Consider the following 114737-nt stretch of genomic DNA (forward strand, 5'->3'; position numbering starts at 1 on the left):
CATCATCGCCCTGGCCAGCTCAGCGCCGCCGGGCCGACTGGAAGTACAGCCGGACGGTGAGCTTGAGGCCGCCGATGAGTCAGGGCCGCCGCTGTGGACACTGGACACACTCGCCCAGGTGGCCCGACAAGACGGGATCGAGATCGGCCGTTCCCAGGTCAGGCGCATCCTCCTTGATGAAGGTGTGCGCTGGCGACACACCCGGTCCTGGACCCGCTCGCAGGATCCGGACTCGAGGGACGTGGCCTTCCTCGACCGGTGGCCGCCCCTTCCCGGTAAGGTCCTCGTCGCTCCGAAGCAGCACGTCGAGCATGTGGTCCGGGACCTGGACGAGCCCGCGTACGTGCGGCTGATGCTGTTCGTCCGCCGCGTGGCCCTCACCATGGAACAGGCCTGCGGACCGGAGCGGACTTACATCTACTCGCTCGGCAGTCAGCAGGGCAACGCCCATCTCAACTGGCGATTGCAGGGCTCCCGCCGGACGTCCCGTACGAGAAGCAGCAGTTCCATGCCCTCATGACCGAACACAACGTGGTCAACACGCCGCCGGAGGAAACAGCAGCCCTCACTGTACGGCTGCGCCAGGATTTGGCCCTCAAGCCGTGACACCCACGAAGGAGACCACGTTGACCACAGCGGAGACCACCGGCTGGCGCAGCGACCGGATCGGCAGTGCGCTGCGCGGTGAAAACCCCACGGTGCTACGGCGCCTGGAGGCCGGCTTCGCAGTGATCGGGGACACGCAGTTCCTCCCCGGCTACTCCATCCTCCTCGTCGACGACCCTGGTGTGCAGCGCCTCACCGACCTTCCGAGGGCGCGCCGACGGGCATTCTTGGAGAGTATGGACTGCCTCGGAGAAGCCGTGGAACTTGCCTGCCGCAGCGCCGATGCGGCCTTCCGCCGGGTGAACCTGGAAATTCTCGGCAACGCAGACCCTTACCTGCACGCCCACATCTGGCCGCGGTACGACTGGGAGCCCGCCGACCTCATCCACCGACCCGTGTGGCTACACCCGCACGAGCGCTGGACGGGCCGGCAGCATGCCCTGGGCCCGCAGCACCAGGCCCTGCGGTGCGCCATCGGGACGGAACTCGACCGCCTGGCGGGTACGAGGAGCGAAGGGCGCCAGTGACCGACATGACGCAGGTGGGCCTGTTCGACCTTGACGACAGCCTCGTGGACCGTGCCGGCACGTACAGGAGGTGGGCGGCGGAGTTCTCCAGGAAACACGGGGTGCCGCTCGGCTGGCTGCTGGAGACAGACCCCGCGTACTCCTCCCGCAGGGTCGCCTTCTTCGAACTGGTGAAGGGCACCTTTGACGTGCCCGGGACTGTCGACGAGCTGCATGCCCAGTACCGGCGCCGCATGCCGGAGCTCGTTCAGCCCGACTTCGAAGTGCGTACGGCGCTCGAAACGCTGCGCGTGGCCGGGTGGCGGCTCGCTGTCGTCACCAACGGGATGGCCGACAACCAGACGGCCAAGCTCCGCCGGGCAGGCCTGTACGACCTGGTGGACACCGTCGTGATCTCCGAGAGCATCGGCGTACGCAAGCCGGACCCGCGGATCTTCCACCATGCCCTCGCAGCGCTCGGCGCCGAGCCGAGCCCGCGCGCCGTCATGGTCGGCGATTCCCTCACAGCGGACGTGGGAGGGGCGCAGGCGGCCGGGCTGTCGGCCGTGTGGATCTCCAAGGGCCGCCCCCTGCCGGGGGACGGGCCGCAGCCGCACCGGACGGTCGTCAGCATCCGCGACGCCATCGAACTGCTGTTGAAGGAGAGCTGACCATGGGGCTCATGAGGACAGCGAACACCCGGCTGATGGTGCTGCGCGGCAACTCCGGCTCGGGCAAAACCACCACTGCCCGTGCGGTCCGCGAGCGCTACGGCAACGGTCTGGCGATCGTGAGCCAGGACACGGTCCGCAGGAAGATCCTGTGCGAGGCACACGGCCCGGTTCGGGCAACGCCCGGACTGATCGGCGTCATCACCCGCCAGTGCCTGGACGAGGGGTTCCATGTGTTCCTCGAAGGAATCTTCTCGGCCGCCCGGTGGGGCGAACTCCTCCACCGGCTGGCCGCCGACCACCGCGGGAAGAGCCGGTTCTTCTGCTTCGACCTGACTTTCGCCGAGACCCTGCGCCGACACGCCACGCGGCCGGAAGCCTCAGAGTTCAGCGAGAGCACGATGCAGGACTGGTACCAGCCGGCTGATCTGCTCGACGGCGTGGCCGAGACGCTGATCAAACAGGGCAGCACATTGGAGGAGACCGTTCGCACCGTCATGACCGAGGCCTGGCCGGATCCGCAACCTGCCCAGTGAACCGCAGACAGGCCGAGCTATAGAGAGGCTCCCCCGCCGGACAAACTCCCCATGCCGGCGAAACTCGTCGGCTGGTCCCTGGATGCCGTCTTTCCTCGCCCAGGGCTGCCCCGCGTCGCCGATCTCCGAGCCGACACAGGCATCTCCCAGAAGGACACCAAGCACATCACCAAGGCCGCCAGCGCCAGCCCCGTCCGTAAGACCGAGAAGGGCATCGCGCCGCCGGCCGAGGCATACCTCGAGCCTCTGGCGAAGGCCTACGGGGTGACAGTGGAGCAGTTGAGAGCGGCGCAGGAGAGGTCCCCTGGCAGACCCATGCCGGATCCGGGAAGGGCTGGCCGCACTACTGGCAACCGAGGGCTGCGACATCGCGGCGGCGGTGGCCGCCCACCGGTATGACGCCGCCGTCGTGGACATCCGCATGCCGCCCACCCACACCGACGAGGGCATCCGGGCCGCCATCCGCCTCCGGCGGATCACGCACCCGCCCGCGGTACTCATCCTGTCCGCCCACACCGAGCAGTCGTTCGCCATCGACGTACTGGCGGCCGGCGCGACCGGGGTCGGAGACCTGCTGAAGAAACAGGTAGGCCGCGTCCAGCAGTTCCTCGACGTGCTGCACCGCCTGGCCGCCAGCGGCACCGCCATCGACCCCGAGGTGTCTACCGGCTGCTCACACGCCGACGGGCCGTGGAAGCCGTGGCCCCCTGACCGTACGCGAACGCGAGATCCTGCCCTCATGGCGCAAGTTGTGGATCGACCTGCCGCAGGACCGGCCGACGCGCCTCCACGATGCCTACCCGGCCCTGACCAGCGCAGCGGACGAAATCGGGGCGACCACCAGTGCCTCGCCGCCGAGACCACGCCGCGAATGGAGGACGTATGCCGGGAAATGAGCAGAGCCGTGATGCTCCTGGTGCCTCCTCGGCCCGAAGACCACGGTCAGGTCCGATCCCCACGCACCGGTCCGGCTGGCCACCCACCTGCAGTTGTGCGCTGAGGCAGCCGCTGCTGAGCATGCGTCGCTGACCTGGAGCTCACTGCCTGGTCACTGACCAGCTCCGGTTTGCCCGGCTGTCCGCGGGGCGACCCAGCTCAGGGGCACAAGCGCGAGAGCCAGCAGCCGGCCCTCTACTCGAGCAGGGCCGGGCCCCGTCCCCGACGGCCGGCTACCGGATCCGCTCCCGCGCCATACCGGTGCTTCGTACCCTTGCGCGCGGCCGCCGACTCCAGGATACGGAGCGAACTCTTCAGACCGTCCGCCGTCAGGCGGGCGCGGTGAGGCGGGCCTGTTCGATGAGCCGGTCCAGCAGTGAGAGCAAGCAGCTGCGGACGTCCTCCCGGGAGCGGGCGTCGAGCAGGAGGACGGGGGTGTCCGGGTCCCTCAGGTGCAGGGCTGCCTTGATCTCCTCGGGGGTGTACGGCTGCTCGCCGTTGAAGCAGTTCGCGCCGACGATGAACGGCAGTCCGCGGTTCTCGAAGAAGTCGATGGCGGGGAAGCTGCGGTCCAGCCTCCGGGTGTCGACCAGGACGACGGCCCCGAGCGCTCCGTACAGCAGGTCGTCCCACATGAACCAGAAGCGTTCCTGGCCTGGTGTGCCGAAGAGGTACAGGGCCACTCCGGCGTCGCTGAGGGTGATGCGGCCGAAGTCCATCGCAACCGTGGTCGCCGTCTTGCTCTCGATGCCGTCGAGGTCGTCGACGCCGACGCCGGCGGACGTCAGCCGCTCCTCGGTCCGCAGCGGATCGATCTCGGAGACGGCCTCGACCAGAGTCGTCTTGCCGACTCCGAAGCCCCCGGCGACGAGGATCTTGACGGGGGACGCTTCCGGCGCGGCGGCGCTGTCATAGTCGGGCAAGGTTGTCCCTGATTTTCATGAGCAGGTGGACATTGGAGGTCTCGGAGGCGTCCAGCGGCGGCCGGTGACGGATCAGGCCGCGTTCCAGCAGCTCGCCGAGCAGGACCACCATGGGAGTCAGGCGCATCCGCATCCGGGCGGCGATCTCGGCGACCGCCCGTCCGTTCGGCGACGGGCACATGGCGAGGATCTCCTGCCATTCCGTGGGCAGACTGCCGTGACCGTGGCCGGCACCGGGGACCGCTGTGATCATGGTGTCCATCGTCAGGCCGTGGCGGGACGCGGCTGTACGCCCGTCGGTGAGGGCGTACAGCCGCGTCCGGCGGCGCCGTCCGGGCTGGGGGTCGGCCGCCATTACGAGGTGGGCGCCTGTGAACGCTCCGGGGTGTCCAGCCACTCGCCGAGCGCCTGCGCGGCGCGGACCGTCTCGCCGCCCAGTTCCCCGAGCCGTGCCTTGCGGGAGGCCACCACGATCAGGGTGCTGCCCGATCCGCACCCCACGATGCACAGGTACCGGTCGTCCATCTCGACGAGTTGGCGGATCACTCCGCCGCCGTCGATCTCCCGCGAGATGGCCTTCATGGTGGACGCGATACCGGAGGATGCGGCGGCGACCCGTTCGGCTTGGTCCCGCTCCAGCATGTAGGCGCTGAGCTTGATCCCGTCGTTGGAGAGGAGTACGGCTCCCTGGATGCCCGCGATCCTGCTCAGGTTGTTGTCCAGGATGCTGTAGATCGCATCGTTCTGTGTCGTCGTCATGGCTGATCCTGTCGGAGCTCGAGTTCCACTTGCCTGGTGCTGTCTTCGTAGTCGGCCCAGGCGTCGGCCACCTCTTCGGGGGTGGCGGCGTCCTGGCCCACGCCCACCGGCCCGGCCGCGCGCGGCTCGCGGAGCTGCTGGGCCAAGTGGGCCTGCGGGATGCGCTCGGGGAGGGCCGGCCGGCCGGAGGTGTCCCCGGAACCGGGCCGTGGCGGTACCTCCGGCGCCGTGCTCCCGGCCTCCCGTGCCTGCTCCTTCCGCAGGCGGCGGGGCAGGCCCGGCGCGCCGGGGGCGGGCTCGCCGACCGGGTCGCCGGACGGCCGCTGCGGGACGAGCTTCGGGCGCCGCTCCTCGGCGGCCTGCGGTTCGGACCGGGGTTCCTCCACCGGTACGGTCACCGCATGGCGCTCCGGGGTCGTCACGAGGTGCTCACCCGGGACGATCACTATGGCGGAGGTTCCGCCGAACGCCGACCGGCGCAGCGTGACCGTCGCCCCGAGCTGGTCGGCGAGGTGACCGACCACGAAGAGGCCGAGCCGGTGGGCGTTCCGGGCGAGCACGGAGTACGGCGGGGCCGAGTGCAGTCGGGCGTTCATCTCCTCGTACCTCTCCGCGGTGACCCGCGGGCCGCGGTCCTCGACCTCGATGCAGAGACCGTCGCCGACCAGTTCGGACCGGATGGCGACCCTCGTCGTCGGCGGGGAGAAGCGGGTGGCGTTGTCCAGCAGCTCCGCCAGGAGGTGGCTGAGCTGGCTGATCACGCCGGCCTCCAGGCTGGTCTCGTCCATGGCGTGCCGGTCGATGCGCCGGAAGTCCTCGACTTCGGCGGCCGCCTCGCGCAGCAGATCGGCGATGCGCATGGGCTCCATGTGCGGGTCGGGGACCTCGCCATCCGCCAGGATGAGGAGGTTCTCGATCTGCCTGCGCATGCCGACCGTGAGCTGATCGGAGCTCATGAGGTCGGCGAGGAGCGCCTCGTCCTGGCCGAAGGTGTCCTGGATGTGCTCGGTGAGGGCGAGCTGCCGGCTGACCAGGTTCCCGGTCCGTGCGGCGATGCCGGAGGCGAACACGCTGAAGCCCTGCCGCTCGTCGGCGAGCTCCCGGTGCCCCTCCACGGACACGGCGACGACGCGGGCGAAAGCATCGCTGATCCGTCCGACCTCGTCCTGTTCGCCCCCCGGCTGCGGCAGCGCGTCTGCGCCGACGGCCTCTCCGCGCCGGAGACGGGCCACGACCTCCGGCAGCGTCTCCTCGGCGACCGTCACCGTGCGGTCGTGGAGGTCCCGCAAACGGCGCAGGACCGAACGCGTCGTGAAGACCACGACGGAGACGACCAGCAGGAGGGCGGCACTGCTCGCCGCCACCAGGACGACGACCTGGTGCTCCAGCTCGGCCGCCCGGTCGTCGGCGTGGGCGAGCAGTTCCTGCAGCTCGCTCTCGCCCAAGGCGTTCAAATGGGCGGAGAAGGTGTCGTAGGCTGCCCGCCAGTCGCCGATGGCCGGCGGCAGCACGACGCCGGAAGAGACGTCCCGGTGTTCGTCGACGACGGCCTTCTCGATGCGGGATTTGGTCTGCCAGGCGGAGGAGGTGAGGATCCGCTGGAGAGCGTCCTGGTCATCGAGGGGCAGGTCACGGGCGACCGAGTCGTACAAATAGTCGGCCGCTCCGGCGGTTTGGATGAATTCGCCGAACCTGGCGGACGTCAGCTTCCCGGAGGGGCCCGACAGCGCGAGGATGGAATCCTCGCGAGCCACTGCCTCCGCCGCCGAGAGCAGGGCCACGAGCGACGCCGTCTCCTGCGGGAGCCCGCCGCCGTCGACGTGGCTGAAGTCTCCGTAGCAACGGACCGTCCCGCCGATCAGCTCGGTGTAGTAGTCGACGGTGTCGTCCGGGCTCCCGTGGCGTGCGTCGGCCCGTTCGCGCTGGGCGCCCAGGTCGGCCAACCCCCGCGCGACTTCACGGAGGCGGTCCTTCGCCCGGTCGGAATGGACCTGATCGGGGTCCGACGACTTCAGGAACGCGGTCACGGCCCGGTCGGTATCGGCCCGGCGGTTACGCAGGTCGGCCCCGGGTACGGGCATGCCCGACCACCAAGCGGCGGTGACCGCACGCTCCGACTGCAGTTTGGTCATGAGCTGGTACAGCGGTACGACGGACTGCCGCCCGGCCGCCACGTCCTCACGCAGGTGCCGGGCCTCCCGCACCGACCGCTCGGAGCTGATGATGACCTGGACGCCCATCGCCAGGGTGGGCACCACTGCGAGCCAGATGAGCAGGGTACGCAGGCGCACGGCTCGTCGTCGGCTTCTTCGTACCGGCTCGCCCGGGCCTTCGGATCCTGTGGGAGTCATCAGTCCTCGTCAAACACAGCCGACCATTTCGGAGTGGATGCCGATCATAACCAGCCAATCACAAAAGCAGCAGTTGAGGTTGACGTGCAGGAATGGTAAAGGCGCTCAAGGGCAGTTCATCGCCGGCTGCGGTGATTGTCGGCTGTGCCCGGAGAAGTCGGGACAGGCGGGCGGCGGCCGGCCGTTGCCCGTCCCGTCCCCGCAGCCGCTCGTGCCGCGCGGTGCCGCGCCGCGCCTTCGCTGCCGTTGTGCATCTTCACACGCCGGGGCGTCGATTCAGGCAACCGCTCGGCCGGCCGTGCCGCATCCCGACACGGCCACGGAGGCCGACGCGCGGCCGACTCCGTGTCGAGGGCCTGGTCGGACGCCGCGACCGGCAGCCTGCCGGTTTGCTCCACCTGGGATCAGCAGCACATCAGCGCCGAAGCCGGCGATGGAGGAAGCCCTTGCCCTTGCTGACTTTCGGTGGTTGGTGCTGCTGAAGGCTTCCCTGGAACAGCCTTGGGCAGCAGACCGATGCTCACGACCTTCCTCTTGATCAGTGCGCATTGTCGGAGCACATGTCAGGCGGGGGCTGGCAATCATCCGGCAAAACCCCACCTGAGAATCAAGTTCGGCGCCTGGTTCGAGGCTGGTGTCCGAGGGCGAGTTAGGGTGACCGCCATGCGATGGGGAGATCGTCCGGTTTGGGTCCGGTGCACGGCGGCGGTGTACGTGGTCGGGTTCCTGGAAGGGACGGGAGCGCACGGGTATTTTCTGGTGACGGGCGGGCTTGACGCCTACGGCTACGCGCCGTTGCCCGTGCAACTGCTCTTCCACGGGCTGTTGCTGCTGGACCCGCTGGCCGCACTAATGATCATTCGTGCCCGCCCTGGTGGGCCGTTGCTTGCTGCCGTGGTCATGTTCGCGGACGTGGTGGGCAACTGCCACGTCGCATGGAGCACGGTCATGACGCATCCCACCGCATTTCTCCGGCCGATAGGGCTGTTGCCGATCACGCTCTTCGCCGTCTTCGTCCTGCCGACAGCATTCCCGCTTCGCCGAGCACTGGCGTCCGGTGGTGACATCGAAGCCTGCGTCCCGTCTCCGGCCGAAGCCAGATGATGCACCGTGTGTCGGCCCGGCCGGGCGTCCGCTGCCCCCCGGGACACGGTGTCGGCGCAGTCCTCGCGGCCTGCTGAAACCGAGGATCCGAAACACCTGCTCACCTTGTTCTTTATCTACATAGAACTCGCCCCGGAACGGCCTTCCTCTCGGTCACACGCATTCCTTGGCCGGAACACACGATCAGGCGAAGGCCGCCCCCACGTCCCGCGAACTCCCAGGTGGGCGACACAGTTCGGGACACTGTTCGAGGCCGGAAGAAAAAGAACAAGCTCAGGCGCGTCAGGGTAGCGACACGCGGTGAGTCGAAGAGGACCCGGGATCGTCTCCGCCAGCGCGTGCACCGCCCGGACAACACCATCCGCCGCCCGTACGCGTTCCTCACCCGTCTCGTCGCGTGCACCTGGTGTACGAGCATGTGGGTCGCGGCTGCCATCGTCGCGGCCTCCTACCTGCTCGGCGACACCCTCTGGTTCAAGATTCCCGCCGCCGTCCTCACCCTGTCCTGGCTCACCGGCGTCGTCTCGTCGTGGCTCGACTCACCGCCGCTTGCCGCTGCTCGTCGCCTGCCCGTGCAGGTTCCGCGATCTTGTGCGCACTGGTTCCTGCAGGAACATCGCACTCCGTGCTGCGCACGCACTTGTTGTGTGGGCTGAGGGTGAGCAATCCGGGTGGGCGAGGGCTCCTGGGCGGTGACGGCCGGTAGCGGCGGTCACGGCCGACGGCGTGGCCGGTCCGTCGGGGGTTCTCCGGGTACCCGGGCTCGAATGCGGAGCCCTGGGGCGGGGCGGAGGCGCCGGAACGGGACAGCCTTCCCCTACCGCCTCGGGGCTGATCCGTTCATCAGCCCCGCGCTGATACGATCTCGAATCGTGTTCGAGGACAAGCCCCAGGTGCCCGCTCGGCCGACCGGAGTGCAGCGCCGCGGGGTACAGCGCAGGGAGGCCATTCTCGACGCCGCCGAGGCGCTGCTCGCCGAGCACGGCTACCAAGCCGCCACCCTCAAGGCAGTGGGTCAGCGGGCGGGCATCCCGACCGCCTCCCTCTACCACTACTTCTCCGACCGGCATCAGGTCGAAGCCGAGCTGCTGCGACGCCAGGCGCGCGAGCTGGACGTGCTCATCGGCGCCGCCCTGGACAGCCTGGAGTTGCGTACACTGCGCGACGCCGTCGACGCCGTCATCGACCCCGTGCTCGACTACTTCCGCCGGCACCCGAGCTGCGCCGAACTGTGGTTCCCAGGACGCCAGGAGACGCTCGACGAACTGGTCCGCGCCTTCGACGAGGCGCAGACGGACAAGCTGTGGCACGCCTTGGTCGGGCGAGACCTCGTCCCCGCCGACACTCCCCGCCTCGTCGCGCAACTCGCCTTCGAGGTCGGCAACCGGCTCTTCGACATCGCGTTCCGGCGGACCCCGGGCGGCGACGACCTCGTGATCGCCGAGTCCAAACGCCTTGTCACCGCCTACCTTGAGACCTACGCCGCGCAGGGGCCGAAGCGGCGCGGCTGACGCAGGCGATCCGTCAAAGAGGCGGGGAGTCCCGGCGGGTATACGACTGGCCGCCGGGACTCGGGCGGAAGGGCCGCCGCGCGGCCGCCCGCCTGCTCGCGAGCCGCGACTTCGCGGGCTGGGCGCCGCATGCCCCGCAGCCGGATCCCGCGCATGCGCCCGCCGACGGCGTCCGCACGGTGAACCGGCCGTCTCGTTCCCTCATGCGACCGTGCGGTTGCCCGCGCCCTGCCTCACATGAGCGTCGCCGGCCTCCTCCGCTGCGCACGAAGGCGCCGATCCGTCCGTGCGGCCGTAGGCCCGCGCTCCTTGTGACTTCCGCAGGGCCCACGAAGTCGCAGAGAGTGACGACCGGTCGATGGTGAGACGTTGACAGTGGCTGACCGGAGGGCTAATTTCGAACTCGATTCGAGTTCGACTTTTCTGCTCTGGGCTGTCCCTCCGGCTGTGCCACCCGGTTCGCCGCGCGCGTGTTGCGGCGACGTCATCGGAACGGGCCCGGTGACAGCTGCCGCGCGATGTGAGGAGTCCGTATCCATGGGGAAGACCGCCGTCGGCGTGACGTACTCGGCATTCACCGGCTGGGTCGATCGGCCCACCGATTTCGCGCCGATGCTGGAGGGCGAGCTCACGTGCGATGTCGCCGTTGTCGGGGGCGGCTACGCAGGCATGGCGGCGGCGCTGCGATTGGCCGAGCGCGGCGCCGAGGTCGTCCTTCTGGAGTCCGGCTTCTGCGGATGGGGTGGCAGCTCACGCAACGCCGGTTACCTGTCGAACGCGCTGGCAGGCGACCCTCGGCTCCTGAACGCACTGTACGCACGCCGCCTGCCGGGTCTCATCCGTTATGCGGACAGAGCAGCCCACTTCACCGAGGGGCTGATCGAACGGCTCGATATCGGCTGCGAGTACGAGCCGACGGGCAACGTCATCGCCGCCGTCTCCCCGGGGCAGCTCCGGCGCGCCAAACGGAACGCCGAGATCCTCCAAGGTGCGGGGGCGGACGCCGAGTTCGTCGAGGGCCGCGATTTCGGCCTGCCGGCGACGTTCCTCGGCGGCGTCTTCGAGCGTGCCGGAGGGCTGCTGAACCCCGGGAAGTTCTCGCTCGGTCTGCGCGACGCGCTTCTTGGGTCAGACGTGAGGGTGTATGAGCGGACCGCCGTGCGCGCGGTCGAGCCCCAAGCCTCGGGAGCTGTCGTCCACGTGACCGGAGGTCGCGTCCGCGCCGAGCGTGTGGTTCTCGCCACCAACGCCTACTCCCGCGAACTCGCGATCGCCCCGAGGCGGATGGCCACACCGATCTGGACCAGCTTGGTCGAGACCGAACCGGTCGAGCCCGAACGCCTGGCGGCGACCGGCTGGACGAGGCGCATCGGCATTGTCACCCCACACACGATCCTGGAGAACTACCGGCCCACACCGCGCGGCACGATCATGTTCGGAACCCGCCGGCTGCGGACGGCGCGAGGCGCACTGGGCGCCCGCGAGCCGGATGACGCGGTCGTGGCGGACCTCGTCCAGGGCTTCCACGAGCGGTTCCCCTCACTCAGCGACGTAGCGCCGCAGCGGGCATGGGGCGGGTGGATCGCAATGACGCCGTCGTTGCTGCCGGTTGCCGGAGAAGCGACGAAGAACGTCTTCTACGCCATCGGCTGCAACGGCCACGGCCTCGCTCAGTCGCCCTATCTCGGGACACTGCTCGCCGACCGGCTCGCCGGCAGCCAGATGCACGAAGATCTCGCCACCGTATGGCGTCCACGGCCACGGTTCGCCATGTCCGTCCTCAGCGCGCCGACACTGCGGGCCGCTTGGGCGGTCGACCGGATCTCGGACCGCATTCACCGCCGCCGGACCTGAGCTTGTTCCTTTTCTTCCGACCTCGAACAGTGTCCCGAACTGTGTCGCCCACCTGGGAGTTCGCGGGACGTGAGGGCGGCCTTCGCCTGATCGTGTGTTCCGGCCAAGGAATGCACGTGACCGAGACGAAGGCCGTGATGGTGAGTGTGCTGGCTGAAGGGGTCCGACGGGAGGCGTTCGCGCAAGCGTCACGCTTCCGGGGCGAGTTCTATGAGTGTCTGACCGCCCGGCGGGATGAGTTTGTTCGAGCTGACCGACGCGGTGTTATGCGTCGACGGTCCGGTCACCTCGCCAGTGGAGTTGACGCTGGTACCCGAACACCGTCGTGGTCACGGCGCGTTGTACGGAGCCCTCAACCGCGGCCGGATCGACGCCGTCAGGTTGCGGGCCCTGCTGGCCGGCATGCCCCTGCCGCGCTTCGAGGGCGGGCGCCTGGTGCTCGCGGTCGACGTGTCACCGTGGCTGCGCTCGGACGCGCCGTGCTCGGACCAGCGGCTGTTCTGTCATGTCTACGGGCGGGCGAAGTCTGCGTCGCCGTTCATCCCGGGCTGGCCGTACTCCTTCGTCGCCGCCCTGGAGCCCGGGGCCACCTCGTGGACAGGGATCCTGGACGTGGTCCGGCTCGGACCCGAGGACGACGCGACCGCCATCACCGCCGCCCAGCTGAGGGCCGTGGTCGAGCGGCTCATCGCGGCCGGCCGGTGGACGCCCGGGGACCCGGACATCACCATCGTCATGGACGCCGGCTACGACGTCACCCGCCTGGCCTCGGCCCTACGGGATCTGCCCGTCGAGCTGGTCGGGCGGATCCGCGGCGACCGGGTGATGCGCTGTCCGGCGCCCTCGCGCGAGGAGTTCCATCGCGCCCATCCCCGCGGCGGCCACCCGCCCGAGCACGGGCCGGAGTTCCGCTCCAACAAGCCCGAGACCTGGCCCGAACCGGTGATCACCACGGCCACCGACACCACCAACTACGGCAAGGCCGAAGCCCAGGCGTGGGACCGGGTCCACCCGCGGCTGGCCCACCGCTCGGCCTGGCTGGAGCACGACGGCGAACTCCCCATCATCGAAGGCACCCTGGCCCGCCTCAAAGTCGAGCACCTCTCCAAGGACCGGGAGGCACCGCCGGTATGGCTGTGGTGCTCAAAGACCGGAGCCGCCCCGGCAGACGTGGACCGCTGCTGGCAGGTGTTCTTGCGCCGCTTCGATCTTGAACACACCTTCACGTTCGGAAAACAGACGCTCGGCTGGACCACCCCGAAGATCCGTACGCCCGAGGCGGCGGACCGATGGACCTGGCTCCTGGTCGTTGCCCACACCCAGCTCCGTTTCGCCCGCCCGCTCGCCGCCGACCTCCGCCGTCCCTGGGAGAAGCCGACCAAGCCCGAACGCCTCACCCCAGCCCGGGTCCGCCGGGGGTTCCGGAACATCCGGGCCCACCTCCTCTGCCCCGCCCGTGTTCCCCAACCTCGGGGCACCGGTCCCGGACGGCCACCCGGAAGCAAGAACCGCCGTCCCGCACCCCGCTACGACGTCGGCAAAACCGCCAAACGCCCCGAGACCCTCAAGGCCATCGGCAGACCCGGTAGATCCTGGTAGATAAAGAACAAGCTCACCGCATGTAGTGACGGTTGCCACGGTCACCGCGGCCACTTCCCCGTGCTGCTTCCAGCAGCAGGCCGTCGATGATCCGCCCGTACATCAAGCGTGCGGCTCTTCCTGCCACCCCGTCGAGGGATCGGGGCACTCCGCGCAAGCGCACTTCGGCGGACCACACTACGCGGCACCATCGTGCGTCCGCCTCGCCGGTCACAGGCCGCAGGGTGATCTCGGTCCAGCCCCGGACGACACGCCCTCGCTTCTCGAGCCGGCAGTGGCCGGGATCGGCGCGGGACGGGGGCGGCTCCCATCTCACGACCTCCATGGGGTCATCGAAGGCGACAGGGCCGAGACGGGTACGGGCGACGAACCGTGTTCCAGTACGAGTGGGTGGCGGAGTGATCACCTCGACGGTGGTGAACGGTACGTGGGCGGCATGCCCTTCCCAGTGCGTGAGCCGTTCCCAGACGGTTCCGGCCGGCAGCGGGACCTGTCGTACGACCCGGAAGGAGGCCATGCCCGTACGCAGCCGCTGGTCCTCAGCGGAGGCCGCGCGCGAGTGGGTGTCGCGGCTCGTACAGGCGCAGCTCGCCTCCGCCTGGCAGCCGGAGGGTAGTGAGCAGCCCCCACCCTTCGTCGCTGACCGGCTGGGTGAACTCCACGCCCTGCGCAGTCAGCTCCTCCACGGTCCGCCGGATGTCGTCACACATCAGGAACAGCTCGTGGCCGCCGGGTGTATCGGACGGGTGCACCGCGGCCTCGGCGGGCGGCAGCTCGAAGATCAGCCACCCGCCGCCGGCGTCGACGCACAGGAAGCCGAGCACGTCCCGGAGGAAGGCCCGGTCGGCCTCGGCATCCTGGCTGAACACGACGACGTGCGCGCCACTGATCATGTCTCGACCCTCCCTGCCCGTTTGAGAAGCCTTCTGCCCGCCTTCTGCCCTCACCGTAAGGAGCGGGACGGGACGGCGCCACCGGGCAGTGTTCCGGACGCAGCGGCTGTGTACGGTCCCGCCCGTCATCCCACATCACCGGACGCCGGACGCGTGTCGTGTGCCGGTTCACGTGCCGGTGTCGCCGTGTCGTTGGATCACCGCAACATGCGAGGCGCGCGCGTTGTCTCCGTGACCACGCATGTGATCGTGGCCCGGCCCTGCCATGGCCCGATCAGGCCGGCGGATTGATCAGACGGAAGTACAGGAACCGCGGTGTCGTGGACAGTCGTTTGAACCACTGCGGGTCCACGGTTTCACACTCCGGCAGCGGCATGGGCTCCACCAACTGATCGACCTCGAAGCCGGCCTCGCGCAGCGCGGCGAAGGTCCAGCTGAGTGGGCGCCGGTAGAAGCGCACCGTGCGCGGCCTGCCGCCGACCGTCCACTCGTCCGTGATCAGCTCGGTCCGGAAGTAGTCCGTGCGATCGAGCCAGTGCCAGTCCTCCCCCGGGTGGTGTACGGACAGCACCACTGCGCCTCCCGGCCGCAGGACCCGGCGCAGCTCCGCGAGTGCAAGGTCCCAGTCCTTCAGGTAGTGCAGCACCAGCGACGCCGTCACCAAGTCGAACGAGTCGTCGGGGAGGAAGTCGAGCGGTTCGGCCAGATCCGCTCGGCGGAAGGTCGCCCGGCCGTCGCGGTCATTGCAGAGCTCTTCGGCCATCCGCACCATGACACTGCTGCTGTCGATCCCGGTGACCGTAGCCCCGAGCCCGGCGAGCTGAGCCGCGAGGTGCCCGGCCGCGCACCCGACGTCCAGGACGCGCTTACCTGCCACGTCGCCTGCCAGCGCGAGGATCGCGGGCCGATCGTAGTAGGCGTTGATCACGCTCGATGCCGTGTGCTCCGCGTACTCCGCGCCGAGGTCGTCGTATTGCTCCGTCACCATTCTTTTGCTCCTTCCGTGGGCAGGAGGCCTCGCTGGGCCGGGCATTCGAAGCGGCTACGCCTCACCTGCCCAGCCGAATGTCTGTATGGCCGCGTGCCGATCATGATGCCCTCCGGGGCGAAGCCCTCGTGCACCACGGACAGGAGGCTCGCTCATCGGCCGACCGGTTCGATCTCGAAAGCCACCCGAGGCCGGGGGCCTGCGGTCAGTTCGCGCGCAGATCCTCGCCGACTCCGATGGCCTCGGCCCTGCCCACTGCGGGGTGAAGGTGTGCCAGGTGCAGGCGAGAGGCCGGTACGGCGCGCTCTCGAGGACGACCTGGGCCGGGGTCAGCGGTGCCCCCGGGACCGGCTCCCACGGCGCAGAGCCGTCGAGCACGGCGGGACTCTTCTGGCAGGCCTCGCGTGCGAGGGCGAGGGCGTCCGCGAAGCTGGGCTCTTCCGGGGTGCTGCTCACGCCACGGGGCGCAGTTACGCCGCCCGCCGGCGGAAGCGCGAGCCCCGATACGTGAAGTGGGAGAGTCCGTCTGGCACAGCACGCGCACCGACGACCTCATGAGGGAAGGGGCCTCGAGAAAGCGACAGGAGCCCGAGCACACAGCAGTGGAGTGAGAGGCGGGCCGTACGGGCCCGGGCGGGGCGGGTGGGGCGGGGCGTGGGTGAGTTATTGCGTTGCACGGACGCCGGAGGGGCCTTTACCCTGTTTGAGTTCCGCCTGTGCCCGTCCCGGGGCCCCGGCGCTGTGTTTCGAGGTGACGACTTATCTCCCAGGCCAAGTAGCCGTCCGCAGTTCCCCACGTTCTGAGGCTTCGAACGTGTCCGGGGGCGGACGTCGCGCTGGCCTGAGCCGTGTCACCCTCCCCCGTAGTTTCCTGTCTTTTCCCGGGTGCAGCTCTGCCGACTGCCCCGGGTTTGGTGTTTTCCGGCCCCGGCGCGGCTGACGGCAGGGCTCCCCGATTCCTTGAATCAGGAGTCCCACAGTGCCTTCCCCCGCGCTCGGCAACGAGCAGCAGCACACCGCCGAGCCCCCGGCTCACGACGTACCGGGCCGGTCGTCGAAGATGACCCGGGCCGCCCGGATCGCCCTCGTGGTGCTCCTGGTCGCCGAGCTCATGGACATCCTCGACCAGTCGGTCGTCCTCACCGCCCTGCCCGCCGTCCAGGAGTCGACCGGCGCCGGACCGGCCTCGGTGCAGTGGCTGACCGCCGGCTACTCGCTGACCGTCGCCGTCGGGCTGATCACCGGCGGACGCCTCGGCGACATCCACGGCCGACGCAAGGTCCTCCTCATCGGCACCGTCGTGTTCACCCTGGCCTCGCTGCTGTGCGGCATCGCCACCGGCCCCGGTGTGCTGATCGCCGCCCGCGTGCTCCAGGGCGCCGGCGTCGCCGTGATGATCCCCCAGGTCATGGCCACCCTCCACGTCACCTTCGACGGCGAGAACCGCAGCAGGGCCTTCGGCCTCTACGGGGCGGTCCTGTCGCTCGCCAACGTCCTGGGGCCGGTCCTGGGCGGCCTGCTCACCGAGGCCGACCTGTGCGGACTGGGCTGGCGGCCGATCTTCCTGATCAACGTGCCCGTCGGCCTCGCCGTGATCATCCTCGGACGCAAGTTCATCCCCGAGTCGATCGCGCAGAACGCCGACCGGCTCGACCTCACCGGCATGCTGCTGTCCGCACTGGCCGTGGTCCTGATCATTTTCCCGCTCACCGAGGGCCACACCCACCACTGGCCGCTGTGGTGCTTCGCCATGCTCGCCGCAGGACTCCTCGTGCTCGGCGTCTTCCTGGGCCACCAGCAGCGCAGGAAGGACAACGCCCCGCTCGTGGCGCTGTCCCTCTTCCGGGGCAAGCAGTTCTCCGGCGGCCTGTCGGCCCAGCTGATGCTCGGCCTGCTGTGCGGCCTGTTCTTCATGACCTGGACGCTGTACCTCCAGCGCGGCCTGGGAATGAGTCCGCTGATGGCGGCCGCGGCCTTCGTACTGCTCGCTCTCGGCGAGCTGGCCGGTGCGACGACCGCGATGAAGACCGCCGGGCGCTTCGGGCGCCGCCTGCCCCAGGCCGGAGCCCTGATCGCGCTCGCCTCGATGGCGGCCTACGGACTCCAGGCCGGCAGCCGACAGGCCGACCTGACCCTCCTCGCGATGACCGTCCCGGTCGTGCTGATCGGCTTCGGCCTCGGCATGGTCGGCGGCCCGCTCGCCGACATGTCGCTCGCCAGGGTCCCGCACGAGAACGCCGGTTCCGCCTCGGGCCTGTTCAACACCGCCATGCACCTGGGCATCGCCCTCGGCACCGCACTGACCGCCCTGGTGTTCTTCTCCACCACCGGCGGCTCACCCGACGGCGCGATCAACCGCGACGCGTTCACCGGCATCCTCTGGTGGGTCGGCGGCGCCCTCGCGTTGATGTGGGCCCTGATGTTCTGCCTGCCCGATCACGCGAAGCGCCAGGCCGGATAAGCCAGTTCCCCAAGGCGGCGGCACCCGCCCCACTGCCGCCGCCTCCCCCTCCCCGTACGAGTTCATCTCGTCCAGGGGCAGGCGAGCAACCTGGTCGTACGGGACGGAGCGTATACGGGGCGCGCAGCACGTCGTCTGGCGACGCATCGGCGGGCACGACTCCTCCACACCAGCCCGTGACGCACCCACGAACGGTGACGGCCAGACCCCCCGGGGTGGGGTCCGGTAGTCGCTCGTCGGCCTGGGAACGTCCGAGTCAATCCGCCTTCGGGAGGCTGATCCACCATGGCCCTGCGCCTGGAGGCCGTTCACCGACCAGCATCGCAAGCGCCTGGAGGAGCTGCTGCGCGCGTACGGGCCGAGCTGTGGGTCCGCCGCACACGGTCGCTACATGCTGGTCGGCCGGCCCGAGAGCCTGATCACCTGTCAGAGGTCGATCATCGACAGGCCGAACAGGTCTTTGTGGCCCAGGCCGAGGGACCCCGCGAGCTTGGTAAAAGTGCGACGTGACGGAATGGCGCCCGCGGGATCAAGCCCCCTGGTAGACGGTAGTCCTCCCCAAGCCGCTTTTCGTAGCAAGGACCTCCTCCTGCAAGGACGGTCCGGTGGCTGGCGTCAGAAGCGCAAGCGGCGCGCGGCGGGCCGGGAGCGACTCGGAGCTGCGTCGGGTCCGGCCGCCTCCTGCGCGTCCACCTGTCCGACGTGCCCTGACTCACCGTCGTATGTGATCTGAGCCATAAGGTGTCACAAATTCCCTCCGCCCGGCGCCTTGTGTGCGAAACCCCGAGCGAACGGAACAAGGACCATGACGAAGTACAACGGCAGCCGGACTGAAGTCATCGTGATCGGCGGCGGATACGCCGGAGTCCTCGCGGCCAACCGCCTGACCAGCTGCGATGACGTGGCCGTGACCCTCGTCAATCCGCGCTCGTCCTTCGTCGAGCGCCTGCGCCTGCACCAGCTGGTGGCGGGGTCCGACGACGCGGTTGTCGACTACAAGGACGTCCTGAGCGAGCGGGTCAAGCTCGTGGTCGACACCGCGACCGGGATCGACCGGCAGGCCCGCACCGTCTCGCTGGCAGACGGCGGCACCGTCAGGTACGACCATCTGATCTACGCGGTGGGCAGCCGCAGCGGCGCGCCGCAGGTGCCCGGCGCGGACCGGTTCGCCTTTCCGATCGCGACCCTGGAGGAGGCTGAGCGCCTGCGCGAGGCCGTGGCCGCCGCGCCCGCCACCGCGGTGCTGACGGTCGTCGGCGGCGGTGCCACCGGCATCGAGACCGCGGCCGAGCTCGCCGAGGCGGGCCGTACGGTCACCCTCGTCTGCGGAGGCCGGCTGGGCCCCTACCTCCACCCGAACGGCCGCCGCTTCGTCGCCAAGCGGCTGGCGGCCCTCGGCGTGACCGTCCTCGAAGGCCCCGGCACCAAGGCGGCGTCCGTGACGGCCGACGCCGTGCGCCTCGCCGACGGCCGCGAGGTGCGCGGCCACCTGACCGTCTGGGCCGCCGGCTTCGGCGTTCCCGACCTGGCCGCCCGCAGCGGCCTCAGCACCGACGAGACGGGCCGTCTCCTGACCGACGAGACCCTGACCAGCATCGACGACGACCGCATCGTCGCCGCCGGGGACGCGGCGGCGCCATCGGGCCTCGCTTACCGGATGGGATGCCAGTCCGCCGTCCAACTCGGCCCGCACGCCGCCGACGCCGTGCTCCGCCGGATCAAGGGCGGGCGGCCCGAGGCCATCAGCATCGCCTTCGCCGGGCTGTGCGTCAGCCTCGGCCGCGGCGCCGGCATCTTCCAGTTCGCGCGCAAGGACGACACCGCCATCCGGTTCTACGTCGGCGGCCGCCCGGGCGCGCGCCTGAAGGAGTTCGTCGTCTCCCACACCGTCAAGCAGCTCTCCGACGAGGCGCGCAAGCCCGGCGCACGCGTCCTGAAAGCCAAGGACGACTCCCGGCAGCAGCGCGTCCAGGCCACGCCCGCGCATGTGTCGTAGCCTCTGGAGAGGGCGGCCCAGGCGCTGCCCTCTCCCCGTAGCCGGGCCCCCTGGGGGGCCGCCATGAAAAGAATGGAAGGATTCGAGGATGCGAGACCACACCGCGGACCCGGCGACCGACGCCTTCGTCGCCCACCGCAACCTGCTCTTCACCGTGGCCTACGAGATCCTGGGTTCGGCGGCTGATGCCGAGGACGTCCTCCAGGAGACCTGGCTGCGCTGGGCCGAGGTCGATCTGGCACAGGTCAACGACCAGCGCGCGTACCTCGTCCGCGTCACGACCCGGCGGGCGCTCGACCGGCTGCGGGCCCTGCGGCGGCGCAAAGAAACCTACGTCGGCCCCTGGCTGCCCGAGCCGCTGCTCACCTCGCCGGACGTCGCCGAGAACGTCGAGCTCGCCGAGAGCCTGTCCATGGCCGTGATGCTCGTCATGGAGACCCTCTCGCCCACCGAGCGGGCGGTGTTCGTCCTGCGCGAGGTCTTCGACGTCGGATACGACGAGATCGCGGAGGCGGTCGGCAAGACCCCGGCCACAGTCCGCCAGATCGCCCATCGCTCCCGCAAGCACGTCGACGCCCGCCGCCCCCGCGAAGTGGTCTCCCCACGCCAGGCCCAGGCCGCGCTCGCGTCGTTCCAGCACGCCGTGGAGACCGGCGACCTGCAGGGCGTACTCGACGTACTCGCCCCCGACGTCGTCCTGATCAGCGACGGCGGCGGCGTCAGGAGTGCCGCGCTACGACCCGTCAAGGGCCTCACCAAGGTGTTCCGCCTCCTCCTCGCCAACCTCGGCGACAAGGAAGGCGCCCTCACCAGCGAGCCCACCACCGTCAACGGCGATCCGGCGCTCCTCCTGCGGGTCGGCGGCGAGATCGACAGCGTCATGGCGATCCGTCTCGAGGACAGCCTCGTCACCGGCATCTACTTCGTCCGCAACCCCGCCAAGTTCACCCACATCGCCGCCGCCACACCACTCACCCTGACCTGCCAGCCGATCAGCCGCTGATCAATGCCCGCGATCTCCATGACGGGCCGTCGGCCGGGCGTCACCTAGCGCGGCTCCCATGCCCACCCGAGCCCGTCCTTCACCGGGGCGCGATGCTTGCCGCCGCTCCCCCAGCGGATCTGTGCTGCCGACTTCTCCAGCCACGCCGGCGTCCTGTCCCGGGCGATGTTCTGGCTGGCACAGCTCCAGAACCAGGCGGTGCTCCTCACCGAGCAGCGCCCACGCAATCTGCGCGGTCGACGGCGCCCGGAACACCAGGTCCATGACCAGCCAGGGCGACCGCGGCCAAGCCCCGGTCAGTCCAGAACCCGGGCCGGACACCGGCCTCGTCCTGGCGGCGCGCAGCGGCCTGCCCCAGGGCGCTGCGCGCCGACCATGGGCTCTGGCCGTCGCCGACCATCACGCTGCGGAAGCAGTACAACCGACCCCTCGGGCCGACCTTCGCGGCGCTGAGCATCCCGCCATGGAAACCCGCCCGTGACCTGTACAAAAGCGTGTTCCGGGGTGCTTCCCGCCCAGCGGGAAGTCATCACCAGATCTCTACCGCGGCGCCCGCCGGGCGGGCCGCCACAACAGCCCGAGACGGTAAGCCGCCGCCCTGTTGTAGGGGTCGGTTTCGAATTCCCAATGGCGGCCAATTTGTTGGGGAGACAACTGGCCGCCGCCGTTGTCACCGTGTGTGACTGCTGTCAAACTGGTTGGCGTCAGTAGACGATTGACACGATTTGGCAGGTCGCTTCGGCCAGTTCACGGTCACCGTCGATGCGGGCGCGAGCCAGGGCGGTGTCCGGCTGAATGCCGCGGGTGCACAGGCGCCAGGCGGTCTCCGCATCCAGGCCGACGACCGCGGCAGGACGTTCGGCGTCCGGTTCGGCAAGCGACCAGTGATCCCCGATGGCCGTCACCGTCCAGCTGCCGCCGGCCGGGCCGCTGATCCGCACCCGGATCTGCGTGCCGACGGGCGCGGTGACCTCGCGCAGGGTGTGGGGCAGGGCCCGCATGAAGGTGTCCAGGACCACGGACAGGAAGCGTGGATCGGGATCGGTGTCCTGGCCGATGGCGTGGCGGATCTGCTGGCGGTGGGTCCAGAACTCGGTGAAGTCGCGGGCGCTGTCCAGCCACATCGGCGCCGGATCGACCCCGGCCCAGGACACCCCCAGCGAGGGGGAGCCGAGGTCGGCGGCCTCGAAGAACCGGGCGACCTGCCCGCCGATCAGGTCGAGGGTGTCGGTGAGCGCGGCCGGGCTCACCCGGCGGTGGGCATCGACCCATTCCTGGTTGATGCGGTGGATGAACGCCTCCAGCGTTTCACCTGGCGCGAAGCCGGGGCCGCCCTGGTGGCCGTCGCGGTCCCGGGCGAGGCGCCCGTAGAAGTCGCCCAGGACGTGCGCGGCAAGATCCCGGACGGTCCAGCCCGGCACTGCCTCCTTGTCCCAGTCGGCGGGCGCCAGGCTGCTCAGCGTGGCCATCAGCGCGGCCTGCTCCGCGGCGAACAGGGTACGGGCATCGATCGGGGTACCGAGCCAGGAAGGGTTCGGCACGTCATTGAGCTGGGCGTCCATGGCTCAAGCCTGCCAACCGGATGACCGTTCCGCTAGCGAATATCCCATTACGCGAATCCTTTCGGCTACCTTGCGTAACCGTGCCACCTGGCCGTAGGTCGGAAAAATCCGGCTGGCCGCCGGGCCCCGGTGGGCTCCGATCAGCATCTCGGGATCACCCAGCCCCTGCCGGGCAGCAGCCGTGTCGGCGTGGATTAATCCAGACAGTAGATGTCGAGTATCCGCGCTTTGATGGATGGCATGGAGATGCAGACATTCAGTTGGGCGGAGTTCGAGGCGGCCGAAGCGGAGTTCGCCGGCGCCGTGCGGAAGCGGTTCGCACAGTACAAGCACCACGTCCTCGCGACCCTGCGCGCGGACGGCAGCCCCCGGCTCACCGGCCTTGAGGTGGACATCCGCTCCGGCGAGCTCTGGCTTGGCATGATGCCGAACTCCCGCAAGGCCCTGGACCTGCGCCGCGACCCGCGCTTCGCCGTCCACGCGAACCCCGGCCCGGACGCCGGGATGACGGGCGGTGACGTACGGGTCAGCGGTCGGGCGGTCGAGGTCACCGACGCCGAGACGCTTTCGCGGTACGCGGACGACGTTCACCCGCCGCAGCCGTTCCACCTCTTCCGTACCGAGCTGACGGAGATCGTGCACACAGCAGTCGACAACGACGAGCTGGTCATGCGGGTGTGCCGGCCCGGCGCCGCCCTGCGTACCATCCGCCGAGGCAACGGCGCCGAGCCACCGCGCGAGGACACTCAACGGCCTGCATCGAATAGGTCGGTCACGGCCACTCGTTGATGGCCGCGACCAGAACAGTGGCCTCGTGGCGGAGCGCGAGCTTTTCGTACCCCGTGGCCACGGCCCGGTTCTCTTGAGGCGGTTGATGCCCGGCCGCCAAACACCACGTTCCCGGCCGCACCAGGCCGGAGGCAACCCGGACACCGACCGGAAAGGCCCAAGGCCGCAAGCGACGCCAGCACACGGGTCGCGAGATGGCCCGGTCAGACAAGCCTCGCCCAGGGGAAGTAGTCGACGACTCCGGCGGGCCGATCGGACAACTGTCACCGCTCAGCTTGTCGGACTCCCCTGCAGGCGAGGATTGCGCTGGCGTCGTCTGCGAGGAAGAGCATGAAGGCCCACGTCCGGTCCGATGAGAAGATGCAGCCGATCCTGACCTGAACGGCTTCGAGCCGGGTGAGGATGTCGACGGAGGATGGCAGGGCGAGAATCTCAGTACCTCGCCTCCTTGACCAGCGGAGGCGAGCCGCGTAGATGTCTGCCCGGTCCATCTGTCGCCCTTTCGCCTGCTGTCCCGCTGTCCCGCTGTCCCGCTGTCCGCTGTCCGCTCAGTCGTCAAAGTGGAGGTCAGGTCGGGTCCAGAGGGTGAGGTCGCTGCTGGTGGCGACCGCCAGGGTCAGGCCTGAGGGGGAGAACCCGGCTGCGCGGAGTTCTGAGTACTCGGAGTGGAAGATGTGCCACCACGTCCCTCCCGCCGGGCCTTTGTGGGACCCGCCGTCGGCGGAGAGGATGACGCGGTCGTGGGGCCACTCGGGGCTGACGACGTCCAGGGTCCAGCCGTCTGGTGTGGTGCTGTGCAGGCCGCCGCCGAAGAGCCCGGCGATACGCACCGGCGTGCCCTCGATCGGGCCGAGCCCGGGGCAGGTGAGCTCCGGCGACGCGTCCGGAGTGCTGGTGTCAGGGTCGGGGTTCCGGTCGCGGGCGACCTTCTCGCCGGTGACCGCGTCGAAGAGTCCATGGCCGTCGCTGGACACGACCATGACGAGGTCGTGCCCGCTGTCGGGATGGACGGCGAAGCCAATGCCGAGCAGACCCCCGATGGGGGTCCTGTGGTCCAGCACCGGCTGCCACGGCTCCGGGGCCGGCATGACGGGAGCGGCGATGTAGCGCTCGCGCAGCTTCTGCTGGTACTCCGTGATCAACTCGTCTCCTCTGGGCTGTCTGTGTCGAGAGTCAAGACCACAAACGATCTCAAGGTGAAAAGAACGATGCACCTTCGGTAACCGCAATCCTGCTCACGCCGCCTCGGAGGGCGAGGGGCGGTGGGCGTGGGCGGGGCAGCGGTCTGGTGACAAGGTCCGTGCTCAGGCCCACACCGATGAGGCCCTCCGGAAGCCGCCGTGTCGGGTGATGATCTCCTCGGCCGTTGCCGCACTGCTCTCGCCGCGTCGGTGGGCCAAGAGGGCGATACCGCGCACGACTCCCCCGATAACCCACCAATGCTGAGCGCACCGCGTCACCGACGCCCTTCGACACGAACAGCCACCCCCCGACCCCCGGGCGCCGGCCGGGGGCTTCGTGCTTCCTGGAGGAGTTCGTTGTGCCCACGTACGAGGCCCTGCCCCGCTTCGCCGCCGACCTCGACCGCCTCACCCCATAACAGCGCCGTACCTTCCGCCGCGTCGTCACCCGCGCCTTCGTCCCCGACCTCCGCGCGGGCTGCTTCCGCGCGGGCCTTCGCGCAAGCGCGTCCGGTGCGCGCCGGGCGTCTACCGCCGCCCACGACTGTGTCGCACGGACCCGGGCCCATGCGGCACAGCGGCTTCTTTTGCGGCTTCCTCAAAGCCTTGAGGAAGTCTCGAGAAAACCTCGAGAAGGCCCTTCGCAGCCTCCCATGGCCGAAAACACTCTCCACAAGCCCTTCACATAGGCCATTGAATGCCCGTTACCAACACTGATTCCTCATCAGCGCATCAGTGCACTCTTCACGTTTGGGAGACACCCCATGAGACGACTCCGCACCGCGGGTCTGGCACTTCTCGGCGCGACGCTCGTCGCCTCCGTCACGGCGAGCCCGGCTCAGGCGTCGCCGGGCGAGACCCGTACGGTGTGCGCCGACTCGATGACCCCGGACGGCTGGGTCGACGTGAACTGGGGCACCAGCGCCTCGTGCCGCGCGATGGGCGGCTCGAACGTCAAGATGATCAAGCAACTGGACGGCCTCCCCGTCGGCACCCAGGTCAACGCCTGCGCCTCCGCGCAACCGCCGAGTGGCTGGACCAAGGTCCAGACCTACTACAGCGGCGGCTGCGTGGTCTTCGTCAACTCCTCCTTCACGCCGAACGCTTGGCTGCTGCGGAAGACCTCCTGACCGGAGGGCGGCGAGGGTGTGGCACTCCGCCAAGCGGCCGTCACCGATAAGCTCACCCGGTCCGGGGGCGGGCGTGCAACCTGGTCCCACGTGACGGAGCGGATACGGGACGCGCAGCACATCGTCTGGCGGCGCATCGGCGGGCACGACTCCTTCACCAGCCCGTGACACACCCACGAACGGCGACGGCCGGACCCCCGGGGGCCGGCAGTCGCTCGTCAGCCTGGGACCGTCCGAGCCGCTCCGCCTTCGAGAGGCTGATCGCCACGGCCTTCTCGAGGCGAAGTACCCGCGCAGCGGACAGTTCCTGAGCGGCCCCGGCCGAGGTTATCCACAGGCTGGAACGTGATCGGCGGTTCTTTCGTCCTCTTGCTGCCCGAGTCGATCACATGGGGGTGTACGGGTGCGGTACGGCGTGGTGGAGGAGATCCGAGAGGCGTTCGGCCAGCGGTGCTGTATCCACTACATACCGCACGCCGGAGTGATCGAGGGTCCGAGCAATCGGATGAGCGGGCTGATGCCGACCAGCGGGCTGGACGGGCATCCCGATGGTCCTGGACGACGCGGACCGCATCGTCACCCCGGTCACCGCGCCGCCGGGCGCTGCCGACGAAGTCACGCCGTAATCATGCTCGTTGGCAGTGGAGGCCCTCGGGCCCGCCCCTGCCGGCCCGTACGGCAGACTCCTGCTGTGACCACAGCAGCGCAGCCGCGTCGTGCCCGCGGCCGAGGACTGCGTACGCTCATCACCCCCGCCCCCCGAACCGCACGTCGCGGAACAGGCAATGGATCTCTCCTCCCGGGGCACCGGGTGTCGAGGAACACGCCGATGCCACGGCGCAGACGGCCTGCTGTCTCACCGAAGCCGCGCATCCCGCGGGACACCTTCACCATCGAGGACGCCGTGGACGCGATCGACACCCTCGTAGAGGCGCTCTCCATCCCTGGACCCGCACTCCGCACGGCTCCTCACCTCCATCCCAGAAGCAACCACAGCACTGCTCAAGCACCTCGCGCACAGCCAGCACGGTGACCAGACAGCCGTGGCCGCTGATGCCCGCGCTGAACGACGGCGACGCCGGCTCAGACCCGGCCGACAACACGACGGCCAAAGGGGATAACCGCGTCCGCACGCCAGGTCTATGGGGTCCAGAGTCCCTTGGCTTCGCCGAGGGACTGGCGCGTGGCCAGGTCTCCGCTTCTCAGTTGCGGCCCGGTTTGCGTGGCGCCTCAAACAGACAGCGCCCACAGCATGACGAGTCTTCCGACCAGCAGCAGTCAGCGGCTCAGTGCGCTGCTGGCCGACTTCCCTGCCCGCATCTGGTACCAACACCCCTGACGAGCGCGCGTTCCCTGAAGAATCCGTGTGTTCAAGCCCTAGGCACTGTCCGATAGGTCGTGTGACCGGCTGGCGTTCACGTCGTTCCGCTCATCGTGGGGCGGGGCGATCTCTCGGATCAGGAGGGGGCTCGGCTGGAGCCGCACTTGCCGAAGAACATGGGACGAGGCGGTCGTTGGAAGAGTCATCGCAGGGTGATCAACGGCGTTCTCTTCCGGCAGCGGACCGGTGTGCCGTGGCGTGACCTGCCGGCACGGTTCGGGAAGTGGAAGACGGTGCACGACCGGCACCGCAGGTGGTCGGCGCACGGCACGTGGGAAAGGATCCGGCGAGCCGTCCAGGCCGATGCCGATGCCGAAGGCCGGATCGACTGGACCATGGTCAGCATGGACTCGACTTCCTGCCGCGTCCATCAGCACGCCGCGGGCGCCCGCACCGACGCGCCGCGTACCCCTGGACGACGCGGCCAGCCTGTCCAGCATCGTTCGGATGAGGCCCTGGGCCGCTCCCGTGGCGGGCTGACCTGCAAGATCCACCTGGCCGGCGAGGGCGGCCTACGTCCGCTCGCGTTCGTCATCACACCAGGCCAGTGGGGCGATGCCCCGCAACTGATCCCGGTCCTTGAACGCATCCGCGTCCCACGCCCCGACGGCGGTCATCCGCGCACGCGCCCTGATCGCCCAGGCGGCGACAATGCGTACTCGTCCCGCCGGAATCGCCGGTACCTGCGGCGTCGGCAGATCAAGCACACCATCCCCGAACGCAAGGACCAGCGGGCCCACCGCCGGCGCCGCGGCAGCGCGGGCGGCAGGCCCACCGGCTTCGACAAGACAATCTACAAGCGCCGCAACGAAGTCGAGCGAACGATCAACGCCCTCAAGGGCTTCCGCGCGGTCGCCACCCGATTCGACAAGAGGGCGTACATTTTCCACGGCACCGTGACCGTCGCTGCCCTGCGCCTCTGGCTCCGCTCATGACCTGCCGGACAGACCGTGGTCCCCTATACGAGGGAAGTCTGCGCCAGCCGCACGTAACCCGCCGACCGCTGGGGCAGTGGTGGGCTGATAGGCGACCGCCGGCGACGAGACGGAGCAGCGATTGCGCACGCGCGGCACGTACGAGGCAGCCCCTCCTCCGGCGAACGGCTCCGTACCGTCACTGGGCTACGCCCTGTTCGCCACCCGCTGGCTCCAGGCACCCTTGTACTTCGGGCTCGTGGCTGCCCAGGCCGTCTACGTGTGGGAATTCTTCGGCGAGCTCCGCACCCTCATCCGTGGTGTGGTCAGTGGAGCTTCGGACGAGAACATGGTGATGCTCGGCGTCCTGAAACTGGTCGATGTCGTCATGATCGCCAATCTGCTGATCATGGTGATCATCGGTGGTTATGAGACCTTCGTCTCCCGTATCGGGCTCCAGGGCCACAAGGACCAGCCGGAATGGCTCTCGCACGTCAACTCGAACGTGCTCAAGGTCAAGCTCGCCATGGCGATCGTGGGCATCTCGTCCATCCACCTGCTGCAGATGTTCGTCAACATCCACCACACCTTCCGCCAGGAACTGCTGTGGGGGACGATCATCCACATGGCTTTCATCGCCTCCGCCTGCCTCCTCGCTTACATGGCAGGCCCCATGGAAGCCAAGGCGACCCTGCTGGAACAGCAAAGTCACACCATCCCCCCGCAGGGCCCCCACAACCCCGCTGACAGCCCCGCACCCCCAGCTGCCAGCGAGCGCCCCGAATAGCACCAGCAACCGCATGCCGCACCGACCAGTCGGACACCCTCTAGGGGAGACAGTTGTCGAGCACCTGGTGTGTTGCGGTCCCAGGCCCGGAGGTGGGGGCCATTGCCTGCTGAGGGCGTCCTAGGGATGGGATCCGTGGCTCCGGTCAGGCCGGTTTCACGCTTGTGCAGTCCCGGCCCCACGGGAACGCTGTTGGCCCTCACCCCTGGCATATGCATGCCTTCAAGGAGGGAACAGCCATGCCCTTCAGACACGCCGTCGGCGCGCTTGTCGCAGGTCTCGTACTCGTAGCCGTGGCCACGCCTCCGTCCGCGACCGCCGCGGCTCTCCCGCCCGGCTGCACCAGCAGCGCCCTGCCGGCCGGCGGCGTCCACCTCGTGTGCACCCAGGGCATCCCCGTCGGCACGACACTCAGCGCCACCGACCAGGCGGACATCATCGAGGTCAGGGGCGGCGACGACGTCAGCGGCCACCTGGTCGGCGTGGTCAACGGCCTCGGCGGGGAAGACGTTGTCATCGTCGACAAAATCCTCTCCGGCGGCAGCGGAAGAAATATCCGCGGGTCCATCGACGGCGGTGACGGCGACGACAAGATCACCGTGACCGACATGGACAAGTTCAGCGTCCAGGGCACCATCCAGGGCGGTGCAGGCAACGACACCATCACCACCGGCGGCGTGTACAGCAGCACGATCGACGGCGGTGACGGCAACGACATCCTCCGCCTCGCCGCCTTCCGCGTACCCGGGTATGACAAGGCGAACCGTCTCGACGGCGGAGGTGGCAAAGACACCCTCACGGTCGGGAAGCTGGCCGGCCCCCTCCATGGCGGCCCCGGTGCGGACGAGATCACCGTAGACGGGACAACCCCCATAGAATCACGCCTTCCCAAGCCCGCCACCGTCGACGGCGACGAAGGCGACGATGTCATCCGCGTCGGGGCGATCGGCGCCGGCGACGGGGCGCGCGCCACCTACGTGAGCGGGGGTGCCGGAGCCGACCTCATCGAGGTGCCGTCCGCCGGGCAGGACGGATACACCACGGTCTCTGGGGACGACGACGATGACGTCATCCAGGGACCGGGGGCCACGCCGGTCGTCCTCGGCCCGTACGGAACCGTCGACGGCGGCGAGGGCGACAACACCTGCCGTACCGACAACAACGCGGGCGGCACGGTCACCAACTGCCAGAGCTGACGCCGCGGGCCCGAGCCCGTATCGGGCCGCCGATCCCAGCAGTTGCTCCTCAGGTTCGAGTGCGTCCCGTGTTGGGGCAGTCCAGATCGGCCGGCAGAAGCTGGACGGGCCGACCAGCTGAACTTGACAGGGAAGGCCACTTCGCCGAGAACTCGCATACTTATCGCCGTACGGACTTCACTCCCAGCTGCGGGTCCGTGGACGTCCCCAGCTGTTAGGCCACTTGGGTCTCGCGCCACCTGTGAAAGGACCACGCACGCCATGAACAACCCGACTCGCACCACCAGCGGCCCCGAGCGCCAGCTGCTCGAATACATGCTCGACTACACCCGCGCCGAGCTGATCGACACGGTGCGCGGCCTGTCCGAAACAGAGGCCCGCCGCCGTCTCGTCCCGTCCATGACGACGTCGATCGGGCTGGTCAAACATGCTGCGTTCGCAGAAAGGAAGTGGTTCCAGCACATCTTGGGAGGTTTGCCGGAATCCGAATGCGATGGTGCGATGGTGGGCGAGGCCAGTTTCGTGGTCAGTGACGACGAGACGGTGGCCGACGTGATCGCAGAATTCGAGCGCGCCAGCAACCGCGCACGAACCATCGCCGCGGACGTCGAACTCGACGCCACCCGACAGCACCCTGCCTGCGGCACCGTCAGCCTGCGATGGATCTACCTGCTCCTGATCCAGGAATTCGCCCGCCACGCCGGCCACAGCGACATCCTGCGTGAGCAGACCGAGGCCACCCGCCCGACTTGAGCCAACTACGCGCTGGAGTCCTCGCGCGGCCGGGGTGACGAGTGGGTCGCCCGGACGGCGTTCGAGGGGCGGTGGAACGCCCTGCACGGCGTGCGGAACCTGTTCGCCGTCGCCGCCTTCGTCCTCGTGGCCACGGCCACGGCCACGGGCCTTGGGGAACGTCGGGGCAGCCGATATCGGCTGCCCCGACGTTCCCCAAGGCCGGAGACGGCTCCCCACCTCGCAGCCCCGGAGGAGAATCAGGCGAGGCAGAACTCGTTGCCCTCGATGTCCTGCATCGTGATGCACGACTCGTTGACGCCATCGGCGCGCTGCGTCAGCACGTGTTTCGCGCCGAGCGCCATCAGCCGTGCGCATTCGGCCTCGAGTGTGGCCAGGCGCTCCTCACCCACGAGCCCGGCGCCGGCCCGCACATCGAGATGCACCCGGTTCTTGACGACCTTGCCTTCGGGAACTCGCTGGAAGAGCAAGCGCGGGCCCACACCCGAGGGATCAGTGCACGCGAAGTAGATCTCATCCTCGGGTGGCAGCGAGCGGTGGTACTCCTCCCACGTGGCAAAGCCCTCCGGGACCGTCGGTACGACGTACCCCAGCACCTCGCACCAGAAGGCGGCGAGGCGCGCAGGCTCCGCGCAGTCGAAGGTCACTTGGAACTGTTTGATCGTTGACATCGGCGCACGATAACAGGGGCCCTGCTCATCTCCCCAGGCCGGGAGGTCCGCACGTTGTCGGGAGGAGGCGCTGCTACCCGCTGCTGTGTCTGCGGTCGCAGGGGTGACCGAGGTCAGTGCCTCCCCAAAGGGAACCTGGGATGCGATCCCGGCCAGCCACTCTCCTGCTGCCGAAGATCAGTTACGGGACAACCCTAAGGACCCGCCCGGCACAAGCTTTGTCCGGCCCACCGGCATGTTCGAACGACGCCACTGGCAGGATGCCCACCACACCCTCCTCATCCCCCCATCCCCCCACCAGCCCCGATCAGCCCTGATCAGCCCGCGCGGCCGAGCCCCGTCAGCGCAGGCCACCCACCATCCGCCGACCTGCTTCGACCACTCGTACGCGGGCAGTCGAGAAGGCCATAGGGCCGACGGCCGCAGGACCCATGGCGGTGGTGTGCGGCGCCGAGGAAGTTGCGTTCAACCCGGGTTGAGTTGGGAGGGTCACATCTCACCGGCCGTTCCGCGATCAGGGACGGCGGATGTGGAGGTGAAGCGTGAGTGAAGTGTTGACCATTCCCCCGACCTTGCCCCTGGCCCTGACCCTGACCGAAGCCGCGCAGGCGTTGCGGGACGGGAGCGTGACCAGCGTCGGGTTGACCGAGGCCGCCGTCGCCGCGGCCGAGCGCGCCGACGGGGTGCTCGGGGTGTACCTGACGCGGTTCGTCGAGCAGGCGCGGGCGGCGGCCCGCCGTGCCGACGAGGAGTTGGCGCGCGGCATCGACCGCGGGCCGCTGCACGGGATCCCGTTCGCGGTCAAGGACACCATCGCGGTGGCGGACGGACCGACCACCGCGCAGAGCCTGGTCCACGACCGGGGCTGGTGGGCCGGGCGGGACGCCCCGGTGGTGGCCCGGCTGCGGGCTGCCGGGGCAGTGATCACCGGGAAGACGACCGCGATGGAGTTCGGCTGCGGGCTCCCGGAAGAAGACAAGCCTTTCCCCTTCCCGTTGCCGCGCAATCCTTGGCGGACCGAGTCCTGGGCCGGGGGCTCCAGTTCGGGCTCGGCCAGCGGCGTCGTGGCGGGGATGTTCCTGGCCGGGCTCGGCAGCGACACCGGGGGCAGCATCCGGATGCCCGCCGCGTTCTGCGGGGTCAGCGGGCTGATGCCGACGTACGGGCGGGTGCCCGTGGCCGGGTGCGTGCCGCTGGCGTACAGCCTCGACCGGGTCGGCCCACTCGCCCGGAGCGCCAGAGACTGCGCGGCGGTGCTCGGCGTCATCGCCGGCGAGCACGACGGCGTCGGCGCCTCCTTCGGCGACGCCGGGTGCGGCGAGGGCCTGGACGGACTGCGGATCGGCGTCGTACGGGAACACCACCTCCCCGCGGACGGCGATCCGTCGCTGCCGGGCGCGTTCGACGAGACCGTGTCGGTGCTCGCCGGACTCGGCGCCGTCCCGGTGGAGATCCGGCTGCCCTACTGGCAGGAGATGATCACCACCACGTTCGTGACCGCGGCCGGCGAGGGTCTCGCCCACCACCGCACCGCCCTGTCCCGGCATTGGGACGACTACGGCGTGGCCGCACGCGGCCTGCTCGCCACGGGCGCGCTGATATCAGGCGCGGACTACGTCCAGGCGCAGCGGGTGCGCACGGTGGCGCAGCGGGCCGTGGACGCGCTGTTCGCGGATGTCGACGTGATCGTGTGCCCGACCGTGTCGGTCGGGGCGCCGCCGTTCGCCGCCCTGGCCGACGAGGCGGGGCACCAGGACCACGCGGGCGTGTTCGGGAAGATCTACACCCCGTACTGGAATCCGTTGGCCAACCCCGTCCTCGCGGTGCCGATGGGCCGCACGGCGACGGGCCTTCCCCTGTCGATGCAGATCGCGGGCCCGGTGGCGGGCGAGGCGGCGATCCTGCGGGTCGGGGACGCCTTCCAGCAGCACACCGACTGGCACCGCCGCATCCCTGATCTGCCGGCGGCCGCGGCACCGCACGCACGCGCCGCCATGGGACGCGGGGAGCACCACACGCACGTGCCGCTGCAGACGCGCAGGCCGGCACACAAGTGCGGCGCTGCGGACACCGAGGACACGGAGAACACGGAGAACACCGAGGAGAACACACGACTCACACGCCCTGACGGACGTGGAGGGCAGCGTACGAGCGGGCCGAACGGAGGAACCGCCACGCAGCCAGATGTGGCTGTCAGGGTGCGGAGCCTGCTGGCCGCCGCCGGGCTGCCCGCAGGCGAGCGGGAGATCACCGGATTCGAGGCGGCGTACATCGCCCAGCGCCCTGCCGTCGACGGCCTGTTCGACGTCCCGGCGGCGGGCGACGCCCGGCCCGTGCTGCGCCCGGACGTCACCGTCCGGCCGGACGACGAGGAGCCCGCATGAGTGCGCGACCGGAGGTGGAGCCCGCCGCGGAAGCAGGCGTGGACGCTTCCACGCCAGACGAGGAAGCAGGAACGGACCGGCCCGCGGAGCGGCGTGAGCAGCGTACCCGCCGTGCCGGCAGTACCCGCCGTGCGCGCCGTACCCGCGGAGGCGAACGGCTTGTGATGGGCCTGGCCTGTGCCGGGTCGTTCGTCGTCGTCCTGGACGCCACCATCGTGTCGGTGGCGCTGCCTGCCATCCGGGCCGCCCTCGGCTTCTCACCGGCAGCCTTGCCCTGGGTGGTCAACGCCTACACCCTCGCCTTCGCGGGCTTCCTGCTGCTCGGCGGCCGGTGCGCGGACGTGTTCGGCCACCGCGCGACGCTGCTGACCGGGACGGCGCTCTTCACTGCCGGGATGGTCGCGTGCGGCTTCGCGATGACAGCGGAGGTGCTGCTCGCCGCGCGGGCGCTGCAGGGGCTCGGTGGGGCCCTCCTGATGCCGGTGACGCTGTCGCTGCTGACCACGACGTTCACCGAACCGGGCCGGCGCGCACGGGTGCTGAGCACGTGGAGCGCGGTCGGGGCGGTCGGTGCCGCGTCCGGGCCGGTGGTCGGCGGCGTCCTCATCCAGTGGGCCGGGTGGCGCTGGGTGTTCTTCGTGACCGTCCCGATCGGGGTGCTGTGCCTGTTCGGCGCCGCGCGCGGGCTGCCGCGGCACGACCGCACCGGCCGGCCGTCCCTCGATGTCGTGGGGGCCGCGCTGGCCACGGCCGGGCTGACGGGCGTGGTGTACGCGGTGATGCGTGCCGCCGTCGCGGGATGGACGAGCCCGCAGGTCACGGGCCCGCTGGTCGGCGGGGACGTGCTGCTGGGGATTCTTGTGCTGCATCAGGCGCGGTGGGCCCGGCAGCCGCTGCTGGCGCTCGACCTCTTCCGGCTTCGCGCGGTGAGCAGCGGCAACGTGGTGATGTTGCTGCTCGGTCTGGGCTTCTTCGCCAGCCCCATCCTGTTGTCGCTGTACCTTCAGGACGTGCACGGCTGGTCGCCGCTGCGCGCCGGGCTCGGCTACCTGCCGGTCGGGGCAGCGATGTTCGCCGGCGCCCGGGCGGCCGGGGCGTTGACGCTACGGTTCGGGCCGCGCCGGACGTCCGTGGTGTGCTGCCTGCTGGGCGCGGTCGGCTTCGCGGGGGTGGCGGCGTCGCTGGGCACGGACGGCTCCTACCTGCTGACGGTGGTGCTCTCCGGCGTGGTGTTCGGGTTCGGAACGGCCGCCGCGTTCACCCCGATCACGGTGGCGGCGACCGGCGGCGTCCCGCCGGCGCGCAGCGGTCTGGCCGCGGGAGTGCTGAACACGGTCCGGCAGACCAGTGGGGCGGTCGGGCTCGCCGTGACCAGTACGGTCTCGGCCGCGGCGGCGGACGCATGGGCAGCCACGCATCCCGGGCGTGGTGGCGCGCACGGGGCGGCCGCGCTGGCGCACGGTTATGGCGTCGCGTTCCTTGTCTGTGCCGGGTGCGTGGCTGTTGCCGCGCTCGTGGCGGCTCTGGCCATGCCCCGGTCCGGCACTTGACCCGATCCGGTACATGACCTGCTCCGGCACCGTGCCCCGCTCCGGGTGACCATCGGCACCGCGGGACCAGGCCTCGCCGTGACGGGTCCCGCGGCGCCGCGGGACCGCGAGACCGCGCTTGGTCGTGGCCCGCGCCGCGGGATCACGCCCGGTCGTGGCCGGTGCCGCGAGATCACGCTTCGTCGAGGCGTGGCCGGCACCACCCGGCCATGCCTCGCGCCATGGCCGGCACCACCACGGGCCGTGCCTCGTGTCATGGCCGGTGCTGAGGGCCCGTGCCTCGCCGTGACCGGCACCGCGGACGGGACCACGCCTCGCCCGGTGAGCGGTCAGGGGAACACGGGGACGGTCGCCCGGAAGTCCGGGCATTTTTCCAGGTCGTCGCCGTGTGCGCAGGTGAGGAGGTGGCCGAGGTAGGCACGCGCGGCGTTGAGGCGGGCGATGTGTGCGTCGAGGGCGGCGATACGGCCGTGGACGGTCTCCTGCCAGTCGGAGCCGCCGCCGGTGCCGGCGGCGTCACGGTGCAGGAGGCCGGCGATCTCCTCGATGGACATCAGGCCGGTCTCCCGCCACAACTTGATCAGCGCCACGCGGTAGACCTGCTCGCCGTCGAAGTACCGCCGCCCGGAACGCCGGTGCGGCTCCACGAGGCCGCGCCGCTCCCAGTAGTGCAGCGTCGAGAGCGGCAGTTCGAACCGGTCCGCGACGTCCCGTATCGGCGTCAGCTCCCGCACCTGCGTCAGGTCGTCCATGCCCCCATGATCTCGCAACCCTGGTGGCGCTTCCCCGGGCTGCCCACCCGGGCCGACGTCCATGCCCTTCCCCTGATACCTCCCGACACCCCTGACACCTCCGCTACCCCCTGACACCTCCGCTACCGCTGACACCTCTGCTACCGCTGACACCGCTGATACCGCTGGTTCGCCAGGACCTCGACAGACCGCCCCTATGGCCACTTGTGTCCCAGCCGTACCGAATGACGGACTCCGCCCCTACGGTGTCTGATCATGAACACCTCGCGAAGATCGGTCATACGCGGCATGGCGGCGATACCCCTGGCCGCTGCCACCAGCGGTCTGCTCATGCCTTCCACGGCACAGGCGGCGTCCGACGGTTTCTCCCTGGCGATGCGGCTCAGCCCCTCGCAGAACCACCGCTACTGGGGCACCGCAGCCGACACCCTGCGCCGCCGCTTACCCGCCGCGGACCTGGTCAAGGACGTGCTGCGCCAGGCGACACGCACCGGTGGCTCCGTGGGCAACTGGCGTGACGGGCCCGGCACGGGCGTTGAGCCGACCGGCTTCGACTACGGCTTCTCCTGGGACCCGGACACCAAGGACCCGCACGGCCAGCTGGACGGCAAGACCACCCAGTGGTATCCCCAGGGGATCAGCACCAGCGTCGACGGCTACGGCGGCACCGTGGACGGCCGGAAAGTCATCGCTGTCAGCTGGTACGGCTACGAGAACTACGAGAAGCGCGGCGCCCGGATCAGCTTCATCGACGTGACCGGTGACCCGCAGAAGCCGCGTTACGAGCACGTACTGCTGGTGGAGCCCATCCAGGAGGAAGGCTCGGACACCGCCACCTTCCAGCCGGTGATCATGCACGCGGGCGGCGTGGCCTGGGCCGGGAACTTCCTCTACGTCGCCAACCTGCCCGGCCGGCTCGCCCCCTTCAAACAGGGTGGGGTGAGCGCGTTCGACCTCACCCGGATGATCAAGGTGGAGGGCGCGGACAAGAACAAGGCCTTCGGCTACGACTACATCCTCCCGCTGCACCACGTGTACGAGAACCGGGGCAGCGGCAAGCTGCGGCACTCGCAGCTGTCACTGGACCGCACGCGCCCCAACGAACCCCACTCCCTCGTCGTCAGCGAATTCCTGGACAACGGCGAGAGGGGCAGGGTCGTCCGCTGGGACCTGGCACCGACCGGCTATCTGGTCGACGGGCTGTCCGAGGAGGACTGGCTGTCCAAGCCCTACGTCCAAGGGGCGGTCGCCGTGGGCAAGGACGCCTATTACGCCGCCAACGACCGAGGCACGCAAGGCCCCGCCGCCAGCGAAGCAATCGGGGCGTTTGCCCCGAAGGCAGGGCAACTGTGGCTGCACAAGGGCCGTAGCGGCGACCCGAAACTCCACGGAACACTCGCCATCGGACCCGAAGACCTCAGCTACGACGCCGACCGCCTCTGGAGCCTGGCGGAGCACCCAGACCTGCGACGCGTCTACCGGATCCAACTCCGCCGCTGATCGCATGCTGCCGCGCGGAGCCACGAGCCGGGCCTCGTGCGCCTGCCCGCCATCCCCCGGCCGCGCCATCGGCCGTGCCATCGGCTGTGCCACCGGCTGTGCCACCGACGGCGCCGACGACGACCAGGTGACAGCGTCCCGGGGGACCCGAGGCATCGCAGGAAGGTGACGGGCCGTGGTCCGTATACGCACGAGCCTCACGCAGGGCGAGGGCCTCGGCCGCCCGGGTCCGGCGCAGCGGATGGCCGCCGACTGCGAAGCCGGCGGCCGTCCTGCCCTGCCGCGGGTCGGCGCCAGAGCCGAGCACCGCTCGTTCCTCCGCGTCCGCGAGCCAGAAGTACACCGGCGGCAGCGCGAGTTCGTTCACCATCAGCGCCAGCTGGAAGCCGTGCGGACGGACCTCCAGCGCGATCGACAGTACCCGGCTGAGTCCGCCCATCAGGAACACCAAGGCCGGCAGCCGCACCGCCACTGCCGGGATCCGCATCTGCCGGGCGGCCCACAGCCAGGCCGGCCCATACCCGGCGAAGCCTCACCCCCTGGGGTATTGCGCGAAGAACCCGGGTGACCGGCTGCGGGAGATCACTGAGATCGAACCGTCCTGGGCGTGGGCAGCCGGTCCGTGGCGCTCATGTGGCCAGGGGGCGCACCATGGGCCGGAGGTGATCAGCACACCGTTGAGCCGTGGTGGTCTGATGTGGGGGCACGGCACGAGGTATCCGTCGACAGGCCGGTGCTCCCGCTTCCCCGCCCTCCGGAACTCAGGACGGGACCGACCGGACCTTCGGCCACATGCGCCCGGGAACCGTCCGACCTGCGCAATCGTCGGTTACGGATGTGACTGAAGTGACACCCACGCTGCCTGGCGACCACCGCGAACTGATCTCCGACCTGTCCGGGATCGTCACCGACTACCCCTACGCAGATCCGGAATCGACCCTCGCCGTCCTCGCCTACGACGCGGCGGAGGCGCTCGGCCGCGACGCCACCCCGGAGGGCCGCCGGGAGCGGACCGGGTACACGATCCTCCTGCATGCCACCTGCTGGTACGTCTCGGCACGCATCTTCTGCAAGTCCCTGTTCGCGTCGTACACACGAGCCCTGGACGGGTTCCGTACGCAGTTGGACCGGGCCTCCTGCATCTGCCCGGCCGGCGCCCACCCCGCGCAGCTGGACTCGGAGTACCAGGTCGAGGCCGGGGTGAGCATGCTGACCGAGGCCGGGCGGTCCGCATTCGCCGAGGATTACGGTCTCGGCGAGGAGGAGCTGGCGGTCTTCGACTGCGAGGGGTTCCTCGCAGACCTCGTCGATGAGGCACTGGGCCACTTGCACAAGGCGCACCAGGAGCTCTTCGGCGGCATCGACGTCTCCCATCTGGACGCGCAGTTCGTCCGGGACGACGGCCGCCTCGACCTCGTCGCCATGCAGGAGGCGATCAGGCGAAGGTGGGAGAACAACACGGGCCCGGTCGCCTTGTGGTCCGCCCGCCGTTGGCTCACCGGGCAGGTGCGGGACGAGGAGCGGATCGGCCTGTTCCTGTGCCTGTGGATGGGCATCGCCCAGACGTACGAGGGTCTGCCGCCCTCGTACGCGCGCGACCTGGCCGCCGCGCTCGCCACCATCGACCTGGACGTCTCCTGCGAACATCCGCAGCACCCCTGGTCCACCGCCGATTCCACCACCCAGTCCCGGTACCGCGCGGTGGTCCACCTGTACGCGCCGGACGACCACCCCGACACCCCCGTGCCCGCCGAGCTCTCGGCCCGCGAGCTGTGGGAGTGCCCGGTGCAGTACGCCCAGTTGGCGCGGGAGGCGTTGGAAGACCTTCAGGGATGGCGCACCATGCGCGGCGGCGACGACGAGGACTGGGAGGACTGAGCGGTACGGGGCCGCCTCGGCGCTCGTCCCACTCCCAGTCCAGCAGGCGCCCTGGTGGCGTACGCATCCTCCGTCAGCAAGGAGGGCCGGCCAGGCCGGTGGGGTGACTGTGCGGACGGTGTGGCACTGGCCGGAGGCGGCGCGGACGGAGGGCATACCCTCCCCAGCCATTTTCGAAGACGGGGCTTCCCGGCCGGTGTGCCGTGCCCCGGGCAGTCGCGTCGGCGTCGGCCTGCAGTGCGCGCAGGATCCTGGACCAGTTGCCGTCGGCCGGCCAGCGGCGGTGACGTTCGTACACGGTCTACCAGGGGCCATAGCGTTCGGGCAGGTCACGCCGGGGAATCCCGGTCCGTGTCCGGTACAGCACCCCGTTGACCACCACGCCGGGTTGGTGGTCCTAGTGGCTTGTCACGCAGCCTTGGCTGGGTAATCGGTCCAGGATCGGATCGGTGAGTCGGGCGCGAAGTTCGTCTTTGGTTCTGTGCGGGTGTTGCGCCAGCGGACGTAGGTGGCGATGGCGGCGTTCTGTTCGTCGTGGCTACGGTGATCAGTGCCGTTGAGCGCGAAGTGGCGCAGGGCTGCGAACTCGGCCTCGATCCAGTTCGGCCAGGAGCCGTAGGTCGGCAGGAAGACCATCTCGATGTCGTGGTCGGCTGCCCAGGTACGGACCTTGGCGTGCTTGTGCGGGGAGAAGTTGTCCAGCACCACATACAGCTTCTGCTCGGGCCAGCGGGCGCGCAGGGCCTTGAGGAAGTCGAGGAAATCGCGCCACCGCTTGCGCGGGCGAATTCGGTAGTACAGCTTGCCGGTGGCCAGATCGAGGGCGGCGAGCATCTGCCTCACGCCGCCGTAGCGGTTGTAGGTGGCCCGCAGGCGGCGCGGACGGCTCGCCGGCCCTCACGCCTTGCCCTTGCGGGGCATCAGGTTCAGCGGCCCGAACTCATCGACGCATACCACCCGTCCGTCGGCGGGCGGGGTGTCGTACAGCGCCAGGACGCGGTGCATCTTGGCGATGAACTCCGGGTCGGTGGACGCCTTCCACGTGGTGGTGGTCTTCCAGGAGACCTTGCCAGCGTGCAGGATCCGGCGCAGGGTCTCCCTGCATTTTGGGTCCAGCGCGTCCAGCCCCTGCTCGTTGAAGGCGTGGATGACATCGCGGACGTAGTCCTCGCCGACCTGCATCAGCACGGTGATGTCCTTGACCGTCTGGCCCTGGGCGGACGTCAGCACCAGGATCGCCCGGCGGAGTTTCACCGGGTCCTTCGCGGTCCGGCTGATCCGCTGCAGCTTCCGGCCCTCCTCCATGCTCACCGGCCGGACGAACACACTCGGTCGACGCCCCACGACCACCTCCAAGATCCGCTCTTGGGAGCAGCCTGCCGGCCCACAGCCACCAGATCAATTAGCGGCTCGGTCTACCGGGCTGGGACCGCCTAGCGGGTGGGGACGCTCGCACGGGCGAGGACGGACAACTCGAACGGGCGGAGCGTGTCGGTACGTTCCCACTCCGCAGGGTCGATCGTCTCGCGTTGCCGGGCGTACTCGATCGGCTGGAGCCGGTGCTCAAGCAGGAGGGCGTCCATCTGCTCGATGCTGAGGAACGTTTGCCAAGGCTCGCCCTGCTCGGCCGCCGCTGCCATGACCAGCTCCGCATACGACTGACCTGCCTCGTCGCGGAGTCCGGCCGGGAGGAGGTGCTCCACGATGAGCTCTGTGCCGGGTGCGAAGCCGCTGATGACGGCCAGGGTCTGCCTGATCGCCTCCGAGGTCAGGTACATCGTGACCCCGAGCCAGCTGACCAGCGCGGGTCGGCCCAGGTCAAAGCCGGCCCGCACGAGGTGATGGGTAAGTGACCGGGCGGACTCCTTCTCGAAGTCGACCGGGACGAAGAAGGCGGACGGTGGCACCGTCGTCCCCGTCTCAACCAGCAGCGCCCGCTTCCAGTGCTGGATCGTCGGCTTGTCCACCTCGAACACCCGTACGCCGTCGGCCAGTTCCGACCGGTAAGCGAAGGAGTCCAGCCCCGCACCGAGGATCACGTACTGGTCGACGCCCCGGCCGGCCAGCTCGGCCAGTCGGTCCTCGGTGTAGCGGCTGCGGGTAACGGCCGTCGTCCGCGCGCCGGACAGGACTGGGTGCCCACCATAGGACCGGTGGTAGCCGAGGAGTTCTTCAGCACGCTCCCCCAGGAAGGTCTGCGCCAGGGTGTCGACGAAGATCGAGGGAGTCTCGTCGACGAGGAGGTGTGCCGCGCGTGCTGCGGCCGACATGAGAGCTGTCTGGCTGGGTTGTCCCTTGTTCATCATGATGCCGGACATTAGCCCAATAATTTGACAGAATATCACAAAAGCAAAACTTTCGGAAGGGCTTCCGGGTTCTGTTTTGGTAACGAATGCGATCCTCGCGACCCCCGGAATAACCTGCGGGTCAGTTCCGAGAAGCGACGACACCCCGCCCTCGCGAGGATGCCCAACGGCCAAACGGCGCCGGATCGATTACGGGCCGACCTATGGAGCAGAGCCACTAGCGAGCGAACGCACGTGGTCACAGCACCAGGGATGCCCACGCTCCGGATGCGGCGGAAACGGCCGCGCGCACCATCGATCCGGTGGTACGGCGACCGGCAACCGGCGACCGGTCGGCTGAGCGGCCCGGGTACAGTCGCCCGATGCTGCGCATCGACTTCCCCATCGCCACCGCCCGGCTCATACTCCGTCCGTTCCGGCCCGAGGACGCCGAGGACGTTCGCGATTACCAGCGCCGGTCCGATGTCGCCCGCTTCATGCGGTGGGAGCCGCGAGGACCGGAGGACGTCCGGGTGGCTGTGGAGGAGATGGCCCGGGAGACCGAACTGGCCTCGGACGGGGACTGTCTCAGCCTGGCGGTCGTCGAGCCGGGCACGGGGACGGTCATCGGGCAGGTCGAACTGGTCCTGCTCAGCGCGGAACACCGCCAGGGCGAGCTCGGCTACGTCTTCCACCCCGCCCACCAGGGCAAGGGCTTCGCCACCGAGGCCGCGTCCGCCGTCCTGCGCCTGGGATTCGACGCACTGGGGCTGCACCGGGTGATCGGCCGCTGCCACGCGGACAACGCCGCTTCCGCCGGGCTCCTCGAACGGCTGGGCATGCGCCGGGAGGCGCATTTCATCGGAACGGAGTTCTTCAAGGGGGCATGGCGCGACGACCTGGTGTACGCCATGCTCCGGCAGGAGTGGCGGGCCTCGGCCGCCCGCCGCTGCACGTCACGCACCCCTGAAACAGGCACCGGCACTTGCCCATGAGTGAGATCAACCAGCAACCCGGCGAACCTATGCGGTCGCAGCACTGGCACCGATCGTGCCCAGTGGCTCACCGCGTTCCGCCTCCTGCAGGTTCAACGGGGCGTGCGGCTGACCGGCGCACGCGGTGCGGCCACCGTGGGCGGCATGCTCTTCGTGGTGGCAGTCATGGCCGGGACGGTCTTCCTCTACCGCAGCGAAGGGGCCCGCGAGGTGGCGAGCCAGGTCGTGGCGCAGGCCGCGCTCGACGGCCTGCTGATCCGGATCGAACGAGCAGCAAGAAGTCCGCAAGGCCATCGGGGAACTGGTCGACAAGCCGATGGAACTGCCGCCCCCGCCACCGCGCACCTACCCCGCTGCGCCGGCCCCCGGACACGCACGCCCTCAGACCAATCCGCCCCCGCCGCCACCGCCCGCGGCAACGTCCCGGCAGCCGGGCTGAGCCGCCGCGGGGCGGAGTGGGTGGTCCTTACACAACTGCGTCGACAGTTCCCTGCCGGAACAGTTCCGTGCCGGCACGGGACCGCGGTGCCGAGGAGCACCCCCCGGATGCACGGGCCCGAGCTGGCAGCACTCCCGGGAGGCTGTGTGTGCGGGCAAGGGCAGTTCCCTCTTACCGGGTGCGCAGGGCACGGGCGACGGCCTGGGCGGCTGGATCCACCGCACGGTCATGCCGGGCATGGAGTCTAGGCGCAACTGCGCCCGGGCCGGCCAGAGCCCGGAAGCCGGGCCCCCGCCTCAGGGTGGTCCCACCAGCGCGGGCACCCTGTCGGCCTGGTCGCCGTGGACCTCCACTGCCGGCACGGGGAAGAGCGAACGCGGTTCGCGCCACGGCTTGGGCCGGGGTACGCCTGCAAGGTGTTCCTGCAGTTCGGTGACCTTAAGAAGGTCAAGGTCACTGCTGGGACGGCCCTTCTGGGACGGCTCCTCACTCGGGAGCCCGGCAGTACATGGACCCGAACACGGACCGATAAAGTGTTCGACGTTCGTGGCGGTGTGCGCGTGACCCACGGAACGCAGGGAACGCACGCGTCATGGGAGACAGCAAGTGAGCGGGTCCAGAGCGACGTACGGCAACCGTGCGGCCCCCGGTGGTGCGCTGAAGGCGTTCTTCCGATCCTGGGCGGGGGGTCGCGTGCATACCTCCACCACCGATCGCGTAGAGGACAAGCTCATCACCGGGATGCAGCTGGCGCGTACGGTACTCGGCCTGGTCGCCGCCGTCTGGCTGGTCGCGGCCTATCCGCTGAGCGGTGACGGGGAGAAGTTCCTCCTCGGCAAGCTCCTCGAACTGGCCTTCTCCTGCGGCATCCTGGCGGTGGGAAGCATCCTCGGTATCACCGTCTTCCTCGTCGCGAGCACCCCGGACAGGCGCCGCGACTTCGCCGGGCGCCTGCGCGGGCCGATCTCCGCCGCCCTCATGCTGGCGGCGGGCCCCCTCTGCATCTGGATGTCCGTCAAGGCCCTCAAGGGTGACCTCATCGACGGCGAGGACCTGAAGGACATCTTCTCCACCGTCACCGGCCCCGGAATCATCTGCACCGTGCTGGCCTTCCTGGTCCTGGCCATCGGCTGGCTCGCAGCCCTCGCCGTGCTGCTCGGCTCGAGCGTCTACACGCTCCTGGCCACCTACGCCTGCGTCTTCACGTGCTTCCTGGCCAGGGACGTGCACCCACTGCTCCCGGCACTCATCTCGCCGCTGCTGGTCTGGTCGCTCTTCGCGTTCCAGATGTTCAACGGTCCCGACGTCGCCGCGCCTCCGGAAGTGCTGTACACGTTCATGCTCGGCGGCCCGCTGTCCGTGACCGCGCTCTCGGTCTGGGAGGTGCGCCGCCTGCGCATCCGCCACGGGATCACGCTGCGCGCCGCGCTAGGCCACTGAGCCCCCCGGTCGCCGCCGCGACGACTCGGCCGGGCACGCCGCGTCACGGCCCATCAGGTCCTGGCCGCCGTCCGCGGCGACGTGTCCCACGGCAGCAGCCGCATCATCTGCCGCCATGCCCGTTTGTGCTGACGGGTTCACCCGGACACGAGGGCAGCCGGGCCAAACCGGCTGTACGGGCAACCTGTCCAAGCACTGTATCGGTCCTACCTCGGCCCACCACCGACGGTCTTCCGGAATCCAGCGCCGTCGAGCACAGTGGCTGGTGACAGGTGCGGACAGCCGTAAGGCACGGCACGCCGTGGCGCGCGAGGCCCCTCGCGCCTGTCACGGTGCGCAGGATCGGCGAATCGCATGCAACCAGCGACTGGGGGAAGGTCACGGCCGTGCGGGAAAGGATCGAGATCTGCTATCCCGGCCATTGGGTCGCACACAGCCCACTCACCGCCGGACATCGCAAGGAAATTTCCAAGGAAATCGTTGCATGGATAGCGGAACACACGCCGTCGACCCCGGAAGTTCTCGATGACGTCCGCGACATGGACCCCGGTAACGGCACAGCTTCGGCCTACCCGAAGGCGGATCACCGGCAGGCCTCCACCATTGCCAAGTACCTCTTCTACTGGCTCAGTTGGGACGACACCAACATCGAAACGGCGACCGGCAGCGAACTGAACCACGTAGAGAAGGCGATAGTAGGGGAGCCCTTCGCGGACCAGGAGCCGGCCGAAGGAGTCGGCCGGAATCCCTATCTGGCCTCCTGGTGGCTGATCGGGGAGGAGTTCACCGCCCTTGGCGCGTCACCTCAGTGGCGAAAGCGCCTGGGGTCGTTCCAGGCCTGGTGGGCCAGGCGCGCAGCCAGGGAAGCGCAGGTGATCCAGGGCCGCGAGACCTACCAGGACTTCAGCGCCGCCCTGAAGCACCGGGTCAAGACGATAGGACCGGGGGGTAACGTCCTGCCTGCCGAGATCACGGCAGGCTACGAGATCCCGGAGGAGGTCTACTACTCCCGGATACATCAGGATCTGCTTCACCGATTGGGTCGCGTGCTCGCCCTGCCCAACGACCTGATCGGGTACGGGAAGGACATGGCCGAAGGACAGCTCGGCAGCAACCTGCTCTGGCAGCACCAGAATCTCTGCCGGACGCAAGACGTGGATGCGTCGATCCTTGCCCTCATGGAACTTTTCGGCCAGGCCGTTGAAGAATTCGACGACATAGCTTCCACCATCCTCGGACGGTGCTCCCCCGAAGTCGCCGAGGGCCTTTCCGTAGTGTTCGACCACTACCGCTTCGCCGCCGCCGGCTTCACGAAGTGGTACATCGAGGCTCCTCGTTACAATCAGTACGTGCACAGTGGGGAACAGCCCTGGAGTTTCTTCATGGGATGACTGCGCCCACGGCCTCCCCGTGCTTCAGTGACCCGCGTGGGGCCTGGTGAAGTAGTTCGTGTCCCTGGGGCGGGACGCGTCTCGCCCATCGTCGCTCCAGCGCCCGGTCCCGAGAACCTCACCGGCATGCCAGGGCCGTGGAGAAGGTCCTGGGAGCCGTTCGTCTGCCGTACCCTCACCGAGCACGCCAGGCGTGAGGCGGACCCGAAGCCGTCGCACCGGTCCGCGCAGCCGCAGAGTGGAGCCGAGCCCTTCGCCCTGTGCGTGGCCGGAGGGGTTCGGCGGTCAGGTGGGCGGTGTCGAGGCTCATCGGGGCAGCACCGCCTGGCCGGCCGCGGCCGCGGTGAGCTTGCCGACGGCGTGGAGGACGGTGCCGAGGCCGGCGCGGGTCTGGGGCGTGCGGCCGGTGGCGATGCGGTGGAACTGGTGGTTGTGCGCGGCGAGCTGGACGTAGCCGTCGAGCGGCCGGTAGCCGGTGGGGCGTGGCGGCGCGGGCAGGAGGGGTTCGGGCTCGTCGGCGAGGATGCGGGCGGGGTAGTCGGGGACGAAGGCCATCGGCCGGGCGATGCCGACGATGTCGACGGCGCCGCCGGCCACGAGGCGTTCCATGGTGGTGCGGGTGCGCAGGCCGCCGGTGAGCATGAGAGGCACGTCGACGCGGTGGCGGACCTTGGTGGCGTAGCCGGCGAAGTAGGGGCCTTGGTGAGGGGTGTGGTGGACGCCTTCCATGGCGGGTTCGGCGTAGTTGCCGCCGGTGATCTCCAGCAGGTCGATGCCGGCGTCGGCGAGGGCGGCGGCGACGTCGAGGGACTCTGCCTCGCTCAGACCGCCGTACTGGAAGTCCTTCGAGTTGAGCTTGACCGAGACGGGTACGGCAGGGCCGACGGCCTCGCGTACGGCGGCGACGGTCTCCAGCAAAGCGCGGCGGCGGCCTGCCGGGGTGCGGCCGTAGTCGTCGTCGCGGGTGTTGGCGAGCGGGGAGAGGAACTGGGAGAGCAGGAAGCCGTGTGCGGCGTGGATCTGGATGCCGTCGAAACCCGCGGCGACGGCGAGGTGGGCCGTGCGGGCGAAGTCGTGGATGAGTGCCTGGATGCGTCGGCCGGTCAGTTCGCGCGGGGTGCGCAGGTTGTAGCCGGGGACGGGTTCGCGGGTGGGCGATGGGGCCACGGGGCGGCGGGTGAAGGGCACGGTGGCGACGCGGCCGGGGTGGTTGATCTGCATCCACACCGCCGTGCCGCAGTGCTTCGCGGCGTCGGCCCAGGCGGTGAAGGCGGTCAGGGCGTGGTCGTTGTCGAGGATGGCGTTGCGGGGTTCGACGAGTCCGTCGCGGTTGATCATGATGTTTCCGGTGATGAGCAGTCCGGCGCCGGAGCGGGCCCAGGTGGCGTAGAGCCGGTGCAGGCCGGCGGTGGGGATACCTGCGCGGGTGGCGAGCTGCTCGCTCATGCCGGCTTTGGCGATACGGTTGGCCAGTACCTCCCCGCAGGGCAGGGTCAGCGGGTCGGCGAGCACGGTGGTCGTGGTGTCGGCGGTGGTGTCGGTCGTGCTGTTGGTCGTGTCGTCGGTCATCTCAGAGCACCCTCGGGCGGACTCGGGTCGCCGTGTACAGCGGCGAGAGGGGACGGAGCGGGATCGGCGGGGATCCGGTGGTCAGGTCGACGCGGTGGAGGCGGGCCTGAAGGGGCGGGCCGAGGCCCATCACGTCGAGCGGGTCGCGTTCGGAGCCGCCGACGGTGAGCTCGAAGGCGGTGACCTCGCGCACTTCGAGGGGGTGTTCGCCGGGTGTGAAGCCCACGATGCGGGGCAGGGCTGCTCCGATGAGGCCCATGGCGTTGCGGTGCGGGCGGCCGAGGATCGGCGGTGGGTCGTCGATCCGCCGGCCGAGGACGCCACCCATGGTGATCAGTGTGCTGCCTCGCCTGCGTGCCTCGGCTTGGATGGTGGCGCCTTCGAAGTGCCAGTCGATCTCGCCCAGCTTCTTCGGACAGCCGAGCAGTTCACGGCCGAGGATGAGTGCGACGTCGTCGTCGAGGATCATCCAGGGGCAGTGGATGCCGGTGCGGCGGCCGGCCTGGATGTGCACGAACACCCCGGCCTCGTGGTACACCGAGCCGTAGGTGCAGTCGGGGAAGAAGGCGGTGAACACGTCCGCCCGGGCGGGTTCGGCGAGCCGGATTCCGTACGGGAGCCAGGGCCGCATCCGTTCGGGGTCGACGTCGACGGTTGCGGTGAAGTAGTGCGCGTCGCGGTACAGGGTGCGGCGGGGGCCCGCCAGGGTGAGCAGGCGCCGCAGGTCGGAGCCCAGGCTGCGGCCCTGGGTGCGGGTGGCGGGTTCCCGGTCGGTCACGTCAGCCTCCCGTACACCGCGCGCATCAGCCGGCCGGTGATCCCGCGGGGGGTGTACTGCCCGCCGACGGTCTGCATCTTGGCGAAAGCCCCTGGAACGACACGGCGTTTGCCTCGGGCCATGCCGGCGAGCGCCTGCCGTGCGGCCTGTTCGGCCGACACCCACAGGGGGCCGGGGACGAGCCGATCCAGCGCCGGTACCTCGGCGACCAGGGTGAACTCGGTGCGTACCGGTCCGGGGGCCAGCAGCGTGCAGCCGACCCCGGTGCCGGCGAGTTCGGCGTGGAGGGATTCTGCGAAGGTGTTGGCGAACGCCTTGGAGGCGGCGTAGGTGGTGTTGTTCGGGCCGGGCTGGTTACCGGCCGTGGAGCCGGTGATCAGGATCGCGCCCGCCCGGCGCTCCAGCATCCCCGGGAGTACGGTCAGGGTCAGCTCGTGCACGGCCACCACGTCCAGCTCCACCTGCAGCCGCTCCCGCTCCGGTGCGAGGGTGGACAGCGGGCCGTAGGTGGCGAAGCCCGCGTTGTTGCACAGCACCGCGATGTCCCGCGACGCGAGCTCCGCGACCAGCTTCGCCCGTTCCCCCCGGTCACTCAGGTCACAGGTGCGTAGCTCCGCCTGGACGCGGTAGCGCTCGGTCAGCCGCTCGGCGAGCTCGTGCAGCCGGTCCTGGCGGCGGGCCACCAGGATCAGCGAGTGGCCGCGGGCGGCCAGGCCCTCGGCGAGCGCGGCACCGATGCCGGACGACGCGCCCGTGACCACGGCCCGGCTGCGTGGTGTGGGGGCGGGCAGGCTCATGCGGACAGCTCCGCTTCGGCAAGACCGGCGGCGTCGGCGACATCAGCGGTGTCCGGGAAGCCCGCGCGGGGCCGACGTTCGGGAGCGGGCGCGCGGTGTGCGCTCCACGACGCCACGCCGCCGCCGAGCAGACGGGCCTGGCGGCAGTAGCGGCGCACGATCCAGCGCAGCAGGCGGATCCGGGTGAGGATCTCCGCCGACCCGGCGAGGATCGAGCTGCGCGCCGGCATGCGGCGGGCGACCAGGTCGGACAGCGGGACCGGGAGCAACCGTTGCGCGAGGACCGCTTCGGCAAGGAAGTCCGAGCCGTGCGAGATGATCTTCCCGGCGCCGGAGCGGGGCGCGACCAGGCCCCAGATGTAGAGGTTGGCGTAGCGGGGCACGAGCACGTGCTCGATCAGCAGCGGCTGGCCGTTCTCCCACACGAACATCGACTCGTCCAGGAACGGAGACCGGGTGCGGAAGCCGGTGGCCCACAGAATGGTGTCGTACTCGCCGGTGGTGCTGTCGGCGAAGTGCACCGTGGATCCGTCGAAGCGGGTGATCTCCGGGCGCGGCCGTACCTTGCCGTGCAGCAGCGCGTACATCAGCGAGGAGTTGACCGTGACGTCCTTGGCGAACAGCTTGTGGTCGGGCTTCTTGAGCCCGTACCGCTCGTAGCGGCCGCAGGACATCCGCAGCAGCGCCTTGAACCCGAGCCGCTGAGCGGCATCGGCAGCCACACGCGGTCCCACTCCGAGGACGGGATCCCGAGGATCGTCTTCGGGATGAACCAGTACCCGGAGCGCAGGGACATGTCGGCGCTGCCGAACGTGGCCGCCGCCTCGACTGCGAGGTCGCCGGCCGAGTTGCCGCCGCCGACCACGAGCACCCGGCCGCCGGTGGCGAAGTCGGCGGGGCGCTTGTAGTCCTTGGAGTGCATCCGGCGGCCGCTGAACGTGCCCGGATACGAGGGGACGTTGCGCTCCCAGTAGTGGCCGTTGGCCACGACGACCCCGGCGTACTCGCGCTGCTCACCGGTCGACAGCGTCACGCGCCAGCCGGCCATGCCGGTACGGTCCAGCGGCCGCACCTCGACGGCCTCGGTGCCGAACTCGATGTGCTCGCGCAGGTGGAAGTGGTCCACGTAGTCATTCAGGTACCGCAGCATCTGCGCCCGGCTGGGGAACGTCGGATAGCCCGCAGGCATCGGGTACTCGACGTACTGGGTGGACTTCTTCGAACTGATCAGGTGCGTCGAGTCGTACACCCCGTGCGCCCGGTTCCCGCCGATCTCGCCGGTGGCCTCGAGCTGGTCGTACGGGATGCCCGCCTGCCGCAGAGCACGGGCCAGCCCGTTGCCGACGTAGCCCGCATCGATGATGCACAAGCGTCCTGGTGTGCTGGTGGTCCTCATCAGCCCCATCAGTCCCCCCCCCCGCAATTGCTACACGCCTGTAGCTTTCATTGCTACGCGACTGTAGCTACAGAGGTGTAGCTACACAAGAGTAGGATGACTGCCATGGCTTCTCCCGGCACTGCCCGCAAGCGCCCCTACGCCCCACGCATGGCCCCGGCCGAACGGCGCGAGCAGCTGCTGGACACCGCACTGCGGATCATCAACACCGACGGGGTGACCGGGGTTTCCGTCGACGCGGTGGCCAAGGCAGCCGGTGTGACCAGGCCCGTCGTCTACGGCCAGTTCACCGACACCCACCACATCTTGCGCGACCTCCTGCGCCGCGAGGGCGAACGCGCCCTCGCCCAGGTCGCCGACGCCCTCCCCGCCGACCTCACCGACGCCGACCCGATCGCCACCTTCACCCACGTCGCCGAGAGCTTCTTCACCGCCGTCACCACCCACCCGGACCGGTGGCGCGCCATCCTCCTGCCCGTCGACGCCACTCCCCCGCCCGTACACACGTACCGTCAGCAGGCCGAAGCCTCCATCCGCGCGCAGTTCGCCGACATCACCCGCCATTTCCTCGCCGACCGCCCCGGCACCGAGGCCATCGATGTCGACCTCCTCGCCCACCTCCTGCTCACCGCCATGGAAGAAGGCGGCCGACTCGTCCTGGACGACCCCGACGCCTACCCGCCGAAGCGACTCACCACCATGGCGCGGTTCATGGCCGAGACCTTCTTCGCCCGCTACACGACTGACCGTTGAATCTGTCGGCCCTGCTCCTCGGCAGCGGTAGCGGTAGCAGTAGCACCGGGCCTTTACGCTCAGCCAGTCCCCCAGCCCACCAAGGGCGGTATGCGACCGGTCACGACCACCCGGCACTTGGCACGCGACATGTACGCCACCCCGCCACGGAGCCACACCGGTCCCTGGAACTCCTCTCGGCCTCGCCCGCGATGGCTATGCTCACCGCGCATCGATCCACGGCCGGGCTTCGGTGCCCCCGGCCCGGACACCGGCGGCAAACAGCCATCCGATGGCTACCGGTGCTCCGGCGCCGGTGAAGGCCCGTCCATGTGGCCGTGGCGGTAGGCCCAGGCGGCGAGTTCGACCCGGTTGCGGACGTCGAGCTTCAGCTGGGCGCCGGCGAGGTGCTTCTTGACCGTGCCGAGCGAGATGTGCAGGCGTCCGGCGATCTCGGCGTTGGTGAGGCCCTGGGCGGCGGCCTGAACGGTCGCCAGTTCGCGTTCGGACAGCGGGTGCCCGCCCGTGCCGGGCAGCGGCAGCCGACCGCGGCCGGCGGTGAAGTGCCGCAGCAGCCGGACGGTGACCTGCGGGGAGACCATGGCCTCGCCCCGGGCGGCGGCCCGGACCGCCTCGATGAGCATGGTCGGGCCGGCGTCCTTGAGCAGGAAGCCCGCCGCGCCCCCGTGCAGGGCCTCGTGCACGTACTCGTCGAGGTCGAAGGTGGTGACGACGATGACGCGCAGCGGGTCGGCGACGCCGGGGCCGGCCAGGCGGCGGGTGACGTCGAGGCCGGTGATGCCGGGCATCCGGATGTCCAGCAGGCAGACGTCGGGGCGGTGGTGCCCGGCGAGCCGGAGCGCCTCGATGCCGTCCCCGGCCTCGGCGACGACCTCGATGTCCGGTTCGGCGTCGAGGATGTAGCGGAAGCCGGTGCGGACCATGCGCTGGTCGTCGGCGAGCAGGACGCGGATGGTCACCGGGCCGCCCTCCGCGCGCCGTCCGCCGGGGTCGGTGAACCGGACGGGCCCGGCAGCCGGGCGGCGACCTGCCAGCCGGTGCCGGACTCGGCCGGGCCGGCGTGGAAGGTGCCGCCGAGCAGCTTGGCCCGCTCCGCCATGCCGATCAGCCCGTAGCCGTCCCGGTAGCCGTCCCCGGTGTGGGCGCGGACCGGACCGCGACCGTCGTCGTGCACGTCCAGGTGGAGCCGGCCGCCCTCGCCGCGAACCAGGACGGTGACCAGGGTGGCGCCGCGGGCATGACGGTCGGTGTTGGTCACGGCCTCCTGGGCGATCCGGAGGACCGCGGCGGCGAGCTCGGTCGGGGCGCGGTCCAGTTCGGCCTCGCCGCGCACCGCCACCTCGGGCCGGTGGCCGTCGCCGGGCCGGGCGAGGGAGGCGAGCCGGCGGGCCGGCGAGTCGCCGTCCGGGCCCGGGTGCTCTCCCTCGCGCAGCGCACCGACCAGCCGGCGCATGGCGGCCAGTGCGTCCGCTCCCGCGTGCTCGATGTCGGCCAGCGCGGCACGCAGCATCCCGGGGTCGCGGGCCGCGACGTGCTGGAGCGCCTGCGCCTGGACGACGATGCCGGTGACCTGATGGGCGACGACGTCGTGCAGGTCCCGGGCCAGGGCGTTGCGCTCCTCGCGCACCGCGCGCTCGATGTGCCAGGCGCGGCGCTCGGCGCGCCAGCGCAGCAGCAGGCCGGGCCCGAGCAGGACCAGCACCAGCAGCGCGTTGTCCACGTCGAACGGCCCGCCGTCGCGCCCGGCGGCGGCCAGCAGCGCGGCGAAGGCGGCGACCGCCGTGCCCGCGATCACCAGCGGCCGGCAGCGGTAGGCGACCAGGGAGAGCAGCAGCGCGAGAGCAAGCGCCTCGGTGAGGCCGCTCGGCCGGTGCTCGGCGTCCAGCAGCCGGTACCCGGCGGAGGCGGCGAAGGTCACCGACAGGGCCCCGGCGACGGCGGCCGAGGTCGCCGACCGGGAGGTGCCGGGGCGCAGCGCCCGGAGCGCGAGGGCGGACATCACCGTACCGGAGGTGAGGAAGAGGGCGTCGGCGGCCGGGCCCGGGCGCATGCCCCACCAGCGGTCGAGGTCGGCGAGCAGGGCCAGCAGCAGGCTCCCGGCGGCGAGGGCGAACGGCACCAGGCGGGCGGGGCCGGCGGTGCCCGCGCGGGCGGGCGGCGTGGGCGGGTGGACTGCTGACGGGTTGTGCATACCGACACCGTACGTGGGAGGCGAGCAGGGCCGGGGTGGCCGATCGGCTACTTCGGAACGGGCCGGACGGCCGCCGCAAGACGGTTCTGACCTGGGCGAATGTGAAGCGTCATCAGTCGGCGCCGGATTCGGCGGCCGCCGCCCGCATCCTGTTGGAGGAAGCCCCATGCCCGTGCCTGTGCCTGTGTCCGACACGGCTCCACCCGGTCCCACTTCCCCGGACAACCGCTCCCAGCGCGGGGGTCGGCGGCGAACCATCCGGTGGACGGCGGCCGTCGCCGTCCTCGCCGCGCTGGGAGCCTTCGCGGCCGGTCCGCGCAGCGCGCCGGCCGCCGCCCACCGCAGCGGGGACGCCGCACTGGCCGCGCGGGTCGCCGGCCTGCTGCCGGACGGGCAGAGGGCGGGTGGCTCGGTCGGTGTCTCGGTCGCGGTGGTCGACCACGGCAAGGTGACCCGGGCCGCGTTGGGCACCACCGATGGATCCACCCCCGTCACCCCGGACACCGTCTTCGAGACCGGCTCGGCGCAGAAGGTGCTCACCGCGAGCCTCCTCGGCAGCCTCCTCGACGCCGGGAAGATCAAGCTCACCGACACCGTCGGCAGACTCTGGCCCGAGTACACCTTCGCCGATCCGGCGGTGTCCGGCATCACCGTCGAGCAGCTCGCCACCCACACCGCCGGCTTGCCGTCCTTCCCGCCCGACGGCGCGCAGTTCCCGCTGGCGATGGCCGGATACCTGCTCGGCGGCGACGGCTACTCCGTACTCGGCGACCCGGTCCGCGCGCTCACCCGCCTCTCCGGCTACGGGCCGAAGCCCGGCACCGAGTACTCCTACTCCAACCTCGGCTACGCCGTCCTCGGCGAGACCCTGGCCAAGGTCGACGGGCGCGACTACCCGACCGCCCTGCGCGAGCGGGTCCTCGCCCCGCTCGGCATGAAGCACACCACCGTCCGCACCGCCCCCGGCACCCCGGACGGCGCCATCCAGCCGTTCCACACCGCCGGCACACCCGTCGTCCCGTGGACCAACCCCAAGTGGGCTGCGGTCGGCACCGGCACCTGGACCACCAGCGCCGACCTCGCCGCCTTCCTCGCCGCCAACACCGCCCCGAACCCGCCCTCCGCGCTCGCTCTTACCCACACCCCGCGGGCCGCGGTCGCCGACTACGCCGACCGGGACGGGCACATCGGGCTCGGCTGGCAGCTGTGGAACGCCGGTGGCACCAAGGTCGGCTGGCACAACGGGCTGACCAACGGCTCACGCGCGTTCGTCGCCCACACCTCCGACCAGCGCGCGGTCGTCGTGCTCGCCAACTCCACCCGCACACCGACCGAGAAGATCGGCTTCGGGCTGCTCGGCATCAGCGCCCCCGAGTTCGACGAGCCGCAGACCCCGCACCCGATCCTGCTCGCCTTCACCGTCCTGCTCTCGGCCGGCGCGCCCGCACTCGCCCTGCTCGGGATGGTACGGCCCCGCCGAACCCGCCTCTCCCGCCCGCTGGACCGGCTCAAGGCCGTCTCCCTGCCGCTGACCGCCGCCACCTGCTGGCTGCTCGCCCTGCGGGTCGGCGAGTGGGGCCACCTCCCGGGCGTCGTCTCCGCCCTCGGCGCCGGCCTGCTCGCCGCCACGGTCGTCGAGTCCGTCCGCCGCTGGCCCGCCCTCCCGACCGCCCGGGGCCGCCGGCCCTGGCTGCGCGCCGTCACCTTCGCCCTGCCCACCCTCCCGCTGGCCGCCCTCCTCTGCACGACCGCGGTGATCACGGCCCAGCTGCCCTGAGCCTCCTCGGTGGCGCGGCCGGTCCGAACTTCCGTCGGACCGGCCGCCAAATCGGACTGGCCGCCGGGCTCGCGTCCCGGGGCGAGGAGTCGCCCGATCACCGGAGGACGACAACGGCGATCCCTCCATACGGCGCGGCGCAGCGGCGGGGGGCCTTCACCTGCAGGGGCGTCCCGGTCAGAACGAGACGTCGGAATGGTCGATACTCGTGAACGCGGCCTCGAAGTTGTCTGCGCGGCGTCCGCCGTCGTTGAAGTACACCTCCCGGAGCCCCTCCGCAACGATATTGCGCATCTGCTGGTCGCCGGCGCCGTGCTTGGCGTCGCACAGACGGCCGGCGTAGGCCGGGGGGGAGGGAGGCGGGCGTGGGCGGTCAGGCGGCGGAAGCAGCCGTCGTCGGTCGTGCACGTGCGGGCCCCGGGCCGGGCCCGCCGCCTCCGATCGGTGCGATGTAGCCGAACTGCGCGCGGGACTCGACCAGGCGCTGGCGGCCCCGGGCCCGGGTTCTGCACGCGATGGCCTCATGGCGTCGGTGGCCGCGCACGGCTGAGTTCAGTGCGGTGTCGGCCGGCCGGAGCCGGCTACCGGACGTCGGCCAGGTGGCCGGCCTCGCGAAGGTAAGGGCATCGTGCGCCGCGCAGGACCTCCGTTGCGATGGCCAGAACCCGGGCCTGCTCCGAGGGCACCAGCGGCGCCCACTCCTCAGCCGTGAGCATGCGCCAGGCGTCGTGCTCGTCGGACAGCTTCACCTCGACCGTGTTCGCGTCGACGAGGGGGCCCTTGAACAGCGTGAAGACCTCGGGGATGCCTTCGGGGTGCAGGCCCCAGTCCACGGCCAGCAGCTCCGGACTGTCCGGCATGGCCAGGCCCGTCTCCTCGTACGTCTCGCGCACGGCCGTCTGCCACAGGTCCTCGCCTTCGTCGTGGCCACCACCAGGCAGCTGCCACGCGCCGTTCCAGGACGTATGCAGGAGCATGATCCGGTGCTCCGTGTCGTGGATCAGGGACGCGGCACAGCCGAGGATGCGCGCACGGCGGGCGAGCCATTCAGCTCGAGGGAGTAGCGGATGCCTGGTCAACTCGACTCCCTGGAAAGCTTTTTCTCTGGTCGGCGGCTCGCCAGCGTACTGCCGTTTGCGGAGCTGGTGGCGGTGATTCAGCCCGTTGGGTGAAGGGGAACGGCCACTGTCCGGCCACCGGTGCTGACCGGCGGGGCAGTTCTCAGGCGATGGCGGTCAGGCAGAACTGTACGAGGCCGGCGTCGACATCGAGGACGATCTTCTTCATCTCTGCCCACGGTGGCTGGAAGGCCATTCCCCACTCGACGGTGAAGGCGAGGATCTTCTCCTCCTCCCGGCCCGAGAGGATGTGGCGTGCGTAGATGTAGTCGTCACTGGTTCCGCAGGTCGGGTACAGGTCGAAGGCCGGCTCGGGGGTGTACTCCTTGCCCCGTACGCCCTTCAGGGCCTCGCAGAACCGCTCGGCGAGCACGGCGGAGTCGTCGGCGTCGCCCTCCTCGAGGAACTCGGCGTAGAGCAGGCCGTCCTTCAGTCCGCGTTTGCCGTCGAAGAGGGGGTTGCGGAAGTTCTTGGCCGGGTCGACGGACTGGTTCTGGTCGTCGCCCCACACGTAGAGCATCTTCTGGGTGTAGCTGTGGACGTCGACGAACCAGCGGGTGCGGGCGAAGTGGTCGAGCAGCCGGCGCACGTTGCGGGTCTCCGGCTCCGAGAAGGGCTCGGGGCCCTGGTAGACCTGGTCGGGGTTGGCCGGGTCGTCCGAGACGCGGACCGGGGCGGAGGGGTGGAAGGCGGTCCGGTAGTCGAAGAGGTGGTCGTAGTTGCGGTTGATGTCGACGCCGACCGCGGCTGGATTGCCGCCGGACTGGGCCGGATTGCGGTTCCGCCGCCACATGGCGTCGACGGTCTGGCTGTAGTGCCGGCCGTCCGGGTTGACGAGCGGGAAGACGACGACGTCGAGCTCCTCCAGGACCGTGCGCACCTGTGCGGAGGTGAAACTCGTGCCGCCGTAGGCAAGGCCCGTACCGCCGGCGTGTGCGTGCAGCAGGTCGGCGGCGAAGTTGACCAGGATCTCGCAGCTCCCCCACTCCCGGGCGTGCGCACCGCCGATCAGGACGACGGCGGGCTTCGGCTGCGGGGGGTGGGTACCGATTCGCAGGGCGTGGCAGGTCCTGCCCTCGAAGGTCGGCTCGGGCAGCTCGATGAGGTCCGCCGTCGGGAACGCGGCGGCCAGGCTGGCCACGCCGGATTCGACCTCGGTGACGTTCAGGTACGGCATGGCGTCCCTCCTAGCTGTCCCGCACCTTGAGGGCGAGTCCCTGCGGAACCTCGTCCTCGGGGGCGAACCGGTCTCCTTCGCCCACCTCGGCCTGGCGTGCACGTCCGGTGGCGGTGGCGTCCTCGACGGTCACGGCCGACACACCCTCGCGAGCCAGGGCTTCGCCCTGCTCGGGGGACACGTAGGCGTCGAAGGTGAGGCTGCCGTCCTCGTTCTGACGGATCCGGCCGCCGACGTCGGGACGGGAGTCCCTCAGCAGGGCGCGCAAGGTGTCGGCGTCCTTGGCCGTGACGCGGACACGCAGGATGGTGTACTCGCTGGACATGACGGGCCCCTCTCGGGCGCCGTCGGGCTCGGATCTGCCATGCCGACCCGGCCAGGGGACGGCGCGCACGCGACGAGTGGACGGTGGACGAGTGGGCGTGCGTATGCGCAGGCGTGCGGATGCGCACCCGGGGCGCACATACGTGGCATGTGCGCTTACATCCGATATTTCCCTCGTATCCTCAGCGTGCGCTCCCGCCGTGGAAGCAGTCAAGCGGCGACGCCGCGGGCATCCGGGGCGTGCCCCGCGCCCATGTGGCCGCCGAGGGCGGGCGGCGCTTCCGTTACCGAGGTGCTGCCGAACGTTGCTCCGCCCGGACCAGCTGCGGGTTTTCGGCCCCCCGACTCCGCGTCGTACGTGCCGGACTACGAGTTCGACGCGTGAGGTCGTGCGCGTCAGCACGGGATCGCCGGGCGCGACCTCGTTCGCTGGGGCGGCTCCCGCAGTACCAGCGCCTGCTCAGCCGGCACCCCGTGCCGCCTGGCGTACGTCAGGCGTTCGCGTACCTCGCCCATGGTGCGGGGCCGGTAACCCGGGCCGTCGGTGCAGCCCATGTGGAAGCGGATGCCTGCTTGCAGCAGCACTGACAGCGTGCGCCAGGCGGCCTCGTCGCGGCGGCGTGGGGGCGCGAAGGCGGCGCCCACGTGGATGAGGGGACGTGCGCAGCGCGGACACGGGCGGTCCGCCCGGTCGTGGCGACCGGGGCGGCGCTGCTTGTACGAGGCCCGGCAGGGCAGGCAGACGTACGACGTCTTCGCAGGCGGCATGGGGAGTGAGTGTAGGCCCCCGCTCGGCCTTCAACCAGCGGTGGAAGTGTCCCGTCACCCTGCCTATCGTGAAGGTGAGGGAAGTGAGGGAGGCGAGAGCCGTGACGTCGACCACCCGTGAGGAAGCGCCGGTCGTTCTCCAAGCCGAAGGTGTCGAGGTACGGACGCAGGAGATCGGCGGCGGGATGAGCGTGCTCTATCTGAGCGCCGTCAAGGGCACCGACTTCGGGCCCGCCCTCGAGGGCCTGCCCGACGGTCTCTGCCAGTGCCCGCACTGGGGGTTCCTCGCCAAGGGCCGGATCCGGCTGCGGACCAAGGACGGCGAGGAGACCTACGAGGCCGGGCAGACCTACTACTGGAGCGCCGGGCACGCCCCCGAGGCGCTGGAGGACAGCGAGCTCGCCGAGTTCTCCCCCACCGGCGAGCTCGACGAAGTGCTCGCCCACGTCAAGGCGCAGATGGGCTGAGCCGGCGCGCGTACCGGCCCCGGACCGAGCTGCGGGCCCGCTGCCCGCCTGCCCGTCCTGCCCATCTGCCCTGCCCTGCCCGCCTGCCCGTCGGCCCTCCCTTCCTGATGTGGGCGTCGGCCCGCGCGCGGCGGCGCACAGGCCGGACGCCGTGGCGGCTCCCCCGGCCCGCCGCCTCCCTAGGAGTCACCAGGCGACCGGCAGCGTCTCCGGGCCCCGGATGAGCGCGGCGGGCTGCCATGCGATCTCCTTCGCGGGCACGGCCAGCCGCAGGTGCGGGAACCGGGCGAGCAGACCGGTCAGCATGACCTCGGACTCCAGCCTGGCGAGCATCGAGGCCAGACAGAAGTGGGGCCCGTGTCCGAAGGAGAGGTGCGGGACGCGGGGCCGGTCGACGTCCAGCTCGTCCGGACGCTCGAAGACGGACGGGTCACGGTTGGCGGTGAGGTAGGAGGCGTAGACCACCTCGCCCTTCGCGATGAGGGTGCCGCCGACCTCCACGTCCTGCGTGGCGATGCGGGCGATGCCCACGCCGCGGCGGTGCGGGATCCAGCGCAGAAGCTCTTCGACGGCCTGCGGGAGGACGGCCGGTGCGGCGCGCAGCCTGTCCGCCAGGCCGGGCTCGGTGAGCAGCGCGTACACCATGTTGGCGCTGTTGTTGCGGACGGCGTGCGTGGCGCTGATCTGGATCAGTACGGCCAGGGCGACGGCCTCCGCCTCGCTGAGTTCGGCGCTCGTCACCGCCGCGGCCAGATCGCCGGCCAGGTCTTCTCGGGGTTCGGCGCGGCGGCGCCGGAGGAGGGCGACGAAGTAGGCGCGGATCTCGGCCTTGGCCGCTTCGCTCTCCTCCCGCGTGCGCGCCGCCGTCAGGAGCACGCCGGTCCAGTGCGCCATGAGGGGCCGGTCGGACGATGGCACTCCCATCACTTCGCTGATCACCGTCAACGGCAGCGGTGCGTTGAAGTGCTCCATCAGGTCCGCCGGGCTGCCGTGCCGTTCCATGCCCTCGAGCAGTTCGTGGGCCGTACGCTCCACGAGGGGACGGATTCGTTCCATGCTGCGCGCGGAGAACGCCCGGGCGACGGCCTTGCGCAGCTGGGCGTGGCGGGGCGGATCGGTGAAGCCCACGGCCTCGTCCTGAGGGATGGTGTGCGGGGACAGTCTGGTGACGGACCGGCCGATCAGTGCCCGGCGGCTGAAGCGGGCGTCGGACGTCACCAGCTTGACGTCCTCGTAGCGGGTGACGAGCCAGGCGTGGCCCTCGCCGTAGGGCAGCCTGATGCGGGCGATCGGCTCGTGGAGCAGAAGGCGGGCCATGAAGGGGTCGAAGTCCAGAGCCGGCAGGTCATCGACCGCCCAGTCATGTACCGGGACGGGCACCTGCGAGGAATCGGTCGACGTCATCAGCGTCCCCCAGCCGTCCGGCGGCAGCCGGCTCCGGGCCTCGTCGAGCAGCCACCGGGCCGACCCTTTACAGGAACGCTGCCCGCCGTGCGGGCCCGCATCCGCAATGCTGCACATATACGGAGCTGCTGCGCGTGCCCATGGGTGGTCTCGCGGGCTTCGGCGTCGTGGGCGGTTCGGTCGGTGCGGTGGAGCCGGGCGATCTCCGGTACCGGCGGGTTGTCCAGGTCGAGGCGCTTGACCCTCACGTGGCGTCATACCGCATTGTCGGTGGCGTGGAAGAGCACCTGACCGTGGGACGTGTGGCCGAGCCGGCCGGCGTGAGCGTCCGCACACTGCATCACTATGACGAGATCGGCCTCCTGCAGCCGTCCGCGCGGACCGGGGCCGGGTACCGGGCCTACTCGGCGGGCGACGTGGAGCGACTGCGGGAGGTGCTCGGCTACCGGCGCCTGGGCTTCGGATTGCGCTCGATCGCGGATCTGGTGGACGACCCGGCCACCGACGCGGTCGCGCAACTGCGCCGATTGCGCGGCCTGCTGCAGGAACAACGCGACCGCGCGACCGCCATGGTGACGGCCATCGACCAGGAACTGGAGGCACGGGCCATGGGGATCAGGACGACGCCGGAGGAACAACTGAGGGCTTTCGGCGCGCAGTTGTACGAATCCATCGGGCCCACGTACCCGGCAACGCGGCACACCGAGCCGCGGATCGCCGCGAAGATCTGGAATGCGCTCGGGGACGCCCGGACGGTACTGAACGTCGGGGCCGGCACCGGCTCGTACGAGCCCCCGGACCGCGAGGTCACGGCGGTGGAACCATCGGCGGTCATGCGGGCACAGCGTCCCGCGGGCGCGGCGCCCTGCATGGCCGCCGGTGCGGAGAGCCTCCCGTTCGAGGACCAGTCCTTCGACGCCGCGATGGCGGTCAGCACCGTTCATCACTGGCCGGACCCGGTCGCCGGGCTGCGCGAGATGCGGCGTGTGGCCCGCCGCGTGGTGGTCTTCACCTACGACGCCAGTACGACCGGCTGGCTTCAGCGGTTCTGGCTCACCCGCGACTACCTGCCCGAATTCGCCGAGCTTCTCGTCGGCTGGCCTTCACTGGCCGACATGACCCGTGCGATCGGGGGCCGCGCCGAGCCGGTGCTCATCCCGTGGGACTGCGCTGACGGATTCTTCGAGGCCCACTGGCGCCGGCCCGAGGCCTACCTGGACGAACGTGTACGCCGCGCGGTATCGGTATGGACCAGAGTCGGACCGCAGGCCGAGCAGCGGGCGGTGAACAGCCTCCGCGGCGATCTTTCCTCGGGTCGGTGGACCGAGCGCAACCGCGACCTCGTCGCCCTCAACGCGGCAGAGCTGGGCCTGCGCCTGCTCGCGGCCTGAACCATCGTGCGCGAGAGTACGGCTACCGCCGCCGCAGCCGCCGCCACCGCCACCGCCACCGCCACCGCCACCGCCACCGCCACCGGATCAGCGCTTCACCGGCGCCTGCCGACCGGTCACGTTGCTGGATCGATGCCCTGGAGGATGCCCCCGACCCAGAGACGGAGTTTGCGTCGGTGGCCTCAGCCGACGCTGATGGCGCGGAGCTTGTCCCTGACGCGCCGGACCGTGGGACGGTCGTGGCGGCCCGGCCGGTGCGCGCGCGGCCGGGTGCGCATCAGGCGCGTAGCCGCGGTCGCGTAGCCGATGCCCACGACCAGGGACACGACCAGGGCAAGGAGCGGGGAGTGGTCCTTGAGATGCGGGTAGACCTGCCAGTGCGTGAGGTAGATGTACAGCGAGCTGCTCGCCAGTACGCCCGCGACCCGGTTGAGGGCCCGGGTGCTCGGCAGGGTCGGGAACCACACCAGCAGCGCGAGGCCGGCGATCACGATGGCCTCGCGCTGGTGCTGGTCGGGAAAGAGACCCGGCACGGACGCCGCGATCACCGCGGTCACCAGCAGCCGGTGCCGTGCCGTGCTCGCCTTCGCCGCGGCCCAGCCGAGTGCGAACAGCCAGAAGACGACGACCGGTGAGAGGTGAGGGACACGCAGGTCGAACCCGGGGAGGTTGTAGCGGGTGAGCAGGCCGAGCGCCGCCAACGCCGCGGGCAGGCCGAAGGGGAACCGTCTCTCCGCCCGGTCCACCGCGGGGGCGGACAGGAAGAGGGCCAGGGCGACGAGGAAGTAGACGATGGTTTCGACGAACCAGTAGTGCCACTCCTGCCGGCCCTCGTGCGAGCCGATGACGCTGTTGAGCAGTACGGCGTTCTCCGGGTCGTAGCCACTGCCGAGGAGGACCACGAGGGCGATCCAGGCGATGCTCGGCACGGCGATCCGCGCGACGCCGTTGCCGATGTGGCGCACGCGCTCGCGGCGCGTGGCGGAGGTGAGGTGGAATCGGGCGAAGTTGAAGCCGGCGACGCCCAGCAGCACGTGGGCACCGCCTTGCACCATGAACACCGGTATGTGGGAACCGACGATGAGGACGATCGCCACCGCGCGCAGCGCGACGCCCGTCTCCAGCGCGCGCAGTCGGCGGCCGGGGCGCCGGCGTCCGGGCCGCCGGAGTTCGCTGACCGGCAGGAGTTCGCGGATCGGAAGGAGATGCCAGTCGGCGGGAAGGTGCCCCAGGGCCTGCTCGATCCTCAGCGACATCTCGACGTAGCTCAGGGAGTCGCCGCCGAGGCCCACGAACGTGCTGTCCTCGGTGACGTCCGTACGGTCGAGGATCTCGGCGTAGAGGCGGCACAGATCCGGCACGCCGGAACCCGGTGCCGGTGCCGGTGCTGATGCCGGTGCTGATGCCGGTGCCAGTGCCGGCGTTCCGGCGGGCAGCGGGCCGTCCCCAGGCGCGCGAGCCTCGCGCACTATCGTCCGGTAGTCGGGCTTGCCCGTGGCGAGGCGCGGCAGTTCGGCGAAGTGGTGGACGCGCACGGCGCGTAGCGGCAGGCCGCACTCGTCCGCCGTCAGGCGTCGCACCCGGGCCGCGTCGGGGGTCGCCGCGCCCGTCACGGCGACGACCAGCTCGCGGTCGTCGCCGGTGCAGGTGGCGGTGACGCCCCGCCGTTCCAGCGCGGCCTCGGCGCGCTGCAGGTCGATCCGCAGGCCGAAGATCTTGACGAACCGGCTGCTGCGCCCGATCACTTCGTAGAGTCCGTCGTCCGTGCACCGGGCGATGTCGCCGGTGCGCAGCTCGTCGACCGTGCGGCCCAGGCTCAGGTCCTCGGGGGTCTCGGCGTAGCCCAGCATGACGTTGGGGCCGGTGTAGACGAGCTCGCCGGTGCGGTCGCCGCTTCCCTCGCCGGCCGGGTGGCCGGGGGCCGGCTCGATACGGAAGGACCCGCCGGGGACGGGGACACCGATCGCGTGGGGGTGCGTGGTGGCGAGCACCGGGGGGAGGTAGGCCATGCGGGCGGTGGCCTCGGTCTGGCCGTACATCACGAAGAGGTCCCAGCCGGCGCGCCGCCCGAGGGCGGCGTAGTGGGCCACCCGGTCGGGCGCCAGCCTGCCGCCCGCCTGGGTGACGTACCGCAGGTGCGGCAGGTCCATGGTGGCGAACCCGGCCCGGTCGAGCAGGTCGAAGGTGTAGGGAACCCCGGCGAACGCCGATCCGCGGGCGGCGCGGAACCGTTCCCAGAAGCGGGGGTCGGCCACGGAGAGGTCGGTGAGGATCAGCGCCGCGCCGCGCAGGAGGTGACTGTGGATGACCGAGAGGCCGTAGCAGTAGTGCATGGGCAGCGTCGTGGCGGCCCGGTCACTGTCGCGTATGTCCAGATAGGTAGCTATTGATTCCGCGTTCGCCTGGAGGTTCTCGTGCGAGAGGCGGACGAGCTTCGGGGAGCCGGTCGAACCGGAGGTGCTCAGCAGCAGCGCGAGGTCGGGGTGCAGTGTGTGCGCGGAGCCGGTGCGCCGCTCGTCGATCGACCAGGCGCCGCCGGCCTGCCGGACGACCACGTCCGGGTCGTACGCCGCGACGAACGCATCGACGGTCGCGGCACTGTCGCCCGGTGCGAGGAGGACGACGTGGCCGGCGGCCAGGGCCGCCAGGTATGCGACCAGGGCGTCGGCCGTGTTGGCGCCGGCGAGCAGCACGAGCCGGCGCTGCGGGCCCAGGCGCCGGGCGGTGGCCGTCACGCGTTCGGCGAGTTCGCGGTAGGAGATCTCACCCGTGGGGGTGATGAGGGCCGTGTGGTCACGGTGAGTTGCGAGATCGCGGGCGAAGGGGACCGGCTTGGCTCCGTTTGGCTGGCCGAAAGAGAACGTCACGTGGCGCATCGTAGGTAAGGCTTGCCTCCATCAAAAGCCTGCCGACCGAGACCTCTTCCGGGCGGTCCGGTCTCCCGGGACTGCTCTCCATTGCCTTCCGGATATCGCGCTGACCAGCAACGATGATCCAAAACCGTTATCCATTCGCGTCCTGGGGAGCCGATCCGGCGATTTTCGCCGAACCTCTTGACCTTTAGGTTAGCTTTACCTTATTTATTAGCCGTCCGGGTTCCCCGTGGACCGATTTCGGCCCCGCTCGCCTCCCTTTTCGCTGTCACTTACAGCTATCGGGGCGGGCCCTGCAGGAAGGCATCACCATGCGTCGGCCCCTGGCCCGTCGTCTCCTCGCGCTCGCCGCGGCAGCCTTGCTCCTCCCCGCCGCCGCAGCATGCGGGAGCGGCGCCGAAGAGGGAGCCGACAAGGGGAACAAGGAAGGCAAGGGGGGCAAATCATCCCTCGTCATCTACTCCGGTCGCCAGCAGGCCCTGATCAAGCCACTCCTGACGAAGCTGGAGAAGGCGGTCGGCACCAAGGTCGAGGTCCGCTACGGAGACAGCGCGGAACTGGCGGCGCAGCTCCTGGAGGAGGGCGACCGGACCAAGGCCGCGCTGTTCTTCTCCCAGGACGCCGGCGCCCTCGGCGCCCTCTCCAAGGAAGGCCGCCTGGAGAAGCTGCCCCAGCAGACCCTCGACAAGGTCGGCACGCCCTACCGCTCCGCCAAGGGCGACTGGACCGGCGTCTCCGGACGCGTCCGCGTCATCGCCTACCACCCGGACAAGGTCACCGACGTCCCGGACAGCGTCCGCGACCTGGTCGAGCCCGAGTGGAAGGGCAAGATCGGCTACGCCCCGACCAACGCCTCCTTCCAGGCGTTCGTCACCGGCATGCGCGTCCTCGACGGCGACGACACCACGCGTGCCTGGCTCAAGGCCCTCAAGGCCAACGGCGCCAAGGCCTACGGCAACAACATCGCCGTACTGGACGCGGTCGACTCCGGCGAGGTCTCCCTGGGCCTGCTCAACCACTACTACTGGTACGAGCGGGTCGCCGAGAAGGGCGCCGACAAGGTCAAGGCCAAGCTCCACTACCCCCGCGGCGGCGACCCGGGCGCGCTCGTCAACGTCGCCGGCGTGGGCGTCCTGAAGGGCACCGGCCAGAGCGAGCAGGCCCGCAAGGCCGTGGAGTTCCTGCTCTCCAAGGAGGCACAGAGCTACTTCGCCGACGAGACCAAGGAGTACCCGCTGGCGGCCGGCGTCACCAGCCCCGTCAAGGACCTGCCGCCGCTCGCCTCCCTCGACTCCCCCAGGATCGACCTCGGCAGGCTCGACTCGCTCCGGCAGACCCTGGCCATGCTCCAGGACGTCGGGCTGGTCTGAACCGACATGCGCCCAGCCCACATACCCGGGGCCGACGACGCGGGACGGACCACCCTGTCCGTCCCGCGCCCCGCGCATGCCGGCCGGCCGCGGCCGGGCTCCCCCGCACCCGCCGGACGGCGCCGTGACGCCGCCCGGCCGCCCTGGGCACTGCTGCTCCCCGCCGGCGTGGCCGCACTCTTCGCGGTCCTGCCCCTCGGCTACCTCGCCGTACGCTCCCTCGAACGCGGCCCCGGCTTCGCCTGGAACGTCGTCGCCGACGAACGCACCGTCACCCTGCTCGGCCACAGCCTCGGGCTCGCCGCCGCCGTCGTGGGAGCCTGCCTGATCCTGGGCGTCTCCCTCGCCTGGCTGACCGTACGCACCAACCTGCCCGGGGCCCGCGCCTGGTCGGTCCTGGCGACCCTGCCACTGGCCGTTCCCAGCTACGTCGCGGCCTTCGCCTGGCTGTCCGCCGCACCCCGCCTCGCCGGATTCACCGGGTCCGCGCTCGCCCTCACCCTGGTGAGCTTCCCGTACGTGTACCTGCCCGTCGCCGCCGCCCTGCGGGGCATCGACCCGGCGCAGGAAGAGACCGCCCGCTCCCTCGGGCTCGGTCCGGTGCGCACCTTCGCACGCGTCACCCTCCCCCAGCTGCGCCCTGCGGCGGCCGGCGGCGGACTGCTCGTGGGCCTGTACGTGCTCTCCGACTTCGGTGCGGTGTCGCTGATGCGCTACGACACGTTCACCCGCGCCGTCCACACCTCCTACCGCGCGGGCTTCGACCGCACCCCGGCCGCCGCGCTCAGCGTCGTCCTGGTCGTCATGACCGTGGCGCTCGTGGCCGCCGAAGCCCGCACCCGCGGCCGCGCCGGACACGCCAGGACCGGCACCGGCACGGCACGCCCGGCCACCCCCGCCGCCCTGGGACGGCTGCGCGCACCCGCCCTCGCCTGGTGCGGCGCGGTCACCGCGGCCGCAGTCGCCTTCCCACTGGCGACGCTCGGCTACTGGCTCGCCATCGGCAACTCCGCCACCTGGGACCCCACCGGCCTGCTGGACACCGCCACCAACACCCTCGGCATCGCCACGGCCGGCGCGGCGCTCACCACCGTCCTCGCCCTGCCCGTCGGGGTCATCGCCGCACGCCACCGAGGCCGCACGGCCCACCTGCTGGAACAGGCCTCCTACGCGGGCCACGCCCTGCCCGGCATCACCGTCGCCCTCGCCCTGGTGTTCTTCTCCGTCCGCTACGCCTACCCGCTCTACCAGCAACTCCCCCTGCTGATCTGCGCCTACGCGGTGCTGTTCCTGCCCGTGGCCGTGGCCGCCACCCGAGCCGCGGTCCTCCAGGCCCCGCCGGTGCTGGAGGACGTCGCCCGCTCGCTCGGCCGCTCACCCCTGCGCACCCTGCGCGACGTCACCGTGCCCCTGGCCGCTCCCGGCGTCGCAGCCGGCGCCGCCCTGACGTTCGTCGTCTGCATGAAGGAACTGCCCGCCACCCTGCTGCTGCGCCCCACCGGTACGGACACCCTCGCCACCCGCCTGTGGACGGAGACCGGTGCGGGATCGTTCGCCGCCGCGGCACCCTACGCCGCGGCGCTGATCCTGCTGGCCGCCGTCCCCTCCTACCTCCTCGGGAAGCACCGCACATGAGTGAACCGACCGCACCGGCTGCACCCGCCGCACCGGCCGCGCCGGCCGCCCCGAAGACCGACCCGGCCGAACTGAAGATCACGGGGCTGACCAAGAGCTACGGCCCGGACGCGCCCGTCCTCCAGGGGCTCGACCTCACCGTGCCCGGCGGACAACTGGCCGCCGTACTCGGGCCCTCCGGCTGCGGCAAGACCACTTTGCTGCGCGTCGTCGCCGGTTTCCTGCGTCCCGACACAGGCACCGTCACGGTCGGCGGCCGCACCCTCAGCGGCCCCGGTACGCACCTGCCGCCCGAACGCCGCCGCGTCGGGATCGTCCCCCAGGAGGGCGCCCTCTTCCCGCACGTCAGCGTCGCCCGCAACGTCGCCTTCGGCCTCACCGGCCGCGACCGCGCGGCACGCCGCAAACGCACCGAGGAGATGCTGGAACTGGTCGGCCTCGCCGGCTACGGCGCCCGCATGCCCCACGAACTCTCCGGCGGTCAGCAGCAGCGCGTCGCCCTCGCCCGCGCCCTGGCGCCCGAACCCGCTGTCGTCCTGCTCGACGAACCCTTCAACGCCCTCGACAGCGCATTGCGATCCGGGGTCCGCGCCGACGTCCGTGCCGCACTGCGCGCCACCGGTGCCACCGCCGTCCTCGTCACCCACGACCAGCAGGAGGCCCTCTCCACGGCCGACCTCGTCGCCGTCGTACGCGACGGAACGGTCGCCCAGTGCGCCACCCCCCAGGACCTCTACCGCCGCCCCGCCGACCCATGGGTCGCCCGGTTCGTCGGGGATGCCGTCCTGCTGCCCGGTACGGCCGAGGGCGGATCGGCGGTCACCGCCCTGGGACGGGTACCGCTCGCCGCCGGCACCGCCGGCCGCCAGGAGGGCACGGTGCTCCTGCGACCGGAACAGATCCTCCTCGCCGACCCCTCGCCCGCCGACGCCCGGGGCACGGTGACGGAAGTGTGCTTCTACGGCCACGACGCCATGGTCACCGTCGACGTCGACGGGCTGGACGACCCGGTCGGCGTCCGGATGGCCGGGCATGTGACCGTCCGCCCGGGACAGCGCACCGGCATCCGCGTCACCGGCGAGGCGACCTTGCACGCCGGCCGGTGACCGGCCCGGACCACGAGCCGACCCCGCTTCACGTCGCCTGACAAGCCCGTTCCTCGTACTCGGCGACTCGGACGCCACCTCTCAGTACAAGCCGGCTGAAGCAGTCCGCGCAGTCGCCGGGGAGGTGGCAAGAGGGCGACGGAGGGCTACGTGACAAAAATGGGTCATCGACGCCCCATAATGAGGCGGCCCTTGCCATTTCCAGAGCGGCAACCGCAATCTTGAGGCCATGGTCAGCAGCATGCACGAGTCGGGGGCCCGTGGCCGGACGCGCCGGGCGATCCTCGGCGCTGCGGCGTCCGTGCTGTCCCGTCGGCGTAATGCCACGGTGGCGGACATCGCGGCGGCGGCGGACGTCGGGCGCAGCACCCTTCAGCGGTATTTCCCGGACCGGGAGATGCTCGTTTCGGCGGTCGTCGAGGACTCCCTTCAGCGGCTCGGCGAGTCCCTGAAGGAGGCCCGCATTCATCAGGGCCCGCCACTGCAGGCGCTGCGCCGGCTGGTGGTCGCGATGCTCGATGTCGGCGATCACGTGTTGTTCCTGTACGGCGACCCGCGGATCACCGAGGCTGTCGCCGGGCGGGACGGCTCCGATCCGGCGGCCGAGGAGATCCGGCGGCTGATCAGGCGGGGCCAGGCCGAGGGACTCCTGGATGCGGAGGTGAGCAGCGAGTGGATCGAGCATGTGCTGTGGGCCCACGTATCCGCGGGCTGCATGGCGATCAGCGGGGGGACATTGCCACGCCACGGCGCCTCCGCATGGGTCATCCGCACGCTGGAGAGCGGCATCGGGGCCCGCACGGCACTCTGACGGATGTGACGAGAAAGGTGATCCATGACGATCCTGGTGACGGGGGCGGCCGGCAATGTCGGGCGGAACGTCGTGCGGCAGCTGGTGGAAACGGGGCATGAGGTTCGGGCCCTGAGCCGCAGGGCACGAACCGGGGTGTTCCCGGAGGAAGTCCGGGTCCACGAGGGGGATCTCACTCGTCCGGAGACGCTGAAGGACGCCCTGGAGGGCGTCGACGCGCTGTTCCTCTTCCCGGTGGCGGCGACCGCCGGGGAGGTGGTCAGCATGGCGAAGTCGGCGGGCGTGCACCGCATCGTGGTGCTCTCCTCCGGTGCGGTCACCACCGGCTTCGACACCGACTTCCACCTGCCGGTGGAGCGGGCGGTCGAGGCGTCGGGGCTGGAGTGGACGCATGTGCGCCCGGGCGAGTTCGCCATGAACAAGCTGGCCCTGTGGGGGCCGCCCATCCGCGCGGAGCGCGTGGTGCGCGACCCGGCGCCGGACGCCGCGTGGTTCCCGGTGCATGAGCAGGACATCGCCGACGTGGCCGTGTCCGCCCTGACCGAGGAAGGCCACGCAGGGCGGGCGTACACCCTCAACGGCCCCGAACTCCTCACACACCGACGCCAGGTGGAACTCATCGCCGAAGCGATGGAGGAAGAGATCCGCTTCGAGGTGGTGACCCCGCAGGAGGCGCGCGAGATCTATCTCGCGCAGGGTGGCTTCGCGGCGGAGAGCGCTGACTTCCTCCTCGGGTTCGAGGACTACGGCGGCGATGATTCGGACCCGTCACAGGTCGAGGCATTCGATCCCTCGTCCTTCGGTCCTGTGCCGACGGCGGAGGCCGTCACGGGACGGCCCGCCCGCGCCTTCGGGCAGTGGGCCCGGGACCACGCCGAGGAATTCCGCTCCTGACGGGCCCTCGGAGCCCCCACGCAGGGCATGCTCAGGACCCGCCCACGGATCCCTTCTCCTGCGGCTCCGTTACTGATCTCTCAGGCCGTGGGCTGGAACGCCGATGCTCCGTCGCATGATGCGGCGCATCTCGCTCAGCTGTTCCCACAGCTCCACGATCTGAGTGTGCGCATGCTCCAGGGACTCGCCCTCGTGGCGCGGCGGGATGCTGCCGTCAAGACGCTTGAGGACCCCATAGATCCGGCTGAGCCGGCGGTGGACGTCGTCGGCGGCGGTGAGCGCGTCATCCGGGACCCGCATCTGCGCCTCGGAATACCTCGCACGGTGCTCGCGCCGCGCGTCGTCCAGACGCGACCTCAGGTCATCCGTGACGCGGCCGGTCTCAAGCGCGTACGAGAAGTTGTTCAGCTCGGAGTGGTAGTCCAGCGAAGCGGTGTTCAGCATGATGTAGCAGGCCCGGACGGCCTCCTCCATCGCACGCTCCGCCTCGTACTGCCGCTCCTCCGCACGCTGTCGTTCGGAGTGGTCCAACTCCCTTGACTTCGCCTTCTCGGCGAGCCTCTGCGTCATGAGCCCTGACAGGAGTGTGCCGACGATGCCCAGGAACGCGATCACCAGCGGAACCACCGTACTGCTCACCCGGCACCTTCCCTCTCCGGCCCGCTCCGAGTATGGCGGTGTCACGCCGTCGTGCCCGGCAGCCACGCAAGCCGCGACGGTCGGTGAGAACGCCCAGGGGCGGAGATCGGAACTGGGCCGCCGGCGGCGAGGCATCCCGTGCCGGCCCGGGCCGCCCCGCTCGAGTGGCGGGGCGGCCGGGCGTCCGAATCGGGAAGGGGTCAGCTGCCGCAAGCGGCGACCAGTTCGGCGGCCTCCTCCACGAGCGACCGGGCGAGGACGTCCAGGTCGGGTACGGCGACAGCGTCGGCGAGCAGGCCGTAGCAGACGCGGTCCTCGTACGTGGTGATGCCCACGGCAAGGGACTGCCCGGGAGCGAGCGGGGCGAGCGGGTAGGCCTCGCGGACGGGGCTGTCCGCGAGCGTGAGGCCATGGGCGCCACGCAGCGGAACACTGGAGATGAGCAGGTCGTAGAAGAGGCCGCCCGAGCGGGCGATGAGGCCGCCACCGAAGCGGTGGCCGAGGGGCGGGATGACGTCGGCCAGCAGCGCAGCGGCGCCCGGGCCAGTGGCGGGCCCCGCCTGCTTGTTGCGCTCCATGACCTCGCGCACCGCGCGCAGGCGAGTGAGGGGTTCGGCCTCGCCGACGGGTAGCCGGGTCAAATAGCCGGAGAGCCTGTTGCCCGAGGCACCGGGGTCTTTCGGATCGCGGAGCGACACGGGCACGAGAGCGCGGGGGCGTACACCGTCGCTGCCGTCGCCCCGCTTGTCGAGCCAGCGCCGCAGGCCGCCCGCGACCACGGCGAGGAGGACGTCGTTGACGGTGCCGCCCGCGGCCTCGCGGACACGGTTCACGTCGCGCAGGTCGACGATGGCGCCGTCGGCGCGGCGAGCGCCGGTGGAACGGGAGGCGAGGGCGGGCGAGGAGTGCACGCTCAAGGCGGCGCGGGCCATGGCGGAGCCGATGGACAGGGCGCGGCCGGCGTCGGTGACGGCGCCGCGCACCAGGCCGGGCAGCTTGCGCGGATCGGGCAGGCGCAGGCCGAAGCCGTTCTTCTGCGGACGTGGCACATCGGCCGCGGTGGGTGCCCCATCGACGGCGCCGGGGTCCAGGAGCGACAGGGCGTACGACGCCGCGCGCATGCCGTCCGCGTGGGCGTGGTGGAACGTGAACAGGACGGCGAAGGACGTGCCATCCGCGCCGGGCAGTACATGCGCGGCCCACGGCGGCCGCCCCCTCTCCAGGGGCTGCTGCATCAAGGCCCCGGCGGCCACGCAGAAGTCCCGTACGGGCGCGGCGAGGTGTACGTGGTCCAACGGGTCGTAGTCGGGGGCGACATGGCGGGCGGCGGCGCCGACGGGGAGCCAGACGGGCCGGATGCGGGTGTTCAGACCTGGTATTCGGGCGGCGCGGGCGGCGAGCAGGGCGGCGGCGCGCTGGGCGGCGTCCGGGGTATCGGCGTCGAAGACGAAGAGTCCGCCCATGTGAAGTGGGTGGCCGGCGGACTCGATGTTCCAGAAGGCGAGGTCGAGCGGGGCGAGCAGTTCGGGCGCCACTTCAGAGGTCACAGGGTCTCCGAGGTCACAGGGGTATGGGTACTCGCGCGTCGGATGGTGCCGGGGGGCAGTGCTGCTGAACGTAAGCGAACAGAAGTCAATCGCCGTCGATCAGCTACCGTCAAGTGTGGCTCCGGTACCCTGCGTTAACAGCACGCGAAGGGCAGTTGATTTCGGCCCCTCCTGACAGGCCCTTCATTCCCTTGCTCCGGCCCATCGCGGCGCACCCGTTGACCCGGATGGGACTGTGACGTGCGTGTGAGAGGCCCGGCGGGCAGGTCGCGGATGTCCCAGCGGGCCCAGCGGGCGGTGTAGGGCCGGTACTCCCCCAGCGCGGCGTAGCCGCAACGTCTCCCCGGCCTCGATCGCGGCCTCGTTCCGCGCGAACGCCCGCCCGGCTGCCGACAATCAGCGGGGCGCGCATTCCGGGTGCCCCCAGCCTTCGGTCACTTTCGTGATGATCTCGCCTTGCCGTAACCCTTGAAGCAGGCCGGACAGGTGCCCGTGGCTTTGTCCACTTCCAGCCTTCGGTGTTCAGCGCCGTGCTCTCCCGTGGCTCCTCGTCTGGCCTACAGGTCACGCACTTCCGTCCGGGTGGCTCGTTGGGCCAGGCCTTCAGCGTCTTGCCCCACCGAGGATCGCTCCGTGGTCAACGCGTCGCGCGACGCGCAACGCGCGACGACGAGGCCGTGCACCGGGTCCGGCCGCAGTTCGGTCACGGTCACCGGAGCCAGGTCAGGGCGAGCGCCGGTGAGGCCGGCGGCCGTACCGGGTGACAAGGCCGAGGCTGTCGAACGAAGTAACACCGACTGACGCCCTTTGTCCGGTCAGTGCGGTCGCTGCGGCAGTCGGCCGTGTTCGGTGCGCCGTCGGGGGTGAACGCCCGTGAAGTGGTCGTCACGAGCTGCCTACCCCGCCTTGCGCTTGGCGTAGTCGGCGAAGCCCTGCCAGTCGATCACAACGCACGGTTCGTCGCCGACGACCCACGCGTCATGACCGGGCGGGCAGAGCATGCAGTCGCCGGGGCCGAACTCCTCCTCCTGCCCGTCGTCCATGACGACCTTGATGCGGCCCGAGGCGACATAGGCCAGGTGGGGGGCCTGGCAGCTGTCGGTCCCGGCGATCGGCTTGACATGCTGCGACCACCGCCAGCCGGGCTCGAATGTCGCCCGACCCACCGGCCCGGCGCCCAGGTCCACCATTTCCAGTCGCCCCTTGCCGTCCTCGAAGGGGCGCACTTCCTCCGGTGAAGCGAAGCTCTTGCGTACGAGACCGGCCATGTGCCCTCTCCTTGAATAGATCGGCTGTCCTGAACATAGGCACGGGCGCAGGCGCACGGCGAGCGCTGCGAGCCGGGCGGGTGGCCCGGTGACCGGGAGTGGGCCGGCTCCTCCATTGGGCGGGCGTTTCATGGTGCCGATTGAGCGGCCGTTCCCCCGACTGTTGTCCGCCGCACTCGCAGCGAGGTCGACCGGCTTCGGCCCCGAGCTCGGGCTTGCCCCACCGGTGCAGCGGGGGCCGCGACGAGCTGCTGTTCGTCGCGGCCCCCGGGTGGGCGACGCCTCAGCGCCCTCGAAGTTCCTTGTGGGCGCCGTAGGCTTCGATAAAGCCCTGAATCACCTGCATGTCGTCCGCGAAGGATGCGGACTGCCATTTTGCCTTTCTGCCGTCGCGGTGGTGAAGGTCGATCCATACGGAAAGATTCACAATGGAGCTGTCGGAGAAGCTACGCCCGTCCACGTGTAGCGTTATTCTGGCCAAGTCGTGGAAATTGACTATTGCCAGCGGCTTGCTCTCGTTCATGTACTCGATGACGCCGTCAAGGGTGATGACCAGCAGCGGGTTCGGATCATGCGACGTCCCGCGCAAGAAGCCGGATACTTTCCCCCGCTTCTTGGTGAAGACTCGCCAGTTATCCGGCACGGGCCCTTGACGCGCCTGTCCGAGGATCGTTCGTGGATCGGTCATGCCACCCTCCGCGTTTTCCACCACCTGCCGACGACTGCACCCTTTTCCATGATTAACGTATAGCGCACTGGGGCTTGCGGCAAGGCGAATGGCGTGCCGCATAATCGCCCGGCCGAGGCCGACATCTACGGAATCGGGATGCGCGAAAATGCGCGTCCGCCCCCCGTTCACCTACTCCCGGCCGAGCCGGCGGCGTTCCTGGACGGACGTCGCCCCCCGGGTGGTAATCGAGGCGATCCGCACGCAAGGCCACCGCGTGGTCATCTCCCGCGGCTGGGCCGGCCTGCCCCTGACCGACGACCGTGAGGGCTGCGGACGGATACGGAAACGGTCGGCGGTGGGACTCGTTGCCTTGACAGGCCCTGCACCCGGGACCGGCGCCCGGGCCGCACAGGTCACACCCGCCTCATTTTGGATATTAGGTGCGCATTGCACATAATGTATCGAATGTGGGGGCGCATCCTGCTCGGTACTACACGCGATGCTGTTCGCCGCCCGTCCCAGCACCGCCCGGTGCACGAGTGCCAGCGAAGAAAGCATCACCGTGACAGCTACCTCGCCCCACCTCCCCATGCCTGTCATATCCGGCGGGTCCGCCGGCCGTGCCCGCTCCCGCTGGATGCGTGCGGCCGGGTGGGTGCCTCCGGTCATCGGGCTCGGTCTCGGAGTATGGGGGAACACGGCCCCCTCGGCATGGACCGACGAAATCGTCACCATCGACGTGGCTCGGCGGTCCTGGCCGCAGATGATGGAGTTGCTGGGGCAGGTCGATGCGGTGCACGGCCTGCACTACGTGCTGATGTACCTGGTCGGGCAGGCGAACGGGGGGCTCAACGAGTTCACGGCGCGGGTGCCCTCCGCGATGGCGGTGGCCGTCGCGGTAGCAGGCCTGGTGTGGCTGGGGCGGATGCTCGGCGGTCCACGTCTCGGGCTGTGCGCAGGGCTGCTGCTCGCCGTTCTGCCGACCGCGTCGCGGTACGCGCAGGAAGCCCGCTCGTTCGCCTTCGTCATGGCGGTGGCGGTGCTGGCCACGGGCGCCCTGGTGAAGATCCTGTCCAGCCGTGCCCCTGGCCGGTGGCTGGTCTGTTACGCAGTGCTGACAGCCTTGCTGGGCTGGTTCAACGTGCTGGGACTTCTCCTGGTGGCCGCCCACGCGGCCACCATGGTCCTCCGGCGACCCGGCCGCCGCGTCGTCGTGCGTCTCCTGCTGGCGCAGGCCGCGGGCATCGCCGCCGTCGTCCCGCTGCTGATCCTCGGCTCCGCCCAGAGCTCCGCCGTAGGTGAAGCCGCGCCGGTCACCGTCGGAACACCGCTCAGCTACTTCACCTGGCTCCTCACCCCAGGCCAGGACACCCTGCCCACCGTACTGAAGCTCCTGCTCACCCTCACCGCTCTCTCCGCCCTGACGCTCCTCGTGGTGCGCCGGCACAAGGCCCCTCCCCTGGCCCTCGCCGTCGGCGTGCCCTGGCTGGCCGTCCCCCCGCTGCTCCTCATGGCCGTCTCCCTCGGCCACCCCCTCTTCGCCTACCGCTACCTGCTGTTCTGCCTGCCGGCCCTCGCCCTGCTGCTCGCTACGGCCGCCACCGTCGTCCGCCCGCGTCGGCAGCTGGTGCTCGTGCTCCTGTCGGCCGTCCCCATCACCGCGTCCCACCTCGCGATCCGCCAGGAGGACAGCCGCCAATGGGACACCCGAGCCGTGATCAGGACCCTGCGCATCCACGATGCTCCCGGCGACGCCGTGCTCTTCAGCGGCGCCCGGTGCGGCCTGATCGCCACCGCCTTCAAGGAGGCGTTCACAGGCCGCGCCGACCTGGGCACCGCCCGGACGGCCGCCGGCCTCGGCGCCCTGGACAACCTGCCCGCCGACCCGGCCCTTCTGCAACAGCGCCTGGCCCACACGTCGCGCGTCTGGCACATCACCTGCAACCACCTCTCCTCGGGTGCCCGCGAGGCCGCCACCCGCGCCGCCGCAGCCCAGGAACAGGCCCTCGCCCGCGCCGGCTTCTCCCCGGCCCTCCACCACAGCGCCCGCGGCGTCGACATCACCCTCGAACAGCGACCCACGGTCAGCCAGCCCTCCAGCAAGCCCGCCCCCTGACCTCGGAACGCACTTCTACGCCCAGCAGGTCGCGCAGCAGCGGCAGGGCGTAGCCAGTTCCCGCCACAACCGCCGTTACCTACGGCGGAGGCAGATCCGGCACACGATCCCGAACACCGGGACCAGCGGGCCAACCGCCAACGCCGTGAAAGCCGAGGCGGACGGCCCACCGGATACGACCGGGCCTGCTATACCCGCAGGAACGAAGTCGAACGAACCATCAACGCCTTTGAGGGCTTCCGGGCCGTAGCAACCAGATACGACAAGAGGGCGTACGTCTTCCAGGGCACAGTCACCCTTGCCGCGATCCGGCTCTGGCTCTGGCTCCGGTAGGACCTGCTGGACAGTCCCGATCAGGTTCCAGCTCCTACATGTCCTGCAGGAGGGCCGGGGTCATCTGGGGCTGCTTGTTGACCGTGGCGAGGAAATTCCGGCCGGCGCTCATGAGGATGTTGGCTTGAACGGACGCAGGCGGCGGTGGTGGCCGCGTAATTGGTCTATATGATGCGAGAGCGGGCCGCTCCTAGGGCCACCGGACAGATCTTAACTCGATCGGGTAGTCATTCGGTTCGCGCATTGACTGTCTATTGCGCTGGGATGAGCCTGCTTTTAAGGCATTGTCACGCTCTGCCAGGAGGGCAGCGCCATGGCCAACACGCCGTCGGAAAAGAACTCGACCTTCGAGCTGCGCGATGACGCGCCAGCAGCCGAAGCTGTGGGCCCCATCTACACCCGCCGAGGTGACTACGGCGGGCACCACGGAAGGGACAAGTTCTGGTACTACTCGAACGTGATCACCCCCCAGACCCGAGCGTTCGTCTCCGTCTCAGAAGGCCAGGGGGACAACAAGTTCGTAGGCGCCGCCAGTATGTCCGTAGAAAACGTGGCAGCGCGGAATGGTGTGGTGGAGTTCCGGTTGTTCATTGACTGGCCCAGCAACCTGGGCACCGTCGTTGACTTCCTATTCGTCAACCCGTAGGTGAATCCGGGGGAGTTCAAGTTCCCCTCGGACGCGGAGGCAGGGACCCCGGCCCGACCGGGGTTCCTGCACTACCCGGGACCGCGGCACGGCCTCGGCGGCCAAGACCGCGCCGATCCGTCGGACACGCCTCAGGGGCCGTCCGCCACGCGACCCATGTCGCCGGCAGTCGGCCCCCTGGCCCTTCTCCTCCGGAATCAGCCGAAGAGTCTCTGCTCAGTCATGGAAGCCGGGGTTGGTCCACCGGGTCGGGTTGGCCTGGATGTCGTTCCACATCTCGGTCCACCACTGCCGGCCGCCCTTGCCCGTGATCATGGTCAGCACGCGGTCGCCGTCGGCGCCGAAGCTCTGCCGGCGCACCTCGTTGTTGATCTGCTGGATGACGTTCTCGCCCGCCGGGTGCTTGTGGGCGATGTAGTTGAGCAGGAAGGCGGTGGAATCGTAGCCGCGGTTGTAGTCGGTGCCGCGGATGCGGTCGACGCCCGGCTTCTCCTTCACGTTGTAGACGTACTTGCGGTAGTAGTCGGCCTGGCCCTCGTTCAGCCAGCCTCCGTTGGCGGCGTCCTGCACCTGGTGGGTGAGTTCGTGGATGAGTGACCCGGTGTCTCCGGGGTTGTTCATCACGTAGTCGGGGCGCAGGATGATCGACTTCTCGTTGTTGTACTTGGGCTTGGGGTTCGGGTCGAAGACGGCCGCGACGCCGGGGCTTCTGAAGCTCTCGTGTCCGGCGTCGAAGACGACGTTGATGCCGGGCTTCACTTCGTAGGCGCCGCCGGTCATGAATTGCTTGATCTTCCCGTACTGGTCCTGGAGAAGACCTCTGCTCCTGTCGAACCAGGAGCGCAGGGCGTTCGGGTCGTAGCCGCCGGAGTCGACCATCTGCAGCGTGACGGGGACGGCGGGCGTGGGAGGCTGGGCGTTGACCTTGTCGAGGTTCCACTGCTGGGCCTTGTCGCCCGCGTTGCAGGGGCGGGCCGCGGTGCCCAGGTCGGGGAGGCGGGTCAGGCAGGTGTCGCCGCCGGTGCGGTCGCCGCTGTGCAGCAGCCAGGCGCGGCTGTCGGGGAGGTTCTGCAGCCACCACCGCTGGTTGGGTCTGCCGATGTCGTTCCAGGCGGCGACGGAGTTGTTGCCCAGGTCACGGTCGACGGCGTAGTTGGTGCGGGGGATCCTGACGCTCCAGCTCCCGGTGCCGTCGTCGGTGACGGTCCAGGTCTGTTCGGTCAGGTTCTCGTTCCAGTCCTTGACGCGCACGCCCGCACCGTTGCGGGGGCCGTCCCACTGCAGGGCTCCACCCGCGTGGCTGGATATCCGGTAGGTGCCGCCGGATTCCGGCAGGGGTTCGGCGGCATGGGCCGTGGCGGTGAGGCCACCGGTGAGACCGGCGACGGCGGCCAGCACGGTGGCCGTGATCGAGAGGTTGCGCATGCGCATGGACGAGCCTTTCGGCGAGAATGGGATGGGATAGGGAACGCCGTTGCAGACGAATGGCGTTGGCATGAGCGGGCCCGGTCGGTACCGGACCTGCACCTGTGGCTACGGGCGTCGCGCTCCGCTACTGGAGCTTCCACTGCTGGGAGTCGAGGCCGTCCGTAGTGCCGCAGGAGGCGACCGTCAGTTGGCCCTCGCCGCCGGGGGCGCCCAGGCACTGGTCGCCCCGCTTGCTGCGGATCGTGTACCAGCCGGGGCGGCCGGTGGTGGCGCGGAACCGCCAGAGCTGGTTGTCGGATCCGGCTCCGTTCACCCGGTGCGACCAGGCGGTGCCGTTGGAGAAGTTGTAGTCGAGGACGCGGGCGTCGGCCCCGGTGAGGCCCTGCTCCTCGGTGTAGCGGTTCTCTATGAGGAAGTAGCCGTCGCCCTTGTCCCACAGATGCCACTGCTGGTTCCGGCCTCCGGTGGCGTGGTAGCTGTGGACGGCCGCGCCGCTGTCCGTGCGGTAGGCGTAGAGGTCGGCCAGGTTGTTGTTCGCGTTGGTCAACGTCGTGACCTTGTCGTGGCTCGGCCGGCCGCCGTCCGTGCCCTGCACGGAGCGGAAGACGGCGAAGGCCGCCTCGCGCCAGACCGCGGAAGCCGCGTCGCCCCAGTGGACGCTGCCGGAGAAGTCGCCGATCTGGACGGGGCCGCTGTCGAAGGTGTCGCCGTCGAGGAGAGGGCCGCCGCTCGCGCCGCCGGAGAGCTCGGTGTCACCGGTGCAGGGTCCGCCACGGCCCAGGATCTGCGGTGGGTTGTCCGGACCCCAGTAGGGCTCCCTCACACAGGTGTGGAACTGGTTGGAATTGGCGGGTATCCCCGCGATCACCACCTTGCTCGGCAGGGAGGTGATGCCGAACCGGTAGCCGGAGGCACCGACCTTGTCCTGGACGTGGGTGCCGTTCTGGGTGTTGAACGCCAGGAACGCGGTGTCGCTGGTCTGCTGGCCGGCACTGTCGCTGACGACACCGACGGAGCGGAAGGTCCACTTGCCGTACGGGGCGTGCTCGGTGCCGTCGGCGTCCTTGGAATAGCCCGGGGTGAACTCGTACTGTGCCTCGGAGATCATCCGGCCCTGCTTGTCGTGGGGGATGCAGTGGCGCGCCGTGGCGACGACGTCCTTGCTGTCGCTGGCGATCACGTTGCCCGTGCAGAGGCTGAACGACCAGGTGTTGGGGTTCGTCGCGTCCGGCCAGGCGATCCGGATTCGGCCGGTGGTGGCACGCAGCCCGGCCTCGGCCGGGGAACCGGCCGCGAACCGGCTCTTCCCCTTCTGCTGTGGCGCGGCACTCTTCCCCTTCTGCTGTGGCGCGACAGCGGGCGCCTGCACGACCCGCCCGGTGTCCGACTCCTTCGCCCGCGGCGGATCGGCCTTCGGCTTCCAGTCCGTCAGCTTGCCCGTGAACTGGTGCAAGGTGCCGTTCTTTTCGTGCTCGGTCCAGAAGGCACGCTGCTGGGCATCGGTGGCGGCGGCCCGGGCGTAGACGCCGCCGTCCGCCGTCCGCGGGGCGGATGCGGTGGGACCTGCGGCCGGGGTGGTGGCGTACACCTGGGCCATGGGGAGAACAGCGGCCAGGCCGGCTGTGGCGAGCGTCAGCGTGACGACATGTCTGCGCAACGGATGCTCCATCCATCTACGAGTGCGGGTGGTGGTGCCCGGACCGTAGGTGGATCGGTTCAACACTCGATGGACAGCCCCTCCGCGACCAGCCCGCGGCCCACTTCCGCCTGACCGCCCCCCATGGCTCAGCAGCACCGCCTGGCCGGAAGAAGCACCTCCGAGCCTTTGCTGTGCAACTGCTCAAGGGTGGTTCGCGTCAGTTGATCGACGAGGCACGCGTCCGGCAGGAGGGTGGGGCAGCTGTGGAGCTTGGCGAGGTGCAGAGGCGAGCGCTGGAGATTCGCGATCCGTGCAAACTGATCATGGTCGAGGAAGGGGCGCGGGAGGCCGCGCAGCTCGCCGGCTCCGGTGAACCGGCATGAGCCCCTCTACGCCTGGCGAGCCCATAGGCTGGGCGGAACGGCAGCCTTTCGATCTCGGCTCCTACTCCGCCCGGGCACAGAGCGGGCCCTGCTTCGTGTGCGCCTTCCTGAGCGGGCACCCGGATTTCGCTCACGAAACCGTCTTCGAGGACGACGAACACGTGGCCTTCCTGGACCGGTGGCCAACGCTGCCGGGCAAGGTCCTCGTGGCGCCGAAAGCGCATGTCGAGCATGTGATCCGTGACCTCGATGAGGCCGCCTACATGAGGCTGATGCGGGTCGTGCGCACCGTGGCGCTGGCGGTGGAGCGCGTCTTCGCGCCCGAGCGGACGTATCTGCTGTCGCTGGGCAGCCAGCAGGGCAACACGCACCTGCACTGGCACATCGCCGGCCTTCCACCGGGCGTTCCCTACAACCAGCAGCAGTTCGACGCGTTGATGTCCGAGCACGGCGTCCTGGAGTACACCCCGGAGCAGCGCGCCGAGATGGCAGCACGCCTGCGGCGGGAGATTTCGGGGACGCTGTGACCGCGGCAGTGATGCCGGGCAGGTACGAAGTGGTGGTGTTCCTCCTGGCCTCCCCCACCACACCGTTTATCGTTTGTTGAATCCCCTTTCACCGGTGAAGGACACACTCGTGGGAGACGTCGCAGCTACGTCCCCTCGTCTCCGTCCCGCAGAAAGGGATCGTCATGACAACCACGAGCACCAAGCGTCCTTCGGCAGCCCGCCGCCTCACCGCTCTCGCGGCATCCGCAGTGGTCGCCACGGCCGGCCTGCTGTTCGCCGGCGGCACGGCGCACGCAGACATCAACCCCGAGCACACGGAAATCTGGAACGACGAGCCCCTCTACGGGGACTGGCACCTGGACAACGGCCCCGCCAGGCTCATCATGCAAAAGGACGGCAACCTCGTCGTCTACGTCAACGGCAGCCCCCGCTGGAGCAGCCAAACCGTCGGCTGCGGCTCCAAGGCCGTGATGCAGAGCGACGGGAACCTCGTGGTCTACAGGCAGGACGGGTACCCCTGCTGGGACAGTAGGACCTTCCGGGCCGATCGCCCCTACCCGGTGAAGCTCTTCCTCGACTCCAGCGGCACCCTGCTCATCTACGGTGACAACGGCAGACGGTGCCACAGCACGGCGCCGTACAGCATGCCCCTGCCCTGTGACGTGCTCTGGAAATCCTGACGTCCTCCCTCCCGGCCCGGTCACCCGTCACCGTCACCCGTCACCCGTCACCCGGTCGACCATGCTCGCCAGCGACCAGTGCGGCCGGGCGGCGAGCCGTGCCGCCGTCGTGCGCAGCAGTGCCGGGTGGTGCCGGCAGGCCTCGGCCAGGGCCCGTGCGGCGTCCGGTTCGGCCTCGACGCGTGAGGGGCCGAGCACGCGGACGAGCAGGCCGAGTGCGTCGTCCGGGGAGAGGGCACCCAGGGCCAGCCGCCGGGCGCCGGGCAGGAGCCCGGTGAGTGCCCGGCAGGTGACAAGGGCCCCGCATCCCTGATGCCGGGGAACCAGCGGGCGGATGCCGTCGAGGTCCCGCACATCGTCGAGCACGACCATGACCCGGCGCCCGTCGAGCGCCGCCTGGTAGGCCGCGGCCATGGCCGCCTCGTCCTCGGGCACGTCCCCGCCGAGCGCCCGGATGAAGGCGGCGAGGACCCGGCCGGGACGCACCGGCAACGCATGCGAACCGGTCAGGTCGGCGTAGAGCTGACCGTCGGGAAAGGCGTCGCGCAGCCGGTGCGCGACGTGGACGGCCAGGGTGGACTTCCCGGTCCCGGCGGCTCCGTGGACGACCACCGGCCGCCCGGCGGCCCGGCCGTCGGGTGCCAGGGTTTCCAGGAGAAGGCCGGTTTCGGCGATCCGCCCGGTGAAGTCACCGGTGTCGGGCGGCAGGTGGCACGGGCGGACGGGGCCGCGGGGCGCGGAGGGGGCAGGTCCGGCGGGGCTGCCGAGGATCTCCTGGTGCGCCCGCTCCAGTTCGGGCGCGGGGTCGAGGCCGAGCTCCCCGGCCCGGTCCCGGGCCCGGTCGAGGACGGCGAACGCCTCGTGGCGCCGGCCGCTGCGGAAGAGAGCGAGGACGAGCAGTGACAGCACCTGTCCGGAAGGGCCGGAAGGATCCGGGGCTTCCGCCAGAGCGGCGATCTCCGGCAGCACCTCGGCGTGCCGGCCGCGGGCCACGTCGATGGACAGCCTGGCCTCCAGGGCGGCCGTACGGCTGACCGCCAGTCGCTGCCGGATCCGCCCGGCGAGCGGGCCGGGCACTCCCTCCAGAGCAGTCCCGTACCAAAGGTCCAGGCCCTGGGTCAGGAGTGCGTGGGCACCGTCCGGATCGCCCTTCCTGCGGGCGGCCGCGGCCGCCCGTACGGCGTCGTCGAAGCGGTGCATGTCGACGGCCCCGTCCTCGACCGACAGCCGGTAGCCTTCACCGGCCTGGAGCAGGACCGCGCCGGCACCGGCCGGTGAGAAGGCGGGCAGTTGGCGAATGCGGTAGACGTGTGTGGCCAGGATCCGCTTCGGGTGGGCCGGCCAGTGCTCTTCGTCCTCTCCCCATACGGCGTGCAGGAGCTGGGTGGTCGTCAGCGGTCTGCCCCTGGCCGCCAGCAGCGCCGCGAGGACGGCCTGCTGCTGGGGCCGTCCCGCAGGAGCCTCGGTGCCGTCCCGTCGTATGCGCAGCGGCCCCAGCGTCTGAAATCGAACCGTCACTTCTCGCCCTAAGCCGACCGTGTCACCACGGCATTTCGAACAACCGACATCCCATCACACATACACGCCTGCACACCTGCACACCTGCACACCTACGCACTCCCTATGGAACCCAGTCCGTGAGAGAGGAAGCAAGCCATGGAGACGCACGGGGATTCCCTTGCGGGGCGTCGGCCGTCCGAGGCAGTGGCACCGGCATTCCGCTTCTCTCTGCTGGGCCCGGTCCGGGCCTGGCGTGACGACGTGGAGCTCCGCCTGGGCAGACCCCAGCAGCGCGAGGTGCTCGCCATCCTGCTCGGCGCCGCGCGGCGGACGGTGTCGCTGCCCCTGATCGCGGAGGGTGTCTGGGACGAGGCGGACCGGCCGTCCAGACCGGACCAGTCCGTCCGCACCCACGTGTACCGGCTGCGCGGGGTGCTGGGGCACTCCGCCGAGACGCCGCTGCTCGCGACCGTCGGCGACGGCTACGCGCTGCGCGTGCCGGCCGGCGTCGTGGACACCTGGGCGTTCGAGCAGGCGGAGGCGGAGGCCGGGCGCATCCGCGCCGCGGGAGGCACGGCCGAGCAGGCGCGGGACGCCCTGACGAATGCGCTCGGACTGTGGTCGGCCGAGCCGCTGGCCGGCCTGCACGGCCCGCACGCCCGGGCGGAGCGGGACCGTCTCGGCGCCGTCCGGCAGTCGCTGCTGGAGGCCCGCCTGGAGCTCGACGCGGAGATCGGGGACCGGCCGGACCTGCATGCCGAGGCGGGCGACCTGGTCATCGAGTACCCGGCCAGCCAGCGGCTGCGCGGCGTCCAGATGCTCGCGCTCTACCAGGCGGGCCGGCAGGCCGAGGCGCTGAGCGTCTACGAGGACACCCGGCGGTTCCTGGAAGACCGGCTGGCCCACCTCCCGCCGTCCGAGCGCAGGCCGTGCGCCGCCCTGCGGGAGCTGCACCAGCGAATCCTGCGCGCGGAACCCATGCCCGGGGCCGGCGGGCCGGCCCACCCGGCCCTCACCGCGGACGGCGTCCCGGAGGCCCACCGGCTGCCCCCCGGAATCGACGACTTCACCGGGCGGGGCGAGGCGGTCGGCACCCTCACCGGCATGCTCACGCACCCCGGCACACGGGCCATCGTGGTCTCCGCCGTCAACGGCGTTCCGGGCGTGGGCAAGACCACCCTCGCCGTCCACGCGGCGCGACAGGTCACCGAGCGCTTTCCGGACGGATGCCTGTACGCGGACCTGCGCGGTGCCGACCGCGAGCCCCTGGTCACGCAAGCGGTCCTGGCGTCGTTCCTGCGCATCCTGGGCACGGCCGACGACGGGATCCCCGCCGACGGCGACGAACGCCTCGCCCTCTACCGCTCGCTGATGGCGGACCGCCGGTTCCTGGTGCTGCTCGACAACGCCGCCTCCGACGACCAGGTACAACCGCTGGTGCCCGGGTCGGGGGGCAGTGCCGTCCTGGTGACCAGCCGCGCCCGGCTGACCGGGCTGGCCGGGGCGCAGCACCTGCGGCTCGACGTGATGCCGCCCGGGGAAGCGCTGGAGCTGCTGGTCCGGATCGTGGGCGAGCGCCGCTGCGCGGCCGAGCCCGAGGCGGCCGCGGCCGTGGTGGCCGCGTGCGGCCGTCTTCCGCTGGCCATCCGGGTCGTCGCCTCTCGCCTGGCCGCGGAGCCGGGCACGCCCCTCTCGGGCATGGTCCGCCGGCTCGGCGACGAGCACCGGAGGCTGAGCGAGCTGTCCACCGGCGAACTCGCCGTGGAAGCCACCTTCGAGCTCTCGTACTCCAAGCTGTCGCCCGAACAGGGCCGTGCCTTCCGCCTGTTGTCGGCCGTGGAGGCCCCGGACCTCGGCCTGCACTGCGCCGCCGCGCTCCTCGGCCGGGACCCGCGGACCGCCGAGGACCTCCTCGAGTCCCTGGTCGACCTCAATCTCGTGGAGTCCCGGCGGATGGGCCGGTACCACTTCCACGACCTGGTGCGGGTCTTCGCACGCGCCAGGAACGCCCGTGACGGCTCCCCCGCCGGGACGTCCAGGGCCTTCGCCCGGCTGCTGGACTTCTGCCTGGCCACCGCACGTACCGCGGATGCAGCCTCGCACTCCGTGGACCCCGCGGAGCGCCGGCTCATCGACGTGCCGGTGACCGCGACCGGCCTCCGCTTCGGCAGCGCACAGGCGGCGACCGACTGGATGCACGAGGAGATACCCGTCCAGCGGGCGCTGATCGACCGTGCCTGTGCGGACGAGTCCCTGCCGCTGGCCCAGGCGGCCGACCTCGTGGACAAGCTCAACAACGTACTGCCCGGCACTGCCCACCAGACCGGCGTGATCGCCCAGGCCGGGCACGTCGCCGCGGTGGCAGCGGCGCGCGGCGACCGGACGTCCGAAGCCCTCGCCCGCTACGTGTGCGGCAACGCGCTGTGGCACACGAACGCCTTCGCCGAAGCCGAGTCGGAACTACGCCGCTCGATCGCGCTGTGCGACGACGACGGGGGCGACAGGGGCGACGCGCGGCTGCGCGGCTGGGCCCACCTCACCCTGTGCGCCGGCGCGCGCGTCGGCGGCCGGACCGACGAGGCGGTCGAGCACGGCGAGGCCGCCGTGCGGCTCTTCCGCTCCTCTCGCGCCGGGACCGCCGAGGGCACCGCGCTGGGCGAACTGGCGTTCAACTACGCCCGGCAGGAGCGGCTCGCCGAGGCCCGCACCGCAGCCGAGCGGGGCGCGCGCCTGGTGGGTCGAGAGCCCTCGGTGTCCAAGGCGATCGGCCTGTACTACCTGGCCCGCGTGCTGCGCCTGTGCGACGACGTGGGCGAGGCGCTGCACCGCGCCCAGGAGGCGCTGGAGCTGTTCCGGTCCCTGAACGTGCCGGCTTTCGAAGCGGCCACGGGCGCCCTGATCGCCGACCTCCACGTCCAGGCGGGCCGGCACCGTCTCGCGGCGGATGTCGCCGAGACCTTCCTGCCGGTGGCCCGAAGGACGAGCGACATGCTCGAGGCGAGCCTGCTGCGAGCCCTCGCCCGCGGCCTGGACCAGCTCGGCCAGCGCGCCAGGGCCCGCACCTGCCTGGAAGCAGCACTCGGGCTGTTCGAGCAGCGGCAGGCGCAGGCGGACGCCGACCAGACGCGCGCCCTCCTCACGGACCTCGGGTGAGAAGGAACCACGGACAGGGCAATGTCCCCTCACGGGAGGGGACATTGTGGACTACTTGGAGCGCCCCTTGCGGCCCTTCGGTGGCTCGCATTCCTTCGCTGCTGCGATGAAGGGCTTGAGCGCATCATGGAGCTTATTCAGCGAGTCGGGCCCGAGTTCTATCTGGTAATACTGGACAGACGGGACCAGTCTGGTTTCGAATTCGCTGCTTCCGTCCTCATCATCCTTCGCGGCCCCGGCCCGCACTTCCATGCCGGGGACTGCGAACGTGTGCAGATGGACGTCCCCGGTCACGGTCGGATCGAGGTCGTCGTAGGCTTCGACCTTCACCCATGCGTCCTGGGTGATGGACTGGTCTCCCACCGTCAATGTTCTGCCCCCCTTCCGCACGCCCGGCTCGCCTTGCCGCGATTCGTCTACCTCAATAAATCTGGTGCCCATCAGCGCCCCTTCTCAAGTACGACCAAATCCTAGCTGCTGATGGGGAGTTGCACTCAATCGGGAAGACACCGGGAGGGCTCTATGTTCCCAGACATCCTTTAACTGCCGTCTCACCGCGAGTCTGACGGTCAGCCGCACGCCCCGGGGCTCAGGCTCAGCAGTAGAGGTTGCCGCCCGGAGCCGCACCCAGCATCTGGGCGAATCGCTGGTAGCTGTTCACCCGGCTCTGCACCTGGGCGGGGTTGCGGCCGTCGCACTCGACGGTGCCGTTGATGCTGCGGATGGTCTCCCCGAATCCACGGCCGTTGACCATCGCGTCGTGCGGCGTCATGCTGCCGGGGCCGCGCTGGGTGTTCCAGTACCACAGGGCGGTCTTCCAGGAGACGGCCGCGTCGGTCTGGACGAGCGACGGGTTGTTCAGCAGGTTGATTCCGAGGGCGTCGCCCGCCGCCTTGTAGTTGGAGTTCCAGCTGAGCTGGAGCGGACCGCGGCCGTAATAGGCGGCTTGACCGGCCGGGCAGCCGTAGGGCTGGTTCCGGTCGCAGTAGTGGGGATAGTTGGCCGTATTCTGTTCCACGATGTGGACCAGGCCCCCGGTCTCGTGGTCGACGTTGGCGAGGAAGGCCGCGGCCTCCTGCCGCTTGACCTGGTCGCTGCCGGTGTTGGCGAATCCCGGGTACGCGGCCAGCGCCGCGATCAGCCCGTTGTACGTGTAGAAGGAGTTCCGGCCCGGGAACATCTGCTGGAACTGGGACTCTGTCACGGGGAACTTTCCGTCCCCCGGGTTCCCGCCTCCCTGACAGGTGTACGGGTCCCAGTACCACGTGCTGATGAGCGGGTCGTAGCCGGGATTGTCGTGCTCGGCGACGTAGTAGTTGCCGTCCGTGTACCGGACGACCGTGCCCGTCGGATACCAGGTTCCGGCCGCCCAGTTGGGCGCGTTGTCGCACGGGCCGGCGGCACTCGACGGGCCTGCAGCACTCGCCGTGCCGGACGGCACGAGGAGGGCCGCACCGACCAGAGCCAGTACGGCCAGCAGCATGGTGACGAAGCGGTTTCTTCTCATGGCGGCTCCTGTGAAGTCGGATCGCTGAGGTGGCACTCGCTTACTGAAAGCGCGGTGGGGCCGACGGAAGGCGCTGCAGCCGTCGCCCTTGCGCAGTGAATAACTCTTCAACTTCGTTGTCAACGACATGCATCATGGGCGGCCAAACCAGGTGCATTTGGCAATCGGTTCCGGACAACTGTCGCTGCAGGGACTTGCGTCGGCGAGGTCCCGCATGGCACTCATGGACCGAAAGCCGGACGGGTGCCGAAGAAATGCCGCTGTCCTTCGACTTCCTGACCGGTGAGTCGCAACAGCTCCGCGACGCCGGTTTCCGGGGCGCTCGCTCCACGGGTCCGTGGAGTCCGTGGAGTACACCCGCCCGCCATTTACGCCTGAACGAGGAGAGACTCATGCGTGGAAGCAGAGCTGCGCGCTCCGCAGCCGTCGTCCTGGCCGCCGCGGCCACCGGAATTGCCGTCGCCGCGGGACCGGCGGCCGCCGACGTTCCGATCGGCCAGCCGATGAACGGAAAGATGACCTACTACACCGATCAGGGATTCGGCGCCTGCGGGACGGCCATCGACGCGAACTCCCAGGACCTGGTCGCGGTCTCGCCCGCGTGGTGGACCTCCGCCAATCCCAACAACGACCCTCTCTGCAAGGGCATATCGGTCGAGGTCAGCTACAACGGCAAGACCATCAGGGTGCCGGTCAGGGACAAGTGCCTCTCCTGCGACCGCACCCACATCGACCTCGGCCGGCCGGCCTTCCAGAAGCTGGCATCGCTCGACCGGGGCGTGGTCAACGGCATCACCTGGAAGTTCGTGCGCTGATCCCGTGGCCCGTTGAGGCCCGTGGCCCGTTGAGGCCTGTGCCCCGCTGACCCTTGCGGCCCGCTGAGGCCTGCGGCCCGGCCGTGATGCTTGCGGAAGGGCGGCCCGCGATCAGAGCCAGCCGCGCCGGGCCGCCTGGACGCCGGCCTGGAAACGGGTCGTGGCGCCCAGCCGGGTCAGCAGTGCCGAGACCCGGCGCACGACGGTGCGGCGGCCCAGGCCCAGGCGCCTGGCGATCGCGTCGTCCGTGGCACCGCTGGCCATGAGTGTGAGGATCTGCTGGTCGCGGGTGTCGAGCTGCGGGCCGATGCCCGCCGCCGACACCGGAACGGCGAGCTTCCACAGGGACTCGAACACCTTGGACAGCGTCTGGAACAGGCCGGACGGGCGGACGAGGAGGGAGACGAGGCCCGGGTGGTCGTCGGCGATGACGGTGACCACCGCCAGGTCGCCGTCACGGATGGCGAGCTTGATGGGCGGGTCGTCCAGGGCCCGCGCCTGCTCGCCGGCGTCGATCATGCGCGCCATGTTGGGCCCCGCGACCGGGTCGGCGAACGCGGTGCCGTGGTAGATGGTGCGGTAGACGACTCCGGCGGCCATGCGCTCGCGCTGGATCGCCTCCTGCTCCAGGTAGTGGTCGGGCGTCCCGGAGTACGGCGGGACGTCGATGACCCGGAGCTCGTGGCGCGCTGCCAGCTGCAGTTGCCGACTGATCATGAGCAGGCGCGCGGGGTCCTCGACGACCTCCAGCGCGCCGTAGTGACCGACTTCCCGCCGGGCGAACCGGTAGAGCTGCTCCAGCTCCGTACCCGCCCGGCGCAGGGCCGAACGCAGGGCCGCGTCGCGCTGCAGCAGCACCTCGACGACCTGCGTGGGCGGCAGCGCCTCCCAGAGCACCTCCCCGGCGGCGGAGCCCGTAGCCATGACGATGTTCTCGGTGGCGAGTTCCTCCAGCACCGCCGTGACGGCGGACTCGCTCAGACCGGACCGGGCCACCAGCCGCCCCAGGGGCTCGCCCGGGTGACCGACCAGGGACCGGTAGACACGTCCGCGGTCGGAGGCCGGGTCCAACACGTCGTGCACGACTCTCCCCTCGCCGTACTCGAACGCCGGGCACTCCGGCCACCGAACCTTACAGCGGGAGTGGCACACCTGCGCCAGTGGCCCAAGTAGGCCGCCCTCCCGTATGGCGCGGGGCCGGTCACTGCGATGAGATTCCCGGTGTCCGGCCGAACCACTGTTCCCCGACACCCAGCCCACCGCGAGGACTCCGATGAGATCAGTCCTGCCCGCCCGGCCCCTGCCGTCCTGGCTCCCGCCCTCGTGGCTCCTGCCTTCCCGGCTTCCCTTCCTTCCGCTGCCGCGCGTGCGGAGGGCGGTGGACGCCGTGACCGCCGTCGTCGCCGCGGTTGCCGTCGCGGTTCTCGTTCTGGTGGGCCTGCCGCTGCCGGCCGCCCATGCCGCCGAGGCCCCGGCCCCGCCCCCGATGCGCGACGGCTTCGGCCTCACCGGGACGGGCCCGGTCACCGGCACGGCCGCCAACTTCGTCGTCACGGTCACCACACCCCAGGTCGCCGGGGAGCACCGCATCCGCATCCTGCTCCCGCGCGACTACACGGCCGAGACCGACCGCCGTTACCCGGTCCTGTACTTCCTGCACGGCGCCTCCGACAACCCCGGCAACCCGAACCTGGCCTACCCAGCCCTCGCCGCCGCCCAGTCGATGATCACCGTCATCCCCGACGGCGGCCTCCGCGGCTGGTACACCGACTGGCGCGACCAGGACACCGCCGCCGGCGCCCAGAACTGGGAGACCTTCCACATCAACCAGGTCATCCCCTACATCGACGCCAACCTCCGCACCCTCACCGGCAAGCAGAACCGCGCCGTCGCCGGCCTGTCCATGGGCGGCTTCGGCGCCCTCCACTACGCCCAGCGCCACCCCGGCCTCTTCGGCCAGGTCGCCTCCTTCTCCGGCGCCACCGACCTCTCCGCCAACCACCTCGTCATGCGCGGAGCCGTCGTCGCCACCCTCACCAACGTCGGCACCGCGTTGTGCGGTTCCAGCGGCCCCACCTGCTCCCTCGACTTCGGGCCCACGGTCTCCAGCGACGCGATCTTCGGGTCCCCGTACCCGATCCTCAACGCCGACCGGCTCTGGAACGAGGCCGACCCGTCCTCCCACATGGACCGTCTGGAGGGCATGGGCGTCGCGCTCTACACCGGTGACGGCAAGGGCAATCCCGCCGAACCGGAGTTCTGGGTCAGGTCGGCGGCGCAGCACGCCAAGGACGGGCTGGACCGGCTCGGCCACCCCTACCACTACGTCGACTACGGCAACGGCTCCGGCTGGGGCGGGGCGTGCGACGGCGGCCACAACTACGGCTGCTGGGCGCAGGACCTCGTGGACTACGTCCCGCGCCTGGAAGCGGCTTTCGCCTCCGCCGCCTGACCCGTCCGCAGCAACCGATCCCGGAATCCTTCGAAGGGTAAGACGATGTCCCTCGGGAAATGGTCAAGACGCACGAGCTGGTCAGCGCGTTCAAGATGGTCAACGCGTACGAGAACCGGCGTGCTCGGCGCGCTCGGGCTGATGGCCGCGCTGCTCACGGCGGCACCGCCCGCCGGTGCGGCCGCCGTGCCGGCGTTCGAGCTGCGTCCGCTGGTCCCGGCCGGCGCGGACTACGACCAGCGGCTCAGGGCCGAGGTCGAGTACTGGACCCTGGACAAGATGGCCGCCGCCGGCCTCAACCACGAGGTCCAGGACGCGACCCCGCCGCCGGGAGGCTGGGACGACCTCAGCAAGCCGTGGCCGCGGAAGGCCGGGCTGATCTCCCGCACCGCCGGCAAGATCTTCATGGAGACCAAGGACCTGGACAACGGCACCGTCGCCCGGTCCTCGTGCTCCGGCAACGTGGTGGCCGGCGCCAACGAAAGCACCGTGCTCACCGCTGCGCACTGCGTACGCGTCCACACCCCCTTCGGCCTGGGGTTCGGCAACACGATCGTCACCAACATGGTCTTCGTGCCGGGGTTCAACGGAGCGAACCTGCCGCGCGGCACCACCAGTACCGCACTTCCCGGAAAGGACATCGCGCCGTACGGGGTCTGGGGCGTGACACGCGAGTTCTTCACCAAGACCTGGAGTGAGAGCGCCGACTGGCTGCTCGGGCACGACATGGCCGCGATCCTGGTGGACAACCCCGACGAGCCGCGGCCGATCGCCCAGGTCACCGGCGCACAGCAGATCGCCTTCGACCAGCCGCAGAACCAGCAGCACCACGTCTTCGGCTACCCCACCATCAACGAGCGCAACTACTACCGTCCCGGCAACGTGGCCTCCGGCCTCCAGCGCACCTTCGACGGCCGTTCCCTGATGGTGGCGCAGGGCACCTCGTGGGCGGACCCGGTCTACTACAGCGACGTGATGCGCGGCGCGCTGTCGCCGGGGACCAGCGGCGGACCCCTGCTGGCCGGTTTCGACCCCGCCACCGGCGAGGGCGTCCAGGTCGGGGTCTTCTCCCGCTACGACGACCCGGGTCAGATCATCGGCATCATCGGCTGGCTGCAGGGGCCCAACCTGAGCTCCACCCACCTCGGTGCCGAGGAGCGGGCCGTCTACGACTTCGCCCAGTCCGCCGACCCGGCGGGCGGCCCGTCGTCGGCCGGCGCGCGCACGCCCTCCGCTCGCACGTCCTCCGCGCACGCATCCTCCGCGCACAAGGCCGCGCCCGCAGGCGCCGCGCCCCGCGGCACGAAGGGGTGACGGTGGGCGAGAGGAACCGCCGGGACCGCCGGAGCCCGGGTCGTGAGGACGGCGTGCACCGGAACTACGCCGACGCGATCCGCCGGCAGGCCGCCGACCGCTCCACCCGCACCCGTACGGCGCTGACATTCGTACACGACTTCGACGCCGCCGACGGCCGCACGTCCCTCACGTACGAGCAACTGGACCTCCGAGCGCGGTCGATCGCGGCCGCGCTCCTCCAGAGATGTGTTCCGGGCGATCGCGCGCTGCTGCTCCACCCCGAGGGGCCGGAGTGCGTCGTGGCCTTCCTCGGATGCCTGTACGCGGGCGTCATCGCGGTTCCCTCGCCCCTGCCCGGCCGGTTCCGGCCGCAGCAGCGGCGCGTCACCGCCATCGCCACCGATGCGGGGGCCCGCCTCGTGCTCACCAGCACCGCAAGCCTGCCGGAGGTCACCGCGTGGGCGGAGAGCCTGGATCAGGAGGGCCTGGGCGGGGAGGGTCCGGGCGGGGACGGCCTGGGCGGGGACGGCCTGGGCGGCGAACGCTGCGGCGTCCTGCTCACCGACGTCCTCGGCACCGTGCCCCCGGACACGGCCGGGGCACCGGTGGACACGGGGCGGGCTCCAGCTCTGGCCCCCACTTCGGCCCCCACTTCGGCCCCGGATCCCGTGCTCGACCACGACACCGTCGCCCTGCTGCAGTACACCTCGGGATCCACCGGCGACCCCAAGGGTGTCGTCGTCACCCACGGCAACCTCCTGCACAACGCCGACAGCATCCGGCGCGCGTTCGGCGTCGACCGCACCACGGTCTTCGGCTCGTGGATCCCGCACTACCACGACATGGGACTCCTGGGCATGGTCCTGCCCGCGCTCGCCCTCGGCGCGTCCTCCGTGATGATGGGCCCCACCGGATTCCTCAAGCGGCCCCACCGGTGGCTGCGCATGATGGACGAGTTCGGCGCCACCGTCTCCGCGGCCCCGGACTTCGCCTACGAGCTGTGCACCCGCAGGGTCACCGACGAGCAACTGGCCGGGCTCGACCTGTCCCGCTGGCGCATCGCCGGCAACGGATCCGAGCCGGTGCGGCCCGCCACCCTCACCGACTTCGCCAAGCGCTTCGCCCCGGCCGGGCTGCGGGCCGACGCCTTCAAGCCCAGCTACGGCCTGGCCGAGGCCACGGTCTTCGTCAGCACCCCCGTCGGCCGGGATCCGGTCGTGCGCCGCTTCGACGAGGCACGCCTGGCCGCCGGTGCCCTCGTCCCCGCCGCTGCCGCTGCCGCAGGGCCCGGCGCCGGGGCCGCCACCACCGAGCTCGTCTCCTGCGGCTACCCCGCCGACTTCGAGGTCACCATCGTCGACCCCGCCACCCTGCGGCCCGTGCCCGACGGGACGGTCGGTGAGATCTGGCTGCGCGGCGACAGCGTCGCCCGCGGCTACTGGAACGCCCCGGAGGCCACCGACCGGGTCTTCCGCGCGACGCTCGCGGAAGCCGTGGCAGGTGCCGGTGGACCCGCCGCTGGCGCTGGGCACCGCACGGAGGGGACGGACGGGGCGGACGGCCATCTGCGCACCGGAGACCTCGGCGCCGTACTCGACGGCGAACTCTTCGTCACCGGGCGCCTCAAGGAGATGATCATCCTGCGCGGCCGCAACCTCTACCCGCAGGACATCGAGTACGAGGTCCGCGACCGGCACGCCCCGCTGCAGGGCCTGTGCGGCGCCGCCTTCACCGTGCCCGTCGGCGGTGCCGGGAGCCCGGGCGGCCGGCGCGAGGACGAGGCCCTCGTCCTCGTGCACGAGATCCGGGGCCGTCACGGCCGCGCGGACCTCGAGCAACTGGCCGCCTCGGTCAGGAACACCGTCTTCCAGGGCTTCGGGGCGCACCTGGGCGGCCTGGTGCTCGTCCGCCGGGGTACCGTCCCGCGCACCACCAGCGGCAAGATCCAGCGGCTGCGCACCCGCGAACTGCTGTGCTCCGGGGAGCTCCAACCCGTGCACACCGCGCTCGGCCCGGCCCTGGCGCGCACCGTGCCGCTGAGCGCGGAGGACGCGACCGGTCGGGCCGACCGGGCCGACCGGGCCGGCACGGGACCGGAGGACGTGCGCCATGTCCAATGACGGCTCCATGAGTTCGCGCCACCACATGGGCTCGCGCCATCCCATGAGCTCACGCCACTCCGCGGTCCCCGGCAGCCCGGCGAACTCCGACGACCCCGCGACCACCCGTATCCCCGCGAGCTCCTGCAACCCCGCGGCCTCCCACGCCCCCTCGACCACCTACGGCCTAGGGACCACCTACGACTCCGTGATCGCCCTCGGCGCCTTCCTGGACCGGCCCTGGGCCGGCGAGGCCCCGTTCGCCCGGGCCGCGCTCTCCGCCCTCGACCACCGGGAGGAGTTCCCCGCCACGGCCTGTGCCGCCCTCGACTCCTTCGGCCTGTGCTCCTTCTACGTGGACGTCGGCCACGGCGGTCGCATGCGCGACATGGCCGAGCTGGTCCAGCTGCAGCGCATCGTGGCGCGCCGCGACCTGACCGTCGCCGTCGCCCACGGCAAGACGTTCCTTGGCGCCGCACCCGTCTGGGTCGCGGGGGCACAGGAGCAGGCGGCCCGGCTCGCACGGGCCGTCCGCAGCGGCGCCGTCGTCTCCTGGGCCCTCACCGAACGCGACCACGGCAGCGACCTGCTCGCCGGGGAGCTCACGGCCCGCCCCTGCGAGGGCGGGTGGCGGCTCGACGGCGAGAAGTGGCTCATCAACAACGCGACGCGCGGCCGATACCTGTGCGTCCTCGCCCGCACGGCGGACGCGGGCGGCCCCCGGGGCTTCAGCCTGTTCCTGGTCGACAAGACCCGGCTGGTGCCCGGCTCGTACCGCACCCTGCCGAAGGTGCGCACCCACGGCATCCGGGGCGCGGACATCAGCGGCATCGCCTTCGACGGGGCGGTCGTCCCCGGCACCGCGCTCGTCGGCGAGTCCGGCGCCGGTGTCGAGACGGTCCTCACGTCCCTCCAGCTCACCCGCACCCTGTGCACCTCCCTTTCGCTCGGCGCCCTCGACCACGGCCTGGACATCGCCGTCCGCTACGCCGGAAGCCGCGTCCTGTACGGGCGCACGCTCGCCGAGCTGCCGCGGGTCCGCCGCATCCTGGGGCGGGCCGCCGCCACCCTGGCCGTGGCGGAGTCGGTGGTGGACGTCGCGGCCCGCAGCATCCACACGCTCACGTCCGAGCTGAGCGTCGTCTCCGCCGTCACCAAGGCCCTCGTCCCCGGGCTCGTCCAGGACAGCCTGGACACGCTCGCCGAACTCCTGGGCGTGCGCGGCTTCCTGAGCGAGTCCTACGAGGACGGCGCGTTCGCCAAGCTGGAGCGGGACCACCGCATCGTGGCGGTCTTCGACGGCAGCACCGCCGTCAACCGCAGCCTGCTCGTCGATCACTTCCCCGCCCTGTCCCGGGCCTGGCGCAAAGGGACGGCCGACCGGGACGCCGTGGCCCGGACGGTGCCGGGCGCCCCCGTCCTTCCCTTCGACCCGGCGCGGCTGAGGATGCTGTCGACCCGCGGCTGCAGCCTCGTCCAGTTGCTCCCCGAGGCCGCCGGACGGCTGAGGCGCGCCGCCGGGGAGGGCCTGGTGCCGTGGGAGGCGTCCCGCGCGGCCGACGAGCTCGTCGCCTTCGCCGGCGCGCTCCACACCCGTCTCGGCGAGCAGAAGCGCGCTCCCCGCAACGTTCCGCAGGCCGCCTTCGACCTCGCCGAGCAGTACGAACTGTGCTTCGCCGGAGCGGCCCTGATCCACCTGTACCTGGCCGGTGCCGCCACGCCGCACGACGCCCTGCGGCTGTCCGCGGGGCTGGCGCTCGTCCTCAACCGCCTGGGCCATCCCCCAGGCGAGGCCCGCGCCGAGATCCGCGCGGAGGCCTTCGACCGCCTGGCCGACCGGCTGCTGTGCGAGCAGCAGCAGCCGCAGGAGGCCGACGGCGCCCGGCCGGATGTCCGCCGGCCGGAAGCCCACCAGCTGGAAGGTCTCCAGGCGGAAGGTCTCCAGGCGGCAGCCACCCGGCCGGAAGCCACGGGCACGCCACCGGGTTCCGGCGGCACTCCACCGTCCCCGCCGCGACGCGGGCCCGTACGAAGGGGCGTCTCGTGACCTCGGCTCCCGCGGCGACCGCCCCGACGGACCGGGCGCACGCGCTCGACCGGATCCTCGGCGACCCCGCCGACCCCGGCAACCCCCTCGGCTTCGCCGCCGTGCTCGCGGCCGACGAACGCGGCGAAATGCTCGCGGAGGGCGAGGAGGCCCTGAACGCGTTCGGCCTCAACGAGGAGTTCGTGCCCGCGGCGTTCGGCGGCCGTCTCACCCGCCTCGACCGGCTCGTGGACGTCATGCGCACCGTCTACCGGCGCGACCCCTGCCTGGGTCTCGGCTACGGCGCCAGTTCCTTCATCGCCGGCGTCAACGTCTGGACCGCGGGCGGCGACGACCACTGCCGGGCGGCCGCGGCCCTGCTGCGGGACGGCGGGCGCATCGCCGTCGCCTACCACGAGCTGGCCCACGGCAACGACATGGCGGGCACCGAGTTCAGCGCTCTGCCGCGCGGCGACGGGACGACGCTCCTCCTCAACGGGCGCAAGGAGGTCGTCACCAACCTCCGGCGCGCCGAAGCGGTGGTGGTCTTCGCCCGTACGTCGACGGCGCGCGGCAGCCGCAGCCACTCCCAGGTCTACGTCGACAAGTCCCGGCTGCCTGCCCGGCGCGTCACCTACCTGCCGCGCTACCGCACCACCGGCATGCGCGGCGTCCAGCTCGGCGGCGTCGAGTTCCGCGACTGCCCGGTGCCCGCGCGCGCCGTCCTCGGTGGTGAGGGACTGGGCCTGGAGACGGCCCTGCGCTCGTTCCAGGTGACACGCACCACCCTCGCGGCCATGTCCACGGCGGTCGTCGAGACGGCGCTGGACGTCACCCTGCGCCACGTCCGCAACCGCCGTCTCTACGGCAGGACCGCCGCCGACCTGCCCCACGTGCGCTCCCTCCTCGCCGGGGCCTTCGCCGACCTGCTCACCGCGGACTGTTTCGCCACCGTCACCACCCGGGCGCTGCACCTGCTGCCCGCCGAGACCGCCGTCCACGCGCAAGCAGTGAAGTACTTCGTGTCCAAAGCGCTCATGGACGCCGTGAACAGGCTCTCCTCAGTCCTCGGCGCCCATTTCTACCTCCGCGAGGGCCCCGGCGCGATCTTCCAGAAGTTGCTGCGCGACCTCCAGCCCGTCGGATTCGGGCATGCGGCGCGCGCCGCCTGCCAGGTGTCGCTCCTGCCGCAGCTCCCCCTGCTGGCCCGCCGCTCCTGGCTCCGCGACGACGTCGCCGCTCCCCCCGGGCTGTTCCGGCCCGGGACGGAGCTGCCGCCCATGGACTTCCGTGCCCTGGCCCTCACCGCCGGCGGACGGGAGGGCCTGAGCACCTCGCTGGCCAAGGGGCTCGCCGCCATGCCCGACGGCGACGGGCCCGCCCACCGCGCGCTCGCGGAGCACGGGGAGCACTTCACCGCGGAGCTCGCCGCACTCGCCGGGGAGTGCGCGGCGCTCCGGCCCGGGGAACTGTCCGTCATGGCGCGGTCGTCCAGCTACGACCTCACGACGCGCTACGTGAACGTGCTCGTCGCCGCGGCCTGCTTCGAGACCTGGCGCGAGGCGTGGCTCGGCCGTGCGGCGGGTGCCATGGACTCCGCTCTCGTGAAGAGCTGCCGCGAGGCCCCTGCCCCTGCCCCTGCCCCTGCCCCTGCAGGCTCCGGTCCCGCGGACTCCGGTACCGCGAATCTCGCGGACTCCGGTCTCGCGGATCCCGTCTGGGCCGCCGCGGCGCTGCACCGGCTGCGCGCCCCTATCGGCGCCGCGCCCCCTTCGCTGCCGCCGTACCTGGAGGACGCCCTGTGGGAACGGCTGCTGCACCGGCACGAGCGCGCGCTCGGCTACGGGCTGCTCCCGCGGACCCCGCGCACGGCCACCTGATACGGACGGCCGGCGGGGGCCGCCCCCGGCCGACCGCCGTACCGGCGCCGGCACTGGCACCGGCAGATGCACTCGGACCCATCCCCCACTGGAACCCGTGAAAGGGAGAGAACATGGCTGATCCGACGGCCGAGCACGACAGAGACGCCCTCCGGGACTGGCTCCTCGGCCTGGTCGCCGAGCACGTGCAAATGCCTCGCGAGGACATCGCGTCGCACGTCCCGCTCAGCGACTACGGCCTGGACTCCGTCTACGCCCTGTCCGTTGCCGCGGAGATCGAGGACCGCTTCAGCATCGACGTCGACCCCACCATGATGTGGGACAACCCGACGACCGACGCGCTCGTCGAGGCCGTCACCAAGGAGCTCGCCCAGGGCACGTGAGCGGGACCCCCGTTGTGTTCGGGTTGTCCGCCGCCTCCGGGACGCCCGAAACCCCCGCCCGTGACGCCACCGAATGAAGGGGCCACGTGTCCGACCACCGTCATCACCACCGTCACCGCCACCACGACCTCACCGTCCTCCACCCCGCCACCGTCGCCCAGACCGGCATCTGGGCCGCACAGCAACAGGCGCCGGACGACCCGCTCTACAACTGCGCCGTCGCCATCGCCCTCGACGGGACGCTCGACCACGACGCCCTGCGCCGCTCCGTGGCCCGGGCGGTCGCCGAGGCCGACACCCTGCGAACGCGCTTCCACGCCACAGGCGACGGCGACGGTGCCGGCGTCGGCCTCACCGTGGAACCCGCAGGTGAGACCGGGGAGGCAGAGGAGGCGACGGAGCAGGGCCCGGCAGGGAAGGGACTGCTCGGCGTCGTCGACCTCTCCGGCCGCGCGCAGCCGGAGGTCGCGGCCGAGCAGCTGATGGACGAGGACCTCCGCACCGCGACCGACCTGGCCGCCGAGGCCCCTTGCACGCACGTCCTGTTCGTCCTCGGCCCCCGGCGCAGCCTCCTCTACTTCCGGTACCACCACATCGCCCTGGACGGCTTCGGCCAGTACCTCCACTGCCGGCGCCTCGCCGAGCTGTACACCGCCTACGAGAGCGGACGCGACCCGGCGCCGTCCGCCGCCGCCCCACTGGTCGGGCTGCTCGACGAGACAGCCGCCTACCTCTCCTCGCCGGAGCGCGCCGCGGACGCCGCGTTCTGGCGGAACGAGTTCGCAGCACCGCCCCAGGGCACCCCGCTGACCGGGCGCGCCGCGTCCTCCGGCCGCACCGTGGGCCGCACCGCACTGCTCTCTCCCGAACAGCTCAGCACGCTGCTCGGCACGGTCGGTGCGGGCGTCGGCCGCTGGTCCGCGACGATCGTCGCGGCCACCGCGGCGTACACGCACCGCCTCACGGGCCATCCCGAGGTCATCACCAGTCTGCCCATGGCGGCGCGGCACTCGCGGGCCGCCCTCGCCACGCCCGCGATGCTGGCCAACGTGCTGCCGCTCCGGCTGCCCGTCGGCCCCGCGACGACCTTCGCCCGGCTCGTGGAGGATGCCGGGACGAAGATCCGGAGCATCATCCGGCATCAGCGCTACCCGACCGCGTACCTCCGCGCCGACCTCGGCCTGCCCGACGGCTCGGCCGCCCTCGTCGGCCCCGAGGTCAATGTCATGGCCTTCGGGCGGGAGTTCCGCTTCGGTTCCTGCACGACCACTCCCCGGCAACTGCCCGCCGGTCTCATCCCCGACCTGGCCCTCAAGGTCTACCGCACCCCGGCCGGCCGGGACGGGCCCACGGGCGCCGGCCCGCAGGCGGACAGCATGAAAATCGAATTCCTCGGCAACGCCACGCTCTACACCAAGGACGACATGGCCACCCACCAGGAGCGGTTCCTCGCTTTCCTGGAGAGCGCGGCCACTCGGCCGGACCGCCCTCTCTCCCGCCTTCCGCTGCCGGGGGGCGGCCGGTAACGGCGGAAGGGACGCCGTCGCCCGAACGAGTAGTCGGCGGAGGGATGGGAGCGGTCGGTGAGCACGTGATCAGAACCAGGCAGGTGGTCAGAACCAGTGCAGGCAGTGCGGGGAGCGCTCGGTGCGGAAGAGGGTGTCGGCGAGGGTGGCGGCGCCCGGGTGGTGGGCGCGGATGTGTCCGGCACGCACGAGTGTGCTCGGGGTGGTGCCGCCGAGGTAGACCGAGCCCAGGTCGCTCACGTCCAGGGACAGGTCGGGCTCCCGGTCCGTCGGGACGCACTCGGCCTTGCCGTCCCGGACGGTGAGCAGGTAGCGGCCGTGCTCGCCGAGGAAGGGGTCGTCGACGTCGAGGACGAGCTCGCCGTCCGTGAACCAGCCGCGTGCGGTCAGCGCACGGGGGACGTCGAGGAGCCGTACCCAGAGCCAGTCGGTGTCGCCGCTCACCTCGCCCGCGCGGAAGTCCGCGAACTGCCAGCGCAGCGGGTGCTCGGGCGGGCCAGGGCCGTGAAGACGGCGTCGTCGGTGGCGATGGTCTCATCGACCGTCAGCGTCTGGGTCTCGCCGATCGAGTAGCTGGCGTATCCGTCCGGGACGCCGTCGGCGTCGCGGTGGACGGCGACGTAGCGCGGCGCCGGTGAGATCGGGGGCTGCCCCGCGCGCAAGGCCCACCAGCGGTGCGGCCGGGACAGCGCCCCGGGCTGGGCGCGGCGGTACCGGTCGTAGACCTCTTCCAGGATCTCTGCGCACTCGGCACGACGCACTACCTCGACCGAACCGGCGTCCGGGCCGGTCGCCGGGGCGTCGGCCACTTCGCGCGCCCGGGGAACGGCGAGGGTCGCCTTGTGGCGCGGGACCGTCAGCTGCGCCGTGTAGGTCGCCGGTCCGTAGCCGAACCTGCCGTAGATCGGGGCCTCGGAGGCCAGCAGCACGGAGAGGAACTCCCCGCGGGCCCGCAGCTCGGCGAGCTGATGCCGCATCATCGCGCTGAGCACGCCCTGACGCCGGTGCGAGGGCAGGACGCCGACGGCGGTCACCCCGGCAGCCGGGACGAAGGTCCCACCGGGCAGGGTCAGCTCGAAGGAGTGCGCGGCGGCGGTGCCGACGGGCCGCCCGTCCGCCGCCAGAGCAAGCAGGCAACGGTCCACCTCGAGCGCCGACCACCACAGCCCGCCTCCCTCGACCGGGGTTTCCGGGAAACGCCCGAACGTGGCATGGACTGTGTCGACGAAGACGTCGAAGTCCTCATCGGTCGTGGAACGAATCTCCATTGCCGCCGCTGCCTCCTCGAAATACCGGCACCACGAGTCGTGGTGCCCGACCACAGTCCATCCTTGCCTCGTAGCGAGAGCAAATGAATTACGGCCGGGCCCGCAGCCGGCCCCAGCACAGCCTTCGTCCCAGCCGTCGAAGCGGTCGCGGCGTTGGAGAGCACAGGCAACTGTCCGGACCCTGCAAGCCTCGGCAACCCGGCCGTGACTGCCTGGCTACATGCTGATGGGCGCGCAGGGGCGGCTGGGGAGGAACTCCGGTGCCGTTTCGCTCGCACCGCGCGGCAGGAGGGGCGAATGGAGGTGCACGTGCGTCAGCCGATCCGTACCACCGTGGTGGGTGGCAGTATTGCCGGCTCGTGCAGCCCGTCGTCGACCTGGAACTGCCCCGGATACGACGGGGGCCGGTCCTGTTGGCAGGGGGTGCCTCCACCCTGGTGCGCCCGCACGCGGCTGCCGGCGCGACCAAGGCCCTTCAGGACGCACTGTGCCTGGAGGAGGAGATGAGCCGGGCCCAGACGCTCGCCGAGGCGATGAGCTCCTACGAAGCCCGGAGGCGCGAGCGGGGAAACCCGCTGGTGAAGCTGGGTCGGCGGATGGGGCGCGACCAGGTGGAGGACGCCCCGTGTGGAGCGGGATGACCCCGCAGCGCATGGTCGCCTGGGCACAGGACACGCTTGCCGGCCGGTCTCACTACTTGTACGGGAATGCCCCTGGCTCCAGCCCGGGCAGAGGGGCCGCCCGTTGAAGCTGGAGCACTCGATGGGCGTCTCGTCAACTGGGACGAGCAGCGCATTCGTTCAGCAGACAGCGTCGTCCACCCGTACTCACTGCTTCCTGAAGTGCTCGATCAGACGCGAGTAGCTGTCGTTGGCATGGCCGGCTTCCACGGCCTTGTTCACGAGGCCGAGGGTGTAGCCGGGGAATTCGACGTCGATGTTCCGGTCCCCGCTCTCGCGGATCAGGTCCTCGAGCGAGGGCCGGTGGTGCTGGAGCGCTCCGTACGGCGTCGCGTACTCACCACGGTCGACCTCTTCGGCGATCATCGGGAAGGACGCCAGGAGTGCGGCAACGGACGGGCCGGCGTCGTCGAGGAACCGCTTCACCTCGATGCCCTCGCTGGACAGCAGGGCGGACGCGTGCAGGAACCCGTTGAGCGCGCCCCACATAGTGCCGTGCACGGCCATCCCGTACAGGGCCGGCACGCCAGGGTCGGCCGAGATCAGCGTTCCCCGGCCACCGATGAGCTGGAGCGTTGGATGAAAGTGGTTGAACACGGCGTCGGAACCGCCGTAGAAAACCACCGTCTCCGCTCCCCCGATGCCCGGAGCGATCGTCATGATCTGCCCATGGAGATACTGCGCGCCCTGGCCCCTGACCCACTCGGCCACGTCCCTGGCCTCTGCGGACGTCCCATCCGTGAGGTTGAGCACGGAGCGGCCGGAAAGCGCGTCGCCCGACGATTCCAGAACCGCGCGAGCTGTCGCGTTGCCCTTCACACTGACGACCACAAGAGGACTGGTGGCAACGGCGTCGCGGACAGTCGCGGACCGCTCAGCTCCCCTGGCGACCAGGGGGTCGGCCCGCTCCGGCGTACGGTTCCACACTGTGGTCGGGTGCCCGCCATCGAGGAAGGCGCCGGCGAGTGCGAAGCCCATCTCACCCAAACCGATCACGGTCACGGCCGACTGGGCATCGGTTCGTTCTGAGGCAGTGTTCAACAAGGTCACTCTCTCCCCGGTTGCAGTGGTCCAGCCCGTCCAGGGCCGCCACTGGTGGTACGCGAAACATCACGCTAGAACCTGAACTGAAGTTGAGGTCAAGGGGAATCTGCGGCCGTTCTCTCAGCTGGCGTGAAGGATCCGGAAGCGATCGGGCTCCGCCGGATCCCGGTCAACGACTTGGACCGGCGTCCAAGCCCATTGCCAAACACTGATGCCCGGCGCGCGGGAGAACCGGATCTGCCCGCGGGTGCCCTCGACAGCAACGCGCGGCCAGGATTGGGCGATGCGCGCCCGGTCCGTGCCGTGGGAACGCAGCAGATCGGCTAGGACGGCGACCGTGTCGTAGCCCTCGAAGGCGACGAAGGAGGGTGTTTCGCCCAGCCGCTCGCGGAGGGCCGTTTCGACTCGTGCACCGAGTGGGCTGAGACGCTCGGGCAGATAGCGCAAGAACGGGATCGCTGAGCCGTCGTCGCCCAGCAAGGACGCCCATTCGGCGAACTCCGGTTGCCCGGCGGGAGCACCGATCATGATCTCGGTGAGGCGGTGGTCGCGGCGGACAGACTTCACGATCGACACTGCCGGCTCCGGGTGGCCGGTCAGAAGGAGGAGGGCCGTCGCGCGATTGTCGACGAGTTCGTCGCACACGGCCGTGGGGGCGAGCGCGCCCATGTCGAGTTCGATGACAGTGCCGCCGCGCGGAGCCAGACAGTCCCGCAGAATGCGGGCCCCGGATGCCCAGTAGACACTCGGCTGGGCTGCTACGGCGATTCGGCTGTGGCCCGCGGCGAGGAGGAAGTCCGCGTAGATCTGCCAGCCGTGGGACTGCGCCGGGCAGAGGCGCGCGACCCATTCGGTCGGCTCTTCGGTGAGCGCGTCGAGAACCGCTGACGAGCAGAGGTACGGCAGGCCGAGGGCGTCGGCCCTGGCGGCAGCGGCGCGAGCGACGACGCTGTGATACTCCCCCGCCAAGGCGGCCACGCCCAGGCGAGCCAGTTCGTCCACGGCCGCCGCAGCCCTTTGTGGATCAGCCGCGGTGTCTCGGACCACCAGCTCGAGTGGTCTTCCGGCGATCCCGCCGGCGTCATTGACTTCGTGAACGGCCGTCTCGAGTCCAGCGAGCAAGTGCCGGCCTGCCTCGACCCAGCCAGGCCGAGTCAGCGGAACGAGAGCGCCGATCTGCACGGATGATCCGTCAGTCCGCTCTGCTCCAGATGACGATGGTGACGTAGTCATGCGTTGGCGTCTCCCCCGTGACGATTCGGTCGCAGGTTGCCCGGATCGCCGAGTGGCGAGCCCGGTGGTACCCGTCCATCGCATCTCGACGTGGCGGCACGCCCCTGCGTGATCACGCCGGACATTGCATCCACCACCATCGCCGACGCAACCGATTATTCGTTCCGCACCGAGGTCCGCAGGAACCGCTGCACCGGCTTCATGCACCACCTGATCACCGACAGCCGCTCGGGCTGATGGCAACGCTCTCCCAAACGTCCTCCCGCCTGACGGGACGTTCAGTCTCCGCCGTGGCGCCGCAAGTTGCTGTGCGCATGCCCTGATGGTCCACTGGGTACGGGGAGAGTTCACGGAGGGCCGACGCATGAAAGGCCTGTTCGCCAAGCGCAGCCACCACGCCGCCACAGTGAGCCATCCCCGGGGGGACACCGGCGTGGGCCGGGCATCGCAGGGACAGCGATGGTGATGTGGCGGGGCTGAGAACTTCGCATTGGCGCAAGGTCAAGTAAGAGGTCATCTCATCCGTTGTGTTCGTCGCGGGGGCGGCCGGCGTCCGCACGGCGACCGGGAAGTGCCGGCCGTGATCGTGTTCGTGGCCACGTCGGGACGTACGTGACAGCAGTTGCCGACGGCCTCGTCCGGGCCGTCGGGAGCGGCTGCCCATCGGCGCTTTGCCGAGTGGACCGGGGCGAGAGCGATGGCAAAGTCTTGGTGATCTTGCAGGTGTGCAGGTCAAGGACGTGCGGCAGGTGGGTCGGCTCAGGTGAGGAGTTTCGCGAGCCGGGCCATCTCGGTGGGCGGGTCGATCACCGGCTGGATGAGGAGTTCGTCGACGCCGGCCTGTTCCAGGGTGGTGATGCGGGCGAGGAGGTCGTCGCGGGTGCCGACCAGGGCCAAGGTGTTCATCAGCGAGGGCAGAACCAGGTCCCGGTCCTGCGGTGCGATGCGTCCGAGGTAGTTGGGGTAGAGCTTGGTGTGCCGGTCCGGCGCGGTGGCGGTAGTGCCGCGCCGGTCGAGGAGCCGCCGCACCGCCTCGCCTTCCTCGGGGCCGAGTTGCCCGGCGAAGGCGGGTGTGTCGGCGGCTGTGTCGGCGGCGAAGGCCAGCAGCGACAGGACGAGGTGGCCCGTCGCGTCCCGGGCCGCGTCGCCGTGGGGGTCCTCGTCCTCGTCGAGCAGGTGGAGCGAGGTGACCACGTAGGAGTCCGCCCGGGAGCCGGTGTGGGAGCCGGGGTCGCGGGGTGTGCCCTGGGCGGCGTGGCGGCGGGTGTCGTGCAGCGCGCGCCAGGCGGTGGGGTCCAGCAGGCCGAAGGAGATGAGGCCGGTGCCGCGGCGGCCGGCGACGGCGGCTGCCTTCGGTCCGAACAGCGCGGCCACGACGAACTCGATCGGGTCGTCGGTGTTCACGTGCGCCCCGGCGTGCAGGAACCGGATGTCACGGACCCGGTCACCTTCGCGGTACTCGGTCGAACGTCCGGCGCACAGGTCCTGCAGTGCGACGGTGAAGTTCTCCAGCCTGGCCGCCGTGGTCGGCCGCATGCCCAGGGTGCGCCGGGCGGTGTTTCCGGTGCCGACTCCGCAGACGATCCGACCGGGTGCCAGGGCGTTGAGGCTGGCGAGCCCGCTCGCAGCGGCCGGGGCCGAGCGCAGCGCCGGTGAGGTCACGCCGATGCCGAGCCTGATGCGGCTGGTGGCCTTCGCGCACAGGCTCAAGGCGACGAAGGGGTCGCCGTGGACCATGGGGGTGTCGTTGACCCAGAAGCTGTGCAAGCCCAACTCCTCGGCCCGCACGGCGAGGTCCTCCACACCGGGCTGCGCGGCGACAACGACGCCTGCACGCATCGGAACCTCCAAGGTGTGAGGATCGAATCGAACCTGCTCAGCATGGCAGGTCCCGGCGCAGGGCGTGAGTGTGGTGCTGATCGCGGCCGACCGCGGTAGTGGACGGCGCCCGCTCATGCACGGCGATCGGGCAATGGGCCGCTGCGGCCCCGCAGCCCCCCCTGGCCCGGCCGGGTACCCGGGTCGTCGGCGCCTTCGCGGTGCGTATCGCGGCCCCGTGCCGCGACTGTCCGCCCGGGTGCTGGAGTGGGTCTGCCCAGGTGGGCCAGCCGACTTGGCCGGTGGCGATCCGGCCGGGGCTGCCACAGTCGCGGTGGACGGCAAGAGTGCCCGCGGCTCCCGCAACGGCCACCTCCCGTCCGCACATCTGCCGGCCGCGATCACCGGCGACAGGCAGACGATCAGTCAGCTGCGGGTGCCGGGCAAGACCAACGAGATCACGGGCTTTGCCCGGCTGCTCGCCTCCTTCGACCTGACCGGGAGCACGCTCGCACTGGGGTATCGAAAACGGCTGCGCTGCGTGCGCGACACGACCTTCACCCACGCCCCGGCTCCTCTACCACTGAGGTGCGATGCAACCGTGCACGCTGCCGTGGCTCGGGCTCAGGCTCGTTCCTGAACGACGCCCCCTCGGCGCCGGCCTCGCGGCAGGTCCGCCGATTCCGGGTGCTGCCTGAGAGGGCGTTCTGCGAGCGATCCGGGGTTCTCCGGCAGGGACCTCACGAGCGAACGGCAACGCTCACCGGCATGCCGTTCACGCCGCCGAAGAGGTCGTCCATCGCCCGCTGCGTGGCACGGGCCGGGGTGGCGCGGACTGCGAGGTCGCGGGCGGTCGCCGCCAGGGGGTTGGTGAGGGCGGCGATCCGGCCTGCGCGGCGGGACCGGACCCGGAGGGCGTCGGTGCGGGCGCAACGGGCCGCGCTGTAAGCCGCCAGGGCGGCCGGTATGCCGGCCGCGTCGGTGCCGTCGAGGAGGTGGGCGAGGACCACGGCGTCCTCGACGGCCTGGCAGCCTCCCTGGCCGAGGTTGGGGGTCATGGCGTGGGCGGCGTCGCCGAGCCAGACGAGGCGGCCCTGGTGGTATCGGGGAAGCGGGGCGGCCAGGTCGTGGAGGTCGTGCTGGAGCACGGCCGCCGGGTCGAGCCGCCGCAGCAGCGCCGGGATCGGGTCGTGCCAGGTGCCGTACCGGCGCAGGAGTTCGGCGCGGAGGTCGGCGGGGCGGTACCCCTCGGGGGCGACGGCGGTCGCGTAGACGTAGACCCGGCCGTCGGCGAGCGGGACGACGCCGAAGCGCTCGCCGCGGCCCCAGGTCTCGGCGGCCTCCGCCGGGGCCGGGCCGTCGGCGGGCAGGACGCTGCGCCAGGCGGTCTCACCGCTGTAGCGGAGGCCGGGGTGGGCCGGGTGGTGCCGTCTGCGCAGCGGACTGTGGATCCCGTCGGCGGCGATCACGAGGTCGGCGGTGAACTCGCCCGACGCCGTACGGACCACTGGGCGTCCGGCCGGGTCCTCGGCGCCGTCCACGGCGGTGACGGCGGCGCCGTAGCGGATCGCGCCCTCGGGGAGCCCGGCGGTCAGGGCGTCGACCAGGGCCTCGCGGTGCACGGCGAGCGGAGGGGAGCCGTACCTGGCCGTCATGGCGCCGGTGTCGGCGCGCTTCAGCCAGCTGCCGCCGGGGCGGCGCAGTCCGAGCGCGGCGGGTGCGGCGCTGCCTGCGGCCCGGGTGACGTCGAAGCCGATGGCGTCGAAGGCGCGCAGCGCGTTGGGAGCGAGGACGATCCCGGCGCCCACGGCGGCCGGCCCGGGCGCCCGCTCGCAGACGGTGACCTGCCAGCCGCGGCGGTACAGGGCCACGGCGGCCGTGAGCCCGCCGATCCCCGCACCGGCCACGACCGCACGACGCCGAATCTCCGACATGTCACACCACGCCCTTCCTGTCCCGGCCTGTCCTCTACATCTGTAGTGGACGCGTCCCTCACTCTACAGTTGTAGAGTGAGGGCATGTCCACCCCTCGCACTCCTTCGTCCGCACCGGACCGCCGCACGGTGATCGCGGACACGGCGATCGGCCTCGTGGCCGCCGCCGGGCTGCGCGGCCTGACTCACCGCGCCGTCGACGGCGCGGCGGGACTGCCGTCGGGCAGTACCTCGTACTACTTCCGTACGAGGACGGCTCTGATCGGCGCCTGTTACCAGCGGCTGGCGGAGCTGGACATCGGCGACATCGACGGCGGGAGCGCCCCCGCCGCGCTGCCACCGGACCGGGAGGCGGCCGCGGCGCTCCTGGCCGGGCTCCTGCAGCACTGGCTGACGGTGGGGCGCGAGCGCCAGCTGGCCCGCTTCGAGCTCAGCCTGGAGGCAGCCCGCAACCCGACCCTGGAGCCGGAGCTCCACCGGGCGGGACAGGCCGCGCGCGCCCGGACCGCCGAGATCCTGGCCGCGGTCGGCGCGGACCGGCCCCAGGAGGCCGCCGAACTCCTGGCGGCGTGGATCGACGGACTGCTCTACGACAGGCTGGCCGGAGCCCTCGCCCGCTCCCGCCCGGCCCCGGACCCGGCCGAACTGACCGCGACCGCCCGCCGGATGATCGACGCGGCCCTCGCCGGGGCGCCCTGACGGCTGTCCCGTATCGAAGCTTCGGCTATCGAACCTTCGGGGTCGCCGGTCCCCACCCTCGAACCACCGTCCGCAAGGGCGTCGGCAAGCAGTCCCCATAGAAGAGGGATCCTTGAATCCTCGACCCTCCACGTCGATGACGCCCCGTCGCCGGCGTTCTGCCGCGGAGAGGCCATGCCGACAAGCATCATCCGGGTAACACAGCAAGACCGGCCCTGCGCCGGGCGCCTGGCACGGCGGCCTGTTCGTCGTCCACGGCGTGCTGGTCGGGGCCGGAGCCGTCTCGGTCGAGCCCGACCTGCTCGGGCTGACCCGCTGGTATCTCTGCCTGTGGGGGCCATGGTTCATCGCCGGTGGCCTGGCGTTCGCCGCCGCTACCGCGCAATACGTCCGCCGTCATGACGCCATGCGTGAGATGCGGCTCTACGGTGCCGTCGGCGCGCTCGGCGCTCTGCTCCTGTCGTTGGCGTCGACAGCCACCGGGATCGGCTGAATGAAGTGCCCCCGCCGCCGTTGCACTTCGCCCAACGGTGGCGGGGACATCCGCGGCACGTCAGCTGCTTGACGGGCCGATCTCGAACCGGGGCGGCTTGAGGCCGGCGAGGCATCCGGTCTTCGGGGCGTCCGGATTGTCGAAGAAGGAGACGGTGATCTCCTGGGCGCACCGTGACGTGGCGAACACGACATGGGGCTCGTAGGGAACCGTGACGACGGTGGCGCGGCTCAGCGTGCGGGCGACGTACGGCCCGCTGGCCGCTCCGGTCTGGGAGTCGAAGCCGCCCGACAGGGCGAGGGTGGGGATGTCGCTCCGCGTGACGTCCCGGATCGAGGGCGGCGCCGCGGGGACGTTCCAGACGGCGCAGTCCGGACGGAGGAAGGTCAGCTGCGGAGCCTGGGCCAGTACCGAGCGGGGGAACGAGGGGAAGGCTTCCCGCCCGCCCCGGATCGCCTCGGCCCGGCTCTCGTACGGCACCCACTCGCTGCAGAAGACGCCGTAGGCGAGTCCGTGGGCCACCCTGCCGAAGGCCTGGGGGCTGAGCTTGCCGCCCGCCCACTGCTCGGCGATCCGCTGCGGTTTGCCGTGGGCCAGCTCGTCGAGGGAGCGGGGTACGCCCTCCGCCACGTGGGTGGCGGAGGTCATCCAGTTCACCAGGGCTCCGCCGTCCAGGACGACTTTCACCGGCTCCGGGTGACCGGGGACCGTGACGGTGGTGGTGACCGGGCGGGCTTCGAGCTCACGGACGAGGCGTTCGAAGGTGGCGGGCAGGTTCGGATAGCGCCGGTTGCACGCGGGATCCTCCGCGCAGGCCTTGAACAGGCCGTCGAAGCCCTGCCGGGCGCTGCTCCAGGTCAGCGCCGACCCCGCCGTGGACGGCGGAAGGATGCCGTCGATGCCGACCGACCGGATTCCCTGGGGGTGTTGGCGCATGTAGATGAGCGCCAGGTGGGTGCCGTAGGAGATGCCGAACACGTTCCACCGGTCGATGCCCAGCGCGACGCGCAGGTCCGCGTAGTCGGCGGCGCTCTCGGTGTCGTTGTAGGCGCTGAGGTCGGCGCCGCGGCCCACCAGTTGGTCGCGGCAGGTGCGCGTCGCCTCGACGTGCAGGCGCTCGGTGGACGGCGCGCCGTGGACGAGGCCGACCGCGCGTGCGTTGAACTCGTCGATGTTGCGGCAGGTGAGCACCGGGTCGGCCGAGTACGTGCCCCGCTGGGACATGAGGATCACGTCCCGGTCGCGGTTCAGACCGCCGTCGACCGCCATCTTCGCCTCCCCGACGGCGTCGTCGCCGGGTCCGCCGGCGAGCCACACGATCGGGTCGGGTTTCGGATTGGCGGTCGCCGCCGGCACGACGGCGACGCCGAGGGTGATCTGCCGGCCGCCGGGCCTGGCGCGGTTCTCGGGCACGGTGAGCGTTCCGCAGCGGGCCTGTGCGAGCGCCTCGATCGGCTCCGGCGTCTGCGGGCAGGGGCCCGGCTCGAAGCGGGCGTCGCCCGCCGTCCGGGCGACCGTGCCGATCGCCGGTCCGGTGAAGTGCCGGGTTCCGGCGCCGTGTTCCGCGTGTGCGGACGCGGGCGCCGCGAGCAGGCCGGTGACGAGGATTCCGGTCACCACCGCGGCCGACATGACGTGGAACCGGCGTGCGGTACGGCGAGGGCGGGGTGCGTGGTCGAGTGCCATGTGTGCCATGTGCTCTCCCGGTCACTTGGACTTGGGAATGATCGTGAACGGTTTCGGCGTGAGACCGGCCACGCAATCGGTGTCGGGCGCGTTCGGACGGGCGAGGAACGAGGCCAGCACCCGCTGCGCACAGGGCGATTGCGGGACCACCCAGTGCCCGATTCCGGGGATCTGCACGGAGGTCGAGCGGGACAGCGTACGGGTCGCCGACCGCGCCCAGCTCGCCCCGGTCTTCATATCGAACGTCCCGGAGATGCCGAGCGTCGGCACCCCGCTGACGGTGGCCAGCCGCTGGACGGAGGTGCGGTCCGGTACGTCCCAGATGCGGCACACCTGGTGCTGGAACGGAAGCTGCGGTGCCTGGGCCAGGACCGTGTCCGGCCACCGGGGGAAGGCCCGGCGGCCCGCCTTCAGCACGTCGGACGGCGTGGAGTCCGGCACCCACTCGCTGCACGCCACCGACTCCGTCAGGCCGTGGGCGGTCTGGCCGACGTTCTGGACCGAGTCGGCCGCGCGGGCCTGCGCGAAGCGCTCGGGGTGTCCGTGGGCGAGTTCCTCGATCGCCGCCGGGACGTCGGGCGGCTTGACGGCGTTGGCGACCAGCAGGTTCAGCAGTGCGCCCCCGTCGAGGACGACCTTCACCGGGTCTCCTCCGCGCGGCGGCCGGGCCTTCAGCGTCAAGGGGTGTGCTTCCAGCCTGCGCACCTGCTCGGTGAGGGTGCGGCGGAGGTCCGGGTAGCGGCTCTTGCAGCGGGGCTCGGCCGCGCATGCCTTGAGGAGGTTCTCGATGCCCTCCCGGGCGCTGCTCCAGGTCCACGGCAGGGATACGACCTGCGGAGGCGTGACCGAGTCGATCGCCATCGCGCGAATCCCCTGGGGGTGCTCGCGCAGGTAGGTGAGGGCGAGGTTGCTGCCGTAGGAATAGCCGTAGACGTTCCACCGGGGGATGCCCAGTGCCGTGCGCAGGTCGGCGAAGTCGGCGGCGTTCTCAGTGGTGTTGTAGGCGCTCAGGTCGATCCCGTCGGCTGCCAGGCGGTTCCGGCACTTCTTCACCGAATCCAGCAGGAGCCGTTTCGCCTGCGGCGAGTCGTAGCCGAGCCCCACGTACTGCGCGTAGAACCGGTCCAGCTCCGGGCAGGCGAGGTTCGGCTGATCGTAGAGGTTGCCGCGCTGGGCCATGACGATCAGCGGGCGATCCCGGTTCAGGCCGGAATCGACCAGGAAGGGAATGTCATCGAACGTGTCGCCGCCGGGGCCGCCCGCCATGAACACCACGGGGGCCTCGCCGGGCTTCGCCGACGTGGCGGGAATGACCGCCACGGCCAGCCGGATCGTCCGGCTGCCGGGGCGGGCGCGGTTCTCGGGGACTTCCAGGAAACCGCACCGCGCGGTGCTCAGTGCGGCGATCGGCTCGGGCGGCTCCGGGCAGGGACCGGGTACGAACCGCGACGGGGCGGTCGTACTGCGCCCGGCTGTGTGGCTGTGCGGTGACGCGGCGCTGCCCGGTATCGAGCCGGACGCCGTCAGGACCAGGGCGGCGGTCGTGACAGCCACCGCCTTTATGCCGTGCTTGGTCATGTGATCCCGTTCCTTTGCCGACATCCACGGCTGCTGCCCAGCCGGACAACGCCGCAGCGGCTTGGGCGGATCTCACGCAACGGGACAATACCGGGCGTACGGGACAGACGCACACGGGCGGCCCACGCCGGAGGGATCCCCAGGCCCTGGTTCAGCATCCGGTCGGTGAGGTGATCCGAAAGCCATCGCGGAGGAGCTCGGTGACCTCGTCGTCGGTCACCACGGAGGCGAGCCGGGTGTCCACCGCCTCCGGCAGCCGGCGCTCGACCGGGGCGGGCGGACCGTTGCCCTCGGCGACCTCGGCGACGTGGGCGGCCTCGGCGACGTCGAGCTTCGGGCGGGAGTCCTCCTGCAGCCGGAACGCCAGGGCCCCTTCGCCCTTTCACCCCCTTCACTCCCTTCACTCCCTTCAGCCCTGCTGTCTCCCTCCACGACCACCCCGCAGCGCAGCAGCGGAGTACGGCCGCGAGTTCGGCCAGGGCCCGCCGCAGCAGGCCGGCGTCAACGGTGCCGCGCACGGCCGCGGGAGAATGGGCCCAGGTACGGGGAACGCCCGCGGATCCGGCCCCGCGTTCGCCAGGCGTACGAGCTGGGCAGTACCCGCCGGTGGCCTGACCTCCCGGAGTTCGCCGAGAGGCGCTCAGAGCCGAGCCGCACGGCGCCTCTCTCCACAGCTCAGAGCCACGGCCCACCCACGTGTGCCCCCTCATGCGCGCGTGCGCACCCTGCGTGCGCTCTGTCGCAGACGCCTCACAGGGGCTGTCATGGAATGCCGGGTCTCCCCTTGCAGAGGAGTGTCTCCGTGTCCGATGCGTCCTTCCGCGACGTGCTCATCGGGATCAGCCCCTTCGGCGCACCCGACGCCAGGCTCGTCGCGGCGTTCACCCGGGCCGGCGGCCTCGGCGTGCTCGACCTCGGCGCGGGTGGCCGGCGGGCCGGGGAGGAGCTGGAACAGGTCCGCCGCTGGACCGCGGGCCGGCGGTACGGCGTACGGGTCGCCGCCGGGTGCCGGCTCGCGCCCGCCGATCTCGCCCCGGGGCCCGCCGGGGACGGGGCCGCACCGCACACGGTGGTGCTCGGCGTGGGTGCGGACTGGCCGGTCCGCGGGACGACCGGCGCGTACCGGGTGCTGGTCGAGGTCACCACCGTCGAGGAAGCCCTGGCCGCCGTGCGGGCCGGGGCGCACGGCCTCATCGCGCGGGGCGGTGAGAGCGGCGGCCGGGTCGGCCCGGTCGGCACGTTCGTGCTCCTGCAGCAGGTGCTCGGCGAGCCGGGAGTGACCATCCCCGTGTGGGCCTGCGGCGGCATCGGACCGCGGACCGCCGCGGCGGCCGTCGCCGGCGGGGCGGCCGGAGTCGTCCTGGACAGCCAGCTCGCCCTGCTGGCCGAGTCCGGCCTCGACGGGCGGACGGCGGCCGAGATCCGCGCCATGGACGGTTCGGAGACCACCGTCGTCGACGGTCACCGGGAGCTGCTGCGCCGCGATCCGCACGCCCGGCGCCTGCCGGTGGGTCAGGACGGCTTCCTGGCCTCCG

Annotated in this window: 96 protein-coding genes and 5 pseudogenes (2 of these 101 cut by a window edge); 56 read left to right on the forward strand and 45 right to left on the reverse strand. The window is 70.8% G+C overall.

Annotated features, from left to right (window positions below; genetic code table 11):
- The 5 genes from ACFPP6_RS08070 to ACFPP6_RS08090 all read left to right on the forward strand — a co-directional run.
- Window positions 1-520, forward strand: the 3' portion of a protein-coding gene (locus ACFPP6_RS08070; protein WP_382038611.1) for a helix-turn-helix domain-containing protein. Its footprint begins 176 nt before the window's first position; the window shows 520 of its 696 coding nt (coding positions 177-696); the start codon falls outside the window, past its left edge; it ends in the stop codon at window positions 518-520.
- A 106-nt stretch (window positions 521-626) separates the two neighbouring features.
- Window positions 627-1133, forward strand: coding sequence for a diadenosine tetraphosphate hydrolase (locus ACFPP6_RS08075; RefSeq protein ID WP_382038612.1), 507 nt, complete (start codon window positions 627-629; stop codon window positions 1131-1133).
- Window positions 1134-1138: 5 nt separating this feature from the next.
- Window positions 1139-1783, forward strand: coding sequence for an HAD family hydrolase (locus tag ACFPP6_RS08080; protein WP_382039213.1), 645 nt, complete (start codon window positions 1139-1141; stop codon window positions 1781-1783).
- 2 nt (window positions 1784-1785) lie between these two features.
- Window positions 1786-2319 carry an AAA family ATPase gene (locus tag ACFPP6_RS08085; RefSeq protein WP_382038614.1) on the forward strand — a complete coding sequence of 178 codons (534 nt, stop codon included), beginning with the start codon at window positions 1786-1788 and terminating at the stop codon, window positions 2317-2319.
- A gap of 379 nt (window positions 2320-2698) precedes the next feature.
- Window positions 2699-3319, forward strand: coding sequence for a response regulator (locus ACFPP6_RS08090; protein WP_382038615.1), 621 nt, complete (start codon window positions 2699-2701; stop codon window positions 3317-3319).
- A 265-nt stretch (window positions 3320-3584) separates the two neighbouring features.
- Here ACFPP6_RS08090 and ACFPP6_RS08095 read toward each other — a convergent pair whose 3' ends face one another.
- Genes ACFPP6_RS08095 through ACFPP6_RS08110 form a run of 4 tightly spaced genes read right to left on the reverse strand, consistent with a single transcriptional unit; the run spans window position 3585 to window position 7228 of the window.
- On the reverse strand, window positions 3585-4178 hold the full coding sequence (locus ACFPP6_RS08095) for a GTP-binding protein (RefSeq protein WP_382038617.1): 594 nt from the start codon (window positions 4176-4178) through the stop codon (window positions 3585-3587).
- On the reverse strand, window positions 4165-4533 hold the full coding sequence (locus ACFPP6_RS08100; RefSeq protein ID WP_382038619.1) for a DUF742 domain-containing protein: 369 nt from the start codon (window positions 4531-4533) through the stop codon (window positions 4165-4167). The genes ACFPP6_RS08095 and ACFPP6_RS08100 overlap by 14 nt, the downstream gene beginning before the upstream one ends.
- Window positions 4533-4937: a roadblock/LC7 domain-containing protein gene (locus ACFPP6_RS08105; protein ID WP_335581722.1), complete on the reverse strand. Its 405-nt coding sequence runs from the start codon at window positions 4935-4937 to the stop codon at window positions 4533-4535. Before ACFPP6_RS08105 ends, ACFPP6_RS08100 begins: the two co-directional genes overlap by 1 nt.
- Window positions 4934-7228, reverse strand: a complete 2295-nt coding sequence (locus ACFPP6_RS08110) for a sensor histidine kinase (protein WP_382038621.1) — start codon at window positions 7226-7228, stop codon at window positions 4934-4936. The genes ACFPP6_RS08105 and ACFPP6_RS08110 overlap by 4 nt, the downstream gene beginning before the upstream one ends.
- Before the next feature lie 723 nt (window positions 7229-7951).
- On the opposite strand from ACFPP6_RS08110, the gene ACFPP6_RS08115 reads away from it, so the two are divergent.
- The 5 genes and pseudogenes from ACFPP6_RS08115 to ACFPP6_RS08135 all read left to right on the forward strand — a co-directional run bounded on the left by ACFPP6_RS08115 (window position 7952) and on the right by ACFPP6_RS08135 (window position 13356).
- Window positions 7952-8392 carry a hypothetical protein gene (locus ACFPP6_RS08115; RefSeq protein WP_382038622.1) on the forward strand — a complete coding sequence of 147 codons (441 nt, stop codon included), beginning with the start codon at window positions 7952-7954 and terminating at the stop codon, window positions 8390-8392.
- Between the two features lie 221 nt (window positions 8393-8613).
- Entirely contained in the window at window positions 8614-9048 is a 435-nt protein-coding gene (locus tag ACFPP6_RS08120; RefSeq protein ID WP_382038624.1) for a DUF1360 domain-containing protein, read from the forward strand.
- Between the two features lie 216 nt (window positions 9049-9264).
- A complete protein-coding gene (locus ACFPP6_RS08125) occupies window positions 9265-9903 on the forward strand; it encodes a TetR/AcrR family transcriptional regulator (protein ID WP_382038626.1) in 639 nt (212 codons plus the stop codon).
- A 537-nt stretch (window positions 9904-10440) separates the two neighbouring features.
- The gene (locus tag ACFPP6_RS08130) at window positions 10441-11757 is read left to right on the forward strand and encodes an NAD(P)/FAD-dependent oxidoreductase (protein ID WP_382038628.1); all 1317 of its coding nucleotides are present in this window, start codon (window positions 10441-10443) and stop codon (window positions 11755-11757) included.
- 137 nt (window positions 11758-11894) lie between these two features.
- Window positions 11895-13356 (forward strand): annotated as a pseudogene (locus tag ACFPP6_RS08135) (NF041680 family putative transposase).
- A gap of 539 nt (window positions 13357-13895) precedes the next feature.
- Here ACFPP6_RS08135 and ACFPP6_RS08145 read toward each other — a convergent pair.
- Both ACFPP6_RS08145 and ACFPP6_RS08150 read right to left on the reverse strand, forming a co-directional pair.
- On the reverse strand, window positions 13896-14249 hold the full coding sequence (locus ACFPP6_RS08145) for a VOC family protein (protein WP_382038631.1): 354 nt from the start codon (window positions 14247-14249) through the stop codon (window positions 13896-13898).
- Between the two features lie 274 nt (window positions 14250-14523).
- On the reverse strand, window positions 14524-15237 hold the full coding sequence (locus tag ACFPP6_RS08150; RefSeq protein ID WP_382038633.1) for a class I SAM-dependent methyltransferase: 714 nt from the start codon (window positions 15235-15237) through the stop codon (window positions 14524-14526).
- Between the two features lie 979 nt (window positions 15238-16216).
- Between ACFPP6_RS08150 and ACFPP6_RS08155 the strand changes: the two genes are divergently transcribed.
- From ACFPP6_RS08155 to ACFPP6_RS08165, 3 genes are all read left to right on the forward strand, one after another.
- The gene (locus ACFPP6_RS08155; RefSeq protein WP_382038635.1) at window positions 16217-17698 is read left to right on the forward strand and encodes an MFS transporter; all 1482 of its coding nucleotides are present in this window, start codon (window positions 16217-16219) and stop codon (window positions 17696-17698) included.
- An 805-nt stretch (window positions 17699-18503) separates the two neighbouring features.
- Window positions 18504-19694: an NAD(P)/FAD-dependent oxidoreductase gene (locus ACFPP6_RS08160; protein ID WP_382038637.1), complete on the forward strand. Its 1191-nt coding sequence runs from the start codon at window positions 18504-18506 to the stop codon at window positions 19692-19694.
- A gap of 88 nt (window positions 19695-19782) precedes the next feature.
- Window positions 19783-20697, forward strand: a complete 915-nt coding sequence (locus tag ACFPP6_RS08165; protein ID WP_382038638.1) for an RNA polymerase sigma-70 factor — start codon at window positions 19783-19785, stop codon at window positions 20695-20697.
- Between the two features lie 704 nt (window positions 20698-21401).
- Here the strand turns inward: ACFPP6_RS08165 and ACFPP6_RS08170 are convergent.
- Window positions 21402-22259, reverse strand: a complete 858-nt coding sequence (locus ACFPP6_RS08170; protein ID WP_382038640.1) for a maleylpyruvate isomerase family mycothiol-dependent enzyme — start codon at window positions 22257-22259, stop codon at window positions 21402-21404.
- A gap of 246 nt (window positions 22260-22505) precedes the next feature.
- Here ACFPP6_RS08170 and ACFPP6_RS08175 point away from each other — a divergent pair, with 246 nt between their 5' ends.
- Window positions 22506-23048 carry a pyridoxamine 5'-phosphate oxidase family protein gene (locus ACFPP6_RS08175; RefSeq protein WP_382039215.1) on the forward strand — a complete coding sequence of 181 codons (543 nt, stop codon included), beginning with the start codon at window positions 22506-22508 and terminating at the stop codon, window positions 23046-23048.
- A gap of 548 nt (window positions 23049-23596) precedes the next feature.
- Here ACFPP6_RS08175 and ACFPP6_RS08180 read toward each other — a convergent pair.
- Entirely contained in the window at window positions 23597-24190 is a 594-nt protein-coding gene (locus tag ACFPP6_RS08180; protein ID WP_382038642.1) for a hypothetical protein, read from the reverse strand.
- 803 nt (window positions 24191-24993) lie between these two features.
- Between ACFPP6_RS08180 and ACFPP6_RS08185 the strand changes: the two genes are divergently transcribed.
- From ACFPP6_RS08185 to ACFPP6_RS08205, 5 genes are all read left to right on the forward strand, one after another.
- Window positions 24994-25359: a hypothetical protein gene (locus ACFPP6_RS08185; RefSeq protein WP_382038644.1), complete on the forward strand. Its 366-nt coding sequence runs from the start codon at window positions 24994-24996 to the stop codon at window positions 25357-25359.
- A 1434-nt stretch (window positions 25360-26793) separates the two neighbouring features.
- Window positions 26794-27675: an IS5 family transposase gene (locus tag ACFPP6_RS08190; protein WP_382038646.1), complete on the forward strand. Its 882-nt coding sequence runs from the start codon at window positions 26794-26796 to the stop codon at window positions 27673-27675.
- Window positions 27676-27796: 121 nt separating this feature from the next.
- A complete protein-coding gene (locus tag ACFPP6_RS08195; protein WP_382038647.1) occupies window positions 27797-28441 on the forward strand; it encodes a TIGR00645 family protein in 645 nt (214 codons plus the stop codon).
- A gap of 239 nt (window positions 28442-28680) precedes the next feature.
- A complete protein-coding gene (locus ACFPP6_RS08200) occupies window positions 28681-29637 on the forward strand; it encodes a calcium-binding protein (protein ID WP_382038649.1) in 957 nt (318 codons plus the stop codon).
- 261 nt (window positions 29638-29898) lie between these two features.
- Window positions 29899-30390, forward strand: coding sequence for a DinB family protein (locus ACFPP6_RS08205; protein ID WP_382038651.1), 492 nt, complete (start codon window positions 29899-29901; stop codon window positions 30388-30390).
- A 239-nt stretch (window positions 30391-30629) separates the two neighbouring features.
- On the opposite strand, the gene ACFPP6_RS08210 is transcribed toward ACFPP6_RS08205, so the two are convergent.
- Window positions 30630-31061 carry a VOC family protein gene (locus ACFPP6_RS08210; RefSeq protein ID WP_382038653.1) on the reverse strand — a complete coding sequence of 144 codons (432 nt, stop codon included), beginning with the start codon at window positions 31059-31061 and terminating at the stop codon, window positions 30630-30632.
- 542 nt (window positions 31062-31603) lie between these two features.
- Here ACFPP6_RS08210 and ACFPP6_RS08215 point away from each other — a divergent pair.
- Window positions 31604-33445 carry an amidase gene (locus tag ACFPP6_RS08215; RefSeq protein WP_382038654.1) on the forward strand — a complete coding sequence of 614 codons (1842 nt, stop codon included), beginning with the start codon at window positions 31604-31606 and terminating at the stop codon, window positions 33443-33445.
- Window positions 33442-34995, forward strand: a complete 1554-nt coding sequence (locus ACFPP6_RS08220) for an MFS transporter (protein WP_382038656.1) — start codon at window positions 33442-33444, stop codon at window positions 34993-34995. Before ACFPP6_RS08215 ends, ACFPP6_RS08220 begins: the two co-directional genes overlap by 4 nt.
- Window positions 34996-35324: 329 nt before the next feature.
- On the opposite strand, the gene ACFPP6_RS08225 is transcribed toward ACFPP6_RS08220, so the two are convergent.
- Window positions 35325-35747: a helix-turn-helix domain-containing protein gene (locus ACFPP6_RS08225; protein ID WP_382038658.1), complete on the reverse strand. Its 423-nt coding sequence runs from the start codon at window positions 35745-35747 to the stop codon at window positions 35325-35327.
- A gap of 255 nt (window positions 35748-36002) precedes the next feature.
- On the opposite strand from ACFPP6_RS08225, the gene ACFPP6_RS08230 reads away from it, so the two are divergent.
- On the forward strand, window positions 36003-37247 hold the full coding sequence (locus tag ACFPP6_RS08230; protein ID WP_382038659.1) for a hypothetical protein: 1245 nt from the start codon (window positions 36003-36005) through the stop codon (window positions 37245-37247).
- On the opposite strand, the pseudogene ACFPP6_RS08235 reads toward ACFPP6_RS08230, so the two are convergent.
- A pseudogene (locus ACFPP6_RS08235) lies at window positions 37165-37767 on the reverse strand (DUF4345 domain-containing protein); the annotation flags it as partial. The gene ACFPP6_RS08230 and the pseudogene ACFPP6_RS08235 sit on opposite strands and share 83 nt — an antisense overlap.
- 326 nt (window positions 37768-38093) lie before the next feature.
- Here ACFPP6_RS08235 and ACFPP6_RS08240 point away from each other — a divergent pair.
- The gene (locus ACFPP6_RS08240; protein ID WP_382038660.1) at window positions 38094-39125 is read left to right on the forward strand and encodes a hypothetical protein; all 1032 of its coding nucleotides are present in this window, start codon (window positions 38094-38096) and stop codon (window positions 39123-39125) included.
- 217 nt (window positions 39126-39342) lie between these two features.
- Here the strand turns inward: ACFPP6_RS08240 and ACFPP6_RS08245 are convergent.
- The 4 genes and pseudogenes from ACFPP6_RS08245 to ACFPP6_RS08260 form a co-directional block, all read right to left on the reverse strand.
- Window positions 39343-39522: pseudogene (locus tag ACFPP6_RS08245) on the reverse strand (transposase); the annotation flags it as partial.
- Window positions 39523-39533: 11 nt separating this feature from the next.
- A complete protein-coding gene (locus tag ACFPP6_RS08250) occupies window positions 39534-39998 on the reverse strand; it encodes a transposase (protein WP_382039217.1) in 465 nt (154 codons plus the stop codon).
- 24 nt (window positions 39999-40022) lie between these two features.
- Entirely contained in the window at window positions 40023-40430 is a 408-nt protein-coding gene (locus ACFPP6_RS08255) for a helix-turn-helix domain-containing protein (protein WP_382039219.1), read from the reverse strand.
- 128 nt (window positions 40431-40558) lie between these two features.
- Window positions 40559-41443 carry a class I SAM-dependent methyltransferase gene (locus ACFPP6_RS08260; RefSeq protein ID WP_382038661.1) on the reverse strand — a complete coding sequence of 295 codons (885 nt, stop codon included), beginning with the start codon at window positions 41441-41443 and terminating at the stop codon, window positions 40559-40561.
- A 350-nt stretch (window positions 41444-41793) separates the two neighbouring features.
- Here ACFPP6_RS08260 and ACFPP6_RS08265 point away from each other — a divergent pair, with 350 nt between their 5' ends.
- From ACFPP6_RS08265 to ACFPP6_RS08275, 3 genes are all read left to right on the forward strand, one after another.
- A complete protein-coding gene (locus ACFPP6_RS08265; RefSeq protein ID WP_382038663.1) occupies window positions 41794-42405 on the forward strand; it encodes a GNAT family N-acetyltransferase in 612 nt (203 codons plus the stop codon).
- 1132 nt (window positions 42406-43537) lie between these two features.
- Window positions 43538-44284 (forward strand): hypothetical protein, encoded by a 747-nt coding sequence (locus tag ACFPP6_RS08270; RefSeq protein WP_382038665.1) that lies wholly within the window; start codon window positions 43538-43540, stop codon window positions 44282-44284.
- Window positions 44285-44616: 332 nt separating this feature from the next.
- Window positions 44617-45675, forward strand: a complete 1059-nt coding sequence (locus ACFPP6_RS08275; protein ID WP_382038667.1) for a terpene synthase family protein — start codon at window positions 44617-44619, stop codon at window positions 45673-45675.
- A gap of 306 nt (window positions 45676-45981) precedes the next feature.
- Here ACFPP6_RS08275 and ACFPP6_RS08280 read toward each other — a convergent pair whose 3' ends face one another.
- From ACFPP6_RS08280 to ACFPP6_RS08300, 5 genes are read right to left on the reverse strand one after another with little or no spacing between them, the layout of a single operon-like run.
- Window positions 45982-47244: an oxidoreductase gene (locus ACFPP6_RS08280; RefSeq protein WP_382038669.1), complete on the reverse strand. Its 1263-nt coding sequence runs from the start codon at window positions 47242-47244 to the stop codon at window positions 45982-45984.
- Between the two features lies 1 nt (window position 47245).
- Window positions 47246-48022, reverse strand: coding sequence for an acetoacetate decarboxylase family protein (locus ACFPP6_RS08285; protein ID WP_382038671.1), 777 nt, complete (start codon window positions 48020-48022; stop codon window positions 47246-47248).
- Entirely contained in the window at window positions 48019-48819 is an 801-nt protein-coding gene (locus ACFPP6_RS08290; RefSeq protein WP_382038672.1) for an SDR family NAD(P)-dependent oxidoreductase, read from the reverse strand. Before ACFPP6_RS08290 ends, ACFPP6_RS08285 begins: the two co-directional genes overlap by 4 nt.
- The gene (locus ACFPP6_RS08295; protein ID WP_382038674.1) at window positions 48816-49493 is read right to left on the reverse strand and encodes an NAD(P)/FAD-dependent oxidoreductase; all 678 of its coding nucleotides are present in this window, start codon (window positions 49491-49493) and stop codon (window positions 48816-48818) included. The genes ACFPP6_RS08290 and ACFPP6_RS08295 overlap by 4 nt, the downstream gene beginning before the upstream one ends.
- The gene (locus tag ACFPP6_RS08300; protein WP_382038676.1) at window positions 49406-50188 is read right to left on the reverse strand and encodes a flavin-containing monooxygenase; all 783 of its coding nucleotides are present in this window, start codon (window positions 50186-50188) and stop codon (window positions 49406-49408) included. The genes ACFPP6_RS08295 and ACFPP6_RS08300 overlap by 88 nt, the downstream gene beginning before the upstream one ends.
- 132 nt (window positions 50189-50320) lie before the next feature.
- Here ACFPP6_RS08300 and ACFPP6_RS08305 point away from each other — a divergent pair, with 132 nt between their 5' ends.
- Entirely contained in the window at window positions 50321-50968 is a 648-nt protein-coding gene (locus tag ACFPP6_RS08305) for a TetR/AcrR family transcriptional regulator (protein WP_382038677.1), read from the forward strand.
- Window positions 50969-51243: 275 nt separating this feature from the next.
- Here the strand turns inward: ACFPP6_RS08305 and ACFPP6_RS08310 are convergent, their stop codons facing one another.
- On the reverse strand, window positions 51244-51891 hold the full coding sequence (locus ACFPP6_RS08310; RefSeq protein ID WP_382039221.1) for a response regulator: 648 nt from the start codon (window positions 51889-51891) through the stop codon (window positions 51244-51246).
- A 32-nt stretch (window positions 51892-51923) separates the two neighbouring features.
- Entirely contained in the window at window positions 51924-53159 is a 1236-nt protein-coding gene (locus ACFPP6_RS08315) for a sensor histidine kinase (RefSeq protein ID WP_382038678.1), read from the reverse strand.
- A 166-nt stretch (window positions 53160-53325) separates the two neighbouring features.
- Here ACFPP6_RS08315 and ACFPP6_RS08320 point away from each other — a divergent pair, with 166 nt between their 5' ends.
- The gene (locus ACFPP6_RS08320) at window positions 53326-54936 is read left to right on the forward strand and encodes a serine hydrolase domain-containing protein (RefSeq protein ID WP_382038679.1); all 1611 of its coding nucleotides are present in this window, start codon (window positions 53326-53328) and stop codon (window positions 54934-54936) included.
- Window positions 54937-55517: 581 nt separating this feature from the next.
- Here the strand turns inward: ACFPP6_RS08320 and ACFPP6_RS08325 are convergent.
- From ACFPP6_RS08325 to ACFPP6_RS08340, 4 genes are all read right to left on the reverse strand, one after another.
- A complete protein-coding gene (locus tag ACFPP6_RS08325) occupies window positions 55518-56015 on the reverse strand; it encodes an NUDIX domain-containing protein (protein WP_382038681.1) in 498 nt (165 codons plus the stop codon).
- A 142-nt stretch (window positions 56016-56157) separates the two neighbouring features.
- A complete protein-coding gene (locus tag ACFPP6_RS08330; RefSeq protein WP_382038683.1) occupies window positions 56158-57231 on the reverse strand; it encodes a M14 family metallopeptidase in 1074 nt (357 codons plus the stop codon).
- Window positions 57232-57241: 10 nt separating this feature from the next.
- The gene (locus ACFPP6_RS08335) at window positions 57242-57556 is read right to left on the reverse strand and encodes a hypothetical protein (RefSeq protein ID WP_382038685.1); all 315 of its coding nucleotides are present in this window, start codon (window positions 57554-57556) and stop codon (window positions 57242-57244) included.
- A 395-nt stretch (window positions 57557-57951) separates the two neighbouring features.
- On the reverse strand, window positions 57952-58323 hold the full coding sequence (locus ACFPP6_RS08340) for a deoxyxylulose-5-phosphate synthase (RefSeq protein ID WP_382038687.1): 372 nt from the start codon (window positions 58321-58323) through the stop codon (window positions 57952-57954).
- A gap of 101 nt (window positions 58324-58424) precedes the next feature.
- Here ACFPP6_RS08340 and ACFPP6_RS08345 point away from each other — a divergent pair, with 101 nt between their 5' ends.
- Window positions 58425-58790: a cupin domain-containing protein gene (locus tag ACFPP6_RS08345; protein WP_382038689.1), complete on the forward strand. Its 366-nt coding sequence runs from the start codon at window positions 58425-58427 to the stop codon at window positions 58788-58790.
- Between the two features lie 186 nt (window positions 58791-58976).
- Here ACFPP6_RS08345 and ACFPP6_RS08350 read toward each other — a convergent pair whose 3' ends face one another.
- Window positions 58977-60311 carry a cytochrome P450 gene (locus ACFPP6_RS08350; RefSeq protein WP_382038691.1) on the reverse strand — a complete coding sequence of 445 codons (1335 nt, stop codon included), beginning with the start codon at window positions 60309-60311 and terminating at the stop codon, window positions 58977-58979.
- A 185-nt stretch (window positions 60312-60496) separates the two neighbouring features.
- On the opposite strand from ACFPP6_RS08350, the gene ACFPP6_RS08355 reads away from it, so the two are divergent.
- Window positions 60497-61585 carry a MerR family transcriptional regulator gene (locus ACFPP6_RS08355; RefSeq protein WP_382039223.1) on the forward strand — a complete coding sequence of 363 codons (1089 nt, stop codon included), beginning with the start codon at window positions 60497-60499 and terminating at the stop codon, window positions 61583-61585.
- A gap of 182 nt (window positions 61586-61767) precedes the next feature.
- On the opposite strand, the gene ACFPP6_RS08360 is transcribed toward ACFPP6_RS08355, so the two are convergent.
- A complete protein-coding gene (locus ACFPP6_RS08360; RefSeq protein ID WP_382038692.1) occupies window positions 61768-64452 on the reverse strand; it encodes an AMP-binding protein in 2685 nt (894 codons plus the stop codon).
- A gap of 317 nt (window positions 64453-64769) precedes the next feature.
- On the opposite strand from ACFPP6_RS08360, the gene ACFPP6_RS08365 reads away from it, so the two are divergent.
- The 5 genes from ACFPP6_RS08365 to ACFPP6_RS08385 all read left to right on the forward strand — a co-directional run bounded on the left by ACFPP6_RS08365 (window position 64770) and on the right by ACFPP6_RS08385 (window position 70274).
- Window positions 64770-65828 carry an iron ABC transporter substrate-binding protein gene (locus ACFPP6_RS08365; RefSeq protein ID WP_382038694.1) on the forward strand — a complete coding sequence of 353 codons (1059 nt, stop codon included), beginning with the start codon at window positions 64770-64772 and terminating at the stop codon, window positions 65826-65828.
- Between the two features lie 6 nt (window positions 65829-65834).
- Window positions 65835-67463: an ABC transporter permease gene (locus tag ACFPP6_RS08370; protein WP_382038696.1), complete on the forward strand. Its 1629-nt coding sequence runs from the start codon at window positions 65835-65837 to the stop codon at window positions 67461-67463.
- Window positions 67460-68569 carry an ABC transporter ATP-binding protein gene (locus tag ACFPP6_RS08375; protein ID WP_382038698.1) on the forward strand — a complete coding sequence of 370 codons (1110 nt, stop codon included), beginning with the start codon at window positions 67460-67462 and terminating at the stop codon, window positions 68567-68569. Before ACFPP6_RS08370 ends, ACFPP6_RS08375 begins: the two co-directional genes overlap by 4 nt.
- Before the next feature lie 241 nt (window positions 68570-68810).
- Entirely contained in the window at window positions 68811-69380 is a 570-nt protein-coding gene (locus tag ACFPP6_RS08380) for a TetR/AcrR family transcriptional regulator (protein WP_382039225.1), read from the forward strand.
- Window positions 69381-69404: 24 nt separating this feature from the next.
- Window positions 69405-70274: an SDR family oxidoreductase gene (locus ACFPP6_RS08385; protein ID WP_382038700.1), complete on the forward strand. Its 870-nt coding sequence runs from the start codon at window positions 69405-69407 to the stop codon at window positions 70272-70274.
- 69 nt (window positions 70275-70343) lie between these two features.
- Here the strand turns inward: ACFPP6_RS08385 and ACFPP6_RS08390 are convergent, their stop codons facing one another.
- From ACFPP6_RS08390 to ACFPP6_RS08405, 4 genes are all read right to left on the reverse strand, one after another.
- Complete coding sequence (locus ACFPP6_RS08390) at window positions 70344-70913, reverse strand: hypothetical protein (RefSeq protein WP_382038702.1); 570 nt, start codon at window positions 70911-70913, stop codon at window positions 70344-70346.
- A 200-nt stretch (window positions 70914-71113) separates the two neighbouring features.
- A complete protein-coding gene (locus ACFPP6_RS08395) occupies window positions 71114-72448 on the reverse strand; it encodes a wax ester/triacylglycerol synthase family O-acyltransferase (RefSeq protein ID WP_382039226.1) in 1335 nt (444 codons plus the stop codon).
- Window positions 72449-73356: 908 nt separating this feature from the next.
- Complete coding sequence (locus ACFPP6_RS08400) at window positions 73357-73728, reverse strand: cupin domain-containing protein (protein WP_382038703.1); 372 nt, start codon at window positions 73726-73728, stop codon at window positions 73357-73359.
- Window positions 73729-74011: 283 nt separating this feature from the next.
- Window positions 74012-74416, reverse strand: a complete 405-nt coding sequence (locus ACFPP6_RS08405; RefSeq protein ID WP_382038705.1) for a hypothetical protein — start codon at window positions 74414-74416, stop codon at window positions 74012-74014.
- Window positions 74417-74987: 571 nt separating this feature from the next.
- Between ACFPP6_RS08405 and ACFPP6_RS08410 the strand changes: the two genes are divergently transcribed.
- From ACFPP6_RS08410 to ACFPP6_RS08420, 3 genes and pseudogenes are all read left to right on the forward strand, one after another.
- Window positions 74988-76514, forward strand: a complete 1527-nt coding sequence (locus ACFPP6_RS08410) for a hypothetical protein (RefSeq protein ID WP_382038707.1) — start codon at window positions 74988-74990, stop codon at window positions 76512-76514.
- Window positions 76515-76569: 55 nt separating this feature from the next.
- A pseudogene (locus tag ACFPP6_RS08415) lies at window positions 76570-76847 on the forward strand (IS5/IS1182 family transposase); the annotation flags it as partial.
- 313 nt (window positions 76848-77160) lie between these two features.
- Window positions 77161-77493, forward strand: a complete 333-nt coding sequence (locus ACFPP6_RS08420; RefSeq protein WP_382038709.1) for a hypothetical protein — start codon at window positions 77161-77163, stop codon at window positions 77491-77493.
- 216 nt (window positions 77494-77709) lie between these two features.
- On the opposite strand, the gene ACFPP6_RS08425 is transcribed toward ACFPP6_RS08420, so the two are convergent.
- Both ACFPP6_RS08425 and ACFPP6_RS08430 read right to left on the reverse strand, forming a co-directional pair.
- Window positions 77710-78924 (reverse strand): basic secretory protein-like protein, encoded by a 1215-nt coding sequence (locus ACFPP6_RS08425; RefSeq protein WP_382038710.1) that lies wholly within the window; start codon window positions 78922-78924, stop codon window positions 77710-77712.
- Between the two features lie 121 nt (window positions 78925-79045).
- Window positions 79046-80578 (reverse strand): RICIN domain-containing protein, encoded by a 1533-nt coding sequence (locus ACFPP6_RS08430; protein WP_382038711.1) that lies wholly within the window; start codon window positions 80576-80578, stop codon window positions 79046-79048.
- A 173-nt stretch (window positions 80579-80751) separates the two neighbouring features.
- On the opposite strand from ACFPP6_RS08430, the gene ACFPP6_RS08435 reads away from it, so the two are divergent.
- From ACFPP6_RS08435 to ACFPP6_RS08445, 3 genes are all read left to right on the forward strand, one after another.
- Entirely contained in the window at window positions 80752-80943 is a 192-nt protein-coding gene (locus ACFPP6_RS08435) for a hypothetical protein (RefSeq protein WP_382038712.1), read from the forward strand.
- Complete coding sequence (locus ACFPP6_RS08440) at window positions 80940-81470, forward strand: HIT family protein (protein WP_382038714.1); 531 nt, start codon at window positions 80940-80942, stop codon at window positions 81468-81470. Before ACFPP6_RS08435 ends, ACFPP6_RS08440 begins: the two co-directional genes overlap by 4 nt.
- A 164-nt stretch (window positions 81471-81634) precedes the next feature.
- Window positions 81635-82132: a hypothetical protein gene (locus ACFPP6_RS08445; protein WP_382038716.1), complete on the forward strand. Its 498-nt coding sequence runs from the start codon at window positions 81635-81637 to the stop codon at window positions 82130-82132.
- Window positions 82133-82165: 33 nt separating this feature from the next.
- Here the strand turns inward: ACFPP6_RS08445 and ACFPP6_RS08450 are convergent, their stop codons facing one another.
- Window positions 82166-83650: an AfsR/SARP family transcriptional regulator gene (locus ACFPP6_RS08450; RefSeq protein ID WP_382038718.1), complete on the reverse strand. Its 1485-nt coding sequence runs from the start codon at window positions 83648-83650 to the stop codon at window positions 82166-82168.
- Window positions 83651-83893: 243 nt separating this feature from the next.
- On the opposite strand from ACFPP6_RS08450, the gene ACFPP6_RS08455 reads away from it, so the two are divergent.
- Entirely contained in the window at window positions 83894-86785 is a 2892-nt protein-coding gene (locus ACFPP6_RS08455) for an AfsR/SARP family transcriptional regulator (protein WP_382038720.1), read from the forward strand.
- A 51-nt stretch (window positions 86786-86836) separates the two neighbouring features.
- Here the strand turns inward: ACFPP6_RS08455 and ACFPP6_RS08460 are convergent, their stop codons facing one another.
- Both ACFPP6_RS08460 and ACFPP6_RS08465 read right to left on the reverse strand, forming a co-directional pair.
- Window positions 86837-87226: a hypothetical protein gene (locus ACFPP6_RS08460; RefSeq protein ID WP_382038721.1), complete on the reverse strand. Its 390-nt coding sequence runs from the start codon at window positions 87224-87226 to the stop codon at window positions 86837-86839.
- 154 nt (window positions 87227-87380) lie between these two features.
- Window positions 87381-88292 carry a glycoside hydrolase family 19 protein gene (locus tag ACFPP6_RS08465; RefSeq protein WP_382038722.1) on the reverse strand — a complete coding sequence of 304 codons (912 nt, stop codon included), beginning with the start codon at window positions 88290-88292 and terminating at the stop codon, window positions 87381-87383.
- A 392-nt stretch (window positions 88293-88684) separates the two neighbouring features.
- On the opposite strand from ACFPP6_RS08465, the gene ACFPP6_RS08470 reads away from it, so the two are divergent.
- The gene (locus tag ACFPP6_RS08470; RefSeq protein ID WP_382038723.1) at window positions 88685-89107 is read left to right on the forward strand and encodes a cysteine/serine endopeptidase inhibitor; all 423 of its coding nucleotides are present in this window, start codon (window positions 88685-88687) and stop codon (window positions 89105-89107) included.
- 111 nt (window positions 89108-89218) lie between these two features.
- Here the strand turns inward: ACFPP6_RS08470 and ACFPP6_RS08475 are convergent, their stop codons facing one another.
- Window positions 89219-90190: a helix-turn-helix transcriptional regulator gene (locus ACFPP6_RS08475; RefSeq protein ID WP_382038724.1), complete on the reverse strand. Its 972-nt coding sequence runs from the start codon at window positions 90188-90190 to the stop codon at window positions 89219-89221.
- 190 nt (window positions 90191-90380) lie between these two features.
- On the opposite strand from ACFPP6_RS08475, the gene ACFPP6_RS08480 reads away from it, so the two are divergent.
- From ACFPP6_RS08480 to ACFPP6_RS08510, 7 genes are all read left to right on the forward strand, one after another.
- Window positions 90381-91559, forward strand: coding sequence for an alpha/beta hydrolase (locus ACFPP6_RS08480; RefSeq protein WP_382038726.1), 1179 nt, complete (start codon window positions 90381-90383; stop codon window positions 91557-91559).
- A gap of 120 nt (window positions 91560-91679) precedes the next feature.
- Window positions 91680-92873 carry a trypsin-like serine peptidase gene (locus ACFPP6_RS08485; protein ID WP_382038727.1) on the forward strand — a complete coding sequence of 398 codons (1194 nt, stop codon included), beginning with the start codon at window positions 91680-91682 and terminating at the stop codon, window positions 92871-92873.
- Between the two features lie 2 nt (window positions 92874-92875).
- On the forward strand, window positions 92876-94975 hold the full coding sequence (locus ACFPP6_RS08490; RefSeq protein WP_382038729.1) for a fatty acyl-AMP ligase: 2100 nt from the start codon (window positions 92876-92878) through the stop codon (window positions 94973-94975).
- Window positions 94965-97001: an acyl-CoA dehydrogenase family protein gene (locus tag ACFPP6_RS08495; protein WP_382038731.1), complete on the forward strand. Its 2037-nt coding sequence runs from the start codon at window positions 94965-94967 to the stop codon at window positions 96999-97001. Before ACFPP6_RS08490 ends, ACFPP6_RS08495 begins: the two co-directional genes overlap by 11 nt.
- Window positions 96998-98860 carry an acyl-CoA dehydrogenase gene (locus tag ACFPP6_RS08500; protein ID WP_382038733.1) on the forward strand — a complete coding sequence of 621 codons (1863 nt, stop codon included), beginning with the start codon at window positions 96998-97000 and terminating at the stop codon, window positions 98858-98860. The genes ACFPP6_RS08495 and ACFPP6_RS08500 overlap by 4 nt, the downstream gene beginning before the upstream one ends.
- 113 nt (window positions 98861-98973) lie before the next feature.
- A complete protein-coding gene (locus tag ACFPP6_RS08505) occupies window positions 98974-99243 on the forward strand; it encodes an acyl carrier protein (protein WP_382038734.1) in 270 nt (89 codons plus the stop codon).
- A gap of 86 nt (window positions 99244-99329) precedes the next feature.
- A complete protein-coding gene (locus ACFPP6_RS08510; RefSeq protein WP_382038736.1) occupies window positions 99330-100769 on the forward strand; it encodes a condensation domain-containing protein in 1440 nt (479 codons plus the stop codon).
- Between the two features lie 87 nt (window positions 100770-100856).
- On the opposite strand, the pseudogene ACFPP6_RS08515 reads toward ACFPP6_RS08510, so the two are convergent.
- A pseudogene (locus ACFPP6_RS08515) lies at window positions 100857-102037 on the reverse strand (GNAT family N-acetyltransferase).
- Between the two features lie 359 nt (window positions 102038-102396).
- Between ACFPP6_RS08515 and ACFPP6_RS08520 the strand changes: the two are divergent.
- Entirely contained in the window at window positions 102397-102678 is a 282-nt protein-coding gene (locus tag ACFPP6_RS08520) for a Rossmann-fold NAD(P)-binding domain-containing protein (RefSeq protein WP_382038738.1), read from the forward strand.
- A gap of 186 nt (window positions 102679-102864) precedes the next feature.
- On the opposite strand, the gene ACFPP6_RS08525 is transcribed toward ACFPP6_RS08520, so the two are convergent.
- Window positions 102865-103767, reverse strand: a complete 903-nt coding sequence (locus ACFPP6_RS08525) for an NAD(P)-dependent oxidoreductase (protein ID WP_382038739.1) — start codon at window positions 103765-103767, stop codon at window positions 102865-102867.
- Window positions 103768-103881: 114 nt separating this feature from the next.
- On the reverse strand, window positions 103882-104994 hold the full coding sequence (locus ACFPP6_RS08530; RefSeq protein ID WP_382038741.1) for an ABC transporter substrate-binding protein: 1113 nt from the start codon (window positions 104992-104994) through the stop codon (window positions 103882-103884).
- A 90-nt stretch (window positions 104995-105084) separates the two neighbouring features.
- Between ACFPP6_RS08530 and ACFPP6_RS08535 the strand changes: the two genes are divergently transcribed.
- Window positions 105085-105231, forward strand: coding sequence for a hypothetical protein (locus tag ACFPP6_RS08535; protein ID WP_382038743.1), 147 nt, complete (start codon window positions 105085-105087; stop codon window positions 105229-105231).
- A 522-nt stretch (window positions 105232-105753) separates the two neighbouring features.
- On the opposite strand, the gene ACFPP6_RS08540 is transcribed toward ACFPP6_RS08535, so the two are convergent.
- Window positions 105754-106833 carry an LLM class flavin-dependent oxidoreductase gene (locus ACFPP6_RS08540; RefSeq protein WP_382038745.1) on the reverse strand — a complete coding sequence of 360 codons (1080 nt, stop codon included), beginning with the start codon at window positions 106831-106833 and terminating at the stop codon, window positions 105754-105756.
- A 313-nt stretch (window positions 106834-107146) separates the two neighbouring features.
- Between ACFPP6_RS08540 and ACFPP6_RS08545 the strand changes: the two genes are divergently transcribed.
- Entirely contained in the window at window positions 107147-107452 is a 306-nt protein-coding gene (locus ACFPP6_RS08545) for a hypothetical protein (protein ID WP_382038747.1), read from the forward strand.
- 100 nt (window positions 107453-107552) lie between these two features.
- Here the strand turns inward: ACFPP6_RS08545 and ACFPP6_RS08550 are convergent, their stop codons facing one another.
- On the reverse strand, window positions 107553-108746 hold the full coding sequence (locus ACFPP6_RS08550) for an FAD-dependent monooxygenase (protein ID WP_382038748.1): 1194 nt from the start codon (window positions 108744-108746) through the stop codon (window positions 107553-107555).
- An 84-nt stretch (window positions 108747-108830) separates the two neighbouring features.
- Here ACFPP6_RS08550 and ACFPP6_RS08555 point away from each other — a divergent pair, with 84 nt between their 5' ends.
- Together ACFPP6_RS08555 and ACFPP6_RS08560 are read left to right on the forward strand one after the other, a co-directional pair.
- The gene (locus ACFPP6_RS08555) at window positions 108831-109445 is read left to right on the forward strand and encodes a TetR/AcrR family transcriptional regulator (RefSeq protein ID WP_382038750.1); all 615 of its coding nucleotides are present in this window, start codon (window positions 108831-108833) and stop codon (window positions 109443-109445) included.
- Window positions 109446-109704: 259 nt separating this feature from the next.
- Window positions 109705-109938 (forward strand): hypothetical protein, encoded by a 234-nt coding sequence (locus ACFPP6_RS08560; protein WP_382038751.1) that lies wholly within the window; start codon window positions 109705-109707, stop codon window positions 109936-109938.
- A gap of 60 nt (window positions 109939-109998) precedes the next feature.
- Here the strand turns inward: ACFPP6_RS08560 and ACFPP6_RS08565 are convergent, their stop codons facing one another.
- Window positions 109999-111624, reverse strand: coding sequence for an alpha/beta fold hydrolase (locus ACFPP6_RS08565; protein ID WP_382039228.1), 1626 nt, complete (start codon window positions 111622-111624; stop codon window positions 109999-110001).
- A 21-nt stretch (window positions 111625-111645) separates the two neighbouring features.
- On the reverse strand, window positions 111646-113202 hold the full coding sequence (locus ACFPP6_RS08570; RefSeq protein ID WP_382038752.1) for an alpha/beta fold hydrolase: 1557 nt from the start codon (window positions 113200-113202) through the stop codon (window positions 111646-111648).
- 802 nt (window positions 113203-114004) lie between these two features.
- Here ACFPP6_RS08570 and ACFPP6_RS08575 point away from each other — a divergent pair.
- A protein-coding gene (locus ACFPP6_RS08575) for an SDR family oxidoreductase (protein WP_417801529.1) crosses the window boundary here: on the forward strand, window positions 114005-114737 show its beginning. The gene runs 6179 nt beyond the window's last position; only the first 733 of its 6912 coding nucleotides appear in the window; the start codon lies at window positions 114005-114007; its stop codon lies beyond the right edge, outside the window.

This window comes from Streptomyces aureoversilis (genome assembly GCF_042657885.1).
GTDB lineage: Bacteria > Actinomycetota > Actinomycetes > Streptomycetales > Streptomycetaceae > Streptomyces > Streptomyces aureoversilis.

What these genes read in the sequence shown, in the direction of transcription:
- ACFPP6_RS08260 (WP_382038661.1), bottom strand. Translation starts at nt 41,443, where the DNA reads ATGTCCGGCATCATGATGAACAAGGGACAACCCAGCCAGACAGCTCTC.
- ACFPP6_RS08465 (WP_382038722.1), bottom strand. Translation starts at nt 88,292, where the DNA reads ATGAGAAGAAACCGCTTCGTCACCATGCTGCTGGCCGTACTGGCTCTG.
- ACFPP6_RS08105 (WP_335581722.1), bottom strand. Translation starts at nt 4,937, where the DNA reads ATGACGACGACACAGAACGATGCGATCTACAGCATCCTGGACAACAAC.
- ACFPP6_RS08460 (WP_382038721.1), bottom strand. Translation starts at nt 87,226, where the DNA reads ATGGGCACCAGATTTATTGAGGTAGACGAATCGCGGCAAGGCGAGCCG.
- ACFPP6_RS08230 (WP_382038659.1), top strand. Translation starts at nt 36,003, where the DNA reads ATGAACACCTCGCGAAGATCGGTCATACGCGGCATGGCGGCGATACCC.
- ACFPP6_RS08200 (WP_382038649.1), top strand. Translation starts at nt 28,681, where the DNA reads ATGCCCTTCAGACACGCCGTCGGCGCGCTTGTCGCAGGTCTCGTACTC.
- ACFPP6_RS08185 (WP_382038644.1), top strand. Translation starts at nt 24,994, where the DNA reads ATGAGACGACTCCGCACCGCGGGTCTGGCACTTCTCGGCGCGACGCTC.
- ACFPP6_RS08210 (WP_382038653.1), bottom strand. Translation starts at nt 31,061, where the DNA reads ATGTCAACGATCAAACAGTTCCAAGTGACCTTCGACTGCGCGGAGCCT.
- ACFPP6_RS08255 (WP_382039219.1), bottom strand. Translation starts at nt 40,430, where the DNA reads ATGGAGGAGGGCCGGAAGCTGCAGCGGATCAGCCGGACCGCGAAGGAC.
- ACFPP6_RS08480 (WP_382038726.1), top strand. Translation starts at nt 90,381, where the DNA reads ATGAGATCAGTCCTGCCCGCCCGGCCCCTGCCGTCCTGGCTCCCGCCC.
- ACFPP6_RS08315 (WP_382038678.1), bottom strand. Translation starts at nt 53,159, where the DNA reads ATGCACAACCCGTCAGCAGTCCACCCGCCCACGCCGCCCGCCCGCGCG.
- ACFPP6_RS08080 (WP_382039213.1), top strand. Translation starts at nt 1,139, where the DNA reads ATGACGCAGGTGGGCCTGTTCGACCTTGACGACAGCCTCGTGGACCGT.
- ACFPP6_RS08165 (WP_382038638.1), top strand. Translation starts at nt 19,783, where the DNA reads ATGCGAGACCACACCGCGGACCCGGCGACCGACGCCTTCGTCGCCCAC.
- ACFPP6_RS08160 (WP_382038637.1), top strand. Translation starts at nt 18,504, where the DNA reads ATGACGAAGTACAACGGCAGCCGGACTGAAGTCATCGTGATCGGCGGC.
- ACFPP6_RS08085 (WP_382038614.1), top strand. Translation starts at nt 1,786, where the DNA reads ATGGGGCTCATGAGGACAGCGAACACCCGGCTGATGGTGCTGCGCGGC.
- ACFPP6_RS08115 (WP_382038622.1), top strand. Translation starts at nt 7,952, where the DNA reads ATGCGATGGGGAGATCGTCCGGTTTGGGTCCGGTGCACGGCGGCGGTG.
- ACFPP6_RS08150 (WP_382038633.1), bottom strand. Translation starts at nt 15,237, where the DNA reads ATGGTGACGGAGCAATACGACGACCTCGGCGCGGAGTACGCGGAGCAC.
- ACFPP6_RS08375 (WP_382038698.1), top strand. Translation starts at nt 67,460, where the DNA reads ATGAGTGAACCGACCGCACCGGCTGCACCCGCCGCACCGGCCGCGCCG.
- ACFPP6_RS08380 (WP_382039225.1), top strand. Translation starts at nt 68,811, where the DNA reads ATGCACGAGTCGGGGGCCCGTGGCCGGACGCGCCGGGCGATCCTCGGC.
- ACFPP6_RS08290 (WP_382038672.1), bottom strand. Translation starts at nt 48,819, where the DNA reads ATGAGCCTGCCCGCCCCCACACCACGCAGCCGGGCCGTGGTCACGGGC.
- ACFPP6_RS08350 (WP_382038691.1), bottom strand. Translation starts at nt 60,311, where the DNA reads ATGTGCAGCATTGCGGATGCGGGCCCGCACGGCGGGCAGCGTTCCTGT.
- ACFPP6_RS08100 (WP_382038619.1), bottom strand. Translation starts at nt 4,533, where the DNA reads ATGGCGGCCGACCCCCAGCCCGGACGGCGCCGCCGGACGCGGCTGTAC.
- ACFPP6_RS08320 (WP_382038679.1), top strand. Translation starts at nt 53,326, where the DNA reads ATGCCCGTGCCTGTGCCTGTGTCCGACACGGCTCCACCCGGTCCCACT.
- ACFPP6_RS08410 (WP_382038707.1), top strand. Translation starts at nt 74,988, where the DNA reads ATGCCTGTCATATCCGGCGGGTCCGCCGGCCGTGCCCGCTCCCGCTGG.
- ACFPP6_RS08310 (WP_382039221.1), bottom strand. Translation starts at nt 51,891, where the DNA reads ATGGTCCGCACCGGCTTCCGCTACATCCTCGACGCCGAACCGGACATC.
- ACFPP6_RS08405 (WP_382038705.1), bottom strand. Translation starts at nt 74,416, where the DNA reads ATGACCGATCCACGAACGATCCTCGGACAGGCGCGTCAAGGGCCCGTG.
- ACFPP6_RS08365 (WP_382038694.1), top strand. Translation starts at nt 64,770, where the DNA reads ATGCGTCGGCCCCTGGCCCGTCGTCTCCTCGCGCTCGCCGCGGCAGCC.
- ACFPP6_RS08530 (WP_382038741.1), bottom strand. Translation starts at nt 104,994, where the DNA reads ATGACTACGTCACCATCGTCATCTGGAGCAGAGCGGACTGACGGATCA.
- ACFPP6_RS08550 (WP_382038748.1), bottom strand. Translation starts at nt 108,746, where the DNA reads ATGTCGGAGATTCGGCGTCGTGCGGTCGTGGCCGGTGCGGGGATCGGC.
- ACFPP6_RS08420 (WP_382038709.1), top strand. Translation starts at nt 77,161, where the DNA reads ATGGCCAACACGCCGTCGGAAAAGAACTCGACCTTCGAGCTGCGCGAT.
- ACFPP6_RS08470 (WP_382038723.1), top strand. Translation starts at nt 88,685, where the DNA reads ATGCGTGGAAGCAGAGCTGCGCGCTCCGCAGCCGTCGTCCTGGCCGCC.
- ACFPP6_RS08425 (WP_382038710.1), bottom strand. Translation starts at nt 78,924, where the DNA reads ATGCGCATGCGCAACCTCTCGATCACGGCCACCGTGCTGGCCGCCGTC.
- ACFPP6_RS08505 (WP_382038734.1), top strand. Translation starts at nt 98,974, where the DNA reads ATGGCTGATCCGACGGCCGAGCACGACAGAGACGCCCTCCGGGACTGG.
- ACFPP6_RS08385 (WP_382038700.1), top strand. Translation starts at nt 69,405, where the DNA reads ATGACGATCCTGGTGACGGGGGCGGCCGGCAATGTCGGGCGGAACGTC.
- ACFPP6_RS08330 (WP_382038683.1), bottom strand. Translation starts at nt 57,231, where the DNA reads ATGCCGTACCTGAACGTCACCGAGGTCGAATCCGGCGTGGCCAGCCTG.
- ACFPP6_RS08145 (WP_382038631.1), bottom strand. Translation starts at nt 14,249, where the DNA reads ATGATCAGTGGCGCGCACGTCGTCGTGTTCAGCCAGGATGCCGAGGCC.
- ACFPP6_RS08265 (WP_382038663.1), top strand. Translation starts at nt 41,794, where the DNA reads ATGCTGCGCATCGACTTCCCCATCGCCACCGCCCGGCTCATACTCCGT.
- ACFPP6_RS08205 (WP_382038651.1), top strand. Translation starts at nt 29,899, where the DNA reads ATGAACAACCCGACTCGCACCACCAGCGGCCCCGAGCGCCAGCTGCTC.
- ACFPP6_RS08495 (WP_382038731.1), top strand. Translation starts at nt 94,965, where the DNA reads ATGTCCAATGACGGCTCCATGAGTTCGCGCCACCACATGGGCTCGCGC.
- ACFPP6_RS08445 (WP_382038716.1), top strand. Translation starts at nt 81,635, where the DNA reads ATGACAACCACGAGCACCAAGCGTCCTTCGGCAGCCCGCCGCCTCACC.
- ACFPP6_RS08555 (WP_382038750.1), top strand. Translation starts at nt 108,831, where the DNA reads ATGTCCACCCCTCGCACTCCTTCGTCCGCACCGGACCGCCGCACGGTG.
- ACFPP6_RS08340 (WP_382038687.1), bottom strand. Translation starts at nt 58,323, where the DNA reads ATGCCGCCTGCGAAGACGTCGTACGTCTGCCTGCCCTGCCGGGCCTCG.
- ACFPP6_RS08280 (WP_382038669.1), bottom strand. Translation starts at nt 47,244, where the DNA reads ATGACCGACGACACGACCAACAGCACGACCGACACCACCGCCGACACC.
- ACFPP6_RS08225 (WP_382038658.1), bottom strand. Translation starts at nt 35,747, where the DNA reads ATGGACGACCTGACGCAGGTGCGGGAGCTGACGCCGATACGGGACGTC.
- ACFPP6_RS08370 (WP_382038696.1), top strand. Translation starts at nt 65,835, where the DNA reads ATGCGCCCAGCCCACATACCCGGGGCCGACGACGCGGGACGGACCACC.
- ACFPP6_RS08540 (WP_382038745.1), bottom strand. Translation starts at nt 106,833, where the DNA reads ATGCGTGCAGGCGTCGTTGTCGCCGCGCAGCCCGGTGTGGAGGACCTC.
- ACFPP6_RS08130 (WP_382038628.1), top strand. Translation starts at nt 10,441, where the DNA reads ATGGGGAAGACCGCCGTCGGCGTGACGTACTCGGCATTCACCGGCTGG.
- ACFPP6_RS08440 (WP_382038714.1), top strand. Translation starts at nt 80,940, where the DNA reads ATGAGCCCCTCTACGCCTGGCGAGCCCATAGGCTGGGCGGAACGGCAG.
- ACFPP6_RS08175 (WP_382039215.1), top strand. Translation starts at nt 22,506, where the DNA reads ATGCAGACATTCAGTTGGGCGGAGTTCGAGGCGGCCGAAGCGGAGTTC.
- ACFPP6_RS08335 (WP_382038685.1), bottom strand. Translation starts at nt 57,556, where the DNA reads ATGTCCAGCGAGTACACCATCCTGCGTGTCCGCGTCACGGCCAAGGAC.
- ACFPP6_RS08305 (WP_382038677.1), top strand. Translation starts at nt 50,321, where the DNA reads ATGGCTTCTCCCGGCACTGCCCGCAAGCGCCCCTACGCCCCACGCATG.
- ACFPP6_RS08565 (WP_382039228.1), bottom strand. Translation starts at nt 111,624, where the DNA reads ATGGCACTCGACCACGCACCCCGCCCTCGCCGTACCGCACGCCGGTTC.
- ACFPP6_RS08295 (WP_382038674.1), bottom strand. Translation starts at nt 49,493, where the DNA reads ATGTCCTGCGGCCGCTACGAGCGGTACGGGCTCAAGAAGCCCGACCAC.
- ACFPP6_RS08570 (WP_382038752.1), bottom strand. Translation starts at nt 113,202, where the DNA reads ATGACCAAGCACGGCATAAAGGCGGTGGCTGTCACGACCGCCGCCCTG.
- ACFPP6_RS08400 (WP_382038703.1), bottom strand. Translation starts at nt 73,728, where the DNA reads ATGGCCGGTCTCGTACGCAAGAGCTTCGCTTCACCGGAGGAAGTGCGC.
- ACFPP6_RS08220 (WP_382038656.1), top strand. Translation starts at nt 33,442, where the DNA reads ATGAGTGCGCGACCGGAGGTGGAGCCCGCCGCGGAAGCAGGCGTGGAC.
- ACFPP6_RS08170 (WP_382038640.1), bottom strand. Translation starts at nt 22,259, where the DNA reads ATGGACGCCCAGCTCAATGACGTGCCGAACCCTTCCTGGCTCGGTACC.